95 protein-coding genes, 3 tRNA genes and 3 rRNA genes (2 of these 101 only partly in view) are annotated in these 115343 nt (G+C 40.5%); 56 read left to right on the top strand and 45 right to left on the bottom strand.

Features of this window, described 5'->3' with window-relative positions; translation table 11 throughout:
• Positions 1-8, bottom strand: the 5' portion of a protein-coding gene (locus OWEHO_RS17885) for a PAS domain-containing hybrid sensor histidine kinase/response regulator (protein WP_014202134.1). It extends 4075 nt beyond the left edge of the window; only the first 8 of its 4083 coding nucleotides appear in the window; the start codon lies at positions 6-8; the stop codon falls past the left edge of the window.
• Positions 9-83: 75 nt separating this feature from the next.
• Complete coding sequence (gene lpdA, locus OWEHO_RS08855; RefSeq protein WP_014202133.1) at positions 84-1484, bottom strand: dihydrolipoyl dehydrogenase; 1401 nt, start codon at positions 1482-1484, stop codon at positions 84-86.
• A 145-nt stretch (positions 1485-1629) separates the two neighbouring features.
• On the opposite strand from lpdA, the gene prfB reads away from it, so the two are divergent.
• The 3 genes from prfB to arsC all read left to right on the top strand — a co-directional run bounded on the left by prfB (position 1630) and on the right by arsC (position 6468).
• The gene (prfB, locus tag OWEHO_RS08850) at positions 1630-2736 is read left to right on the top strand and encodes a peptide chain release factor 2 (protein WP_014202132.1); all 1107 of its coding nucleotides are present in this window, start codon (positions 1630-1632) and stop codon (positions 2734-2736) included.
• A 112-nt stretch (positions 2737-2848) separates the two neighbouring features.
• Positions 2849-6124, top strand: a complete 3276-nt coding sequence (locus OWEHO_RS08845; RefSeq protein ID WP_014202131.1) for a DUF7948 domain-containing protein — start codon at positions 2849-2851, stop codon at positions 6122-6124.
• 5 nt (positions 6125-6129) lie between these two features.
• Positions 6130-6468 (top strand): arsenate reductase (glutaredoxin), encoded by a 339-nt coding sequence (gene arsC, locus OWEHO_RS08840; RefSeq protein WP_014202130.1) that lies wholly within the window; start codon positions 6130-6132, stop codon positions 6466-6468.
• A 101-nt stretch (positions 6469-6569) separates the two neighbouring features.
• Here the strand turns inward: arsC and OWEHO_RS08835 are convergent, their stop codons facing one another.
• Positions 6570-6776, bottom strand: coding sequence for a hypothetical protein (locus tag OWEHO_RS08835; protein WP_041628117.1), 207 nt, complete (start codon positions 6774-6776; stop codon positions 6570-6572).
• 305 nt (positions 6777-7081) lie between these two features.
• A complete protein-coding gene (locus OWEHO_RS08830) occupies positions 7082-9136 on the bottom strand; it encodes a S9 family peptidase (RefSeq protein ID WP_014202128.1) in 2055 nt (684 codons plus the stop codon).
• A 95-nt stretch (positions 9137-9231) separates the two neighbouring features.
• Here OWEHO_RS08830 and OWEHO_RS08825 point away from each other — a divergent pair, with 95 nt between their 5' ends.
• Together OWEHO_RS08825 and OWEHO_RS08820 are read left to right on the top strand one after the other, a co-directional pair.
• Positions 9232-10113 (top strand): SDR family oxidoreductase, encoded by an 882-nt coding sequence (locus OWEHO_RS08825; RefSeq protein ID WP_014202127.1) that lies wholly within the window; start codon positions 9232-9234, stop codon positions 10111-10113.
• A 3-nt stretch (positions 10114-10116) separates the two neighbouring features.
• Positions 10117-11028 (top strand): glycerophosphodiester phosphodiesterase family protein, encoded by a 912-nt coding sequence (locus OWEHO_RS08820; protein WP_014202126.1) that lies wholly within the window; start codon positions 10117-10119, stop codon positions 11026-11028.
• On the opposite strand, the gene OWEHO_RS08815 is transcribed toward OWEHO_RS08820, so the two are convergent.
• The 3 genes from OWEHO_RS08815 to recA form a co-directional block, all read right to left on the bottom strand.
• Entirely contained in the window at positions 11009-11305 is a 297-nt protein-coding gene (locus OWEHO_RS08815) for a hypothetical protein (protein WP_014202125.1), read from the bottom strand. The genes OWEHO_RS08820 and OWEHO_RS08815 overlap by 20 nt on opposite strands.
• 3 nt (positions 11306-11308) lie before the next feature.
• Positions 11309-12331, bottom strand: coding sequence for a tetratricopeptide repeat protein (locus tag OWEHO_RS08810; RefSeq protein WP_041627522.1), 1023 nt, complete (start codon positions 12329-12331; stop codon positions 11309-11311).
• A gap of 61 nt (positions 12332-12392) precedes the next feature.
• Positions 12393-13388, bottom strand: coding sequence for a recombinase RecA (gene recA, locus OWEHO_RS08805; protein ID WP_014202123.1), 996 nt, complete (start codon positions 13386-13388; stop codon positions 12393-12395).
• A gap of 131 nt (positions 13389-13519) precedes the next feature.
• On the opposite strand from recA, the gene OWEHO_RS08800 reads away from it, so the two are divergent.
• A complete protein-coding gene (locus OWEHO_RS08800; protein ID WP_014202122.1) occupies positions 13520-15058 on the top strand; it encodes a YifB family Mg chelatase-like AAA ATPase in 1539 nt (512 codons plus the stop codon).
• Here the strand turns inward: OWEHO_RS08800 and OWEHO_RS08795 are convergent.
• Positions 15055-15681 carry a hypothetical protein gene (locus OWEHO_RS08795; protein WP_014202121.1) on the bottom strand — a complete coding sequence of 209 codons (627 nt, stop codon included), beginning with the start codon at positions 15679-15681 and terminating at the stop codon, positions 15055-15057. The two genes, OWEHO_RS08800 and OWEHO_RS08795, sit on opposite strands and share 4 nt — an antisense overlap.
• Before the next feature lie 203 nt (positions 15682-15884).
• Between OWEHO_RS08795 and OWEHO_RS08790 the strand changes: the two genes are divergently transcribed.
• Complete coding sequence (locus OWEHO_RS08790) at positions 15885-16643, top strand: DUF481 domain-containing protein (protein WP_014202120.1); 759 nt, start codon at positions 15885-15887, stop codon at positions 16641-16643.
• Here OWEHO_RS08790 and OWEHO_RS08785 read toward each other — a convergent pair.
• A complete protein-coding gene (locus tag OWEHO_RS08785; RefSeq protein WP_014202119.1) occupies positions 16640-17287 on the bottom strand; it encodes a hypothetical protein in 648 nt (215 codons plus the stop codon). The genes OWEHO_RS08790 and OWEHO_RS08785 overlap by 4 nt on opposite strands.
• A 57-nt stretch (positions 17288-17344) precedes the next feature.
• On the opposite strand from OWEHO_RS08785, the gene OWEHO_RS08780 reads away from it, so the two are divergent.
• From OWEHO_RS08780 to OWEHO_RS08770, 3 genes are all read left to right on the top strand, one after another.
• Positions 17345-17419, top strand: a tRNA-Val gene (locus OWEHO_RS08780).
• 193 nt (positions 17420-17612) lie between these two features.
• Positions 17613-18680, top strand: coding sequence for a methyltransferase (locus OWEHO_RS08775; protein ID WP_014202118.1), 1068 nt, complete (start codon positions 17613-17615; stop codon positions 18678-18680).
• Positions 18681-18838: 158 nt separating this feature from the next.
• On the top strand, positions 18839-20275 hold the full coding sequence (locus OWEHO_RS08770) for a T9SS type A sorting domain-containing protein (protein ID WP_169312773.1): 1437 nt from the start codon (positions 18839-18841) through the stop codon (positions 20273-20275).
• On the opposite strand, the gene OWEHO_RS08765 is transcribed toward OWEHO_RS08770, so the two are convergent.
• The 7 genes from OWEHO_RS08765 to OWEHO_RS08735 all read right to left on the bottom strand — a co-directional run bounded on the left by OWEHO_RS08765 (position 20272) and on the right by OWEHO_RS08735 (position 27313).
• Positions 20272-21492, bottom strand: coding sequence for a bifunctional folylpolyglutamate synthase/dihydrofolate synthase (locus OWEHO_RS08765; protein WP_014202116.1), 1221 nt, complete (start codon positions 21490-21492; stop codon positions 20272-20274). The two genes, OWEHO_RS08770 and OWEHO_RS08765, sit on opposite strands and share 4 nt — an antisense overlap.
• Positions 21493-21495: 3 nt before the next feature.
• Positions 21496-22314: a periplasmic protein TonB, links inner and outer membranes gene (locus OWEHO_RS08760; protein ID WP_014202115.1), complete on the bottom strand. Its 819-nt coding sequence runs from the start codon at positions 22312-22314 to the stop codon at positions 21496-21498.
• 1 nt (position 22315) lies between these two features.
• Entirely contained in the window at positions 22316-22708 is a 393-nt protein-coding gene (locus OWEHO_RS08755) for an ExbD/TolR family protein (protein WP_014202114.1), read from the bottom strand.
• Between the two features lies 1 nt (position 22709).
• Positions 22710-23414 (bottom strand): MotA/TolQ/ExbB proton channel family protein, encoded by a 705-nt coding sequence (locus tag OWEHO_RS08750; RefSeq protein ID WP_014202113.1) that lies wholly within the window; start codon positions 23412-23414, stop codon positions 22710-22712.
• An 86-nt stretch (positions 23415-23500) separates the two neighbouring features.
• Positions 23501-24925, bottom strand: a complete 1425-nt coding sequence (gene nhaD / locus OWEHO_RS08745) for a sodium:proton antiporter NhaD (protein ID WP_014202112.1) — start codon at positions 24923-24925, stop codon at positions 23501-23503.
• A gap of 24 nt (positions 24926-24949) precedes the next feature.
• Positions 24950-26176 carry a Glu/Leu/Phe/Val dehydrogenase dimerization domain-containing protein gene (locus tag OWEHO_RS08740; protein WP_014202111.1) on the bottom strand — a complete coding sequence of 409 codons (1227 nt, stop codon included), beginning with the start codon at positions 26174-26176 and terminating at the stop codon, positions 24950-24952.
• Positions 26177-26257: 81 nt separating this feature from the next.
• The gene (locus OWEHO_RS08735) at positions 26258-27313 is read right to left on the bottom strand and encodes an anhydro-N-acetylmuramic acid kinase (protein ID WP_014202110.1); all 1056 of its coding nucleotides are present in this window, start codon (positions 27311-27313) and stop codon (positions 26258-26260) included.
• A gap of 174 nt (positions 27314-27487) precedes the next feature.
• Here OWEHO_RS08735 and OWEHO_RS08730 point away from each other — a divergent pair, with 174 nt between their 5' ends.
• A complete protein-coding gene (locus tag OWEHO_RS08730) occupies positions 27488-28630 on the top strand; it encodes an acyl-CoA dehydrogenase (protein ID WP_014202109.1) in 1143 nt (380 codons plus the stop codon).
• A 53-nt stretch (positions 28631-28683) separates the two neighbouring features.
• On the opposite strand, the gene OWEHO_RS08725 is transcribed toward OWEHO_RS08730, so the two are convergent.
• Genes OWEHO_RS08725 through OWEHO_RS08715 form a run of 3 tightly spaced genes read right to left on the bottom strand, consistent with a single transcriptional unit; the run spans position 28684 to position 32598 of the window.
• On the bottom strand, positions 28684-29958 hold the full coding sequence (locus OWEHO_RS08725) for a UDP-N-acetylmuramoyl-tripeptide--D-alanyl-D-alanine ligase (RefSeq protein WP_014202108.1): 1275 nt from the start codon (positions 29956-29958) through the stop codon (positions 28684-28686).
• A gap of 32 nt (positions 29959-29990) precedes the next feature.
• Entirely contained in the window at positions 29991-31577 is a 1587-nt protein-coding gene (gene gldJ, locus OWEHO_RS08720; RefSeq protein WP_014202107.1) for a gliding motility lipoprotein GldJ, read from the bottom strand.
• A gap of 37 nt (positions 31578-31614) precedes the next feature.
• Positions 31615-32598, bottom strand: a complete 984-nt coding sequence (locus OWEHO_RS08715; protein WP_014202106.1) for a PorP/SprF family type IX secretion system membrane protein — start codon at positions 32596-32598, stop codon at positions 31615-31617.
• Between the two features lie 260 nt (positions 32599-32858).
• On the opposite strand from OWEHO_RS08715, the gene porU reads away from it, so the two are divergent.
• The 12 genes from porU (at position 32859) to OWEHO_RS08655 (ending at position 50057) form a co-directional block, all read left to right on the top strand.
• Positions 32859-36644: a type IX secretion system sortase PorU gene (gene porU, locus OWEHO_RS08710; protein ID WP_169312772.1), complete on the top strand. Its 3786-nt coding sequence runs from the start codon at positions 32859-32861 to the stop codon at positions 36642-36644.
• Between the two features lie 50 nt (positions 36645-36694).
• Positions 36695-37921: a type IX secretion system outer membrane channel protein PorV gene (gene porV / locus OWEHO_RS08705; RefSeq protein WP_014202104.1), complete on the top strand. Its 1227-nt coding sequence runs from the start codon at positions 36695-36697 to the stop codon at positions 37919-37921.
• A 336-nt stretch (positions 37922-38257) separates the two neighbouring features.
• Complete coding sequence (pdhA, locus tag OWEHO_RS08700) at positions 38258-39256, top strand: pyruvate dehydrogenase (acetyl-transferring) E1 component subunit alpha (protein WP_014202103.1); 999 nt, start codon at positions 38258-38260, stop codon at positions 39254-39256.
• 14 nt (positions 39257-39270) lie between these two features.
• Positions 39271-40539 (top strand): pyruvate dehydrogenase complex dihydrolipoamide acetyltransferase, encoded by a 1269-nt coding sequence (locus tag OWEHO_RS08695; RefSeq protein ID WP_014202102.1) that lies wholly within the window; start codon positions 39271-39273, stop codon positions 40537-40539.
• Between the two features lie 78 nt (positions 40540-40617).
• On the top strand, positions 40618-41301 hold the full coding sequence (locus tag OWEHO_RS08690; RefSeq protein WP_014202101.1) for an SDR family NAD(P)-dependent oxidoreductase: 684 nt from the start codon (positions 40618-40620) through the stop codon (positions 41299-41301).
• A 560-nt stretch (positions 41302-41861) separates the two neighbouring features.
• A 16S ribosomal RNA gene (locus OWEHO_RS08685) occupies positions 41862-43381 on the top strand.
• 114 nt (positions 43382-43495) lie between these two features.
• Positions 43496-43569: transfer RNA gene (locus OWEHO_RS08680), tRNA-Ile, on the top strand.
• Between the two features lie 12 nt (positions 43570-43581).
• A tRNA-Ala gene (locus tag OWEHO_RS08675) sits at positions 43582-43655 on the top strand.
• Positions 43656-43793: 138 nt separating this feature from the next.
• Positions 43794-46663: ribosomal RNA gene (locus OWEHO_RS08670) — 23S ribosomal RNA — on the top strand.
• 95 nt (positions 46664-46758) lie between these two features.
• Positions 46759-46870 (top strand): 5S ribosomal RNA (gene rrf / locus OWEHO_RS08665).
• Together the 16S, 23S and 5S rRNA genes with 2 tRNA genes alongside form the textbook arrangement of a ribosomal RNA operon.
• A 73-nt stretch (positions 46871-46943) precedes the next feature.
• Positions 46944-48875 (top strand): putative porin, encoded by a 1932-nt coding sequence (locus tag OWEHO_RS08660; protein WP_169312771.1) that lies wholly within the window; start codon positions 46944-46946, stop codon positions 48873-48875.
• A 99-nt stretch (positions 48876-48974) separates the two neighbouring features.
• Positions 48975-50057, top strand: coding sequence for a hypothetical protein (locus OWEHO_RS08655; protein ID WP_014202099.1), 1083 nt, complete (start codon positions 48975-48977; stop codon positions 50055-50057).
• Positions 50058-50079: 22 nt separating this feature from the next.
• Here OWEHO_RS08655 and OWEHO_RS08650 read toward each other — a convergent pair whose 3' ends face one another.
• Entirely contained in the window at positions 50080-51351 is a 1272-nt protein-coding gene (locus OWEHO_RS08650) for an asparagine synthetase B (protein ID WP_407635931.1), read from the bottom strand.
• Complete coding sequence (gene dnaB / locus OWEHO_RS08645) at positions 51332-52825, bottom strand: replicative DNA helicase (protein WP_014202097.1); 1494 nt, start codon at positions 52823-52825, stop codon at positions 51332-51334. Before dnaB ends, OWEHO_RS08650 begins: the two co-directional genes overlap by 20 nt.
• A gap of 63 nt (positions 52826-52888) precedes the next feature.
• Here dnaB and OWEHO_RS08640 point away from each other — a divergent pair, with 63 nt between their 5' ends.
• The gene (locus OWEHO_RS08640; protein WP_014202096.1) at positions 52889-54148 is read left to right on the top strand and encodes an Ig-like domain-containing protein; all 1260 of its coding nucleotides are present in this window, start codon (positions 52889-52891) and stop codon (positions 54146-54148) included.
• A gap of 62 nt (positions 54149-54210) precedes the next feature.
• Here OWEHO_RS08640 and OWEHO_RS08635 read toward each other — a convergent pair whose 3' ends face one another.
• The 4 genes from OWEHO_RS08635 to tgt form a co-directional block, all read right to left on the bottom strand.
• A complete protein-coding gene (locus OWEHO_RS08635) occupies positions 54211-55164 on the bottom strand; it encodes an acetyl-CoA carboxylase carboxyltransferase subunit alpha (protein WP_014202095.1) in 954 nt (317 codons plus the stop codon).
• 99 nt (positions 55165-55263) lie between these two features.
• Positions 55264-56181, bottom strand: a complete 918-nt coding sequence (locus OWEHO_RS08630) for a DMT family transporter (RefSeq protein WP_014202094.1) — start codon at positions 56179-56181, stop codon at positions 55264-55266.
• Positions 56168-57253 carry an LptF/LptG family permease gene (locus OWEHO_RS08625; protein ID WP_014202093.1) on the bottom strand — a complete coding sequence of 362 codons (1086 nt, stop codon included), beginning with the start codon at positions 57251-57253 and terminating at the stop codon, positions 56168-56170. The genes OWEHO_RS08630 and OWEHO_RS08625 overlap by 14 nt, the downstream gene beginning before the upstream one ends.
• 3 nt (positions 57254-57256) lie before the next feature.
• A complete protein-coding gene (gene tgt, locus OWEHO_RS08620) occupies positions 57257-58387 on the bottom strand; it encodes a tRNA guanosine(34) transglycosylase Tgt (protein WP_014202092.1) in 1131 nt (376 codons plus the stop codon).
• 143 nt (positions 58388-58530) lie between these two features.
• On the opposite strand from tgt, the gene OWEHO_RS08615 reads away from it, so the two are divergent.
• Together OWEHO_RS08615 and rsmG are read left to right on the top strand one after the other, a co-directional pair.
• On the top strand, positions 58531-59622 hold the full coding sequence (locus OWEHO_RS08615) for a glycosyltransferase (protein ID WP_014202091.1): 1092 nt from the start codon (positions 58531-58533) through the stop codon (positions 59620-59622).
• Between the two features lie 2 nt (positions 59623-59624).
• Positions 59625-60251 (top strand): 16S rRNA (guanine(527)-N(7))-methyltransferase RsmG, encoded by a 627-nt coding sequence (gene rsmG, locus OWEHO_RS08610; RefSeq protein ID WP_014202090.1) that lies wholly within the window; start codon positions 59625-59627, stop codon positions 60249-60251.
• Between the two features lies 1 nt (position 60252).
• Here the strand turns inward: rsmG and OWEHO_RS08605 are convergent, their stop codons facing one another.
• From OWEHO_RS08605 to OWEHO_RS08580, 7 genes are all read right to left on the bottom strand, one after another.
• Positions 60253-61398: a cytochrome-c peroxidase gene (locus OWEHO_RS08605; protein WP_014202089.1), complete on the bottom strand. Its 1146-nt coding sequence runs from the start codon at positions 61396-61398 to the stop codon at positions 60253-60255.
• 12 nt (positions 61399-61410) lie between these two features.
• Positions 61411-61935 (bottom strand): cytochrome-c peroxidase, encoded by a 525-nt coding sequence (locus tag OWEHO_RS17880; RefSeq protein ID WP_052301114.1) that lies wholly within the window; start codon positions 61933-61935, stop codon positions 61411-61413.
• Between the two features lie 13 nt (positions 61936-61948).
• Positions 61949-62542 (bottom strand): cytochrome-c peroxidase, encoded by a 594-nt coding sequence (locus tag OWEHO_RS17875; protein WP_169312770.1) that lies wholly within the window; start codon positions 62540-62542, stop codon positions 61949-61951.
• 50 nt (positions 62543-62592) lie between these two features.
• Positions 62593-63642: an RluA family pseudouridine synthase gene (locus OWEHO_RS08595; RefSeq protein ID WP_014202088.1), complete on the bottom strand. Its 1050-nt coding sequence runs from the start codon at positions 63640-63642 to the stop codon at positions 62593-62595.
• Positions 63643-65484 carry a T9SS type A sorting domain-containing protein gene (locus tag OWEHO_RS08590; RefSeq protein ID WP_014202087.1) on the bottom strand — a complete coding sequence of 614 codons (1842 nt, stop codon included), beginning with the start codon at positions 65482-65484 and terminating at the stop codon, positions 63643-63645.
• The gene (locus OWEHO_RS17870; RefSeq protein ID WP_014202086.1) at positions 65462-66310 is read right to left on the bottom strand and encodes a PASTA domain-containing protein; all 849 of its coding nucleotides are present in this window, start codon (positions 66308-66310) and stop codon (positions 65462-65464) included. Before OWEHO_RS17870 ends, OWEHO_RS08590 begins: the two co-directional genes overlap by 23 nt.
• Positions 66311-66387: 77 nt before the next feature.
• Positions 66388-67461, bottom strand: coding sequence for an acyl-CoA reductase (locus tag OWEHO_RS08580; protein WP_014202085.1), 1074 nt, complete (start codon positions 67459-67461; stop codon positions 66388-66390).
• Between the two features lie 44 nt (positions 67462-67505).
• On the opposite strand from OWEHO_RS08580, the gene OWEHO_RS08575 reads away from it, so the two are divergent.
• From OWEHO_RS08575 to OWEHO_RS08475, 21 genes are all read left to right on the top strand, one after another.
• Positions 67506-67856 (top strand): 4Fe-4S binding protein, encoded by a 351-nt coding sequence (locus OWEHO_RS08575; protein ID WP_014202084.1) that lies wholly within the window; start codon positions 67506-67508, stop codon positions 67854-67856.
• Between the two features lie 39 nt (positions 67857-67895).
• On the top strand, positions 67896-68777 hold the full coding sequence (locus OWEHO_RS08570; RefSeq protein WP_014202083.1) for a hypothetical protein: 882 nt from the start codon (positions 67896-67898) through the stop codon (positions 68775-68777).
• Between the two features lie 165 nt (positions 68778-68942).
• Positions 68943-70016: a 3-phosphoserine/phosphohydroxythreonine transaminase gene (gene serC, locus OWEHO_RS08565; protein WP_014202082.1), complete on the top strand. Its 1074-nt coding sequence runs from the start codon at positions 68943-68945 to the stop codon at positions 70014-70016.
• Between the two features lie 90 nt (positions 70017-70106).
• The gene (locus tag OWEHO_RS08560) at positions 70107-71060 is read left to right on the top strand and encodes an NAD(P)-dependent oxidoreductase (RefSeq protein WP_014202081.1); all 954 of its coding nucleotides are present in this window, start codon (positions 70107-70109) and stop codon (positions 71058-71060) included.
• Positions 71061-71218: 158 nt separating this feature from the next.
• On the top strand, positions 71219-71866 hold the full coding sequence (locus OWEHO_RS08555; RefSeq protein ID WP_014202080.1) for a sulfotransferase family 2 domain-containing protein: 648 nt from the start codon (positions 71219-71221) through the stop codon (positions 71864-71866).
• Positions 71867-71984: 118 nt separating this feature from the next.
• A complete protein-coding gene (locus OWEHO_RS08550) occupies positions 71985-73241 on the top strand; it encodes a glycosyltransferase (protein ID WP_014202079.1) in 1257 nt (418 codons plus the stop codon).
• Entirely contained in the window at positions 73222-75525 is a 2304-nt protein-coding gene (locus OWEHO_RS08545; protein ID WP_041627520.1) for a glycosyltransferase, read from the top strand. Before OWEHO_RS08550 ends, OWEHO_RS08545 begins: the two co-directional genes overlap by 20 nt.
• Positions 75522-76364, top strand: a complete 843-nt coding sequence (locus tag OWEHO_RS08540; protein ID WP_014202077.1) for an ABC transporter permease — start codon at positions 75522-75524, stop codon at positions 76362-76364. Before OWEHO_RS08545 ends, OWEHO_RS08540 begins: the two co-directional genes overlap by 4 nt.
• A complete protein-coding gene (locus tag OWEHO_RS08535; protein WP_143764557.1) occupies positions 76357-77139 on the top strand; it encodes an ABC transporter ATP-binding protein in 783 nt (260 codons plus the stop codon). Before OWEHO_RS08540 ends, OWEHO_RS08535 begins: the two co-directional genes overlap by 8 nt.
• A gap of 7 nt (positions 77140-77146) precedes the next feature.
• Positions 77147-77839: a sulfotransferase family 2 domain-containing protein gene (locus tag OWEHO_RS08530; RefSeq protein ID WP_014202075.1), complete on the top strand. Its 693-nt coding sequence runs from the start codon at positions 77147-77149 to the stop codon at positions 77837-77839.
• Entirely contained in the window at positions 77836-79926 is a 2091-nt protein-coding gene (locus OWEHO_RS17865; RefSeq protein ID WP_014202074.1) for a glycosyltransferase, read from the top strand. Before OWEHO_RS08530 ends, OWEHO_RS17865 begins: the two co-directional genes overlap by 4 nt.
• A gap of 196 nt (positions 79927-80122) precedes the next feature.
• Positions 80123-81361 (top strand): MBOAT family O-acyltransferase, encoded by a 1239-nt coding sequence (locus OWEHO_RS08520; RefSeq protein ID WP_223252722.1) that lies wholly within the window; start codon positions 80123-80125, stop codon positions 81359-81361.
• Between the two features lie 3 nt (positions 81362-81364).
• Positions 81365-82672, top strand: coding sequence for an alginate O-acetyltransferase AlgX-related protein (locus OWEHO_RS08515; protein WP_014202072.1), 1308 nt, complete (start codon positions 81365-81367; stop codon positions 82670-82672).
• 6 nt (positions 82673-82678) lie between these two features.
• Positions 82679-84097, top strand: a complete 1419-nt coding sequence (locus OWEHO_RS08510) for an MBOAT family O-acyltransferase (RefSeq protein ID WP_014202071.1) — start codon at positions 82679-82681, stop codon at positions 84095-84097.
• A complete protein-coding gene (locus OWEHO_RS08505; RefSeq protein WP_014202070.1) occupies positions 84097-85248 on the top strand; it encodes a hypothetical protein in 1152 nt (383 codons plus the stop codon). Before OWEHO_RS08510 ends, OWEHO_RS08505 begins: the two co-directional genes overlap by 1 nt.
• A 102-nt stretch (positions 85249-85350) precedes the next feature.
• Positions 85351-86112 (top strand): class I SAM-dependent methyltransferase, encoded by a 762-nt coding sequence (locus OWEHO_RS08500; protein WP_014202069.1) that lies wholly within the window; start codon positions 85351-85353, stop codon positions 86110-86112.
• A 63-nt stretch (positions 86113-86175) separates the two neighbouring features.
• A complete protein-coding gene (locus OWEHO_RS08495) occupies positions 86176-86997 on the top strand; it encodes a hypothetical protein (protein WP_041627518.1) in 822 nt (273 codons plus the stop codon).
• A 196-nt stretch (positions 86998-87193) separates the two neighbouring features.
• Positions 87194-87937, top strand: a complete 744-nt coding sequence (locus OWEHO_RS08490) for a LiaF transmembrane domain-containing protein (RefSeq protein ID WP_014202068.1) — start codon at positions 87194-87196, stop codon at positions 87935-87937.
• Between the two features lie 117 nt (positions 87938-88054).
• The gene (locus tag OWEHO_RS08485) at positions 88055-89095 is read left to right on the top strand and encodes a sensor histidine kinase (RefSeq protein ID WP_014202067.1); all 1041 of its coding nucleotides are present in this window, start codon (positions 88055-88057) and stop codon (positions 89093-89095) included.
• Between the two features lie 41 nt (positions 89096-89136).
• Positions 89137-90234 (top strand): acyloxyacyl hydrolase, encoded by a 1098-nt coding sequence (locus OWEHO_RS08480; protein ID WP_014202066.1) that lies wholly within the window; start codon positions 89137-89139, stop codon positions 90232-90234.
• Positions 90235-90239: 5 nt separating this feature from the next.
• Positions 90240-90980, top strand: a complete 741-nt coding sequence (locus tag OWEHO_RS08475) for a LytR/AlgR family response regulator transcription factor (RefSeq protein ID WP_014202065.1) — start codon at positions 90240-90242, stop codon at positions 90978-90980.
• Positions 90981-91064: 84 nt separating this feature from the next.
• On the opposite strand, the gene OWEHO_RS17860 is transcribed toward OWEHO_RS08475, so the two are convergent.
• Complete coding sequence (locus tag OWEHO_RS17860) at positions 91065-91577, bottom strand: YdeI/OmpD-associated family protein (RefSeq protein WP_052301110.1); 513 nt, start codon at positions 91575-91577, stop codon at positions 91065-91067.
• A gap of 97 nt (positions 91578-91674) precedes the next feature.
• Here OWEHO_RS17860 and OWEHO_RS08465 point away from each other — a divergent pair, with 97 nt between their 5' ends.
• Together OWEHO_RS08465 and OWEHO_RS08460 are read left to right on the top strand one after the other, a co-directional pair.
• Positions 91675-91902: a hypothetical protein gene (locus tag OWEHO_RS08465; protein WP_014202063.1), complete on the top strand. Its 228-nt coding sequence runs from the start codon at positions 91675-91677 to the stop codon at positions 91900-91902.
• On the top strand, positions 91899-92192 hold the full coding sequence (locus OWEHO_RS08460) for a type II toxin-antitoxin system RelE/ParE family toxin (protein WP_014202062.1): 294 nt from the start codon (positions 91899-91901) through the stop codon (positions 92190-92192). The genes OWEHO_RS08465 and OWEHO_RS08460 overlap by 4 nt, the downstream gene beginning before the upstream one ends.
• Positions 92193-92275: 83 nt before the next feature.
• On the opposite strand, the gene OWEHO_RS08455 is transcribed toward OWEHO_RS08460, so the two are convergent.
• Positions 92276-92833: a fasciclin domain-containing protein gene (locus OWEHO_RS08455; protein WP_014202061.1), complete on the bottom strand. Its 558-nt coding sequence runs from the start codon at positions 92831-92833 to the stop codon at positions 92276-92278.
• Positions 92834-93015: 182 nt separating this feature from the next.
• Here OWEHO_RS08455 and OWEHO_RS08450 point away from each other — a divergent pair, with 182 nt between their 5' ends.
• Positions 93016-93924, top strand: a complete 909-nt coding sequence (locus OWEHO_RS08450) for a DUF6268 family outer membrane beta-barrel protein (protein WP_014202060.1) — start codon at positions 93016-93018, stop codon at positions 93922-93924.
• A 126-nt stretch (positions 93925-94050) separates the two neighbouring features.
• Here OWEHO_RS08450 and OWEHO_RS08445 read toward each other — a convergent pair whose 3' ends face one another.
• The gene (locus OWEHO_RS08445; protein WP_014202059.1) at positions 94051-94947 is read right to left on the bottom strand and encodes a hypothetical protein; all 897 of its coding nucleotides are present in this window, start codon (positions 94945-94947) and stop codon (positions 94051-94053) included.
• Between the two features lie 81 nt (positions 94948-95028).
• Here OWEHO_RS08445 and OWEHO_RS08440 point away from each other — a divergent pair, with 81 nt between their 5' ends.
• Positions 95029-95715 (top strand): TlpA family protein disulfide reductase, encoded by a 687-nt coding sequence (locus OWEHO_RS08440; protein ID WP_143764553.1) that lies wholly within the window; start codon positions 95029-95031, stop codon positions 95713-95715.
• 8 nt (positions 95716-95723) lie between these two features.
• Here the strand turns inward: OWEHO_RS08440 and OWEHO_RS08435 are convergent, their stop codons facing one another.
• The gene (locus tag OWEHO_RS08435; protein ID WP_014202057.1) at positions 95724-97190 is read right to left on the bottom strand and encodes a sensor histidine kinase; all 1467 of its coding nucleotides are present in this window, start codon (positions 97188-97190) and stop codon (positions 95724-95726) included.
• A gap of 5 nt (positions 97191-97195) precedes the next feature.
• On the bottom strand, positions 97196-97897 hold the full coding sequence (locus OWEHO_RS08430) for a response regulator transcription factor (protein WP_014202056.1): 702 nt from the start codon (positions 97895-97897) through the stop codon (positions 97196-97198).
• A gap of 252 nt (positions 97898-98149) precedes the next feature.
• Here OWEHO_RS08430 and OWEHO_RS08425 point away from each other — a divergent pair, with 252 nt between their 5' ends.
• From OWEHO_RS08425 to OWEHO_RS08410, 4 genes are read left to right on the top strand one after another with little or no spacing between them, the layout of a single operon-like run.
• Entirely contained in the window at positions 98150-100531 is a 2382-nt protein-coding gene (locus tag OWEHO_RS08425) for a TonB-dependent receptor (RefSeq protein ID WP_014202055.1), read from the top strand.
• Between the two features lie 12 nt (positions 100532-100543).
• A complete protein-coding gene (locus OWEHO_RS08420; protein ID WP_052301109.1) occupies positions 100544-100894 on the top strand; it encodes a hypothetical protein in 351 nt (116 codons plus the stop codon).
• Positions 100895-100929: 35 nt separating this feature from the next.
• A complete protein-coding gene (locus OWEHO_RS17855; RefSeq protein ID WP_014202053.1) occupies positions 100930-101982 on the top strand; it encodes a sensor histidine kinase in 1053 nt (350 codons plus the stop codon).
• A complete protein-coding gene (locus OWEHO_RS08410; protein WP_014202052.1) occupies positions 101979-102737 on the top strand; it encodes a LytR/AlgR family response regulator transcription factor in 759 nt (252 codons plus the stop codon). The genes OWEHO_RS17855 and OWEHO_RS08410 overlap by 4 nt, the downstream gene beginning before the upstream one ends.
• Here the strand turns inward: OWEHO_RS08410 and OWEHO_RS08405 are convergent, their stop codons facing one another.
• The 3 genes from OWEHO_RS08405 to mfd are packed head-to-tail and all read right to left on the bottom strand — an operon-like array spanning position 102738 to position 107046.
• Complete coding sequence (locus OWEHO_RS08405) at positions 102738-103196, bottom strand: RES family NAD+ phosphorylase (RefSeq protein ID WP_014202051.1); 459 nt, start codon at positions 103194-103196, stop codon at positions 102738-102740.
• Positions 103193-103672 carry a type II RES/Xre toxin-antitoxin system antitoxin gene (gene parS / locus OWEHO_RS17850; RefSeq protein WP_143764551.1) on the bottom strand — a complete coding sequence of 160 codons (480 nt, stop codon included), beginning with the start codon at positions 103670-103672 and terminating at the stop codon, positions 103193-103195. The genes OWEHO_RS08405 and parS overlap by 4 nt, the downstream gene beginning before the upstream one ends.
• A gap of 29 nt (positions 103673-103701) precedes the next feature.
• Entirely contained in the window at positions 103702-107046 is a 3345-nt protein-coding gene (gene mfd / locus OWEHO_RS08395) for a transcription-repair coupling factor (protein ID WP_041627513.1), read from the bottom strand.
• A gap of 212 nt (positions 107047-107258) precedes the next feature.
• On the opposite strand from mfd, the gene OWEHO_RS08390 reads away from it, so the two are divergent.
• Positions 107259-110084, top strand: a complete 2826-nt coding sequence (locus OWEHO_RS08390; protein WP_052301107.1) for a TonB-dependent receptor — start codon at positions 107259-107261, stop codon at positions 110082-110084.
• A gap of 4 nt (positions 110085-110088) precedes the next feature.
• Here OWEHO_RS08390 and OWEHO_RS08385 read toward each other — a convergent pair whose 3' ends face one another.
• The 5 genes from OWEHO_RS08385 to OWEHO_RS08365 all read right to left on the bottom strand — a co-directional run.
• The gene (locus OWEHO_RS08385) at positions 110089-110565 is read right to left on the bottom strand and encodes a nuclear transport factor 2 family protein (protein ID WP_014202047.1); all 477 of its coding nucleotides are present in this window, start codon (positions 110563-110565) and stop codon (positions 110089-110091) included.
• Between the two features lie 43 nt (positions 110566-110608).
• A complete protein-coding gene (locus OWEHO_RS08380; RefSeq protein WP_014202046.1) occupies positions 110609-111379 on the bottom strand; it encodes a heme ABC transporter ATP-binding protein in 771 nt (256 codons plus the stop codon).
• Positions 111379-112395, bottom strand: a complete 1017-nt coding sequence (locus OWEHO_RS08375; RefSeq protein WP_014202045.1) for a FecCD family ABC transporter permease — start codon at positions 112393-112395, stop codon at positions 111379-111381. The genes OWEHO_RS08380 and OWEHO_RS08375 overlap by 1 nt, the downstream gene beginning before the upstream one ends.
• 225 nt (positions 112396-112620) lie before the next feature.
• Positions 112621-113514 (bottom strand): heme/hemin ABC transporter substrate-binding protein, encoded by an 894-nt coding sequence (locus OWEHO_RS08370; RefSeq protein WP_014202044.1) that lies wholly within the window; start codon positions 113512-113514, stop codon positions 112621-112623.
• Positions 113515-113643: 129 nt separating this feature from the next.
• Positions 113644-115343 carry the 3' portion of a TonB-dependent receptor gene (locus tag OWEHO_RS08365; RefSeq protein ID WP_014202043.1) on the bottom strand. Its footprint extends 646 nt past the window's final position, so 1700 of the gene's 2346 nt are visible here — the last part of the coding sequence; its start codon lies off the right edge, out of view; the stop codon is at positions 113644-113646.

Raw genomic sequence — 115343 nt, 5'->3', positions numbered from 1 at the left:
ATGTTCAATATGCCCAGAGTTTGTTATAGCAAGAGAGAGAAAAAACATGGGGAAAAGAATCCCCATGCTGTAAATATATAAAATCAGATATGTAAAGGACGGTTATCAGTCGCTGCAAGTGCGGCCTCTTTAATGGCTTCCGCAAATGTAGGGTGAGCATGGCTCATACGTGATATGTCATCAGCTGACGCACGATATTCCATGGCCACTACTGCTTCAGCAATAAGGTCAGCCGCACGCGGTCCTATCATATGCACTCCCAATATTTCATCGGTTTCCTTATCGGCAAGAATTTTTACCATTCCTTCAAGATCCATGCTGGCGCGAGCACGTCCTAAAGCTTTGAAAGGGAAAGATCCGGATTTAACTTCTTTGCCTTCTTTTTTCAATTGCTCTTCAGATTTACCAACGCTGGCTACTTCTGGCCAAGTGTACACTACTCCAGGAATTAGGTTGTAGTCAATATGCGGTTTTTGTCCGGCAATGGTTTCAGCTACCAGGGTTCCTTCTTCGCTAGCTTTATGGGCAAGCATGGCCCCTTTTACTACATCCCCAATAGCGTAGATATGACTTTTAGCAGTTTGTAAATGCTCATTGGTTTCGATACGTCCGCGGTCATCAGTTGTAAGACCTGCTTTGTCAAGGTTCAAACCATCAGTATATGGTCTTCTTCCCACAGACACTAAACAGTATTCCGCTTCAAAACTTACAGCTTTACCCTTTTTATCTTCAGCACTTACTGTTACGGTATCACCTTCGCGTTTCACGTCAGTCACTTTATGGCTGACGTTAAATTTCATTCCAAGCTTTTTAAGAGACTTCATAAGTTCTTTACCAAGCTGAGCATCCATAGTTGGGATAATTTTGTCCATGTATTCTACCACGGTAACTTCCGTGCCTAAGCGAGCATATACGCTACCTAGCTCTAGGCCTATCACACCACCACCAATCACTACCATGGTTTTTGGCACCTCTTTTAGCTTCAAAGCTTCGGTGCTGGAAATTATACGCTCTTTATCAAACTTCGCAAATGGAAGTTCGGTAGGTTTGCTACCTGTGGCAATGATAATGTGCTTAGCGCCAATTTTTTCATCACCATCTTTTTGGGCAATATTGATGGTGTTTTCGTCTATAAAAGATCCTAGGCCTTCATAAACTTCAATCTTGTTTTTGCCCATCAAGAATTTTACACCATCACAGGTTTGGTCTACTACCTTTTGCTTGCGATCCACCATTTGGGTAAAGTCTACCTCTGGTGTATTAATTTTAATACCATGGGTATCAAAATTTTTCAAGGCATTGTGAAAATGCTCAGAAGAATCTAGAAGTGCTTTTGATGGAATGCACCCCACATTTAAGCAAGTTCCCCCAAGGGTACTGTACTTTTCAATTATTGCTGTTTTGAATCCTAATTGTGCACAACGGATTGCAGCCACATATCCGCCAGGTCCTGAGCCGATTACGGCTACGTCATATTGGGTCATTTCTGATGAAATTTTATATAGAAACGCAAAAGTAATAAAGCCTTTGATATAAGGTGGGTTAGGTGCTAAATGCTTTTAATTGCAAATTAAAGATTACTAAGCAACTCAAGAATTGCGGATTGGATTTAACCTTTACTTTTGCAACATGATTTCACAAGAAGACTTACGCGAGCTAGATGAGAGGCTGTCAAAGCTGAAAGCTTATCTGGATATTGAGGAGAAGCGAATCCTTATCAGGAATGAGGAGGAGAAAACCGGTGATCCTGATTTTTGGAATGACCATGACGCTGCAGAAGCCGTGATGAAAAAAATCCGCGGGCTTAAATTTTGGGTTGAAGCCTATGAAAGAGCAGAAGAGCAACGCGAAGAACTTACCCTTGCGATAGAGTTTCATGAGCTTGGCGAAATGGAAGCCTCTGAAGTGGAGCGAATCTACAAAGGGATAATGACAATTGTGGAAGACTTGGAGTTTAGAAATATGCTTTCTGGTGAAGAGGATAAGCTGAGTGCGGTATTGCAAATTACAGCTGGTGCCGGTGGAACCGAAAGTTGTGATTGGGCAAGCATGCTTATGCGAATGTACTTGCGATGGGCAGAAAGAAATAAGTTTAAGGTTCGGGAGCTCAACTACCAAGCTGGCGATGTGGCTGGAGTAAAAACGGTGACCTTAGAAATAGAAGGCGACTTTGTATTTGGTTACCTCAAGGGTGAAAATGGTGTTCATCGCTTGGTGCGTATTTCACCATTTGACAGTAATGCAAAACGCCATACTTCCTTTGTATCCGTGTATGTATATCCTTTGGTGGATGAAACTATCAGCATAGATGTAAACCTATCAGATATCGAATGGGATACTTTCCGGTCTGGCGGTGCTGGAGGGCAAAACGTAAACAAGGTAGAAACAGGCGTGCGTTTGAAACACAAGCCGTCAGGTATTATTATTGAAAATACTGAGAGCCGTTCTCAGCTTCAAAATAAGGATAAGGCGATTCAACTTTTGAAATCTCAGCTGTATGAAATAGAGATGGAGGCCAAGAATCAGGCTAGAGCCGAAATTGAAGCAGGGAAGAAAAAAATTGAGTGGGGTTCTCAAATTAGAAACTACGTCTTGCATCCGTATAAATTAGTAAAAGACGTACGTACAGGTACCGAAACCAGTGCAACTGATGCTGTGCTGGATGGCGATATTGATGCTTTTATAAAAGCCTACTTGATGCAAGAAGGTCAGAGCAATGAATTGCAGGAGCAATAATCGCTTACGCGATGAAAACCTGAATTAGCAAACGCAAAGTGATAGCTCATATAATTGTTGTTTGCGAATCTTGAAAAAGGACATACTTTTAAGGTTTACCAAAATTCATAAGTTGATAAAACCTTTACGGATATTAATCTTACTTATTCTATCTAGCTGGCTTGTTTCGGGTCAGTACCAGCCTACTTTTATAGCAAATGAGGGTCAATGGTCGCAACCATTTGATTATAAATATGACATGGCAAGTGGAGTTGTTTTTTTGCAAGGCAGTTCGGTGGTGGTAAGCATGATTGACGAGGATGCTTTGGGCGATTTTCATAGAGCCATGCATGGCGAGGATGTAGAAACTCGAGATTATATTCAAGCTCACGCTTATGAGGTAAAACTTGTTGGAGCTTCTTTGGATATTTCTTCTGTTACCAAAGATAAATCCCATACCAAATACAATTTCTTTTTAGGGGCTGATTCTGAAAAATGGAAAAGTGGAGTTGGCGCTTATAGAGAAGTGATGTATACTGATGTTTATCCTGGTATCGATGCCAAATATTATTTTACCCCTGAGGGAAATCTGAAGTATGATTTTGTTGTAAAACCCAAGTCCAACCCTAAGCAGATTGCAATGCAATATATAGGGGTTGATGGCATGAAGCTAGAGCATGGAAACCTGACTTTACAAACCAGTGTGAGAGAAGTTTTGGAGATGGCGCCTTTTGCCTATCAGCAAATAAATGATGAGCGAGTAGAGGTGCCATGTGAGTATAATATTGAAGGAGATTTGGTAGTTTTTGAAATAGGGAATTACAATAGAAAATATCCTTTGGTAATTGACCCTGAATTAGTGTTTAGTACCTTTTCAGGAAGTACTGCCAATAACTTTGGCTTTACAGCCACATATAGTGAAGATGGAGGTTTATATGCTGGAGGTATTGTGTTCAATGATGGTGGTAAATACCCTGCCACCCGAGGTGCTTTTCAAATTAATTTTGCAGGCCCTCGAGTTGATGTTGCAATTAGTAAGTTTAGTGCTGATGGAAGCCAGTTGGAGTATGCCACTTATTTAGGTGGTGGCGAAGATGAGATGCCCTATAGCTTGATAGAAACTAAAAATAAACAGCTGGTCGTTTATGGATCTACCGGCTCCAGTGATTTTCCCACACGACCTAATGCACATGACAGAACCTTTGCTGGTGGAGGGAATGCGTTGAGCTTTTTTCTGGGCGATGCTTCATTTCCACAGGGTACAGATGTGTTTGTTTGTGTGTTAGATTCAAGTGGAGGTACACTTCCTGCAGCTACACTTTATGGAGGTACGGGTAATGACGGAATTAATAGCCTCGACTATAATTATGGGGACACCTTTAGGGGAGAGGTGATAACGGATAGTATTGGAAATATTTACATAGTAGGGAGTTCAAACTCTACCAATCTTACTGTAGGACCAAGTGCATTTATCCGCACCGCACCCGATTCCATTAATGGATTTGTGGCAGCCTTCGATTCCACGCTTAGTACACTTAAATGGGCTTCCTATCTTGGCGGTATTGGTGAAGACAATGCGCTTAGCGCTAAATTGTCAACCGATTTTCAAAGTATTTATATTGCTGGAGGTACTCTTAGCAATGATTTCAATTTTCCAAATGAAGCCTATCAATCCAATAGAAGTGGTGATAGAGATGGTTACATAGTAGAGCTTGGTGTTAATGATGGTAATTTTATATCAGGCACTTACAATGGGTCTCCAGGTAGAGATGTGAACTACTTTGTGGATATTGATTATACCGGAGATGTTTATGTGTTTGGGCAAACTCTAGGTGATTATCCAATTACCACCGATTCTAATATTTATCATAACGCTAGTAGCTCTCAGTATATTCATAAGTTTAGTTCAGATCTTCAAAAATCAAAAAGCTCGATGGTGTTTGGTGATGGTGCACATATTACCAATAATATTTCGCCAACGGCTTTTATGGTGGATGAATGTCGAAATGTCTATGTTTCTGGTTGGGGAGGCGAGGTGAATAGAGGTGCCAATCACAACCAAGGGTTTACGCGCAACTTACCTTTAACATCCGATGCTTTTCAAAGCACTACCGATGGAAGCGATTTTTACTTTATGGTGCTTGATGCATCCTGGAAAGAGCTTAGTTACGCCACATATTTTGGGGGATCAAATGATGATCATGTAGATGGTGGCACAAGTAGGTTTTCACCGGATGGTACAATTTATCAAGCTGTGTGCGGAGGTTGTCCAGGGAATAGTAATTGGCCTACAACAACTAATGCTTACTCAAGACACAATTTAGGATTGGATATAAGCGCATGCAATTTAGCTGCAGTCAAAATGGAATTCTCGGCTTTAGAAGTAGAGGCTAAAGCTACTCTCAGTAAGGATAGCGCTTGCGTTCCTTTTTCGGCAAAAGTTAATAATGAAAGTTTTAATGGTGATATATATAAATGGATATTACCAAATGGATCAGTGATAAATGGTAATCTGGATTCTATTGAAGTTCTTATTAGAGGAAAGCATATTTACAATTTGATTGCAATCGACACGATGTGTAACACAATCGACACATTTGCTCTACCGGTTTACGGTTTTTCAGATTCTATAGTCGCTAAGTTTGAGCCAGTATATGATAGCTGTAGCAATATTTTTGAGGTAGATTTTGTCAATCAATCCAACGATGCTATTTCCTACTCCTGGAACTTTGGGGATGGAAAAAAATCAACAGATGTCTCGCCCAAGCATTATTATACTAAGGAGGGAGTTTACACTGTGACCATGGTGGCTGAGAATAAAGCCTGTGGTATATCAGATACGGTGGAGAAGAGTCTGAAGTTTGTTAAGCGAGCTTCTTCCAATGATTTTAGCATAGATTATGAACCATGCAGAGATGGAGGAGATGTAAAGCTTTCTGCTTGGGGAACACATTTTCAAGATTATGAGTGGAATTTCGGGAATGGGGAAACAGCCCAGGGAAAAGCCGTAAACTATAGTTTTTCAGAAAGTGGCAAGTATAAGATATCACTGAGTCTTAAGGATTCATTATGTCAAAGATATTTTACCAAAGACACGGTGCTTGAAATTTTCTCGGATGGCTACACTCCTTGGATGCCAAACATTTTTACCCCAAATGGAGATGGCTTAAACGACTACTTTGGTTTACCGGAAGGAGCTCACCCGGAGTTTTATAAATGGGTAGATATGAAAATCTTCAACCGTTGGGGAAAATTGATTTATGAAACCAATGATATAAATAAGCCCTGGGATGGCACTTTTGAAAGCAATACTTTGGCCGAAGGTGTTTACTTTTACACCCTTGAAATTGAAGATGCCTGCTCAAATCAAAAAGAGTTTAAGGGCTTTGTTCACCTAATGAATAAATAATAACCATGGTTTTATATCACAATACACGCTGCTCCAAAAGCCGCGAAACTTTGCAATTGCTTGAAAGTAAAAATGTAAACCCCGAAATAGTGGAATACATGAAGGAGCCTATCACTCCGGGAGATTTAGAGGAAATTTTGGATAAGTTGGACATAGACGCCATTGATTTGGTGCGCAAGAAAGAGGCTATTTGGAAAGAAGAATTTGCCGACAAAGAACTTACCGAAGATGAGGTGATCCTTGCAATGATAGAGTACCCACAACTTATGGAAAGACCAATTTTGGTAAACGGTGATAAAGCCCGTGTTGGCCGCCCGCCAGAAGATGTGCTCGAAATTATTTAGGTAGAAATACCAAGCATGCAAAAGCGGCTACTGATGAGGTAGCCGCTTTTTTATGTTTTGCTGAATTACTTTTTTTAAGAGTATAAAACTGAGTAGTGAGATTAATCCAGTTTAAAATCATCCTGTACTTTATCCCAATCTACTAGTCTATCCGGTTCGTTTACGGATTTTTGAATACGCTCTCTAACAATAGCCTTGTACTCTTCAGGAATTTCTACCTCGTGAGATACTTCAAAGCCCAATTGCTTCACAAGCTCCATAAAGAAGCCAAGTTTTTTATCCGGGATTTTAAGGGTTACTTCTTTCATGTTGAAAATATTGACGTATTTCAAAGATAGCCAATTGATAAGCATTATTTTTTTGCTGGCGCACTTTTGTAAAGCGTGTCCAGGTAAGTTTATCATTTGGATGAAGCACAGATTGTAAATCTGCGCTAGCTGGAACGCTACTTAGGAGCTACCTAAGGATAAAGTCTTTGTGTAACTTCATGGTTGTACAGAACCATTAAGAAGTTAAGGTTTATTAAGACTTGCTTCATGTTTCTTCATTCCTTAATGGTTAAAGAAATGCACTCTTTTACACGACATATTTTAATGTAATATTGTAATCGATGTCATTTTAAAATCCCCTCCAACTTCAACAAAAACGCATATTCCATAGCCGTTTCTCTATAAGCTTCAAATCTGCCGGAAGCACCGCTATGGCCGGTGTCCATATTGGTGTATAGGTACAGCGGGTTTTTGTCCGTCTTTTTGGTGCGGAGCTTAGCTACCCATTTGGCAGGCTCCCAATACTGTACCTGTGAGTCGTTTATTCCGGTGGTAATTAATAGAGAGGGATAATCTTTCTCCTCCACATTGTCATAAGGCGAATAAGACTTTATATAATCATAATAATCGCGATCATTAGGGTTTCCCCATTCGTCATACTCTCCGGTGGTCAATGGAATAGAAGTGTCGAGCATGGTGGTTACCACATCTACAAAAGGCACTGCGGCAATCATTCCATTAAAAAGATCAGGGCGCATGTTCATCACGGCTCCCATTAGCAGGCCGCCAGCACTTCCACCCATCGCGTAAAGGTGTTCGGTAGTCGTGTATTTATCTTCAATCAGTTTTTCCGCGCAAGCGATAAAATCCGTAAAAGTGTTTTTCTTTTTCAACATTTTTCCGTCTTCATACCACTGGCGTCCTAGGTATTGTCCACCACGTATGTGCGCTATTACAAACACAAAACCTCTATCCAAAAGGCTAAGTCGAGTTGCACTAAAACCCGGGTCTACTGTAATTCCGTAAGATCCATATCCATAAAGAAGGGTAGGGTTGCCTTCAGCTTTTTTCAGGCTCTTTTTGTAAACTAAAGACATCGGCACTTTGGTGCCATCTGCGGCTGTAGCCCAAATGCGCTCCGCATGATATTCTTCAGGATTGTGGCCGCCCACTACTTCCTGCTGTTTCATCACCTGCTTTTTTCTAAACTCCATATCATAATCGATAACGGAAGAAGGCGTAGTAAGTGATGAATAGCCGTAACGCAATGTTTGGCTGTCAAACTCAGGGTTGTTGCCAATGCCAGCGGTGTAGGTTTCTTCGTCAAATTCCATGTAGTGCTCATCGCTGCCATCCCAGCGCTTTATGCGAATTCGCGTCAAGCCATTTTCGCGCTCTTCAGTTACTAGGTATTCCTTAAATATTTCAAGGTTTTCCAAATACACATTAGGGCGGTGCGGAATTATCTCTTCCCAATTTTCCTTGGTGGTTTTGGCAAGTGGAGCGCGCATCAACTTAAAGTTGGTGGCTTTGTCGGCATTGGTAAGGATGTACCAAAATTCACCAAAGTGCGCCACAGAATATTCTAAATCGCGGACACGCGGCTGTATAATTTTAAACTCACCTTCAGGATTGTTGGCATCCAAATAGCGATATTCATTAGAAACAGTGCTCCCGGAAGCAATCATAATGAAAGATTGCGATTTGCTGCGGTAAGCCCCACATACAAAGGTTTCATCTGCTTCGTGATAAATTTCTACATCATCGGTTTTGCTGCCAAGCTTATGTCTGTAAACTTTATTTGGGCGAAGTGTTTCGTCTTTGGCAGTGTAAAAAATGGTAGAATTGTCATTAGCCCAAGCTGCACCTCCAGTGGTGTTGGTGATTTCATCTTCCAAAATTTCTCCGGTTTCCAGATTTTTAAAGCGAAGCGTATAAATTCTACGACTCACTTTGTCCTCACCAAAAGCCAATAATTTGTTGTCAGGACTCACGCTCATGCCTGCTACCTGATAGTAGCTATGCTTGGCGGCTTCTATATTTACGTCCATCATTATTTCCTCATCTGCGCTAAGCTGGCCCTTCTTACGGCAATAGATTGCATGCTCTTTTCCCTCTTCAAATCGAACATAATACCAGTATCCATTCTTATGGTAAGGAACCGAAGCATCATCCTGCTTTATACGTCCTTTTATTTCTTGAAAAAGATTTTCCTGAAGTTCCTCAGTGTCTTTCATTTCGCTTTCGCGGAATGTGTTTTCGGCATTCAGATATTCGACCACTTTTGGATTTTCTCTATCACGAAGCCAGAAATAGTCATCTACTCTGTCATCTTCATGAATAGATAAAGATTGTGCAATCTTTTCGGCAAGCGGGAAGCGTATGTCAGTCTTTTGCATAATTTGCAGGAATATTATTGGATGGTGCAAATGAATACATTTGCTATCAAAGCTCAGAACAGGATTACTAAAAATCCTAGCCAAAAGTAAAGGTTATGACAAAACGATATATGGAAGGAATGCTGCGCGAAGATGCGCTAGCGGGAAAGGTGATTGTAATTACAGGCGGTGGCACTGGGCTTGGGCGCTCTATGGGCGAATATTTTTTGCAGCTTGGCGCTAAATTGGCCATTTGTGGAAGACGTCAGGAAGTGATTGAAAAATCTGCAAAAGAGATGGCCGAAGCTAGTGGAGGCGAAGTTTTTCCATTTTCATGTGATGTAAGAAATTATGAAGAAGTAAAAGCCTTTCATGCTGCTGTAGTCGAAAAGTATGGTCAGGTAGATGTGCTTTTGAATAATGCTGCCGGAAACTTTATCAGCCCTACAGAAAGACTTTCGGCCGGAGCTTTTGATGCGGTAATCGACATCGTGTTAAAAGGTACCAAAAACTGCACATTGGCCTTTGGAAAACATTGGATAAATTCGGAACAAGAAACAGCCACCGTCCTAAATATTGTGACAACTTATGCTACCACTGGTTCTGGATATGTGGTTCCATCGGCAATGGCCAAGGCTGGAGTTTTGGCTATGACCAAATCACTGGCAGTGGAGTGGGCTAAGTATGGCATTCGCTTTAATGCTATAGCTCCGGGGCCATTTCCTACCAAAGGCGCTTGGGACAGATTACTGCCAGGCAACATTTCTGAAAAACTAGACTTAGAGGCAGAGGTACCTATGAAGAGAACTGGCGAGCGCCAGGAGTTGGCCAATCTTGCGGCTTATTTGGTTTCTGATTTTGCTTCTTATATGAATGGTGAAGTGGTAACCATAGATGGTGGTGAGTGGCTTCAAGGTGCTGGGCAAATGAACTTTTTGGAAGCACTTGGAAAGGACGAGTGGGACTGGATTGAAAAAGCCACACGAAGCGCAAAGTAAGCTATGAGGAAACTGTGTTTGCTTCTTGGAACACTAAGTTTGATCAATTCATGTACTCCAGTTACGGAGCCTTCTAGCTCTGATTTTGAATGGCAAGGCCATCGTGGTGCCCGTGGTGCATTTCCTGAAAATACTATTCCCGCTTTTTTGTTTGCATTGGACGAAGGCATGAATACCTTGGAGATGGACGTGGTGGTAAGCAGTGATGAAAAGCTGGTGGTTTCTCATGAACCGTTTTTCAATCGTGAGATTTGCAATGTCAATTTTGTAGATGGTGGTTTGCCGGATACTTTGGGAGTAGGTAATAATATTTACCAATGGACTTACGAAGATGTAAGTCATGTGGATTGTGGAAGCTTACCAAACTCTAAATTTCCAGATCAAAAGAAAATACCTGCGGTAAAACCCTTGCTTGAAGATGTGATAGACACGGCAGAGGTTTATGCTAAAGCGAATAAACTACCAGCCCCAAATTATAACATTGAAATAAAAAGTCGCCCTGAGTGGGACAATCTGTACCACCCGGAAATTGAGGAATACGCGAGCTTGCTTGTAGAGTTACTTAAAAATAAAGATGTGCTAAGCCGCACGGTTATTCAGAGTTTTGATAAACGGCCTCTACAGTTTTTACATAAAGAATACCCCAAGATAAAATTGGCTTTGCTGGTTGAAGATGATATTTCTGCAAAGGATCATATTTCAGATTTAGGCTTTGAACCTGAAATATACAGCTGTTATTTTCCCTTGGTAAATCAGGATCTGGTAAACTATTGCCATGAAAAGGGAATGCGGATTATCCCTTGGACGGTAAACACCAAAGAGGAAATATCTCAGCTAAGGGCAATGGGAGTAGATGGCGTTATTACTGATTATCCTCAACTAAAACGAGAAGTGACTACTTCAGAAAACGATTAGCCTTTTCTGTTTCGCCAAGCTTGTGGTAAATAGTGGCAAGCAATTCTTTTGCCTTGGTGGAGTCTTTAGGGTTATGATACTTCAGTGTGTACATATTCATCAGCGATTCTGCACCTTTAAGCAAATCGTGATTAGCACTATTGCCATACTTTGTTAACTCCTCAGCTTTAGCTAGAATAAACTCGCCTTGCTCATGTCCTGCTTTAGTTTTTAGTAAAGAGAAAAAGGATTTTTGAGCATCTTGATTCCAAATATTTTCAGGTGGTATTTGCCTCACTATTTATTTGCTTATTCTTTCTAAAGCCTCTACGGCAGGTGTGTACTGAGGTAGTGCTTTGATGGCTCGTTGATAGTCTTTTTTAGCATTGATAATATCGCCCAGCATTTCATGAGAATAGCCTCTACCGTAGTAGGCTTTGTAGTTTCTTTCCCTTGCATTAATGGATTGTGTAAACAAATCTCTTGCCTTGGCAAATTGTCTTAGCGTTAGGTGAATGTAGCCCATGCTGTAGTAGCTTTCAGCATCAGCAGGATTTATTTGGGTAGCCTTGGTGAATGCTTCCAAAGCGCGGTTCTCCTCATTCTTATTCATATAATACGCTCCCAGCTTATAGTAAACATCCCATCGTTGTGGTTGCTGATCAAGTATCCTTTTATAATAAAACGGAGCTAGGGTGTCACCACGGTTGGCTAGAGTTACACCAAGCATATCCAAAGCTTCAATATAATCCTGCTTAAGGTCCACTGCATTCTGAAAATACTGTAAGGCCAGACCTGTGTCCTGCTTAAAATCGCGAATGATAATACCTTTCATAAAGTAGGCCTGAGGATCTTTATCGTCAATTTCAAGTTGGCGATTTACCATTTTCAATGCCTTTTCATATTCCTGAACAGTAATATAGAGTTCCGTTAAACTCAGCAAGCAGTTGGAATTTTTTGGATCAATCTTAATACACTTTTCCCAATCCTTTTGTGCAGCACGACCTTTATTTAGTAAGTAGCTCATTTCGCCCCTAGCTTCATACACTACTGCCAAGTTGCTATCTATTACATAGGCTTTGCCAATATCTATGCGAGCTGCATTTACGTTGTTAGCTCTCAAATATACTTTTGCTCTAAGCGCCAATTTTTTTGCGTTTAGTTCATCATTAGAAAGTAATTCATTGATAGAATCAAGTGACGATGCAGGGGGAGTGGCTACATTTTTCTGGTCAGAGCTATCATTTGTAGAATCTTCCGTTGGAGTATTTTGGCAGCTAGCCAAAAACAAAGTGGTAAAAAGGGCAAAAAGGATATTTTTCATAGGTGTCAAAACTAAAAAAGTCCGCTGTAAATAAGCGGACTTTTTGATAAGGTATTTCAATCTACTTTTTGATAGCTTCTCTGATAAGGCCTTCAATCTCATCAGCCAGCTCCGGGTTGTCAAGTAAAAGTTGCTTTACAGCATCACGTCCTTGGCCAAGCTTAGTGTCTCCATAGCTAAACCAAGAACCTGATTTCTTTACGATTTCATGATCTACACCAAGGTCAATTATTTCACCCACCTTGCTGATTCCTTGTCCGTACATAATGTCGAACTCAGCTTGCTTAAATGGAGGAGCAACTTTGTTTTTCACCACTTTTACACGGGTGCGGTTTCCAATTACTCCGTCATTATCTTTTATCTGCGATGCACGTCTTATATCTAAACGAACCGAAGCGTAAAATTTAAGTGCATTACCACCGGTGGTAGTTTCTGGGTTTCCAAACATCACCCCAATTTTTTCTCTAAGCTGGTTGATGAAAATGCAGCAGCAATTAGTTTTGCTAATAGTAGAAGTGAGTTTACGCAGAGCCTGCGACATCAACCTAGCCTGAAGTCCCATTTTGCTATCGCCCATTTCACCTTCAATTTCTGCTTTTGGTGTAAGTGCAGCTACCGAGTCAATTACGATAAGGTCTATCGCGCCTGAGCGAATAAGGTTGTCAGCAATTTCCAAAGCTTGCTCACCATTATCAGGCTGAGAAATAATTAGCTCTTCGGTGTTGATGCCAAGGTTTTCAGCATAAGTACGGTCAAAAGCATGCTCGGCATCTATAAAAGCGGCAATGCCACCTTTCTTTTGTGTTTCAGCTATAGCGTGAAGCGTAAGTGTGGTTTTACCAGAAGATTCAGGGCCATAAATTTCAACCACTCTCCCTTTTGGATAACCCGCAATGCCCAAGGCTACATCCAGGCCTAATGAACCAGAAGAAATAGATTCAACAGAAACTACAGGGCTGTCACCCATTCGCATCACCGCACCTTTACCATAGGTTTTGTCCATCTTGTCCATGGTAAGTTGTAGCGCTTTCAGTTTTGCGCCTTTATCATCGCTCATATCTAAATGTTTTTATTCTAAATCTTAAGAAAGGCAAATATAACCAATACGATGTGGGATTTGGGTGATGTTTATAAGTTGAATTGTTTAATTTAAAAGTGGTATTTTTCAAAGAACAAACTCCTCAACTAATGCTTGTAAAAACCTTTGGCAGCGCAGTTTTTGGTGTAGATGCCACCACAATTACCATAGAAGTAAATATTGATACCGGAATAAATTTCCACTTGGTGGGGCTGCCTGATAGCGCAGTAAAGGAAAGCCAACATCGTATAACTGCCGCTCTCAAAAACCGAGGGTATAAATGGCCAGGTAAAAAGATTACCATCAACATGGCTCCGGCCGATATTCGAAAAGAAGGTTCAGCTTATGACTTACCTATTGCCTTAGGAATATTGTCAGCTTCTGGTCAGCACGAAATGCCCAACATTGGTGATTATATAATAATGGGGGAAATGTCTTTGGACGGAACAGTTCAGCCGATTAAGGGCGCTTTACCAATTGCTATCCAGGCTAGAGCAGAAGGTTTTAAAGGATTCATTCTTCCTACAGAAAATGCACGCGAAGCAGCCATTGTAAATGACCTTGAAGTGTATGGTGTGGATAGTATTTCTGATGTGGTTGGTTTCCTTTCGGGAGAAAAAAACATTACGCCAACTATTGTAAATACAAGGGAAGAGTTTCGTCAACATTTAGAAAATCCAGCATTTGATTTTAGTGAAGTAAAAGGACAAGAAAACATAAAACGCGCTCTAGAGATCGCGGCAGCTGGTGGACATAATGTAATCTTGATTGGGCCTCCAGGAGCAGGAAAAACAATGCTAGCCAAACGTATGCCTACCATTCTTCCGCCCATGACTTTGAATGAAGCTTTGGAAACCACCAAAATTCATTCGGTAGCGGGTAAGTTGGGTAATAATGCAAGTTTGGTAGCGCAGAGACCTTTTCGAAGTCCGCATCACTCTATTTCGAATGTAGCCCTTGTTGGAGGCGGAAGTTTTCCACAGCCGGGAGAGATTTCATTGGCACATCACGGTATTTTGTTTTTGGATGAGTTGCCGGAATTTCAACGGACGGTACTGGAAGTAATGCGTCAACCTATGGAGGACAGAAAGGTAAATATAAGCCGCGCGCGCTTTTCGGTTGATTACCCTGCCTCTTTTATGCTGGTAGCTTCCATGAACCCCTGTCCGTGTGGATATTTTAATCATCCAAGCAAAGAATGCGTTTGCTCGCCCGGTATCGTGCAGAAGTATCTCAACAAAATTTCAGGGCCACTTTTAGACCGAATTGATTTACATGTAGAAGTTACCCCAGTGAGTTTTGATGAAATGTCTTCTGAAAGGAAAGAGGAAAAGAGTGCGGATATACGAAGAAGGGTAGTGGTGGCACGCGAAATTCAGAACGAACGATTTAAAGAAACAGAAGGCATTTACAATAATGCTCAAATGCAAACACGCCATTTACGAGAAGTATGCAGGATAGAAAAGGACGGTCAGGATTTATTGCGCCACGCTATTGATAAGCTAAATCTTTCTGCTCGTGCGTATGATCGAATATTAAAAGTGGCCCGCACTATTGCTGATTTGGAAAGCAGCGAAAAAATAGAAACGGGCCATTTAGCAGAAGCCATTCAATATCGTAGTTTGGATAGAGAAGGCTGGATGGGTTAAATCATCTTCCTCCTATCTTTAGGGTCTGGTGCGTTTTTCGTCCACTTTAATGGACCATCGCACATTATTTCAATTACCATCGTATTGTCCTCGCCAAAGTACTTTAGGAGCATATCTTTCCAATTGTCAAAACCATCATCTGAAAAATCGCTGCATTTGTAGTTACACGTAATAATTTCCAAATCATTGATAAGAATAATAGTGGGGGTTGCCTCAGGATAAGTACGCATATCACGACCTGGGCGCAAAGTTTCGCTGTTTATAAAATCGCCCATCCAGTCTTTTAGTCCATATTGACGATCTTCTATGGTTTCGTAGGAAAAGATGGAGAAGTAATACTTGGCGTAGCTCTTATTCCCAATGTTGTTTTCTTCCTTCTCTTTTGACTTTAGCATAAACTCATCCTTCCAGACATATCCGGTTTCTTCTATACTCCCCAAATCACGGTCGCTTATGTTGAGGTATTTCATTTCATAGGATTCCAGATCACTTTTAAAGGCGCTTACTTTTTGTTTCAGTTCTTCGCTTTGAGCAAAAGATTTTGTGGAGGCTGAAAGAAAAATAATGGCTCCAAGTAAAACGCTTTGTATTGATTTCAAGATTGTTGTGGTTATAATGTTCATGGATTGTAACTTTTTCGACATTAAAAATTGTAAGTACCTGTAAATAAAGATTAATAATTATTTGTTTTATGAGAACTTTTTACTTTATATTTGACACAGAGTAGAGTTTTCAAATGTTTCATGACTTGACCTTTTAGGTTTATTAAGCCCCGATTTTTTCGGGGCTTTTTATTTTTGCACCATTCTTAAAAATAAACGATTGCATGTTGAAACGTATTGTTGTCTTCACTTTACTCTTTTTCTGTTCAGTTCCTCTTTATTCTCAAATTGTAAATATAGAATCTTTGCGCAGTGCTGCCGATAGTAATGGCTGGTATGGTGTAGAAAATTTTAATGTTACCTATACAAAGAATACAAAGGAGCTTTTTGAACTTAATAACAATTTTACAGCTCAATACAAACAGGATAAAAGCACATGGTTGTTTCTTAATACTTGGGATGTTTCTATTGCGGCAGATGAAAAGTTGGAGCAAAATTTACTTTTTCATGCTCGCTACGGCTATCAGCAAAATGGATGGCTTACCTATGAAGCTTTGGCTCAGTATCAACAAAATCGACCATTAAGAATTCGTGACCGAGTTCTTTCAGGAGGGGGTACTCGATTTACACTCTTCGAAAAACCAAGTAGAAAAGGCTACTTGGGAACCTTGATTTTGTATGAGTATGAAAACGAATTGGATAATAACATTGAAAGGCATGATCCGCGATTTAGTGCGTATTTGTCAGCATATTTAGCAAAGAAGGATAGGTTGCAATGGTCCACCACAATCTATTATCAGCCTCGAATAGATTATTGGGAGGACTTTAGAACCTCAATTCAAACACAATTGAAACTAGGTATCATCAAAAAGTTATTTTTCGTAAGCACTTTAAATATGACCTATGATGCTTTTCCAGTACAGGATCCGGATATTCCCAACCTTACGGTAAAATGGGTGAATGGTTTAGCGCTTACTTTTTAAAGAATAATTAGGTCACCATTGCTAAATAACTTCTTCAGTTCAGGTGGCATTCCAATATTATCGTCACTAAACTTTTGGAGTTGATCCCTTGTGTGATCGGAAAGTAATCCTTGAATTTCTTCAATGATTTTATCACTCAACATGTAATAGCTGTGAGGGTCGGCTAATTGACCTCCACGGCAGTGTGCGTAAACTTGATACTCTTGCATATCGCCCAGGTTCTTACCACTTAGTAGGCATTGGTTCAAAAGTATTGATGGGTCGGGGTTTGGATTGGCTTGCTTTTGTTCAAAGCTCTTTTCCTGAAAGAATGTGCTTATGTTTTCGAGCGATTCTTTTGAAAGTTCACCTTTCATTCTTCCTGCACAATCAAAACAAACAGCAATTTCAAACAACAGTTCTTCACCAAGGTTGTCCGGAAAACGTTTGTAGGCTTTCTCAATCAAGTACTCTTGGTCAAAAGAGGTGAGGTCGCTATTGCAAACAGAACAATTGGAAAATTTTTTTTCTAAAATAGAGTTGTCAAATTTTGAAGGTATATCCAAGGTAAAAACATTGATTATTATTGAGATAGAATGCGAAGATAGGACGTGAATTTTAATCAGGGAAACATGATGGAATAAAAAAAGTTTGATTTTTTTCATCAGATGTTTTGGGAATTAGAAAAAGGCTCTATATTTGCCGTCCCAAAAATAAGGGAAGGGAGCTTAGCTCAGTTGGTTCAGAGCATCTCGTTTACACCGAGGGGGTCGGGGGTTCGAATCCCTCAGCTCCCACTTCTCAAGGGAAAGCCTCATCGTCATGATGAGGCTTTTTTTTTGCTCTATACTTTCGGTGAAAGTATCCAGATATATGGCGAAAACATTCTGTGGGTAATTCGAATCTTTGGCTATTTTAGCCGCTGTTGATTTAGAATCAAACGTCACATTGGTGAGCAGCAGTTTTAGACATACATCCATTTAAATAAAGATGAAAGATACCCTTAGTCAAGATATTTCAGCGGTTGAAGCAAAGTATGAAGCTCAAAAGATAGCTTTCGGTCCAATTACATTTCAATGTGCTATGACCATTAGAAATACTGGAATTCTTAAAGCTGTAGCTGATTCTCGTAAAGAAGGTATTTCTGCTGATGATATTAGTAAGAAGACTGGTATTTCTAAATATGGAGTAAAAGTATTGTTGGATATGGCGGCTAGCATGAAAGTAGTTCGTGAAGAGAACGAACACTTTTGGCTGTTAAAAACCGGGTACTTTTTACTTAATGATAAAATGACAGAAGTGAATATGGACTTTGTACAGGATGTGTGCTACGAAGGTTCATATTATTTGGAAGAAGCTATTAGAGAAGTAAAGCCAGCGGGTCTAAAAGTATTGGGTGAATGGGAGAATATTTATAAAGGCCTAGCCGAACTGCCAGAACAAGTTCGTAAAAGTTGGTTCGCCTTTGATCATTTTTATTCAGACAATGCCTTTCCTACTTTGCTTGAAATGGTGTTTAAAAATCCGCCACGCAAGCTTTATGATGTAGGTGGTAATACAGGAAGATGGGCGCGTCTTTGTGTGCAGCACGATCCTAATGTGGAGGTAACCATTCTTGATTTACCTGGTCAACTTCGTGATGCAAAAAAACAAGCTGAAGAAGCTGGGTTGAGTGAGCGTATTCATGGACATCAAATTGACTTGTTGGATGACAACCAACCTTTTCCAAAAGGAGCTGATGTATTTTGGATTAGCCAATGTTTGGATTGCTTTTCTGAGGAGGAAATTCTTGGTATACTAAAAAGGGCAGCAGCAGCAATGACGGCTGATACGCGCCTTTATATTTTAGAAACCTATTGGGATCGCCAACGCTTTGAGGGAGCTGAGTATAGTCTTAATGCTACTTCGCTTTACTTTACAGTTATGGCCAATGGGAATAGCCGTATGTATCACTCACGCGATATGATAAAACAGGTGCACGCTGCCGGTCTTATTATAGATGAGGATACTGATGACATCGGTCTTGGTCACACACTGTTCAGATGTAGGTTAGCCTAAAATCTTTTATTTATGGGGGGCGTATAATTTGTTAAACTGAGCTTTAACAAATTGCCTGTTGGAATAGTGAGTTTGAATAAGGTAATTCAATGCTCAATTCAAAAACTAAACCGATGGTGACTCGCAATTTTCAATCCCTTCTGACCATAATTTTATTTGTGTTTTCATACCAATTAGCCCTAGCTGGAGGGCCGATGGGTGGAGAGATTAGTTACAAATATGTTAATGGCATTGCTGATTATGAGGTCACTTTGGTTTTATACCAAACTGCCAGTGCTAATTTGGCAAATCAACCAGTAGAGGTAATCCTCACATCTTCTTGTTTTGGCAACGATACATTATCAATGAAACCTTTCATTCCTGGAAGTTTTCATACCGTGTCGAGTGGGGTGTGGTTTGCTTCCGGTGTAAACTGTGGAGATAGCTTAACATCCGACAGTATCCCTCTTTTGGCATTTTATTACAGAGATACTGTAGCACTTCCTGGAGGGTGTACTGACTATGTGTTTTCTTACCAACAGTGCTGTAGGGACAGTTTAATTGACAATTTAGTGAATTCAGAAAATACAGCTTTTTACCTTGATGCAAAGCTTAATACAACCTTTGGACCTAACACATCTCCACAGTTTTATAGTTATCCAAGGTTTAAATTTTACATGAACTCCCCAGTATGGAATACGGGAATGTATGCGGTGGATCCAAATAATGATTCGGTTTGGTTCCGGCTGGTTTCAGCTAAGGATTCCAATGGAGTTAACGCAACTTATGCAAACGGTTTTAGTTCTGGCCAACCCTTGCCATCGCAGTCACTGTTTGGCTCTGGAATGATTTTTACACAAGCAGGAATATATTCAGTGGTAGTGGAAGCTGTTGAGTATAGACTAGATCCGGCTTGGGGATGGTTTCAGGTCGGATCCGCAATGCGGGAGGTAACCTACTATGTAGAGTCCGCAGCACCTATGGGAATGGTGAGCACAGCCTTTGGAGGTGTAAATACTATTGATACCATCAAAAAAATATTCTGTAATGACTCTGTTATCTCATTGAGACTAAATAACTTTTCTACTAGCTCACTAACACAAAGTGGTTCAGAATTCAGGGTTGTTGGTAATGATTCAATACCATATCCAGTAATTGAAGCTGGTTTCTACAACATTAAACCAGACCTAACATTCGACTCTATCTGGGTAAAGTTGCATAGACCTGTTATGGCTAATGACACACTTCTAATCACATTGAAAAAGGGAACAGACGGAAATACCCTGATAAACTATTGCGGAATTGAATTCCCGGATTCAGATAACGGGGTTCTTATTGCGGGAGATTGTCAATTTACAGGACTACTTGAAACTTTAAATTCAAATACCTTCTCAGTTTATCCAAATCCCACCAAGGATAAAATTACCGTAGAGCTTGAAGAGGGAGAAACTCCAGAGCTAATCACCCTTTTTGATATTCAAGGCCGGGAGCTGAAATCCGTAATTCCTCAATCGTATAAAACGGAGATTGATATTTCTAAACTTTCAAAAGGTATGTACTTGCTGGAAGTGAAGTCCGATGGTTTGCAGCAAACGCGCTTGGTACAGAAACTCTAAAGAACATCGGCAACCACAAAGGTGCTTCCGCCCACAAAGATTAAATCATTAGCTGAAGCTGCATTTTTACTAGCTCCCAAAGCGGAGCTTGGGGAATTATAAACTTCGCCTTTTAGTCCAATGACCAAAGAATCTTGTTTTAGTTCTTCAGCATTTTTGCCACGAGGGATACTTGGTTTGCACCAATAGTAAGTTGCGTCTTTTGGCAATAATTTGAGAACGCTAGTAATGTCTTTATCTCCAACCATTCCCCAAACGATGTGTAGGTTCTCAAATGGCTCTTTGGCGAGTTGCTCCATGATAAGTTTTACGCCAGCTTCATTATGGCCCGTATCACAAATTATGCGAGGGCTGGTGCTTAATGTTTCCCATCGTCCGCGGAGGCCGGTAAGTTTGCTTGCATTGAGCAAAGCTTCTTTTAGAGTGTTCTCAAGTAGATATCCTTTCTCTTCCAGCTGCTGAACCGCTGCCAAAACGGTGCGAATATTTTTCTTTTGGTAAATGCCCTTTAAGTCCAGTTCATCCAATTCACGCATCGGAATAATATCTTCCGCAAAAGAGAGTGGAGCATTTTTAGCCCCAGCTAATTTGGTGAAAACAGGGTCGGTTTCAGGGTGGTGTTCTCCAATTACCACTGGAGTGTTTTCCTTTATGATTCCTCCTTTTTCACCGGCTATGCTTGCCAAGTTATTTCCCAAAAACTGGGTGTGATCTAAACTGATGTTGGTGATAATACTGAGTTCAGGAGAAACTACATTGGTGCTATCAAGGCGACCACCCATGCCTACTTCTACTATGGCAATGTCTACTTTTTTATCAGCAAAATATTGGAACGCCATGCCCACGGTCATTTCAAAAAAGGAAAGACCAACACTTTCAAATTTGGTTTTGTGATTTGCTACAAAGCTTACTACATCCTTTTCGGGGATCATTTCGCCATTAATGCGAATACGTTCTCTAAAATCCTTTAAGTGAGGAGAGGTATAAAGGCCTGTTTTGTAACCTGCTTTTTGAAATATAGCAGCAAGCATGTGCGAAGTAGAACCCTTGCCATTGGTACCCGCCACATGCACACTTTTGAACTTATTTTCTGGATGATCCAGCAAATGCATCAGTTTGTGGGTATTGCTGAGGTCAGCTTTATAAGCTGCTCCACCAACGCGTTGGTACATGGGCAGCTGCGTGAAGAGCCAATCGAGCCACTCCTGATACGTCATGATTTATCGCTTTTGGAAGTTGTAAACGATGTAACCTATTTGTGGATTTGGTGCATCGCCATCTGGCTGCCAGGTAGTGCGCATAGCTGCAGCTTTAGCTTTGTCAAACAAGCAGCTACTTGTAGTGGTGGTAGCTGATCCGCCAGGTACTCTTTCGCCAGGTATGGCGTTGGTAACTTTACCGTTTTGATCCACGTAAATCTTCACTACCACACGACCTTCTTCGGTACAAGGGTACTCAGGCTTTGGTTTATTTAGGGCTTGTCGGCCTCCCAGCATATAGTTTCCTGTCCCTCCAGTTCCGCCACCTCCAGTGCTTCCTCCAGTTCTGCTTTTGCTGTTGGGGTCACCATCAGCAGCGCCTTGGTCGCCTTCACCTTTCTTTTCTCCTTCGCCACCCGCCTTAGAGCTCTTTACGCTTTCCAGCATTTTTTCCAGTTCGCTACTAGGCTTTGGCTTTTCTGGTTCTACAGGTTTTGGTTCTTCTACCTTTTTGGGCTTTTCAGCTTTTTTAGTTTCAACGGCAGGAGCATCCACCACATCTTGTGTTTGAGTGGGCTCTACAGCATCACTTGGAGATTCCACAGGTTCAGGAGTGGTTTCTTCTGGCGTAGTTTCCACTACGGTTTGCTGTGCGCCATCCGCTTGATCGCCCATCCCGGTTTCAGAGTTCCCAAAGTTGATAACGATACCATCCTCGGGCTTTGGTTCGTAGTACTTCAATCCCACAAAAAGGAACAATAGCAACAATATGGCATGGAAAGTTATGGAGCCAATCAGCCCTTTCCTTCGGTCTTTATCGTTCCAAATTTCTTTAAACATACTACTTGGGGTTTGTGGCGGCAATCATTTTTAGCTTATTGCGATAAGCTATGTCCATCACCATTACCACTTTTTCATAAGGTACAGATTTGTCGGCTCTAAGCATTACCACGGCCTCCGGGTCATTATTGGCTTTAGCTAAAATAGCACTCTCCAGCTCTGCTTCGCTCACTATATCTTTTCCTACAGAAATGCGTAAATCAGGTGAAATATTTACCGTTACATCCTGGCGTTTTACAGTTTGTACTTTGCTGCTAGGTAGCTGCAAATCCAAAGCAGAACTTGTAACCAAGGTGGAGGCGATCATAAAGAATATTAGCAACAGAAACACAATGTCCGTCATACTGGACATGCTGAATTCTGCGCTAACTCTATTTCTACGTTTTAAATTCATCTTAAGCAGGTTCGTGTAATAGATCCAAAAACTCTACAGTATTGGCTTCCATATTATAAACCACCTTGTCTACACGAGCTACCAATACGTTGTAACCGATATAGGCAACAATGCCCACTGCAAGTCCGGCTACAGTTGTAGTCATTGCGGTATAGATACCTTCGGCAAGCATTTCGATGTCAATCTGACCACCAGCAGCAGCCATTTCGTGAAAGGCTAAAATCATCCCGATAACGGTACCCAAGAAACCAATCATTGGAGCGGCACCGGCAATGGTAGCTAAGGCAGCCAGGTTTTTTTCAAGACGGCTGATTTCAAGCTTGCCAGTGTTTTCAATAGCTGAGGTAATATCCTTCAAAGGTTTTCCGATACGGGAAATACCTTTTTGAATCATACGCGCCACGGGAGTGTCCTGACTTTGGCATAAAGCCTTAGCCGCATCTAAGCGCCCTTGACTTACGTGGTCTTTGATGTTGTTAATGAAATTGACATCTATTTTATTGGCTTTTTTAATGGAATTAAATCGCTCAATAAAGATGTAAACAGCAATTATGGAAAGGATAAAAAGCACACTCATAATGAGTATACCGCCAGGTCCTCCGCTGGTTATCAGTTCCCAAATGCTTAATGTTTTCTCTACCGGAAGTTCATCTCCAGCAGCAGTGGCCGTGTCAGGCACTGATATCTGTAAAAAAGGTGTGTACATTGAAGGTGCTATTATTTACCTCCAAAGATAACGGACTACACAAGCCTAGATTATAGTTGCCGAAAGAAAAATTAACAATCGATAGTTTACAGATGAAATATGCTTTCCTGAATGATGTAGGCAAACGCTCCTGCAAAATAACCTATGATGGCAAGTAATGAAATACGTTTAAGATACCATCCAAATGGAATGCCCTCAAGGCCCATTACAGCTACACCAGCCGCAGAACCGATGATTAATGCGCTACCTCCGGTACCAGCACAGTAAGCCAAAAATTCCCAGAACAAACCATCTTGTGAAAAGAAGTGACCTACCTCAGGATTGATGTCATACATACCGATTGCAGCGGCCACCAAAGGCACGTTATCCACAATGGCAGATAATAAACCAATTACCATACTGATGATGTAAATTCCACTTTCGTTAGATGTACCTATGCTTTCATCAAGAAATCCAGCCATAGTTTGTAGTTGGCCCGCAGATTGCAAACTAGCTACTGCCAAAAGGATTCCTAAGAAGAAAAGTACACTGGCGGTATCTACTTTTTGAAGTACACCAATTACGCTAAGGTTATACTTTGCCTCTTTGTTTTTACTGCGGTGAAGCACTTCGGTGATTACCCAAAGTACACCTAAGCTCAGCATCATTCCCATAAAAGGAGGGAGGTGTGTGTAGGTTTTAAATACAGGCACAAATAGCAATCCGGCTACACCAGCTCCAAACACAATGTTACGCTCCTTTGGGGTGGTAGGATTGGTATAGTGTTCCAGTCCTTCAGATTTCATGGGGCGCTTTACATTTCCTTTGGTACGCATAGAAACCACTAAAAGCGGAATAGCCAAACACACCAAGCTTGGTAGTATAAGCTTAATGATAATGGCGCCTGCGGTAACCTGAGAGCCAATCCAAAGCATGGTTGTGGTAACGTCTCCAATAGGAGACCAGGCACCACCAGCGTTGGCTGCAATAATTACCAAACCGGCAAAAAGCCAACGGTCCTCTTTGTCTTCTATCAGTTTTCGCAATAGCGAAATCATTACAATAGAAGTTGTAAGGTTATCCAATGCGGCAGAAAAGAAGAAAGTAAGAATACCCACGATCCACATTAGCTTGCGCTTGTTTGTGGTGCGAATACGATCTGTAATTACAGCAAAACCTTCGTGGCTGTCAATAAGCTCCACTATGGTCATAGCGCCCAAAAGGAAAAACAGGATGGAAGCTATTTCACCCAGATGCTCTAAAATTTGAAATTCGGTAACATAATGGGTAATAATCTCCGATTGCTCAGCAATAGTAGGAGCCCCACTATGACCGGGGTTATGGAAGAATATTTCTGAAATATACGCTGGTATACTGTCAAAGTCAACGATACCCTGGGCCCCAAGTACATATACGGTCCAGCAAAGAACACCTGTTATAAGTGCAGATGCAGCTTTATCAATACGAATAGTATGCTCCATTGCAATAGCTGCATAACCGAGCACAAAAATTACTACCATTAAAATATACATGGGGCCGAGGATTGAAAAGTTAAATTAGATAAGTTGTTTTAAAGCAATTTCATAAGCTGTTTTGGTCAAAAACTTCTTGTCAGAGCTTTTGTCAAAACATTTTTGAAGGGCATCCTTAATAGTATCTGAGCTATCGTCAAAGATTGCTTCATCGCTAAGAGTTACATCATCTCCCATTAGGTAGCCAAATACACGGGCCATACCGCAGTTAGAGATAAAGTCAGGGATGCAGGTTACTTTCTGGTCAGCATATTCTGAAATAGGACCGTAGAAAATTTCATTGTCAGCAAATGGTACATTGGCACCTGAAGAAATTACTTCAAGACCGTTGTCAATCATTTTGTCCAAGTGGTCTTTGCTTACCAAACGTGAAGCAGCAGCAGGGATAAAGATTTCCGCACCTACTGTCCAAATGCGTTCGTTGATTTCGTCAAAAGGAATCAAATTATCAGCTACTAAGAAGTTGCCATTTTTGGCATTGAACAAATCTGTGATTTCTTGATAAGAAAAACCGTTTTCGTTGATAAGACCACCAACACGGTCAATGATTCCAACTACTTTGGCGCCATTTTGAGCAAGGTAAAAGGCAGCAGCAGCGGCTACATTTCCCCAACCTTGAATAATCACACGCTTTCCGGCAAGGTCACCACCATAAATATTATAAAAGTGACGAACCGATTCAGCAGTTCCGTAACCGGTAATCATATCGGCTACCGTATAATTTTTTTCTGGCTTAGGAGTAAGGTTTTCCTTGGTTACAGGATATAAAACTCCTTCCTGAAGTTGCTTTATTTTTTTGGCTTTGTCAGCGTCATTTGGAGCAAAGTGACCCACCAAAACACCTTCTTGAGGATGCTCTATTCCAAGCTCTCTGGTTACAGGAATTACTTCGTGAATTTCATCCACGTTCAAGTCACCACCTGTGCCGTAATATGTTTTAAGTAGAGGCTTTACAGCTTTATACCATCTTTCCAAAACACCATCCTTACGAGGGTCATTTGGGTTGAAGTTGATACCTGATTTTGCACCACCAATTGCAGGGCCTGCAACTGTAAATTTAATTTCCATGGTTTTGGCCAATGAAAGCACTTCATGCTCATTAAGACCTTCACGCATACGAGTACCGCCACCGGCAGCACCGCCTCTCAATGAATTTATTACTACCCATCCTTCAGCGATGGTTTCACTATCATGCCAGTGAAAAACGATTTCTGGCGCCTTGCTTTCGTATATCTTTAGTAAATCCTTCATGGTATAATTTTATTGCGCGCAAATGTAATAAAACCTTGAAGTGGGAGGGGTCTTGGTTACAGTAATTTAATGCAAGCCCAATTAGGAGTAGATAATTCCTGAGCTATGTGAGTGAGGAGCGCCCGTAACGGTGCCAATCACATTATTTTTTTTCTGCCAGCGTAGTACGCCCATAAAGGCAAAAATCACGGCTTCTTTATATTCTACTATTTCCTTTTCAGGAATGTGAATCAGGCAATTGGTTTTACTCCTTATTAATTGGATAAGGTGAGCATTGTAAGCACCGCCTCCAGTTATCATACAGTTTTTAATCTGATAGCGGTTTAGGATATCAGTTACCTGAATAGCCACATGCTCAGTCATTGTTCGGAGTTTTTCAAAAATCCCCAAACCTGAATTTTCAATTAGCGGAAACACATTTTCATTCACCCACTCTGCACCGAGAGATTTGGGGTGTTTCATTTTATAAAAAGGGAGATCATTTAGTTTTTTGAGCAACTCCATATCCACCTTTCCTTTAGAAGCCAGTAATCCTTGATAGTCGTAATCATAGCCCAATTCTTTGGCTAAATCGTTTAGCACAAAATTTACCGGGCAAATATCAAAAGCTGTTCGGCTTTCGTTTTCAGCAAAAGAAATATTGGCAAAGCCACCGAAATTCAAACAGGCTGCATTTTTATGAAAAAGCAATTGATCGCCAATAGGCACCAATGGAGCGCCTTGACCGCCCATGGCCACATCTTGTCTTCTGAAGTCACATACCACCGGAATCTGAAATTTGGAAAAAAGCTCAGGGCCATTACCTAGCTGAAAGGTAAAGCCTTGCTCAGGGCGATGATAATACGTGTGCCCGTGGCTGGAAATTAAGCTCAAAGACTTTGCGTCAATATTATTTTTTTGAAGAAAGCCCTGAAGCATATTGCCTAATAAAATGCCGTAGTCATGATCAAGAGCCAGGAGTTCATTTGCCGAAAGGCTACCATTATAGGTTAGTCGTTCTTGCCACTGCGGATTATAGGGTATGGTTTCGGCTTTTAATATAGAAAATGCCCAAATGCCGTCTTTCTCAGTAAAGTCACAGAGGCAAATATCTAGCCCATCTAGTGACGTGCCACTCATTAATCCTATAGCCTTCATTGGTTTTGTTACCATTTTTAAGGTGTAAACATTACATTTGCACTCCTTCTAAAATCGAGTAAATCAGGTTTTAGTGAGAATGAACACAATAAACACCCGCTGTTAATTTTAGCTTAGGCGAAATTATTGGGATTATTGCAATTAACCATCATTGATTAATATAATTATAGACAGATGAAATTTGAGTTGACAGAAGAGCACTTGATGATCCAAAAGGCCGCTAGGGATTTTGCCCAAAATGAGCTTTTGCCAGGAGTAATCGAAAGAGATAATGAGCAAAGGTTTCCAGCCGAGCAAATAAAGCAAATGGGTGAGCTTGGATTTTTAGGAATGATGGTTGACCCAAAATATGGTGGTAGTGGATTGGACACTATTTCTTATGTATTGGCGATGGAGGAAATTTCGAAAGTTGACGCTTCTGCATCTGTAGTAATGTCTGTAAACAACAGTCTTGTATGCTGGGGACTTGAGAAGTTTGGTACTGAAGAACAAAAAGAAAAGTACTTGAAGCCATTAGCTTCAGGTCAGATTATTGGAGCATTTTGCTTGAGCGAGCCTGAGGCTGGTTCTGATGCTACATCTCAAAAAACTACTGCAATAGACAAAGGAGACCATTATTTGTTGAACGGAACCAAAAACTGGATTACCAATGGTAGTACTGCTTCCGTTTATTTGGTGATGGCCCAAACTGATGTGGAGGCCGGTCACAAAGGTATCAACTGCCTTATCGTAGAGAAAGGGCAGGAGGGTTTTGTAGTTGGTAAAAAGGAAGATAAGCTAGGAATCCGCGGAAGTGATACACATTCTTTGATGTTCCAGGATGTAAAGGTCCCTAAAGAAAATAGAATTGGTGAAGAAGGCTTCGGTTTTAAATTTGCTATGAAAGTATTGAGTGGCGGCCGTGTGGGTATTGCTTCTCAGGCTTTGGGTATTGCTTCTGGTGCTTATGAATTGGCATTAAAGTACTCTAAAGAGCGTAAGACTTTTGGTAAAGAAATTGGAAAGCATCAGGCAATCGCTTTTAAGCTAGCTGATATGGCTACTGAAATTGAAGCTGCAAGATTGCTTTGTATCAAAGCGGCTTGGATGAAAGATAATGGACAAAACTTCGACAGAGCTGGAGCTCAAGCTAAATTATTCGCTTCTTCAGTTGCAATGAAAACCACTGTTGAGGCAGTTCAAATTCACGGTGGATATGGTTTTGTAAAAGAATACCACGTGGAGCGTTTGATGCGCGATGCTAAGATTACTCAGATTTATGAAGGAACTTCTGAAATTCAAAAAATCGTAATCTCAAGAGATATTTTGAGAGATTAATTCCTCAGAAATGGATAAAACAAAGCCCTGCAGAAATGCAGGGCTTTTTCGTTTTATAGTAGTGGAAGGGCTCTTTCAATAGCCATTCCTCGGCTACCCTTTAGCAATATGGTTTTTCCTTTAACAGGGTTTGATTCGAGCCAAACAAGTAAATCAGAAGTTGCTTCAAATTGAATAGAGTCAGTGGTGGTACAGGCTGCAAATGCCTTTCCTACCAGGATAACTTTCTCGAAGTTTTGAGCCAGAGCCAAATTTGCAATACGCTGGTGTTCTTCCTTTTCAAATTCACCGAGTTCAAACATATCACCAAGAACCACCCATTTGTGCTCGCCTGAATAGGTGGCCATGTTTTTCAATGCTGCCTCCATGCTACTCGGGTTGGCATTGTACGTGTCAACAATTAGGGTGTTGTTCTCTGTCTTGGTTACCTGTGAGCGGTTGTTGGTTGGGAAATAGTTCTCTAAGCCTGATTTAATCTGCTCCGGTGTCACACCAAAATGGTCAGCAATAGCAATTGCAGCAGCGATATTCGGGAAGTTATATGTCCCTGTAAGGTTACTGTGAATGGAAACTCCTTTATAGGTCACATCAAGTCCGGAGCCTTTACTTTCCTGTTGTTTGATTTGAACATCAGCTGTAGGGTTTTGACCAAAACGGATGACTTTTATACCTGTCGATTTTTCAACTTGAATAGGGTCTTCAATGTTAACAAAGACTGTTTTCCTATTTTCTCTTAAGAAATTATACAGCTCAGTTTTTCCTTTTATAACTCCTTCAATGCCTCCAAAACCCTCAAGGTGGGCTTTTCCAAAATTAGTAATATAGCCAAAGTCGGGCTTACAAAGGGAGCATAGAAATTCAATTTCCTTTTGATGATTGGCACCCATTTCGACAACAGCAATTTCATGCTCAGGCTTAATCGAAAGTATAGTTAGGGGAACACCAATGTGATTATTGAGATTTCCTTTAGTAAAGGCAACTTTAAATTTAGGACGTAGAGCTGCAGCTATAAGCTCCTTGGTGGTGGTCTTTCCATTACTTCCAGTAAGACCAATAACAGGAATCGTAAGTTGATCTCTATGATAAGAACTAAGCTGCTGTAATGTGCTTAGAACGTCTTCAACTAAAACAGTTTTTTCAGTTTGATATTTTGGATCATCGATTACCGCCAAGTTGGCTCCAGAATCAATGGCTTGTTGAGCGAATTTGTTGCCATCAAAATTGTCGCCCTTTAGGGCAAAGTAGATGTCTCCGTGTTCTATAGCCCGTGTATCAGTTGATACACTTTTGGATGATAAATAGGTTTTGTGTAATTCGGGGATAGTCATAAAAAAGCCCCGTAAAAACGGGGCTGAAATTTTTAGTTATACTCGTGACGTTTAAACTTATCACGTTTAGGAGCGGTGTGCTCTTTCTCTCTCTTCTCGCTTGGGTTTTGGAAACCAAGTCTATCCATTGCACAACGGAAGCCGATGTCGTCAGTTGATTGATCTTCTTCAAGGTATCTTCTTGTACCTGGGCTTAGCCAGTAAGCTCTATCTTTCCAACTACCCCCTTTATATACACGGGTGGTGTTTCCAATCAAAGTAGTTTGGGCGTAGTCATACATCATTGCTTCGCCTTCTTCCACATCTTGATCATAGTAAATAGAAGATTGCTTATCACCATCAAGATGATCTCTGTAATCTGATTTTTGATAATTCCTTCTATTTAGGTTTTCTTCTTCGGTTACGGCACGAATAGGTAGCTCTCCTGGTAGTCTTACAATATCACTATCACTATTGTACTGTGGCTCCTGAAGTACTTCTAAGGCACCAATATCTTGATAGTTGTCATCGTAAACAGTAAACTGATTTCCACGGTAAGGGTTCAAGTCGGTCACATCTTCAGGTGAAAGTGGACGGTAAACATCGAGCACCCACTCAGAAACATTACCAGCCATATCATATAAACCATAATCGTTTGGAGGATAAAACTTAACCTGCATTGTATAATGAGCTTGGTCATTCAACCAGCCACCAACACCGGCCATATCTCCTCTGCCTCTCTTAAAGTTAGCAAGCATGTCTCCACGGTGCTTCTTGTCAGGGTTGCGCATTGAACTACCATCCCAAGTATATTTATTACCATCAGTGGTACGGTTATATACACGATGTCCAGAGTTTCCGTAAGCAGCATATTCCCACTCAGCTTCTGTTGGTAGTCTATATTTTGGTAAAAGAATACCATCAGTTCTTTTTACCGGACGACCTTCTTTGCCATATTGACTATTTGGGTCATTGTCAGGAAGACCTTTTTTGTTTTGCTGAGTATAGTCGCCAGGGCGATATAGGTATGTTTCGGTGTTAAAGTGATCAGCATCTTGTTGGTCAGGAAACTCATTAAATACACCTTCGTTGATCAAGATCTGCTCATTCACACGATCTGTTCTCCATGAGCAAAATTTCATAGCTTGAATCCAACTTACACCTACTACAGGGTAAAACCTGTAAGCAGGATAACGAAGGTAGTTTTCTACCATGGCCTCGTTATATGATAGCTCATCTCTCCATACCAATGTATCTGGAAGGGCGCTGGTATAAATTTCTGGGTAGTAATCACGATCAAATACACGATCTAACCAGTATAGATATTCCATATAATCCAAATTGGTAACCTCGTTTTCATCCATGTAAAAAGATGAAACAGATACTTGTCTAGGTACATTATTCCAGTCCTTGTAAAAGTCCTCTTCTACTCGGCCCATGGTGAAAGTACCACCTTCAACAAACACAAGACCAGGGCCAGTCACTTGACCTTTAAAGTCTACAAGTGAAAAGCCTCCGTTGTCTTTGTCGTTATAGTTCCAACCAGTTGAGTTACTTTTTTCTTTACAGGAAGAAAAGGTAACTATCGAAGCTAGCGAAAGCGCTGCTAATGATAAATTTGTATGGATTGTTTTTTTCATAACTCTTTATAAAATCGTTATCGAGTAGTTTTCAAAACTAGAATTTAGGACATTTTATTGCCTCGTTTCTCTTCTTTCTCACCCTGCAAGGGAAGTTGTAGCCAAGAGAAACTTCATGAGCACCGCCCAAAGAATTGGCTGCAGATGAGATTGTAATATCATAGCTATAGCCTATTTTCCAAGCACCCTCGGTGGGAGCGTAGCCTAGTAAAACTACTACAGCATCCGGGTTTGCAGTACTGGTTCTGAAACCAAGACCTCCACTAATGGGGCCACGGCTAAAAGCAGTACTCAGGGTCATTTGATCAAAAGTGCCTTGACGCTGATATACTACATTAGGAATCAGGTAATTCTGTAGTTCATTGTGAATGCGCTGACGGCCTAATGGAATGGTGAATCCAGCTTGACCTGATATTTTTAATGGAAGTTTTCCATCTTGAAAGAAAGCTTCATCTGGTTGAGTAAGGTGATGAAAACTTGCTCCGAAATAGAATTTCTCTGTAAAACCAAGTATTCCGGCACTTACATCTAGGTTTGTAGCGATATCACTACCTGGTGGTCTTTGTGCAGTTTCGAGTACAAAACCATAATAAGGATCAATTTGATCAGGGAAAGTTAGGTTGTCCCAGTTTATAGCACGCTGACGAAAAGTTCCTTGGAACCCTGCTAGTAATGTGAATTTTCGACTTACCTTAAGATGGTAAGAGTAAATAAGGCTTGCCTCTGTTGTAGACAAAGCTCCTCCACCTGCTTCATCACGCATTACAAGCACACCAATACCTCCATTTAGTCCATCCACATATTGATCATAAGAAGCGGAATAAGTTTGAAAAACGTCAAGTACTGGGTATTGATTTCGGTAATTTAATGAAGCTCTTGGGCAAATATTAGAACCTGCAAATGCCGGGTTTAGGTACAGTGGATTTGAGTAATATTGGCTAAAATGAGGGTCCTGAGCACGTAGCAAACTGCACGTACTCAGTATGGTGATAGCCAAAAGAGTTAGTTTTATATTCTTCATCCTTACTAGGAGTTTCAAATGACAATGATACAAATAATTAGACTAAATGCCACAATTATGGGCTGTCCTATTATAATTACAAATATGGTATTTTTTATCAAATACCGCTTACAACAAGTTAAAATTGCGTTTAATCATTCTTATTGTAGGGTTACTTTATTCTTAATAATACTTTTGCGAAAAACGCGTTTGTTTGGCAGACCTTAAATAATATGATGCACCTTAAAACAAAAATATCGCTACTTACTATAACGCTGCTAATGTGTGGATTTTTTGTATCTCAAGCTCAGCAGGTACTTTCTGGAAATATTGAATGGGATGGAATCAAACCCAATAATACAGCCTATGATGCTGGTATTGATATTCCAAAACATTGCGAGCAGATCAATATTTCTAATAATATACTCAAATCTGAAGCTTCGAATATTTCATTTACATATAAGGAGATTGGGGCTGCTGAGGCTAGAATGATCCGTAGTGAAATGGAACTTCCTGAAACTCCAAAGGTAGAAACACATTTGGGTGCTACTAATGGGGTAGGCCATGCTTCTGTTTGCTTTTATCCATACGTTTTACGAAACGGAAAAGTACAAAAGGTGGTTTCTTATAGTATGGAGCTAAGGCCTGTAGAAAGGGTTTCTTCCAGTGCTTTTCGAAAATCTACTGCCATGGCATCTTCTGTGCTAAGTGGTGAGGGTTGGTTCAAGATGTCGGTCAATAAGACAGGCTTGTTTAAAATCACTCCCGCATTTTTGGTTTCTAATGGTATCGCTACATCTCAGGTTAGCGTTAATTCACTTCGGATAGTGGGAAATGGTACAGGGATGCTGCCGGAGCAAAATTCAGTATCGAGGCCAAATGATTTGCAGGATGTACCTTTAAAAATATATGACCTGAATAATGACGGTATGTTTAACGGTAATGATTATGCCGTGTTTTATGCCAAGGGTGCTCACCAATGGGATGCTAATCTAGCGGCAGGTGTGTTTACACACCAAACAAATATTTATCGGGATGTTAATTTTTATTTCATTTCTGTGAAAAATGGAGTTGGGAAAGCAGTGCCTGTTGCGCCAGCTATTACTGCTTCAGCCACTGTGCAAAGTACCAGCTATGACGATTACGATTTTAGAGAGAGTGAAACTTATAACTTAGTAGGAACTGGGAGGCAGTGGCTGGGCGATATTTTTGATGTAGAACTTACCAAAGGATATGGCTTTTCATTTCTTAATATGGATAAAAACTCACCCGTGCGTTTGCGCGTACAGGCAGCCGCTAGGGCATCTTCTTCTAATACAATAATGCGGACACAAATTGGCAATCAGCAATTGCAAAACTTGCGCTTTAATCAATATGGAACTTCGAAAACGTCTAATTACGTACAAGTAACAGATTCGATTAGGAATTTCAACTTTACAGGAAACGCAAATGGTTTCACAGTACAACTTACCTATGATAATTCCATGAACCCATCGGCTGTGGCGTGGCTTGATTTTATAGAAATTCAGTGTAGAAGAAATCTAACTTATGGTGGCGTTCCAATTTTGTTTAGGGATATGAATGTGGTTTCGCCAACAGCAGTTGCTGAATTCACAATCAGTCAAGCCCCAAATGCAATGGTCGTTTGGAAAGTTACTGAGCATAATAATGTAGTAGAAATGCCTGTTAGCAACAATGGCACAATACTATCCTTCAAAGATAACGCGGTGGAGCTGGAAGAGTATGTGGCTTTTTCTGGAGTGAATTTTCCGGAGCCCGAGTTTGTAGGTTCGGTGCCAGTTCAAAACTTACACAGTATGGCTCCTCCCGAGATGATAATCATTACACACCCTAAATTTTTGACTGCGGCTAATAGGTTAGCAGATTTCCATACCAATAATGATGGAATTGAAACTAAGGTTGTAACCATAAACGAAGTGTATAATGAGTTTTCGAGCGGTGGGCAGGATATCACTGCTATACGTGATTTTTCGAAGCTAATGTATGATAATGCTCAAGCGGCAAATGTGGATTTCAGATATCTATTATTATTTGGTGATGCATCTTATGATTACAAGGATAGAATATCTAACAACAATAATTACATTCCTATATGGGAGTCTACGGCTTCATATAATTTGGAGCTATCTAGTATTACCGATGATTATTTTGGTTTGCTGAGCATGAATGAAGGAGGAAATGGTAGCATAGGTAGTCTCACCGGACAAACACTGGAAATTGGTGTAGGCCGGATTCCGTGCGAAACCACAGGTCAGGCAAATTCTGCTGTAGATAAGATCATTAATTATACTACTGGAGCAAATCGATTCGGTAACTGGAGAAACAAAATTTTAATGATGGCGGATGATCTGGATGATGAGGATAACTGGGAAGGGATGTTTGTTACGAATTCAGAAAATTTTGAAGACATCATTACAGGTATCAATCCTGCTTTGAATGTGGAGAAGATATATACAGATTCGTATAAGCAAATAAGTACCACAGGTGGTGAATCTTACCCAGAAGCGCATGACGATATGTTTAGAAAGGTGCAGCAGGGATGCTTGGTGACAAATTATATTGGTCATGGTGGAGAAATTGGTTTGACCTCAGAAAAGTTGCTTGGTTTACAAGATGTGAATAGTTGGACAAATTTTGATGCCTTATCATTGTTTATGACCATTACTTGTGAGTTTACCAGACTCGATGACCCAAAAAGGGTGTCGGCAGGTGAGCAACTTGCATTCAATGCTAATGGTGGTGCCATAGCTCTTTTGTCAACCACAAGGGTAGTTGGTGCTCAGTCAGCTGTCAATCTTAATGAAGAAGTATTTATCACAGCCTTTGAAAGGCCTAATAATCAGCCTAAAACTTTGGGTGAAATTGTGATGACAGCAAAAAATGAACTTAAGAATGATGGAACTAGATTGAAGTTTTCACTCATTGGTGATCCCGCAGTGAGGTTGGCTATACCTTACTATAGAATGCAAGTGAATGAGGTGAACGGTGTTTCGGTTTCTGCAGGAGGACTTGATACATTAAAGGCTTTGAGTAAAGTTAAAATTTCAGGACAGGTAAATGATTTTTCGGGTCAACTAATCGACTCGTTTGATGGAATTACAAGCATATCGGTATATGATAAACCTACTGATAAAGAAACTTTGGTAAATGATGGAATAGGAAGCCCAATTCCGTTTGAGTTACAAAATAGCCTCCTTTATAAAGGTAAAGTAGAGGTAAAGAAAGGTGAGTTTAGTTTTGAGTTCATTGTACCAAAAGATATTTCATTCCAATATGGTTTTGGTAAGATAAGTCTGTATGCGGATAACGGTGTTAGCGATGCTGGAGGTTCTTTTGACACAATACTTGTAGGTGGATTTAATGAAAATCCGGTGGCTGATGATGAAGGCCCGATTGTGGAGCTTTATATTAATGATGAAAGCTTTGTGCGTGGAGGTGTTACAGATGAAAACCCAGAGCTGTACGCTATTATTTCAGATTCATCAGGGATAAATACAGTTGGTAATAAAATTGGGCACAACCTAAAAGCTGTACTTGATAATGATGAAAGCCAGGCCTATATTATTAATGAATATTATGAGGCTGATCTTAATAGTTACCAATCCGGAAAAGTGAGTTATCCTTTTTATAGTGTAGCAGAGGGGACCCATACTTTGAGCCTAGAGGTTTTTGATGTACACAATAATGTATCCTTTGCCGAGACCGAATTTATAGTAGCCGACTCTGAAGAAATGGCATTGAAACGTGTTTTGAACTACCCTAATCCATTTACCACATATACTGAGTTTCAGTTTGAGCATAACCGGGCAGATCAACCTTTAGAAGTGCAAGTGCAGATTTTTACCGTTTCCGGAAAGTTGGTAAAGACCATTAACAAGCTGGTTGTTTCTCAGGGTAATCGTGTTTCCGATCAAATTACTTGGAATGGATTGGATGATTATGGTGATAAAATCGGAAAAGGGGTGTATGTTTATCGCGTCAAGGTAAGGTCACAGTTGGATAATTCTTCGGCTGATAAATACGAAAAATTGGTAATCTTGCGTTAAGCCTGTCCAATTGTGATTAATCAGTACTTTTGCCACTTTAAATTTATTTGATGAAAAAGATACTAGCGCTTACAGTAGGAGTTTTTTGCTCAGTAAGTTCATTATATGCTCAGCTACCAGGTAATGTTTCAGCTGAGGGTCAGGAGGATTATTATAATGGTCTACGGACAATTTCAACAGCGGTTCCCATTATTGCTGTTTCACCTGACTCACGTGCCGGAGGTATGGGAGATGTGGGGGCGGCATCATCACCCGATGCGGCAAGTTTGTATTGGAACCCAGCCAAGCTTGCCTTTCTTGAAGATGGGACAAAGTCACTTTCGCTTAGTTATACCCCTTGGCTCAATAAGTTAGTTAGTGATATCAATCTTGCTTATTTATCTTATGTTTTCAAAATTGGAGACAATCAAGGGATGGGTTTTGCGATGCGCTATTTTTCTTTGGGAGATATCAACTTTACAGACGAGAATAATACTTCACTAGGTACAGGTTCTCCTTATGAATTTACTCTTAACGGGGCCTATGCTCTAAAGCTAAGTGAAACAATGTCGCTGGCTGTTGGTCTTCGCTACATATTTAGTGACCTTACCAATGGTCTTCAAGATCGTGACGCTGCTCCAGGGCAATCTTTTGCAGCAGATTTAGGTTATTATTACCAAAGTAGAGAGTATAATATGGAAGGTGGTATGAAGCAGTCAGCCAGTTTTGGTATTGATATCTCTAACGTTGGTGCGAAAATATCTTATGGAAATTCAGCGCAAAGCGATTTTTTACCAACCAATCTACGCTTAGGTGGAGGTTATCACTTGAGGTTGGATGAGTATAATCGTTTGTCTTTTTTGGTGGATGTTAATAAGCTTTTGGTTCCATCTCCGGCAGTGGTAGAAGGACAAAACGGAGTTCCTCAGGATTTGAATGGAAATGATGTTGATGATGAGGTACTAAGTGATAATAGTGACGTAGGTGCCTTTGAAGGAATATTTTCATCTTTTAGTGATGCAGCCGGTGGCGGAAAAGAAGAACTTGAAGAGGTTGTGCTAAATGTGGGGGTAGAATTTTGGTATGATGATAAATTTGCAATTCGTGGAGGTTATCAATATGAAGATGAGCAAAAAGGAGGTCGTCAATACTTCACAATGGGATTGGGTATCAAGTACAATGTATTTGGGTTGGATTTTGCTTATTTGATTCCGGCTTCAGCTACAGTAAGGAGTCCGTTAGAGAATACATTACGTTTCTCACTTCTGTTTAATTTTCAGGATTTCTCCGATCAATAATATTACATTTTAGGATGTTTAGAATTTCAAAAGTTCCTCGCTGGAGGAACTTTTGTTGTTTCAGGGCAATTCTGTTTCTAGCTTATTTGAGGTATAGTATGCAAGTTTGTTGATGCACTGCATTTTTTAGGCTATACTTGCTGCCGTTATTGATGTGTATAGGTATAAAGACTATAAAGGATAATCCTTTTTTAGATATGCTGGGTGCTATAATCTACCTGCAAGTAAGTAACTTAGCCCTTCAGTATTTGATCATTTTAAGAAAAATCACATCATAAAATAGCGGCTTACATTTTATTATAAATTTGCCGCTGACTTATTTAATCGATATTCACGATGCCAAAAAAGAAAATTACCAAAGCAGTTTACCTGAAGTGGTATGAAGATATGTTATTGTGGAGGAAATTTGAAGACAAATGTTCCGCCATGTACATCCAGCAAAAGATTAGAGGTTTCTTGCACCTATATAATGGTCAGGAAGCGGTACTTGCCGGTTCATTATTTGCCATGAATAAGGGCGATAAAATGATAACCGCCTATAGAAATCACGTGCAGCCAATCGGTTTGGGCGAAGACCCAAGAAAGATAATGGCCGAGATGTTTGGTAAAAAAACCGGAACATCTAACGGAAAAGGTGGCTCAATGCACATGTTTTCTAAAGAGCATCACTTTTATGGTGGTCACGGTATCGTAGGAGGGCAGATTCCTTTAGGAGCTGGTCTTGCTTTTGGTGATAAGTATCAAGGTAATGATCACGTTACTCTATGCTATATGGGTGACGGTGCTGTGCGTCAAGGTGCCTTTCATGAGACACTGAACCTCGCTATGCTTTGGAAATTGCCAGTAGTGTTTGTAATAGAAAACAATGGTTATGCAATGGGTACCAGTGTGGCACGTACTGCTAATCATGAAGATATTTGGAAACTAGGACTTGGTTATGAAATGCCATGTGGTCCTGTTGATGGTATGGATCCTGTAAAAGTGTACGAATCCATGCAAGAAGCTGTGGATAGAGCTCGCGAAGGTGGTGGCCCAACTTTATTGGAGGTAAGAACCTACCGCTATAAAGGTCACTCGATGAGTGATGCTCAGCACTATCGCACCAAAGATGAAGTGGCACAATTTCAGGCTAAAGATCCAATCCTTATTGTAGAAAATGTAATTAAGGATAAAAAATACGCCACTAAAAAGGAATTAGAGGAAATCGATCAAAGAGTTAAGGATTTGGTAAACGAATGTGTGAAATTTGCTGAAGAGTCAGATTTCCCGGATCCTGAGGATTTGTTCAAGAATATCTACACTCAGGAGGATTATCCTTTTATAACTAATAATTAAGAAATAAACTTACAATGGCTGAAGTAGTCACTATGCCCCGTCTTAGCGATACCATGGAAGAAGGTACCGTAGCTAAATGGCATAAAAAAGTAGGAGATAAAGTAAGCGAAGGCGACTTATTAGCTGAAATCGAAACTGACAAAGCCACTATGGACTTTGAATCATTTCAGGAAGGTGTCCTTTTACATATAGGTATCGAAGAAGGAAGTACCGCTCCAGTAGATTCCATTCTTGCCATTTTGGGTGAGAAAGGAGAAGATATTAGCGATATTCTTGAAGGCAAGAGTTCTTCTGAATCTGAAAAAGACGTGAAGGAAGAAAGTACAGAGGAGAAGAAAGAAGGTAAGGACGAGGACAAGAAGGAAGATAAATCAGAGAAAAAGGAAGAATCTTCATCTGAGTCTAAATCAAAAGAGTCTACCTCCGATTCTTCAAACGATGATCGCATCAAGGCTTCACCACTTGCTAAGAAAATGGCCGAAGACAAAGGAATTGATCTAAGATCAGTGAAAGGAACTGGTGAAGGCGGTCGAATTGTAAAGCAAGACATAGATAATTATAAGGAATCAGCAGCTCCGGCAGCACAAACCGAGCTTGGTAAAGAAAGTTATGAGGATGTTCCTGTTTCGCAAATGCGAAAAGTAATTGCTAAGCGTTTGGCTGAATCTAAATTCACAGCACCACATTTCTATCTTACTTTGGATATTGATATGGATGCTGCAATGGAGGCGCGTAAGTCGATCAACCTTATTTCTGAAACTAAAATTAGCTTCAATGATTTGGTAGTAAAAGCGGTTGCTGCTTCTTTGAAAAAGCATCCGGCTGTAAATTCAAGTTGGATGGGTGATAAGATTCGCGAGAATCATCATGTTCATATTGGAGTTGCAGTTGCAGTGGAAGATGGACTTTTAGTTCCTGTGATTCGCCATGCTGATCAAAAAGGATTGGCAACAATCAACGGAGAAGTGAAAGCTTTGGCAGAAAAAGCCAAAAACAAGAAGCTTCAACCTGCAGAATGGGAAGGAAACACCTTTACCATTTCCAACCTAGGTATGTTTGGTATAGAAGAATTTACCGCAATCGTTAATCCGCCAGACAGCTGTATTTTGGCTGTTGGAGGAATTAAGCAGGTGCCGGTGGTAAAAAATGGAGCCGTTGTACCTGGTAATGTAATGAAGGTTACCCTAAGTTGCGATCACCGTGTGGTGGATGGAGCAACTGGCGCAGGATTCTTGCAAACGTTCAAAGGATTACTTGAAAACCCAATGGGGCTCATTTTGTAAAATGACTCCTTAATATATAATAGTTTTGTTGAAGCCCTTTTTATAAGGGCTTCTTCGTTTTTAATAGATTGATTTGACATGAAAAATATAATAGTAACAGGAGCAAGTAGAGGGATTGGTTACTACACGGCACTGCAGTTTGCAAAGGAAGGTCATCAGGTTTTGGCTGTAGCCAGATCAAAGGATCACTTGGAAGCTTTAAAATCCGAAAATGAAGCAAAGGGTAATATCAAAACTTTAGCATTAGATCTGTCTTCGGATTATAATATTGAGCAAATCACAAGTGTTTTTACCCAAGTAGATGTACTTATTAATAATGCTGGGGCACTCGTCAATAAGCCATTTTCGGAAATAACCCAGGCAGAAATGCAGGAAGTTTACCAAACGAATGTGTTCGCGCCTTATTTTTTAGTTCAAAAGCTGTTGCCAAACTTCTCCAGCGATGCACATATTATAAATATAGGAAGCGTGGGAGGTGTAAATGGTACTTTAAAGTTTCCAGGCCTATCTATATATAGTAGTAGTAAAGCTGCCGCATCATGTTTATCTGAATGTTGGCAGGCGGAATTTGCTGAAACCGACTTAACTTTTAATAGCCTGGCTCTTGGTTCAGTTCAAACTGAAATGCTGGAACAGGCATTTCCTGGGTATAAAGCACCGCTTTCCCCTGAGCAAATGGCAGCTTATGTGTGCCGCTTTGCGCTAAATGAAGCAGAATTTGTGCGAGGAAAAACAGTGGTAGTAAGCAGAACCAATCCTTAACCCAAAATTAAACTCCCTCAAAACCAGAGAATAAGTAAAGAGGAGGAAGAAAAAGGGGTGGGTGTACTTGCAGGAGTCAAAAACTGGAGTACATTTGCCGCCCCGTTAGAGACATAGTCACAACGGGAAGTTCATCGACAGATTGCGAAGACATCAGGTAGAGAGTAGGAAGGAGAGGGATTAGCTCAGGTTAATTTCAGGAAAGAAAAAGCTCACCTGACGGACGAAAAAAAATCTTCAAAAAAAGCTTGTGTAATTAAAAAAGCGCATTACTTTTGCCGCCCCATTCAGAGCGCTGAATGGAAGCAAAGAGATTAAAAATAAAATGAAAGAAAAAGCTTTATAGTTTAGAAAGTCGTTTTATATTTGCCGTCCGAAATTTAGAGAGCTGAAAGGCTTTTTAAAAAATGTTTTCAAAAAGGTTGTGAGAGTAGAAAATGTTCTTACATTTGCAGCCCGAAAAAATCGGAAGATACAAAAGAGAGTTCTTTACAATATTGAGAAGAAAAAGAAGGTAAGAAATGTAACCTCGTCAAAAGAGTTCAGAATCAAACAAACTTACAATGGAGAGTTTGATCCTGGCTCAGGATGAACGCTAGCGGCAGGCTTAACACATGCAAGTCGAACGGTAACAGGTCCTTCGGGATGCTGACGAGTGGCGCACGGGTGCGTAACGCGTATGCAATCTACCCCTATCAGGAGGATAGCCCAGAGAAATTTGGATTAATACTCCATAATATTATGAGATCACATGTTCTTATAATTAAAGCTTCGGTGGATAGGGATGAGCATGCGTCCTATTAGCTAGTTGGTAGTGTAACGGACTACCAAGGCAACGATAGGTAGGGGGCCTGAGAGGGTGATCCCCCACACTGGTACTGAGACACGGACCAGACTCCTACGGGAGGCAGCAGTGAGGAATATTGGTCAATGGACGAAAGTCTGAACCAGCCATGCCGCGTGCAGGATGACGGCCCTATGGGTTGTAAACTGCTTTTATATGGGAATAAACCCTCGGACGTGTCCGAGGCTGAAGGTACCATAAGAATAAGGACCGGCTAACTCCGTGCCAGCAGCCGCGGTAATACGGAGGGTCCAAGCGTTATCCGGATTTATTGGGTTTAAAGGGTCCGTAGGCGGGATATTAAGTCAGTGGTGAAAGCCTGCAGCTTAACTGTAGCACTGCCATTGATACTGGTATTCTTGAGTATAGTTGAAGTGGGCGGAATATGTCATGTAGCGGTGAAATGCATAGATATGACATAGAACACCTATTGCGAAGGCAGCTCACTAAGCTATCACTGACGCTAAGGGACGAAAGCGTGGGTAGCAAACAGGATTAGATACCCTGGTAGTCCACGCCGTAAACGATGATCACTCGCTGTTGGCGATATACAGTCAGCGGCCAAGCGAAAGCATTAAGTGATCCACCTGGGGAGTACGCTCGCAAGAGTGAAACTCAAAGGAATTGACGGGGGCCCGCACAAGCGGTGGAGCATGTGGTTTAATTCGATGATACGCGAGGAACCTTACCTGGGCTTAAATGTAGATTGACAGGCTGAGAAATCAGTTTTTCTTCGGACAATTTACAAGGTGCTGCATGGTTGTCGTCAGCTCGTGCCGTGAGGTGTCGGGTTAAGTCCCATAACGAGCGCAACCCCTATTCTTAGTTGCCAGCGAGTAATGTCGGGGACTCTAGGAAAACTGCCCGCGCAAGCGGTGAGGAAGGTGGGGATGACGTCAAATCATCACGGCCCTTACGTCCAGGGCCACACACGTGCTACAATGGTAGTGACAAAGGGCAGCTACACAGCGATGTGATGCTAATCTCTAAACACTATCTCAGTTCGGATCGCAGTCTGCAACTCGACTGCGTGAAGCTGGAATCGCTAGTAATCGCGCATCAGCCATGGCGCGGTGAATACGTTCCCGGGCCTTGTACACACCGCCCGTCAAGCCATGGAAGCTGGGGGTGCCTGAAGTCGGTCACCGAAAGGAGCTGCCTAGGGTAAAACTAGTGACTGGGGCTAAGTCGTAACAAGGTAGCCGTACCGGAAGGTGCGGCTGGAACACCTCCTTTTAGAGAATAGAACTTCTTTTGAGGTTATATTTCCCTTCTTTTTTCTTTTCTTTTTTTTCCTTTTCTGAAGTCTTACATCAGTTTTGAAACGGGGATCATTTCTTCAGGAAATAAAGTCCCGTAGCTCAGCTGGTTAGAGCGCTACACTGATAATGTAGAGGTCCGCAGTTCAAGTCTGCGCGGGACTACAATTTAGAAAAGGGGGATTAGCTCAGCTGGCTAGAGCGCCTGCCTTGCACGCAGGAGGTCATCGGTTCGACTCCGATATTCTCCACATAGGGAAAATAGAGTACAAAGTATGCAGTAGAAAGTACTAAGACTTACCGTCAAATACTAACCACTCAGTACTTAATACTTTTTCCAAAAGTTCTTTGACATATTGAGAGTGAATACATAAAATTTGTAAATCATTAAGAAAGTAATTAAGGGCGTACGGTGGATGCCTTGGCTTTTAGAGGCGATGAAGGACGTGACAAGCTGCGATAAGCTACGGGGAGATGCACATAATCTTTGATCCGTAGATTTCCGAATGGGGCAACCCAGCATACTGAAGGTATGTTACCCGCAAGGGGGCAAACCCGGGGAACTGAAACATCTAAGTACCCGGAGGAAGAGAAAACAATAGTGATTCCCTGAGTAGTGGCGAACGAAACGGGAACAGCCCAAACCAATCATGTTTCGGCATGATTGGGGTTGTAGGACCACGCTGTGGAATGTTCAACGAAGTAGAAGATACTGGAAAGTGTCTCCATAGAGGGTGATAGACCCGTATACGTAAGTTCGAATAATTCCTAGTGGTATCCTGAGTAGCGCGGGACATGTGAAATCCTGTGTGAATCTGCCGGAACCATCCGGTAAGGCTAAATACTCCTAAAAGACCGATAGCGAACTAGTACCGTGAGGGAAAGGTGAAAAGTACCCTGAATAAGGGAGTGAAATAGTACCTGAAACCGTACGCTTACAAGCGGTTGGAGCAGATTTATTCTGTGACAGCGTGCCTTTTGCATAATGAGCCTACGAGTTACTCCTCACTAGCGAGGTTAAGGATTGAAAATCCGCAGCCGAAGCGAAAGCAAGTCTGAATAGGGCGACATAGTTAGTGGGGGTAGACGCGAAACCCGGTGATCTACCCATGGCCAGGTTGAAGCTCTGGTAACACAGAGTGGAGGACCGAACCCGTTGACGTTGAAAAGTCTTGGGATGAGCTGTGGGTAGGGGTGAAAGGCTAATCAAACTGGGAAATAGCTCGTACTCCCCGAAATGCATTTAGGTGCAGCGTTGATATTGAGTCTACTAGAGGTAGAGCGACTGGTTGGATGCGGGGGCTTCACCGCCTACCAAATCCTGTCAAACTCCGAATGCTAGTAGATATGATCAGCAGTGAGGGCATGGGTGCTAAGGTCCATGTCCGAGAGGGAAACAACCCAGACCATCTGCTAAGGCCCCCAAATGTATGCTAAGTTGATCAAACGTGGTCCGATTGCTTTGACAGCTAGGATGTTGGCTTGGAAGCAGCCATTCATTTAAAGAGTGCGTAACAGCTCACTAGTCGAGCGATCGGGCGTGGATAATAATCGGGCATTAAGCATACTGCCGAAGCAATGGACTCGAAAGAGTGGTAGGGGAGCATTCTAAGGGCGTAGAAGGTGTACTGTGAGGTATGCTGGAGCGCTTAGAAAAGAAAATGTAGGCATAAGTAACGATAAAGCGGGCGAGAAACCCGCTCACCGATAGACTAAGGTTTCCTGAACAACGCTAATCGGTTCAGGGTTAGTCGGGACCTAACGCGAACCCGAATGGGGTAGTGGATGGACAATTGGTTAATATTCCAATACTTGTATTTACTGCGATGGGGTGACGGAGTAGTGAAAGTCCTGCGCACTGACGGAATAGTGCGTTAAAACCTGTAGATATAAGCTTTGTAGGCAAATCCGCAAAGCTTGTCGAAGGTGATAGTACTCAGAATCTTCGGATGACGAGATATGGACCTAATCAGACTTCCAAGAAAAACCTCTAAGCTTCAGGTAAATACAACCCGTACCGTAAACCGACACAGGTAGTCAAGGAGAGAATCCTAAGGTGCTCGAGTGATTCATGGCTAAGGAACTAGGCAAAATGGCCTCGTAACTTCGGGAGAAGAGGCGCCACACTTCGGTGTGGCCGCAGTGAAAAGGCCCAGGCGACTGTTTATCAAAAACATAGGACTCTGCTAAATCGAAAGATGATGTATAGGGTCTGACACCTGCCCGGTGCTGGAAGGTTAAGAGGAGATGTTAGCTTTGCGAAGCATTGAATTGAAGCCCCAGTAAACGGCGGCCGTAACTATAACGGTCCTAAGGTAGCGAAATTCCTTGTCGGGTAAGTTCCGACCTGCACGAATGGTGTAACGATCTGGGCACTGTCTCGGCCATGAGCTCGGTGAAATTGTAGTAACGGTGAAGATGCCGTTTACCCGCAGTGGGACGAAAAGACCCCGTGCACCTTCACTACAGCTTAGTATTGACTTCGGATAAACAATGTGTAGGATAGGTGGGAGACTTTGAAGCGGCATCGCTAGGTGTTGTGGAGTCAACCTTGAAATACCACCCTTTGTTTATTTGGAGCCTAACCCCGCAAGGGGGACATTGCTTGGTGGGTAGTTTGACTGGGGTGGTCGCCTCCAAAAGAGTAACGGAGGCTTCTAAAGGTGCCCTCAGCACGCTTGGTAACCGTGCGTAGAGTGTAATGGCACAAGGGCGCTTGACTGTGAGACCTACAAGTCGAGCAGGTACGAAAGTAGAGCATAGTGATCCGGTGGTTCCGCATGGAAGGGCCATCGCTCAAAGGATAAAAGGTACGCCGGGGATAACAGGCTGATCTCCCCCAAGAGCTCACATCGACGGGGGGGTTTGGCACCTCGATGTCGGCTCGTCACATCCTGGGGCTGGAGAAGGTCCCAAGGGTTGGGCTGTTCGCCCATTAAAGTGGCACGCGAGCTGGGTTCAGAACGTCGCGAGACAGTTCGGTCTCTATCTACTGCGGGCGTTAGAAATTTGAGGGGGGCTGACTTTAGTACGAGAGGACCGAGTTGGACAGACCTCTAGTGCACCTGTTGTGGCGCCAGCTGCATCGCAGGGTAGCTATGTCTGGAAGAGATAAGCACTGAAAGCATATAAGTGCGAAACTCGCCTCAAGATGAGATTTCTTTTAAGGGTCGTTATAGATGATGACGTTGATAGGCTATAGGTGTAAAGGCAGTAATGTCATAGCCGAGTAGTACTAATTACCCGTTAGCTTTCTAATGACAGGTTTTATGTATTCATTTTCTCGATATGTTATTTTAAAATATTAGTAGTTGGATCCACAATACAGGAACCCAATAAATCTACTTAAAGATTTATGGTGACTATAGCGGTGGGGATCACCTCTTCCCATTCCGAACAGAGCAGTTAAGCCCACCAGCGCAGATGGTACTGGAGTAATATCCGGGAGAGTATGTCGTTGCCACTTTTTAAAGCCTCGCTTTCTTCATTGATCGCGAGGCTTTTTTAGTTATTTTTGGTTCGAAGTTTGCTTAATGCCCATGATGAATATCAAAGCTCTCGCTTGTTTTTTTTTAATCATTATTTCCCTGTTTTCAGCGACTTCTTTTGGGCAGTTAGGAGATGGTGCTGTTAAGTCTACAAAACCAAAATTCAGCCATCAGTATTCCTTTTTTGAATCAGACTATTATTACTTCATAGATACCAGTTTTAATTCTCTTCACTGGTACCATCAATTTAATCATAGGAGCAAAGACAATTTCTCTTACAATGTGCTTGGAAGTATGGGCAATCCTATGAATGCGTTGACTTTACCAAGACAGAAAGATATTTGGAATTATAATGGCCTTGGTGCATATACTCCTTATTTTAAATCTTTAGATAATATACCATTTTACCAAACTAAATCTCCGATAACAGAGGCCAATTACTGGATGGGCTATGATAGAGGCCAGAGCTTCAACATTAGCCACACACAGAACATTACGGATGATTGGAACTTTGTGATAAACTATAAAAGGCTTAATGATCTGGGGTATTATGATCACAATAGGAATATTCAGTCTACATTTCTATTTAATACCAATTATATAGGCAAAGAGAGCGGTTATAATGCTCATTTCTACTACTTGAATGAAAAGTTTAATACCGAAGAAAATGGAGGGGTCGTAAGTGACTCCTTGTTTGAGTTAAATCAGGATCAACGTGTAATACTGGATGTTAACTTGGATCAAGATACTCGCGAGTTGAGGAACAGAGAGCTTTTTGTTGATCAGAATTTGGATTTGAATAAGATCTTGGGACTGATAAACTCCAAGCAAGATACAGCACTACCCGCTGCTGTGGATTCTATTACAGAAGTGGATCCTAAAGAAAAGGCAGTTATTGCCATCGGTCATACCTTTAGGTACAATGCCAGTTACAATAAGTATGTGGGGCATGCTCCAGAGGAAGGCTCTGTTGGCTACTATGATAATTATTTCAATGTTACCCTTGGTGAATATATTGACAGTTCGCACTACAAAAGTTACGAGAACGCAGTTTATCTAAAAGGGCAGGTCGGTAACAAAACACGACTAAATGTAAAGGGAGGGATTAAAAATATAATTACTGAATACGAAGGCTACAATTATAGGCTTGTAAATAATGGATGGGGTATAACAGGTAACATTGCGGGTAAAGTGTCGGAGATTGTTTCTGTGAGGGGAGATGTAGATTACATTTTCACAGGAAACCTTCAGCAGAGCTTGGATATAAAAGCGCAAGCAAACTTGAAACCTGTGGAATGGCTTAGGGCATTTGGAGGTTATCAATATAGCTTGAGATATCCCGATTACTTTGAGCAATTTTACTTTAGCAATAACTATATATGGCAAAACAGGCTAAAGAAACAAGGAGTAAACCGCTTGTGGTATGGCTTGGGCTGGGGGCGTAATAATAGCCTGGAGATTACTAATGCTGTGTATAGCAACTATACATATTATGATGCCGATGTAAATCCCGTTCAGTCAGACGAAGCAATCACAGCGCTAAAGGCTGAGTTAAATCAAAATTTTGAATTTTGGAATTTTGTGCATTTAGATAACCGTGTGGCGTTTCAAAAAGTAGGGGGAAATAGCGAAGCGATGCCTTTGCCCGAATGGAAGACACGAAATGCATTGTACTTTGAGTTTTTCTTGTTTAATAAAGCCTTGAAATGTTTGGCGGGAGCGGAGCTTAATTACTTTACAGAATACTATTCCCAAAGTTATAATCCAGCCACAGGACGTTTTTACAATGCCCGTGAAGAGCTAATTGGCAACTTTCCAATAGTTGATTTATTTGCAACTTTCCAGTTGAGGACCGCTCGAATATTTTTCAAGTATGAGCATATAAATCAACCAAGTAGTGGTGGTGCATATTATGCTGCTCCGCACTTTCCGTTTCCAGATAGAAAGTTTAGAATCGGAATCACCTGGAGGTTCTTTAACTAATAGACTGTTAAACAACTTTTAAAGTCTTTTGGATGAAATATTAACCGGTCTTTAGCTAAGGAGCGGAGGTTTAATTTATCACAAATTGTTTTTACTGTTATGATGGATACTAATTCGCCAAAAAATATAACCTATCTATTAGGAGCAGGAGCGAGTGCATCGGCACTTCCAGTTGTGAATCAATTCAAGGATGGATTAAGGGCATTGGTGGGATGTTTCAATGACGTTGCAGAAAAGGATGATCTAGGTATGAAAAGAATTTACCAGGATCTACTTTGGTTAGCAGAAAAGCATGATATCTATTATTCTATTGATACAGCAGCAAAAGTATTCTTCCATCAGGAAGGAAGTAATAGCGAAAACCTCAAAAGATTGAAGCGTACAGTTCTATTATATTTTTTACTTGAACAATTACCTATCCCTGAACTACTCGAATTTAGAGCCAGAGAACATCAGGCTCCTATTGACAATCGATACTTTAGGCTATTAGCATACTATTTGGGGAGCAATACGGTGCCCACTTTACCTGATAATTTGCATTTTATATCATGGAATTATGATATGCAGTTGGAGTTGGCGTTTAATCACTTTGGCTTTGAACAGAATCTTAGAACAACCTCTGAGGAGTTAAAGTCACTCCCACGTGGTGGTAGCTATAGAAGTATAACTAAGAATGATGTAGAAACAGCAAAAGTCATTCACTTAAATGGAGTAGCGGGTTTAGGTCTGCGTAACAAAAGGGAAGAAGAAATTATCGAAAACCTGATAGATGTGTTTTCAAATATGAGTTTAAAAGAAGTATTGGAGAAAATAAAAGCCATGAATTTTTTTGAAGACATCGAAGCGGATTACATGATTAATTTTGCTTGGGAAAAGAGGGGGCTAAGCCGAGAGTATTTTGACAGGGCAAAGGAAATAATGGCTAACACTTCAGATTTGATTGTGATTGGATATTCTTTCCCCAATTTTAATCGATTTATAGATAAGGACTTAATGAAACCTTTTATGGGAAACGATAATGCTGTAGGTGAAGCCCTCAAAGTTAATCCCAGAAGAATTTATTTTCAGGATATTTATGCTGAGGATAGAGTCAAAGTATTAAAAAGTCAGTTTGATATTTCAGACAGCATTATTAAACATATTGAAAACACGGGAGAGTTCTTCATTCCTCCTAACTATTAAATACGAGTTCATTCAGATTAGATTAGGTCTTCTGCTTTTCCTTTTTGGCAGCAGGAAAAAGAATGTTGTTCAGGATGAGGCGGTACCCAGGAGAATTTGGATATAGTTCTAATTCCGTCTTTGGATCACCCACACGATGCTGATAATCTTCAGGATCATGACCGCCATAAAACGTCCAAGTACCTTTTCCCATTTCACCGTGAATGTAACGAGCTTCACCTGCCGATTTTAGCTCTCCCATTATTAATACATCAGATTTTATCAAAGACTTGTTGAAGGCTGTAGTTTGTCCCATAAAGCCTTTCACAATTTGAGTATGATTTTGACAGAGCATAGTTGGAATCACATCCCATTTTGCCGAGAATTCAAAAAGAGTGAAATAATCTTTCTCAGGTTTTACTTTACGTGTTTGAGTAACATCAATGTTAGAAAACTCGTATTCCATGGGGTTTTGGCTAAGCTTATAATTTTTAAAAGCCAAAGTCTGTGTGTAGTCGAGTTTGTTTTGATAATTCGGATCAGAAGCATCTCCATCAAACATAGGCTCGCAAATATCCACTCCGGCTGCAGAAAGTGAAATATCATAGCTATCCGTAGCAGAGCACATTGCAAATAAAAATCCGCCACCAATGGTGTACTCTTTAATTTTTTGGGCCACAGCCAACTTCTGCTCACTTACCTTGTTAAATCCCATTCTCTTAGCTTCACTCTCAGCCTCATTTTTTTGCTGAATGTACCAGGGTGCATTTCTAAAGGCGGCATAAAACTTTCCATATTGGCCGGTAAAATCTTCGTGATGCAGATGCAGCCAGTCATACATGGGAAGAAGGTCATTTAATACTTCTTCGTCATAAACCAAGTCATAAGGGATTTCGGCATAAGTGAGAACCAGTGTTACAGCATCATCCCAGGGGAGTTTAGACTTTGGTGAATACACAGCAATTTTTGGAACTTTCTCCAATTTCACCACATTCATATTCACCGCTGGACTACTCAGTTCCTGACGAATTTGAGCCGCAGAGGCATCACTTATTTTTTCAAAAGAAACATTTCGTATTTGACACTCTATTTTAAAAGCATCATTATAAGGAATCAAAAAACTACCACCTCGATAGTTTAACAACCACTCCATTTCCACTTCTTGCTGCAATACCCAGTAAGCAATTCCGTAAGCTTTCAGGTGATTAGTTTGCCCTTCTTCATCCATTGGGATTAGTAGGTAGGCCGACTTTCCGCCAATGCTAAGTAGCAGTAAAAATGTGAGAAAAAGTGTTTTAAAACGGTTGTTCATCATAAGGGTCATCATCTTCATCAAGGAAGCTGCCGGTGTTCATTTTGGATTCCAGTACCATGCTCTCTAAACCTTCATTTTCTTCAAGGTCAGAGAATTTGGCCATGGCACCTTGGAAGCGTAAGCGAACGTTGTCTAAGCCACCATTACGGTGTTTTGCTATAATAAATTCGGCCTGTCCTTCTGAAGGTGAGCCATCAGCCCACTCGGTTATATCATAATATTCGGGGCGATAGATAAAGGATACAATATCCGCATCCTGCTCAATAGCTCCAGATTCACGAAGGTCAGAAAGCATCGGACGTTTATCGCCACCACGCGTTTCCACAGCACGGCTTAGCTGTGATAGTGCAATTACGGGAACATTAAGTTCTTTCGCAATACTCTTTAAGGAACGTGAAATGGTACTAATTTCTTGTTCACGGTTACCACCTGCCTTTCCTCCGGCAGTCATTAGTTGTAGGTAGTCAATGATAATCATCTTCACATCATGCTGAGCAACCAACCTTCTACATTTTGCCCTAAGGTCAAATACACTAATTGCAGGAGTATCATCAATAAATAAAGGAGCGCGTTCCAGGTTTTTCACTTTTGTGAGAAGTTGCTGCCACTCATGGTCATCCAGGTTTCCTTTTCTTAATTTCTCAGAAGTAAGGCCAGTTTCACTAGAAATCAAACGAGTGATTAGCTGAACGGACGACATCTCCAAGGAGAAAACCGCCACTGCACGTTTGTGATCTACCGCAATATTTCGAGCCATAGAAAGTACAAAAGCCGTTTTACCCATACCCGGACGAGCTGCAAGGATAACCAAATCGGAAGGCTGCCAACCTGAAGTAACGCGGTCTACTTTGGAGAATCCAGAAGGAATTCCACTCAAGCCTTCTTGTTTAGAGATTTCTTCAATTTTAGAAATAGCTTCTTTTATCAGATCATGAGCTGAGGAGTAGTTCTTTACAATGTTACCGTGTGCTACTTCAAATAAATCTTGTTCTGCTTGATCCAAAAGGTCAAACACATCAGTACTTTCATCAAATGCACTGGTGATAATAGTGCTGGCCACACGTATCATTTCACGCTGTATGTGCTTTTGAACAATAATGCGTGCATGAAATTCAGAGTGAGCTGATGAGGATACTTTTTGACTAAGTTCTATCAGGTAATATTCGCCACCAACGGAGCTCAAGTCTCCATTTTTGCGCATAAGGTTGGCTACGGTAAGAATATCTACTGGCTGGCTATCACCAAAGAGCTCTTTTACCGTTTTAAAAATAAGTTGGTGTTCTTCTTTGTAAAAGCTTTCGGGGCTTAGAATGTCAATCACTTGATTGATAGCGGAATTATCAATCAATAAAGCACCCAACACAGCTTCCTCAAAATCTACAGCTTGAGGCGGTATCCTACCTTTCTCTAGCTCAATTACATTTTTTGGTTGCCGTTTTTGATTGGCAAATTGTTTATTTCCAGCATTTTCCATCCTCGATCCGCTATGTTATATGATTGACAAAAAAGGTTTCAAATTTATTAACTTGCTTGCTGCATGACACATCAAACACCATTTATTTATTCACTAATTTCTTGTCTCCTCATTATAAGTATTTCATGTAAAAAGACAAATGAAACTTATCCTGAGGTTAAAATTCTATCACCTGCTGAAGGTACCACCTATTCTTTTGGAGATACCATTTTTGTAACGTTAGAAATTAAAGAATCAGATGCAACACCTATTGTAAATGTGCTGGATGGTTCAATTAATACAGGCTTGCCATTTGATCGTGTGAGTGCAAGTGGCAGTCAGCAAAATTTTCAGTTTTACTTTAACAAATCAGAGCTTAGTTCTGGAAAGTATACCATCAGGGTAACCGCATCAAATGGTACTAATACCAGGAGTGATTTTTTAGATATTTATTTGAAACAAGAACCTTTAGAATATTTAGGATTTATCTCAATCGCGGCCAGCTCTTTAATTAAGGTGGACAATCAAGGGGTGACAGAGGAAAAGTATCTTAATGGCAACTATTATTTATTGGCATATAATGAGAGGCAGGGTAGAGTAGTGACAGCTCCTGAGAGCAATGGTAACCTTAGGGGGTATTCATATTCACCACTACAGCAGGAGTATAACATAGTTTCTACTACAGGAGTAAAAAAATATAATGCTTTGGTGAATGATAAGGAAAGGGTTTACTCGCTGGCCGCAAATGGTGAGGTAAAAGCATATAGCAAGGAGGGAAGTATCGAGAGATCTTTTCTTACCAGAACGGACTTAGAACCAATTAGTGGATGCTCCAGTAATGAAGGTTTGTTGATTTGTGCAAAGGAAAGAGGAAAGGAGAATTATTCGCTGCAACTATTGAATGCCACAAATGGAGCAGAACTTAAGACTATGCAATTACCGGGGCGTGCAATAGGTATTGTAAATCCATCAAGTGGGATTTATACCATAGCTGTGAAAGGAACAGGTGAAACTGTTGTTTACAGCTATGAACCATCCACCAATACTCTAACCAAGCTATTTAGTTTGCAGGGTGAGCCTACTTGCCTCTTTACAGATTATAATGCCGTGGTACTCGTTTCAACCACAAATGCGATTTTCGCTTTTCAACTATCGAATGGAACCCAGCCTTACCAGATTTATAATTTTTCTGCAAATGATATTGCTTATGATAAAGTGAGCCAACAAATTTTGATTGCCAGTGGAAATCAAATCTTTCGAGGAAATGTAAATGGTGCTTCTGCAACAGTTTATCATCAGGAGATAAAGGATATCCTGCAAGTAGAAGCAGTGCACAATAGGTAAACCCCTAAACAGAAGAGCCTGACTATGTAGCCAGGCTCTTTAGAGTGTTTTTTGCAAAGGGCTTACTCGTTAAAGTAGCCCATTTTGCTAAACTTGTTTATCCTTTGGTTGATTAGCTTTTCAGAATCAAGTTTGGAAAGCTTCTCAATATTTTTCAGAATCTCGGTTTTTACAGTGTCAAACATAGCAGCGGGATCATTGTGTGCCCCACCCAGTGGTTCTTTAATGATGCCATCAATCAGTTTGTTCTTAAGCATATCATCTGCGGTAAGCTTAAGGGCAGCCGCGGCTTGCTCTTTATAATCCCAGGTTCTCCAAAGGATGGTAGAACAGTTTTCGGGAGAAATCACCGAGTACCATGAGTTTTCGAGCATCAATACTTTATCGCCTACTCCGATGCCCAAAGCACCACCAGAGGCACCTTCGCCTATCACTATACAGATTACAGGAACCTTTAGAAGTGACATGTCATAAAGGTTTTTGGCAATAGCTTCGCCTTGTCCACGTTCCTCAGCTTCTAGCCCTGGAAATGCTCCGGGAGTATCAATAAGAGTAACGATTGGACGATTGAATTTTTCCGCCATTTTCATCAGGCGCATTGCTTTGCGATAGCCTTCAGGATTCGCCATTCCAAAGTTGCGATACTGTCGCATTTTGGTATTTACCCCTTTTTGTTGACCAACAAACATTACAGATTGATCACCAACCATGCCCCAGCCACCTACCATGGCTTTGTCATCCTTCACATTTCTATCACCATGAAGTTCAAGAAAGTTTCCTTCTGTAATTGCCTCAATGTAGGCAAGTGTGTAAGGCCTCTGTGGATGACGGCTCAGCTGTACGCGCTGCCAGGGTGAAAGGTTTTTGTAAATATCTTTTTTGGTAGCTATCAGCTTTTTCTCAATTTCTTTAACGGTTTTACCCATGTCCACTTGGGTTTCCTGCTCTAGGTTTCTGGTTTTTTCCAGTTGTTCCTCAAGCTCCTGTATTGGCTTTTCAAAGTCCAAATAATCCATAAACGTCATTTTCTAAATGGGGGTGCAAATTACAAATTTTGAGAAAGGAGAAACCTAAAAATCCGCGAGTATGAAAGCTGGCTCAAAATGTGGCTTATCCTATACGCTTGGGTTGGTTCCGGTAGGTAGCTTTTTTTTCTTGTATCGCTTAATGAGAATATCGGCAAAAACGGTGGATAGAATAATACCGGCTCCCACATAAAAATAAGGGTTCATCATTTCGCTATCGCCAAAAAAGATAAGAGCCAAGAGAATACCATAAATAGGCTCTAGATTGATAGAAAGCAAAACTGTGAATGAAGATAACGTGCGCATTACAGCAACCGACTGGATGAATGCGTAAGCTGTGCATATACTCCCCAGAATTATCAGATAAAGCCAATCCATTCCATTTAATGAAAAATCAGAAACCTGAAGTGAACCTGAATAAATTGCGTAAAGGCTAAATAGACTTATGGCTAGCCAACCACCTAGCATTTCCAGAAAGGTAATCCTGAACGGACTATTTGTCTTTACCAATTTGCTATTGAGTACAGAAAATGAGGCACTCAAAAAAGTACTTATCAACGCGGTGATTATTCCGGCCGTATAATTTCCCTCAAAGCGGAAAATTAAATACAAGCCTAATATTACAAAGCCACCGAGCAACATTTCGGATTTGTCTACTTTCCTCTTGTACACAATAGGCTCAATAAGGGACCCAAAAAAAGCTCCAGTAGAAACACAAGCTAAGGCTACGGAAACTGTAGATATTTTAATAGCATGAAAGAAAGTAATCCAATGGGCAGCAATGATAACCCCGGCCAAAATAATGCGCCAAGCTTTTTTATCAATTTTAAAATCGGTGCGCTTGGTGGCAATCAGAAACAGAAAAATAAATACGGATGCCATCCACATACGGTGCCACACCAAAGGTATCGCATCAATGCTAATAAGGTTGCCAAGTATGGCCGTAAAACCCCACAAGAAAACTACAAAGTGGAGCTTTGCATAATCTGAGTTTTTACTTTGGAGCAATGTAGTACATGTATAATGCAATAAAGGAGAACACAATATTTGGGAACCATACAGCCATCAGCGGAGAGAAATTACCCAAGGTGGCAAAGGTGGTGGAGATTTGCATAAAGAAAATGTAAGCCACACAAATAGCCAGTCCTAGTGCAATGTTTAACCCCAAACCTCCACGTGTTTTTTTAGAGCATAAGCTTACACCAATAAGTACCAAAATGTATGTAGCAGCTGGCCAGCTGGTACGCCTGTATTTTTCTATTAGGTAGTAATTCAAATTTTCAGACCCTCGAATTTTTTCCTTCTCAATAAACTCGTTGAGCTCGGGAGTATTCATCATTTCTATGGTAAATAATCGAGGTACAATCTCTGCAGCTTTAAAATCAAAAACAGTGTCTAGCTGTCTTCCGCTGCTAAGGTGCTCTTTGCCTGTGCTGTCTATAGTTCTTATGGAGTAATTATCAAGGGTCCAGGTGTTTTTGGTAGTATCTAGTTTTATAAAATCAGCCTTGAGTTTACTTTGCATAGCATGATTTGCAAACACTTCGTAGGTAAAATGGTAACCAGAATTTCGCTCAGTATTGTAATTTTCAAAATATACAATATGCCCAGGTTTAATTTGGCGATGAATGTCTTTAAACCGGTCTTTTTGGTTTTTACCAGAAATGTAGGTGTGCTCAAAGTTTAGGCGGGTGACATTCGTTTTAGGAATCACATAGTTGCCCAGCCCCCAGCTTATTCCTGCTAATATGGTAGCAGCAATGAAATAAGGCCACATCAATCTTCTAAAACTAACCCCACCTGTAAGGATCGCTACAATCTCAGTATTTGCCGTCATGCGGCTGGTAAAGAAAATGGTAGCGATAAATACAATCATGGCACTAAAGAGATTACCATAATACATCACAAAATTGAGGTAGTAGTCAAAGATTATCTCTTTAGCAGAGGCACCTTTGGTTACAAAGTTGTCAATCTTTTCAGAAATATCGAAAACTATAGCAATGGATAGAAGTAGTGCTATGGTTAGAAAGAAGGTTGCGAGAAACTTCCCAATTATATATCTGTCAATTATTCTGAGCAAAGCTTAGAGGCGTGTTTGAAGTTTTTCTACCATCACATTTTTCCAGCTGGCAAAAGTGCCATCGATAATTTTTTCGCGGGCTTCATTTACCAACCAAAGGTAAAATCTAAGATTGTGCAACGAAGCAATTTGCCTGCCAAGATATTCATTGGCAGCAAACAAATGGCGTAAATAGGCTTTTGAGTAATCGCTATCTACAAATGAAGTTCCATTAGGGTCAAGAGGAGAAAAATCTCTCTCCCACTTTTTATTTTTGATATTGATAATCCCTTCGCTGGTAAAAATCATTCCATTTCTACCGTTACGGGTTGGCATTACGCAATCAAACATATCTACGCCAAGGGCAATGTTTTCCAAAATATTGGCTGGAGTCCCCACGCCCATGAGATATCGAGGTTTATCTTCAGGGAGATAGCTGCATACCAAATCGCTCATGGCGTACATTTCATCGTGTGGTTCGCCAACAGATAAACCGCCAATCGCATACCCATCGCAAGGATGCGAAGCAATGGTTTCGGCAGATTCTTTCCTTAAATCATTATATGTAGAACCTTGAACGATTGGGAAAAGACTTTGCTCAAAACCGTATAGTTCAGGGTTTTCTTTAAGCCAATCAATACAGCGCTGCAGCCAGCGGTGTGTCATGTCCATGCTGTTTTTGGCATACTCGTAAGTGCTCGGGTATGGTGGGCACTCGTCAAAAGCCATGATAATGTCAGCGCCAATATTGCGCTGAATTTCCATAGATTTTTCGGGGCTAAAGAAATGGCGAGATCCATCAATGTGTGATTTAAACTTCACACCTTCTTCGGTGATTTTATTGTTATTTGATAAGCTGTAAACCTGATAACCACCGCTGTCAGTGAGTATCGGACGGTCCCAATTCATGAACTTGTGCAAGCCACCAGCGCCATTTATTATATCTGTACCCGGGCGTAGATAAAGGTGGTAGGTGTTTCCTAAAATGATCTGAGCTTTTATATCTTCTTTTAGCTCGCGCTGATGCACAGCTTTTACAGAAGCCACAGTGCCCACAGGCATAAAAATTGGCGTTTGTATTTCGCCATGAGCGGTAGTCAATACACCTGCTCTTGCCTTACTTTTACTGTCCTGTGCCTTTAGTTCAAAATTCATAAATGTTGTTTTCCAATTATTCTCGGTTGACCCGAAAATCATAATACAAGCCCGCAAAAGTAAGCTTTCAATACCTTTTGGTAATACTGCTTTCTGACTAAGATTATCACCTATAGCTCAGCATAAGCTATTACCTTTGGCCCGTGGAAATTTTATTCTATATATGGGCAGCTGCTGCGGTTTACTTAATTCTGCACTATTTGTTTTTTCATAGTCGTTTGCTTTTTCATAAGGTTAAGCTACGCGACTTTCTAAGCCCTGTTAGCATCATCATATGCGCCCACAATGAGAAAGAAAACCTGAGAGAAAATCTTCCTATTGTGCTTTCACAGAGATACGAGCAATTTGAGGTTCTGGTAGTGAATGACCATAGCACGGATGGAACCTTGCAACTTATTGAAGAGCTTTCGCAGAAATATCCCAACCTAAGAACCTTGAATTTTACCAAAGAAAAAATAGGTAGAGGTAAAAAGGAAGCTTTAATTTTTGGTATTGAAAATGCTGCTTTTGAACACATAGTTTTCACAGATGCAGATTGCAAGCCAGCAAGCGAAAATTGGTTAAGCAGTACGGTCTCTTATTTTTCTTACAAAGACATTGTGCTTGGGGTGAGTCCTTATTATTTTAAAAATAACCTGGCGGGTTGGCTCACTCGCTGGGAAACATTTTTAACAGCACAACAATATTTATCTTTTGCAAAAGCAGGAATGCCATACATGGGAGTAGGAAGAAACATGGCTTATGCCAAAAGTGTTTTTGAAAGGTCATCAAAGATGAAGGCACACCTCAAGCTTCCTTCTGGCGATGATGATTTGCTGATAGGTGAAGTGGCAACGGCTTCAAATGTTGCTATTAATATGAATCCTGAAGCATTTACCTATTCAGATGCACCAGCAACCTTTAAAGATTGGTGGCAACAAAAACGGAGGCATCTTTCTACCTCATACCATTATAAAAGTAGATCAGCTATATTTCTTGGAATTTTTGGCTTGTCGCAAATGTTATTTTATTTGCTGTTGTTGCCCGTGTTCTTTTTTCATGGGCATACGGGTATTTTCTTCCTCCTATTATTGGCTAAGTTATTTTTGCAGATAATTACGATGGCACCTTTTGCAAGCCGCATAAAACAGAATAAAGCCCCTGTATTGTTTATTTTAATGGAGCCACTTGTAGTGGTTTTGTTGGCAGCGGTACATTTTCAAAACAAGATATTCGGAAACTCAAAAGATTGGTAAAAATGGAGTTGATCAAAAAATATTTCCCAGCGCTAAAAGCAGATCAGTATGAAAAATTGGAAGCACTAAAAGGCCTTTACGAAGAGTGGAATGCTAAAATAAATGTGATTAGCCGCAAGGATATGGATCAGTTTTTTGAGCGTCACGTGCTTCATTCTTTGGCTATAGCCAAGGTTGCCAATTTTGAGTTTGGCTCTAAAATAATGGACGTAGGTACAGGTGGCGGTTTCCCCGGAATTCCTTTGGCCATAATGTTTCCTCACTGTGAATTTACCTTGGTGGATTCCATTGGTAAAAAAATATTGGTGGTAAAAGAAGTGAGTCAGGCATTGGGATTACAAAACGTTACGGCTATTCATGGGCGTGCCGAAAGTGTAAAAGGCCCGTTTGATCATATTGTAAGTAGAGCAGTAACGCAAATGCCGGCTTTTATAAATTGGGTAAAGAAGAAGCTAAAAATGCCATCCAAAGATGTTCAATTACAACCTGCAATTTGGTACCTAAAAGGTGGAGATCTTACCGAAGAATTGAAAATGGTAAGAAGGACGAAGATTTATGAACTACCTGATTTTTTTGAAGAAGAGTTTTTTGAAACCAAGAAAATAGTAAGGGTTTCGTCACCCTTGTAGCTTATTCAGCAAAAGGATCAGAAAAACGTGGGTCTTCAAGAAATTCCCAGTCGGTAAGGGTTTTTAGAAATTCTTCTAAATCGTCAATTTGCTCCTCCGAAAGGTTTCGTGTTCCTTTTGCATCACCAGCAAAATCCATTTGGGGGTCTGTGTTTCCATTAGAGAAGCCTCCAAAACTGTAAAAGCGGATCACACTGTCAAGACTAGGAACGCTTCCATCATGCATGAATGGGGCAGTTCGCTCGGAGTTTCTTACACTTGGCACCTTGAATTTGCCAAAGTCTGAAGGTTCGTTTGTCACCCCCTGTCTTCCAAGATCACCTCGGTACTTCATTTTTAATCCGTTATTTCTAAACTGATTATTGACACCAAAACTACCGCCAAGAAACGCACCATCTGCCTCAATAGAATGGCAATGAAAACAGTCGCCAGTTGTACCTTTAAATAATAGCCACCCATTGTTTTTTGAGCCAGGGGTAGAAGCATCTTCTATAAATGGGGCGTCTATATTTCCACTAATACGTTTTACTTTGTCAAACTCGCTATTGGCTGAAATCATAGTTCGCTCAAATTGCGCAATAGCTTTTCCAATTCTTTTCTTGGATATTTTATTATCACCAAAAGCGGCTGCAAACATTTCTGGATAAGCAGTGTCAGCTTCCAGTCGGGCTATTACGGTTTCCAATTTCACATTCAATTCCAGCGGATCTTCAATAGGATGTAAAGACTGCTCTTCTAAACTTTGGGCACGACCATCCCAAAAAAATTTCTCCTGAAAAGCCAGGTTGAATAAAGCCATGGAATTTCGTCTTCCTTTGATTCCATCCACTCCTGTGGAGGTCGGGTCAAGTGTTACATCCGAAAAAGCGCGATGCTGAGCATGGCAAGAAGCACAGCTCTGGGTAAGGTCAGCTGATAATCTTTTGTCATAAAACAAATGCCGGCCGAGCTCTACACCTTCAATTGTTTGAGGATTATCAGCGGGAACGTTTGTTCTGGGAAAACCTTTGGGAATCTCTAATGGCTGAGGAGTGCCAAACATTACTGGAGAGCTTTGGTCTTCTGGTTTTTTACATTGGTATAGTCCTATGCTTAGAATTGCCAAAAGGAAAAGCTTCCAGATTGTTGAAGAATGTTTTTGCTGCATCAAGGGAAGGTTTTACTCAAAAGGATCCGAAAAGCGAGGATCTTCTAGAAAGTCATAGTCCGTAAGTGTTCTTAAAAACTCCTTTAAGTCCTGAATTTCTTGAGTAGTAAAGTTACGAGTGCCATTATCATTCCCAGCAAATTTCATGTTGGGATCAGTATTTCCATTATCAAAGCCACCAAAGTTATAGAAGCCGATAAGGCTGTCTAAGTTTGGAATGCTACCATCATGCATATAAGGAAATGACCATTCTATGTTTCTAACGCTTGGTACTTTGAATTTTCCCCAGTCACTGGCTTGATTTGTAAACTCTTTGCGGCCTTCATCATTGGAGTAATCCGTTTTAAGACCATTGTTTAAAAATTGCAAATCTTGGCCAAAGCCTCCACCAAGATAGGCGCCATCTTTATCTACAGAGTGGCAATGGAAGCAATCACCTCGCTCGGTGGTGAAAATCAAGAAGCCATTATTTTTAGAACCAGAGGTATTTGGGTCTTCGATAAAAGGAGCATTTATATTACCACTTAGGCGCTTCACTCTGTCAAACTCACTATTTAGCAGATATCATAGTTCTTTCAAACTGAGCAATAGCTTTACCAATTCTTTCTTCATTGATTTTAGTGTCTCCAAATGCAGCTTTAAACATACTTGGGTACGCGCTATCAGCCTCCAACCTACTTATAACCACAGTTAGGGTATTATCCATTTCTACTGGATCTACAATAGGGTGGAGCGATTGTTCTTCCAAACTTTGAGCACGTCCATCCCAAAAGAATTCTTCTTGAAATACTAAATTGAAAAGTGCCATGGCTTGGCGTCTGCCAATCTTTCCGTTTACACCAGTAGACACCTGATCGACATCAGAAAATGCTCGGAACTGCTCATGGCAGGTGGCGCAGCTAATAGTTAAGTCAGCAGATAATTTTTTGTCGTAAAACAAGTGGCGGCCTAGCTCCACGCCTTCTACCGTTTGCGGATTATCTGCTGGAATATTCATTGCGGGGAAACCAACCGGAGGGGTGATGGGAGCTGGGGTTCCAACACTTGTAGGAGGGTTACTTTCCTTAGGTTCTGGCTTACATTGCGAAAGCGTAAAAATTGCTACACAAAGTAACAGTACAATATGTATTTTAAGGTGCTTCATTTTAGGCATATACAATTATACAAAAACCTTGCCTGTAAAACTCTAGTGCTTTACTCTTCCCCGTCTGCCAGTTTGTGTTTGGCGTAATTTTCCCATTTACCGATAAGTGCAGCCATGTCTTCGGGAAGTTCTGAGTTGAATGACATTTCCTCGCCAGTTTTTGGATGGGTAAAACCTAAGGTTTTTGCATGAAGCGCTTGTCTTGGACAAGTAGCAAGGCAATTGTCTACAAACTGCTTGTATTTGGTAAAGGTGGTTCCTTTTAAAATCGAACTTCCACCATATTCTTTGTCATTAAAAAGAGGGTGACCTAAGTGCTTCATATGCACACGGATTTGGTGAGTCCTTCCGGTTTCCAACCTGCATTCTACCAAAGTAGTATAGCCAAATCTTTGCAATACTTTGTAGTGTGTTATAGCATGTTTTCCTTCGCTTTCGTCTTCGTATACACTAAATACTTTGCGATTTTTTTTGCTGCGGCCAATGTGGCCTATTATAGTGCCCTCATATTCTTTTACATCACCCCATACCAGTGCGTGATATCTACGGCTTGTGGTGCGGTCAAAAAATTGCTTAGCAAGGTGTGCTAATGACATTTCATCTTTGGCAATCACCATGATACCACTGGTGTCTTTGTCCAGTCGGTGCACTAGGCCTGGTCGTGTTTCATCTTTACCCGGAAGGTTTTTGAAATGGTAGATAAGTCCATTTACCAAAGTGCCATCATAATTGCCATAGCCAGGGTGTACTACCACGCCAGCGGTTTTGTTTAGCACAATTACCTGTTCATCTTCATATAAAATGTCCAGGTCCATGTTTTGCGGAATAAGCTCTACTTCGCGCGGAGGGTACGATAACACTACCTGAACCACATCCATGGCCTTTACCTTATAGTTGCTCTTTATTACGTTTCCATTTACATGAATATTCCCCGCAGAAGCGGCCTGCTGTATTTTGTTTCGGGAAGTATTAGGTAATAAATTATGTAAAAACTTGTCAACCCTTAGTGGTGCCTGACCTTTGTCCGCAACTAATCGATGATGTTCAAATAACTCTTCGTTGTCTTGCTCATCACTTAGCTTGTCTTCTTCTTCAATCATCTATTTTTCTATCACCAACTTTTGGGTGTAGGGAGCTTTTTTACCGGAAGCATCAATCACTTGTAAAAGGTATATTCCGGAAGTTATTTGGTTGTTCAATTGTACCGTGCCATTAACGCTTCCGCTTTGAACGGCTTGCCCAGAAATATTGTAAATCACAAATTGTAAATTATCATTCTGCTCGGTGCTTTCAATTGTGATTTCTTGATTTGCCGGATTCGGAAAAACATTCACACCAACCGTTCCAATAGTGGTTTCGGGTAAGTCAAAGTCATTTGGCAAATACCTGAAGTACGGACGGATCATTAGGTTTCCAGCAATAAAAGAGGTGTAATAATCATTGGGTTTGCCATAAAAAATCTTGTCCACATTAAGGTTGCTGTTCATATCAAAACCAATAGGAATAGGTGTGTTTTTTACTTGCTTGATTCCTACAAATACAGTTCCGCTCACGTTTACACCAGAGTTGATATCCTTCTTGATAGGGTAAGGGAGAAGAAAGTTAGTACTGGTAAAACGGGGGGTGTATATGGTGTCGCTTTCGTAAATCAAGTTCCCGGGCGCTTCGTTGTCGCTTTCATATACTACTATGGTAAATTGATTATCCTCAATATTAAACTCCGAGGGCAGGAAGTATATGTATAAACCCATCAGGTCATCTGCTTGGGCAATTCCAAATCTTGAAAGCATAAAGCCCCCTGCATTGTCATCTACCAAATAGGCTTGCTCAGCACTACCATCATCGTAAGAATAGTAGTTTCTGAATTGCTGATGCCTCCAGATTGTATCATTTGTTTCTGTGGCCGGATCTTCGTTACTACCATCATAGGATTGAAAAGCTGTAATTTCAAACTCGTTGGATGGCACCGGGCTTGGGTAGAAATTGTTGTAGGCGCAGTTAAATACGTTCTCAGCATTAAAAACTCCTTGGTTGGGGTCGATCAATCCTGTTACATTTCCATCCAATAAAGTAGGTCCTAAGAAAATGCCGTATCTGCAAACCTGAATACTTTGCGTTGCTCCATTGTTGTTTTTTCTGTAAAAGAAATTTTCATTGGGCTTATTCACCACATTGGAAGCGTAATGAAACCAAGGCATGGCGTCATATGTTTTGATAAGTGGAGGGTACGGTTGAGTAAAACTTACATCATTAAACAATGTGTCATTGATGGTTCGGCTATCGTCCAAACGTACATAATCAATATTCCACATGTCAAAGGCTCCAGCACGCGCTCCATAGCTTATTAGCCTAAACTGAAAATCTGCTTTGTGATAAGCTACTGGCACGGGAATCATTTCTTGCTTGAAACGTGTAAGCGTGTCCACTCCACTAATTCTCCATATGCTGCTCCAGGTACTAGCTTGTGGGGTATAGAAGTACAATGCTAAGGAATCCGAGTTTTCAGGCAGGTCTCCATGGCCACCCGCTTGCCAGAAAAAGGATAGGTAGACTGAGTCAGTAGGGCTTGAAAGGTCAATGGGCTGTGAAGTTAGAATGTCTGCGGTGTCTGTTCCAAAAACACCAATATCATAAGCAATACCATCTTTATCTAATCCATCAAAAGTAGCTACCCCAAGGGTTATAGGTGAAGTGCAGTACGTTTGGTTTACGTACACATTTTGGTCCAGCCAAATATTGGGATTGGGTTGGTGGCTATCGTAACTAAAATCATCTATCACCGGAAGTGAAAGTGCCATTGTTTTCTTTTTTGACGGAGCTACATTTTCTTCTGTAGGTCGGCTAGAAAAACCACTAAGACGATCCTTGGGTTGTGCCAAAGCACTAAAAGAACCAAGAAAAATGAATAGGATGAAAATTTTATGGAGTAGGGGCTGCTGCATTATTTAAGGAATCTGCTATTTCTGGGTGAAGAAACTGTAACGAATCATTAGGGATTTTGGTATAATCATCAGTAAGCCAAATGTCTACTTCTGCACCTGGGCGAACACTTGGTTCCAGGCTAGGTGCCGGGCGTTGGTTATATACCACTATTAGGCTGCTGTCTTTTATTTCTTCATCATAAATCACAGAACCTAAATTAAGAGATGCCTCGAGCAAAAGTTGCTTTGCTTCTTCTAAGGCAAGGTGCCTTAAGTAAGGCATTGGCGAAAGCTCGTTTCCAAGTCCCTGGCCTAAAACCAACTCTATAGTTGTGCCTTTTTCAAATTTCTCTTTTTCTTTTACCGATTGGCCATTTACCTTAATATCCACTACCACATCTTTTCCGATGTAAGGTACATAGGTAAGTTCGCCTACTTTAAAACCTTTTGACTCCAAGTCATAGATAGCACGCCTCTTAGTTTTTTCAATCAATTGAGGGATTTCAATTTTACGAGCCTTGAGTGGGTTAATCGTAAGTCTTATAGGGCGGCCTTTTTTTACAGTTGCCCCATCCTCAGGATATTGATTGATAATGCTGCCACGCGGAAACTCCGGGTCAAATTCTGAAGTATCCATTATTTCGGCAACAAGTTCACGTTGCTCCAAAGCAGTTACGGCTTCATCATAATCCATTCTGGATAAGTTGGGAACTACAATATTGTCGCCATGGCGGGTATAGCTGCTCAACCAACTATTCACACCCCAAAATATCAATGCGCAGGCAACTATGATAAGAAGCACGTTAGCCCAAAGAGTCTTAGATTTTATAAATCGAAATAATTTCACTTTCTGAAAATTGTATTTAATAGATGCGCAGAGCTGAGCTTTGTCGCTTTTGGCTCAAATATACTGTGTTTAAAATCTTATTGAACGCTTTGTAAAAAGCTCACGGTATCTACCTTGTCAGCATAATCCCAAAGATTAGGTTGCTGTGCTTCTCCCATGGTAATGGCATTGTTCACTTCTTTATCTTCAGATACAATGCACTGTAGTTGATTCTCCAACCCATCGAGCTTGTCATTTAGACTATCCAAATCAGAATACGTTTCGTGATACACGACCGCAGCAGGAGCATGTAGCGCTTCATTTTCTTTCAGAATAACAAAACCATTTTCTAAAAACTTATGCTGCTCCATCATAAAAATGGCACGGTTGTAATCGTAATTATTACCATATTTTTTGTTGTCTACCACATGACTAAAGTCAAAGAAGGCCTTGAAAATATTGTTGATATCATAGCCTTCCGGCAGAAAAAGCTTTGAAACATTGCGGCAGCCCAAACCGAAATAGCGGAACACATCCCAGCCTAATTCTTTCAGTTGTTCTGGAGTTTCATCTCCGGTAAGCACTGCTACAGAGGTTCTGTTTTTGCGAATCACATTTGGATATTTTCCAAAATAGTGGTCAAAATAGCGAGCAGAATTATCACTGCCGGTAGCAATCACCGCGTCAAATTCTTTCAGTTGGCCTGAAGCTAAATTGATAACTTCTGCAAAACGCTTGTCAATAGCTACAAGAATTTGAGCAAGAAACGGAAGCAATTTGTCATCGTCAGTGCTTGGCTTGGCTAGTACTTTATTTCCCGTAAGGAGAACGGTAAGAAAATCGTGAAAGCCTACCAATGGAATATTTCCTGCCATAATGATGGCGATAGTTTTTTGAGTTTTTGGCTCAAAAGCTTCTTTTGGGTATCTGCCAACCCAAGCTTCCAGATTATCTTGAGTAAGCGCATTGCTCCATTGCTGAAGTGCAAACTCTACATTATCCTTGGTAAACCAATTATTGTAAATTCCCGCTTCGGTAATGGTGTGGCGAAAGCCTTCCAAAAAGTAAGCATTGATTTTTTTGAGATCCTCATCAGGTCTTTCGTCCTGATACTGACTGATAAAACGCCCGAGTGTTTCAAATGCCGAAATACGTGCGGCTATATCCAACATACGCCCTTTCTATTTATTAAATTTGCGCAAAAGTAAGAATCAATATGGCTATTAAGATAACTGACGAATGTATTAATTGTGGAGCCTGCGAACCAGAGTGCCCCAATAATGCAATATATGAAGGTGCACAGGAGTGGCGCTTTAGCGAAGGCACTGACCTTAAAGGTAAAGTGGTGACCAAAAGTGGTGGTACTTATGACGCTGATGAAGCTCAGGAACCAGTGGATTATGATGTGTATTTTATTGTGACCGATAAGTGTACTGAGTGTATTGGTTTTCACGAAGAGCCTCAGTGTGCTGAGGTTTGCCCTGTAGATTGCTGTGTGCCTGATGAAGATAATGAGGAGAGCGATGATGAATTGATGGCCAAAAAGGAATTTTTGCACGTATCCTAAATAATATACTGGCACAAAATTTTCTCCGTTCATAGCTGCATGAAGTATTTCCTTTTCACACTTTTTACTTTGCCTTTTTTCTCCTTTGGTCAGGAAATAGCTTCCTCTCCGGAGAAATTTCTAGCTGAAACAGGAAAAGAGATTTTAGCAAATTCTGAATATGCCAAGCGGCAAGCAGCATGTGATACATTTTTGGCAGTTCTCAAAAACTATATTTCTACTGATGAGGGGTTTAATGATCCGCTGAAAAGCGTGACTAGCATGCTCCGGCTGGATTATGAGGATGAATTTAGAATCTACACCTGGCAAATGCCTGATGCAGATTTTAAGTATGTGAAGTATGGATTGGTTGCCGCTACTACCCGAAAAGGAATTGTGGTAACTGAACTGAATGATGGCAGTAGAATGCTGATGGAGCCTGAGTATAAAAATCTGAAACCAGATAATTGGTACGGAGCCATTTACTATAAATTAATTCCTGTAGGCAAAAAGAGAAATCCAACTTTTACCTTGCTTGGCTTTGCGCCAGATGAAACCCTCAACAAGAAAGTCATAGATGTGATTTCTATTGACAATCGTGGTCGCCCACGATTTGGTGATAAGGTGTTTCGTTTTGATGAATTCATGGACAAAACATATCGCAAGCCTCCGCAAAGAATTATTCTTAGCTACGGAGGAAAGTATGCAGCCTCCGTGCGCTGGAATGAAGACAAGGAGATGATAATAATGGACCACCTTTCGCCACCAGACTCAAAATTGAAAGGGGTGTATTCCACTTATGGTCCTGATATGAGCTATGATGCCTTGGTATGGGAAAAAGATTGGTGGCACCTAAAAACAGAGGTAAAGTTTGACAGCCGCCAAAATATACCCATAGTACCACCAAATAAGCCTACTGATTTGCCTCCTGGCAAAAAGTGATTTTAGGTTTCACAAACTTCTTGAAAGCCAATGTACATCCATTGTGGGAGTATTATAAAAATACCCTTCAAGATTAACCGCTCGTTAACTCATCTTAGTGACCTATTTTGTTAATTTTGCCAGCGATTTAAGCGACTACAAAATCTTAAATACCTAATAGATAATATGAAAGCACATAATTTTTCAGCAGGGCCATGTATTCTTCCGCCCGAAGTATTGCGTCAGGCATCAGAAGCAGTAATTAACTTTGATGGACTAAACTTATCATTGTTGGAAATCAGTCACCGAAGTAAAAATTTTGTGGCCGTAGTTGAAAAAACTCAAGCACTTATCAAAGATTTGCTTGATGTGCCTGCTGGGTATTCTGTACTGTTTGTACAGGGTGGTGCAAGCCTTGAGTTTGTGATGGTAGCCTTAAACCTTATGAAAAAAGATGGTGGAAAAGCTGCTTATACCGATACTGGTGCTTGGGCAGGAAAAGCCATTGAAGAAGCAAAACGCCAAGGTGAAGTTGTGGTGGTAGGTTCTTCTAAAGACAAGAACTACAACTTTATACCAAAAGGATATGAGGTGCCTGTCGGAATGGATTATTTTCACTGTACTTCAAACAATACTATTTATGGAACTCAAATGAAAGAGTTTCCAAAAGTGGACACGCTGATGGTATGCGATATGTCTTCTGACATTATGAGCCGCAAGGTAAATGTTGCAGATTTTGACCTTATTTACGCTGGAGCGCAGAAGAATATGGGGCCTGCAGGAGCTACTATAGTTATTGTAAAAGATGAAATTTTGGGTAAAACGGGACGTGATATTCCTGCTTACTTAAACTATAAGACTCACATTTCTAAAGAGTCAATGTTTAATACTCCACCAGTATTTTCAATCTATGTGATGATGCTTACCATGCAGTGGCTAAAAGACAATGGTGGTGTAGAATGGATTGAAGAAGTGAACCGTCAGAAAGCGGAATTGATTTATAATGAAATTGACCGTAACCCACTATTTAAGGGAACTGCTGAGGTAGAAGATCGTTCTACTATGAATGCATGTTTCTTGCTAAATGATGAGTCGCATACTGAAACATTTAATGAAATGTGGAAAGCTGCTGGCGTTAGCGGAATCAACGGTCACCGTAGTGTGGGTGGTTACAGGGCAAGTATGTACAATGCGCTTCCGCTGGAAAGCGTACAGGTACTTGTAGATGTAATGAAGGAATTGGAAAAGAAAGTAGGATAAAAGTTGAATAGTGGAATTGTTAATTGGTGAACAAGTTGATCTAATTAACCATTTTACAAATTGACTAATTAACAAGAAAAGATAAAAGAGATGAAAGTACTTGCAAACGATGGTATTTCAGCTGCTGGACAAAAGAGACTGGAAGAAGCCGGATTTGAAGTAGACACTACTACCGTTGCTCAAGAGCAATTGGGTAAATACATTAAGGAAAACAACGTGAGCGCTCTTTTGGTGCGTTCTGCTACCAAAGTTCGTCAGGATTTGATGGACGAACTTAATGGCCAGCTAAAGCTTATTGGCCGTGGTGGTGTAGGTATGGATAATATTGATGTGGAATATGCTCGCGGAAAAGGCATTCATGTAATCAATACTCCTGCAGCAAGTAGCCGCTCGGTAGCCGAGTTGGTGTTTGCTCACCTTTTCGGAATGGTGCGTTACCTTTTTGATTCTAATCAAAAAATGCCACTTGAAGGCGATACACAGTTTAAGGTATTGAAGAAAAACTATGCTGCGGGTATTGAGCTTAAAGGCAAGACTATCGGTATCATTGGTTTTGGTAGAATTGGTAGAGAAGTAGCTCGTATGGCTTACGGTCTTGGGATGAACATTACGGTGCATGACCATAACACTGAGGCTGTAGAATTGGAAATTCCATTTGCTGATGGACAAAGTCTTAAAACTAAAATTCAGCCAACGGATTTGAAAACCGTTTTGAATACTTCTGATTTTGTGACGGTTCACGTTTCTGGAGCTGGCAAAACTGTGATTGGCAAAAAAGAAATTGCCATGATGAAAGATCAGGCGGGTATTGTGAACACAGCTCGTGGTGGTGTGGTGAATGAAGTGGATCTAATCGCAGCACTAGAAGAAGGTAAACTTCGTTACGCAGCTTTGGATGTATTCGAAAATGAGCCAACTCCGGCCATGCAAGTTTTGATGAGCCCTTACACTTCGCTTACTCCACATATTGGTGCTGCCACTTTGGAAGCGCAAGATAGAATTGGTGAAGAACTAGCTGATCAGATTATTTCTCTTTTGAAGTAAAACTTAAGAGTCGGTAGACGGAAGTCAGAAGTCGGAAGACTGCTGGCACGTATTTATAAAATGAAACCCGTGGTGAGAGCTACGGGTTTTTTTGTGGTGATATGCAAAGAGTAGCTTCCTTGTAAAATTCGTAAAGTTGCAAATTCAATAAAGAGAGCATGGTAGAGCTTATATTTCTTCACCTTCCCAAAACAGGTGGGTCTTCCATTTTGGAGGTGCTTAAATACGTGTATGGTGAAGAGCATGTGCGACATTTTGAACGTGACGAATGTTTGGAGCTCAATAAACGTGGTCTGAAGATTTCGGAAGTGATAGCGCCAGAAGTAAAGGTCATTCATGGGCACATACGCTACCGGGAGGTAAAAGACATTGTAAAAAAAGATAAGCCAAAGCTTGTTACCTTTTTAAGAGAACCAGTTGCACGTGTTGTTTCAAATTATAATTGGTGGAAGTTTGATGTAAAATCAAACCCTGATCATCCAGCTTATGGCAGGAGGGATGAAAGTTTAGAACTTTACGTAAGTAGAAAAGAAACTCAGAATAAGATGAGCTACTTTTTGCGTGGATCTAAATTGAAAAGCTACTACTTTATAGGGCTGCTTGAGTCTTTTGATAGGGATATTCAAAAGCTTGCGGAAGTATTAAACTGGCCTGATGTACCGAGCTTTCATGAAAAAAACAGCAAACACTTTTCAAGCTCAAAACCAAAGCTGATTGAAGAGAAGTTACGAAAGAAGATCAGCAGACTCAATCACAAGGATTCTTCCTTATACAATCGGGTATTACGTTCTAAAACAGCCAAGTAAAACGGCTTATTTACGGCTTTATTTTATTTAAGGTCACTTTTTTTTGTGTTTGAATTCGTATCATTGCAATGTCGAACATTAAGAAATTAAGAAGGAATAGTTAACTCTAATCCTGATTTTGATACGAACCACACTGGAAACAGCGAGCAACATCTCATCATTTACCCAGTCAAATCCTTTGACAAGATCCTTGGTTATTTCCAAGGAAGGTTCATTACGAGCAGTTGAAAAATTAGACAGCAAGGTACAGGCAAAGCCAATTGCTATTGTACATGAGTGGCTGAGCACTAAAGCTGGTTCAGAAAAAGTTACCGAATCATTTATCAATTTGCTTCAAAACGTAGAAGTATATTCTACAGTGGACTTTATGTCTAAGCGCGATCGCAAAGCGATGATGGGTGATAGAGTTCCTAAAACAACATTCATTCAAAAGTTGCCTTTTGCCCGTAGGCATTTCAGATACTACTTGCCCATATTTCCTTTCGCAATTCGCTCTCATAAGTTAGCTGATCATTCTCTAATATTGTCAAGTTCTCATGCTTTTGCACATGGTGTAAAGTCGCGTCCTGGGCAGGTTCATATTTCTTATAGTCATACTCCCATGAGGTATATTTGGGATATGCAGGAGCTTTACTTGGAGTCTAATAATATCAATAAAGGCCCTTTAGCTTTGGCCAGCAGGCTGCTTACATACTTGCTTAGAAAGTGGGATGCACGGGTGTCTAGAAACGTTGATTACTATATTTCAAACTCTGGCTTTACGGCTCAGCGCATAAAAGATTTTTACGGAAGAGATGCCCATGTTATATATCCACCGGTAGAGGTAGAGAAGTATGAGGTGGAGGATGAAAAAGAAGATTTTTATGTGACTGCCTCTAGACTGGTATGTTATAAAAAAGTGGAGATGGTGGTAGAGGCATTCAATAAAATGCCGGATAAAAAGCTTGTAGTGATCGGAGATGGCAAGAGAAAGGAGTTAATCGAGAAAATTGCTGGACCAAACATTAAAATTCTATCTCACCTTAAATTTGATGAGTTTCACTGGTATATGCGCAAGGCTAAGGCCTTCGTGTTTGCTGGAAAAGAAGACTTTGGAATTACACTTGTAGAAGCCCAAGCTTGCGGTACTCCCGTAATTGCATTTGGCGAAGGTGGAGCTGCAGAAATTGTAAAAGACGGAGAAACTGGCTTGCTGTTTAAAGAGCAAACTCCTGAGTCTTTGATCGATTCTGTCAACGAGTTTGAGATTACACATAATGGTAAATTTTCGAGTACCGCTATCCGTAAAAATTCTGAGCGCTTTAGTTTGGATAGGTTTAATAAGGAGGTGCTAGCCTTCATCAATAGTTGTGTTAGTGAAAAGTCTACAAACTAGCGCTCGTATTAGTCAGTTTTCGTTTTATCTATTTTGCTCTTTCCCACTGCTTATTGATCTTCATCTTAAAGGCGCAGTGGCCATCACATTTCTGATTTTACAACTTTTTGTACTTACTCAAAAAAAAGCCAACTCCTATTCTTCTGGGATGTGGTTACCTGCGGTGCTTACTCTTCCATTTCTGTTTTATGTATTAAGTCTTACCTATAGTGATGATGTTGCTACTGGGTATAAATATGTAGAGCGCACAGTACTGCTAATTATGTTGCCTTGGCTGCTCTATTTAAACAGAGGGACCATATCAGCTTTTTCCTTTCGCAATACGCTGAGGTTTTTTGTTTTAATTACTACACTGCTCACAATTTATAGCCTTGGCAGTCTCTTTTGGCGAGGTACTTTTCAAAATGCCTATAGCGCTGGTGATGCGTACTATTGGATTAGGACAGAACTTGAGTTAGTAAGCGGTTTACATCCAACTTATTTTTCACTGATTTTAGCTTTGGGTTTGTTTACCACTTTGCATGAAATAAAGCAGAAAACTCTTGCTTCAAAAAAAATCATTTGGAGCTACTTAGTGGTGATTGTGCTTCTTTTCGGTCTATTAGTGGCTTCATCCAAAATGATTTTGATGAGCACATTCATTGGTGCAATAATAATCTATAGCGAGGGTCTTAGTCTAAAGGCTATTGCCTTGCGCTTCGGTCTGATAGCCTCGGTGATTTTAGTTTTTACAATTACAGTAAGGCCGTTGCGTGAAAGGGTAGAGACACTATATTACGCAGCTACCGAGTCTGGGGTAGAGCAAAATAATCCGGATAGCTTAAGAAAGGGTATTTATAAAAGTACCTATGAAGCCATATCAGAAAATATATGGTTTGGGACTGGAATTGGAGATTATCAAAATGCTTTGAGTGAAAAGTATAAAAAGTATGGGTATACAGTGGCCCGAGACAGGGTTTTTAATACTCATAACCAGTATCTCCAAATATGGCTTTCTGTGGGTGTTTTACCTTTATTTCTGTTTGTTCTTTCCATTGTTGCTCAGTTTTTTGTGGCTTATGTCTCCAAAAATTATTTGCACATAGCCTTTGTGGTAATGATGTCGCTAAGCTTTTTGACCGAAAATATTCTGGCTCGCCAAGACGGTATTTTTTTCTACTCTTTTTTTAGTGTGTTTTTCTGCCTGGCGGCTTGGTCTGGTTTTAAAGGAAGGATTTTTATCAATGGCCGTTTTCGAAGTCAAGCAATGTCAGGTGTTCAGCGCTTTGCTGATGAGGTGAGCCAATATTTGCTCAATCCAGAAAAGAACTTTACCCTTATAGTTTCAACCAAATCGGAGAATAGCCCAAGTCAAACCTCGGTGTCCTGGTTTGGGAGTCATGGAGTGATATGGGAGCAAGTTGTATTACCAATTTACCTTAGGTTGTTGGGGTCTCCATTATTATTGAATTTTTGCAATAGCGCACCTTTACTTTACAAAAATCAAATTGTGACAATACATGATTTAGCTTTTGTCAAAAGCCCATCATGGTTTGCAGAGCGATTTGTAAAGTGGTATTCGTATTTGATTCCTAAGATTGTAAAAAGAAGTAGACATATCCTTACGGTAAGTGATTTTTCCAAAACCGAAATTGTTAAAGAGCTTAATATCCCAAAAGAAAAAATAAGTGTTTGCTATAACGGGGTGCCTTCATTCTTAAAAGAAAAAAGTGTGGAGCCTAATCACATTGACGGAGATTACGTACTTACCGTAGGTTCTATCTCGGAAAGAAAGAACCAAGCCGTGATTTTAAAAGCCTTTCTTGAGAAGGATGATAGCAATCTTAAGTTGGTGGTTGCAGGAGGTGTTAATGAGGAGGTATTTGGCAGTCAACAAGGTCTGCTTGATAAAGTTAAGGAAGCTCCTAATATCATATTTATAGAACACCCTACAGATGATCAGCTAGAAGCATTGTACAAGCACTCGGTTTTTACTATTTATCTTCCGCATTATGAAGGGTTTGGTTTACCGGTATTGGAGTCTTTGGCATGTGGTACGCCTGTGCTTGTTTCTGATATTGCGGTCTTTAGAGAGTTGTTTTCGCCTTACGTGGAATTTCACAATACCGATAATAATACTCATATTCGCGGCAAAATTTTGGACTTATATTCTGCTTCCTTAGATTGGAAAAAACGCCTGCCGGGTGTTGAGGTTTTGGAAGAGCAATACTCTTATAAGAAGTCAGCTGAAAAAATTGAAGGGTTGGCGCAGCGCCTAATGGTCAGTATAAAAAACGAGAAATGAAAGTAGCTTACGAAAGCACTGCAACATCCGTGGGTTTTTTCCGCTTTTGGCAAGATAGGTTTAAGGCTGTGGCAAGAAACCGTCAGTTGATAAAGCAGCTACTCTTTTTGAGCCTTACTGAGCAGTATAAAAAAACCTTGCTAGGCAGTATTTGGCTTGTAATAAATCCAATTTTGAGTATTCTGATTTGGTTGATCATGAATTACTCTGGGATCTATCAGCCTGGCGAGACAACCATTCCCTACGTTGGCTATCTGTTGCTGAGCATGTCTATATGGTTGTTTTTTGTTAGTTTTTTTAAGCACCTCGCTACAGGTGTAACAGAGTCGGGTAGAATGTTGATGGAAGCACCATTTGAGATGGAAGCAAAGCTTGTCGAAAAAGTTCTGCTCAATATTGTCAATTTTGCCATTCCATTGACCATAAATATGGTAGTACTAATTATTATGGGGGTGAGTTTTGGCTGGTCTTCCCTTTGGTTCTTGCCTACTTTAATTCCATTGATGTTGTTGGGCATTTCAATTGGTGTTTTCTTTTCACTTATTGAGGTTGTGTTCAATGATATATACCTTATTGTAAATCAAGGAATGAACGTATTAATGTTTTTGACCCCGGTAGTTTATACCACCAAGGTTAACAGTGAATTTTTACAAACAATAATTTATTACAATCCACTTACCTACCTCATTAGTATTCCAAGGGACTTACTTATTGGGGCTCCTATTGAAGATTGGTCAGGCTATTGGGTGTCTTCAGGTTTTGCCCTTTTGGTGTTTGTCTTTGTGATGCACTTTTTTTTTAACTCAGTTTACAAAATTGTAGAGCGAATTTTTGAATAAGTATATGAAGGATGAAGCTATAGTTGAGGTGAATGGGGTTTATAAGAAGTTTTGTACCAACTTAAAACTGAATATGCTTTATGGTTTACAGGATATTTTTCGGTTCAATAATAGTACAGATTTACCACCCTTGCGAAGAAAGGAATTTTGGGCACTACAGGATGTGAATCTAAACATTCACAGGGGTGAGGTAGTAGGTGTGTTGGGAATGAATGGAGCTGGAAAAACTACCCTTATTAGAACTATAATGGGAGCCTTTCCTCCAACGCATGGAAGCATAAAAGTGAATGGAAGAATTACAACAGTATTTGAACGTGCACGAGCTTTTCAAAAATTTTATAGTGGTGTAGAGAATATTAGGGTAAAGTGCGCTTTGTTTGGAATGCCCACAGAAGAGATTGACGCTCGCTTGGGTGATATCCTCCGTTTTGCGGGAGTAAAAAAGTTTGCAGACGCGCCCTTTGGCTCTTATTCGGCCGGAATGAGGGCTCGTATCAACTTTGCGGTAGCCATTTTTGCACGGCCTGATTTACTTATTATAGATGAGGGACTTGCCGTGAGTGATGTTCACTTTCGTAAAAAATGCATGGATACCTTACATTCTATTCGTGAGGATACAGGGGTTTTGCTAGTGTCACATAATATGGAGCAGTTTGAGGAGCTAGCAACTCGCCTCGTGATTATGGAAAAAGGAAGGATCATTGGTGAAACTGATGATATTGCCTACGGCATAAAACAGGTTATGGATAAGAAGGGAAAAACCAAGATTAAATAGGAGCGATTTGAAGTTGGATGGCCAAAATATTGAGTTAGTTTCTTTGCATATTCCTAAAACGGCCGGAACATCTTTTCGTACTATTTTGGAAGAGTCTTTCGGCAGAAGGAGCGTTGTTCGTTTTGATATTTACAAATCTGGTGAAGTATATCTTAAGGATAAGCCGATAAAAGGAACCAGTTTAGGACGAAAGACCCGAGTGATACATGGTCATTTTTCGTATCAGGATTTTGTTGATAGGGTAGATTATGACCCTAATGTCCCCATGGTTACCTGGCTCAGGCATCCCCTCCAAAGAACATTATCTAATTATTACTTTCTAAATAAGATAATAGCGGATAGGCTAAAAGAAAGGCCGGAGGAGAACCTTATGAAGAGGATGGGGCGCAGCTTAATGGAGTTTGTCGCTCAGGAGGAGAATCGAAATATAATGAGTCGGTTTTTAGAAGGGGCCGATTTAAAGCAGTTCAAGTTTGTAGGGATACAGGATGATTTCAAAGAAGAGTTAGTACGCTTTGAAAAAGCAATGGGATGGAAAGGAGTGGTAAATAGAGTGCATAACGCTACCAATGCAAATCGGGAAAGCTTGACAGCTGAAGATCGAGCTTTCATTTTGGAAGTGAATAAAAAGGATATGGAACTGTATCAGGAAGCGTTGAGAATTAGAGATCAAAACCAAAATAAAGGAGAACTTCTATGATTTGGTTGAGTTCTTTCCCCCGATCTGGAAACACTTTTTTCAGAAACGTACTTTTTGAGGTATATGGTCTTGAGTCCAGTTCTTTTTATGAAAATGTAGGCGAACCCGTCAACTACATGGACTTCCCTTTTGTAAAAACGCACATGCGACCTCATGAATTACAGCCTTTGGATTTGAATATTCCTGCGGTTCACTTGGTGAGAGATGGAAGAGATGCATTGGTGTCTATGGCTCATCAGCGTAAAGACATTTATGAACCTGATTCCGATTTTAGAGAAAATTTTTTAGAAGCCTTAGTTGCAGCAGAGGAAAGCTACTTTGGCGGATGGAGCTTAAATGTAGAAGATTGGCTGAGCAGGGCAGATGTACTCATAAGGTTTGAGGATCTTATTGAGAATCCTATAGCACAATTAGAGCGACTAAGGTCAATTTATGAATTGCCCGAACCTAATGTAGAGAAGTTACCCGGTTTTAAGGATTTGAAATTTGGGGCACCTCAATATGGACGTGGGAAGCGTGTAGCTGGAAATGAACAGGAGGAACTGGAAATTGTAAGGAAGTCTTTTAGAAAAGGCAAGGCTTATGGGTGGAAGGAAGAGTTGGATCGAGAACTGCAAAATATTTTTTGGAGCTACCATCGCAATATGATGGACCGACTTGGATACACTCGCGAAGGTGGAATAAGGAAGCTAAACCCGGATTTTGATTATCAGATAATTAAGTTACTTGGTGATGAAACACCTTTGGCTGAAGAAAAATACCGCGTACTCATAGAGGCCAATAAACTCTTGATGCATCAAAATGATGGTGTAAAAAGATATCTTCTTGAGTTGTTGAAAGCACTTTATCCTGTTACGCAAAATGAAAACTCACGCTGGCAAATTGATATTTTTCTTAAAGGACGCGTGTATTCGTTAAAAGATTACGGAGAGCGCCTTTTTGATTCAAAAAAGAACGAAAATCATTATAATCGATATACTCGCATCTCAAAGTCTATTCGAGAGGTTTTGAAACTACTAGTGCCAAAAGCCTACAGAGATACATCTACTAAGTATGTAAAAAAGGTAATGATGAAGGTGGGGCTCAAATTTGCTAAAAGCATGGCTCGAACGAGGTATGCTTTTGAGCGAATGAAATCAGGTAAAGAGACTGCTCGTGAAAACTTTGAAGCTCAAATTGGCAGCGTAGAGCTTGGTGTTTATGATTTAGTTCATGTGCCACTTCCTCAGCATTATGAGCCCTTTAAAGGAACACAAAACAACTACTTGGTAACCCTGCATGATCTTACGCATAGATTATTTGAGGAGTACCATACTTCAAGCAATATTCAGGTTGCAGAAAAGGGAATGCAGTTTTTTCTAGATCAAAAAGCAGATTTTCTCTGTATTTCTGAAACGACCAAGAAAGATTTATTATCACAGGAAAATATTGAAGAGAATAGAACTCATATTGTTTATGAAGCGGCAGATAATCAAAAATTCAGACCAAATTTAAATAGTAACAAGGGCCTGTTTGTGAGAACCGTATATGGTATTCCTCAGTCGCCATTTTTATTTACGCTTTCCACTTTGGAGCCGCGTAAAAATTTGATGAATACAATTCGAGCATTTGATGAATTATTGGATGAGTATCCAGAAATGGATGTGAACCTGGTAATAGGAGGAAAGAATGGCTGGAAGTCTAAGGATGTTCTTCAATTAAAACATAAAAAGAGAATAATCTTTACTGGATTCATTGACGAAAATGACTTACCCATTCTTTATAATGAAGCTATGGCTCTTTGCTACGTTTCACACTATGAAGGATTTGGATTGCCTCCACTGGAAGCAATGTCTTGCAAAACGCCAGTTATTTTTGGTGATAATAGCTCCATGAAAGAGATTTTTGAAGGATATGGCTTGGCGGCCAAATCTGATGAAGTAGCTTCTATAAAGGAGCAAATGAAAAAGATACTTTTGGATAAGAACCTCAGAGAAGAGCTAAGGGAGAAGTCTATCGAGCGCTCTTTCGATTTTTCTTGGCGACAAACCGCGATTGAAACTTTAGGGGTGTATGAAAAGACAATAACTAAAACGAATAAAGGCTGACGGAATGGTATTTACGAGCATTCTCTTTTTGCTGGTTTTTCTGCCGTTTTTTTTATTGGCTTATCATTTGGCTCCTGTGTCAAAGCGAAATATTGTAGCGCTGGTAGGCAGCTTAATATTTTATATGTGGGGAGCACCCATGTTTTTTTGGCTGTTGATTGTATTATTGGTGGGCAATTTTTACATCGTTCGATCCATGGATACAAGTCTACAGCCAAAGCTTAGAAAAGCACTGTTAGTTGTATCCCTTTCAATAAATCTTGGTGTATTAGCTTATTTTAAGTATGCCAACTTTTTTGTTGAAAATGTAAATAGCATTTTTAAGGAGTTGGGTTTGCAACCAATGCAATGGATGGAGGTGGCATTACCAATTGGGATATCATTCTTCACCTTCCAGTCCATCACGTACACTCTGGATGTGTATTGGAAAAAGCATTCGCTATTAGATCGGATATGGGACTACTTGCTGTATATATTGCTTTTTCCCCAGCTTATTGCAGGTCCTATTATTCGCTTCAATACCATTGCAGATGAAATTAAGGATAGAAAGCAAAATTATACCACCGATTATAAGCTCAGTGGTCTTTACATCTTCATAATTGGTTTAGCAAAAAAGGTACTGATTGCTAATCAGATTGGTGAGCAGGTTGATGTAATTTTTGGGCATGATGGAGATGTGTCACGATATGCAAGCTGGGTTGGTATTATAGCTTATTCTATGCAAATTTACTTTGACTTTGCAGGCTATTCCGATATGGCAATTGGTTTGGGAAAAATGTTAGGTTTTAATTTTCCTGAAAATTTTAAAAGCCCATACACCTCCAAAAGTATCACCGAGTTTTGGAGAAGGTGGCATATTACTCTTGGAGCCTTTATGAGAGATTACCTGTACATTCCTTTGGGAGGTAGCCGAAGCAGCAGTGCATCAAGAGTATATTTTAATCTTATCGTGGTATTCCTGCTTTCTGGACTATGGCATGGTGCTTCTTGGAATTTTGTGATTTGGGGAGCATGGCATGGGGTGTTTTTAATTATCGAACGTGCTTTTTTATTGAGGTGGTTTAAAGTGGTTCCCAAATTTATTCAGTTAGCGTATTGCTATTTTGTAGTATTGATTGGGTGGGTTTTTTTTAGAGCCGATACTTTGCCTGAAGCCATGCGATATTTGGGAAATATGTTTGGGGTGAATCAAGGCTTGGTTCCGTTTGCAGATCTTCCCGAGTTTAGTTTTTACTTCTTTCTGGCGATAGCTATATTTTTCGCTTTTATTACACTGACGAGAGCCGGGAAAACCTTGGAAAACTTTTTCTTCAACACCAAATTTACAGCCAAGCAATACATGTATTTGTCACCGATGTACTTCGTTTTGCTAATCTTGTCCATTAGCTATATTGGGGCATCTGGCTTTAATCCTTTCATTTACTTTAGATTTTAACCTATGAGAAAGGAAGGTATAAAAAGATGGATTCTCGGCTTCTTTATGGTCATTATCACTTATCCTATTATAGAGACCTTTATTCCTGTCAGACTAGCTGGGCAAGTCAATAGGGCTGATCTTACCAGTAACTTGTTGCCGTTTAATGCTGAAACATGGTTTAGTGGAGATTTTCAGTCAACCTTTGAACGCTACATGAATGATAACATTGGGCTGTTTCCTTTATTTATTCGTATTCACAATCAAATAGAATATACCCTTTTTGGAAACACTTATACCGGAAATGTGGTGGAAGGCAAAGAGGGATATCTATATGAACAGATTTACATAGATTCCTATTTTGGTGAAGACTTTAAAGGATTGAGTGTGATTGAAAAAAACACGGCTCAACTTAAGGAATTACAGGATAAACTTGAAAGTAAAGGGCAGTATTTAATGTTTTGTCTTGCAGCGGGTAAGAGCACTTATTTTCCGGAGTATTTGCCTTACTCTCAAGAAAAGGACTCAACAAACTATGAGTATTACTCGAAAGAGTTTGTAAAGCAAGGTGTTAATCACATTAATGCGAATCCTTGGTTTTTAAAAATGAAGGATAGCTTAGGCTATCTTTTATATCCTCAGTATGGTATACATTGGAGCCACTATGGAGCTATGCTGGTAACGGATAGTATTGTTAAGTATATGGAAAAAGGAACAGGCTGGGATTTACCAAACATGGCTATAACACAATTAAACTACAGTCCTGTGGCTCGGTATTATGACAATGACATTGCCCATTCATTGAATCTTTTCTATGAAGTACAACCTGAGCCAATGATATATCCCGATTTTGAATGGCGTGGTGAAAAAGGAGATAAACCTAGAAAGTTGCTAATAATAGGAGATAGCTTTACCTGGGATATATTTGAGAACTCTAGGATTGGTGAGGAATGCTTTCATAATGTCCAGTTTTGGTTTTACAACCAAACGGTTCACAGGGATGTAAAGACTGAAGGAAGCGAAAACAATGGTTTGCCAACATTGACAAGACATCTGGATTTTTACAAAATCATGCAGGAGTACGATGCCTTTTTGATAGTTTCAAACGAGCCAAACCTGAGTAGTTTTGGATGGGGTTTTGCAAAAGACGCCTTGAGTATTTTAGAAGACCCAAACTATAGACCTCGCGAAAGAAATAATGAATATCTAAGAGATCAGGCCAAAAACAAAAAAGAGTGGCGAGAGGCCCTAACTCACCAAGCGAAAGAAAGAGATATTACTCTTGATTCCATGATCAACATTTACCTTCATGACCCCAATTACACACCTTAAGCATAGATGAAGTTTAATTCCGTTGAGTTTTTCGTTTTTCTGGCAATAGTATTTGGATTACTATGGAGGTTTAGTAAATCCCTTCGCTGGAATAACATCCTACTACTAGTAGCGAGTTATGTATTCTATGGCTGGTGGGATTATCGCTTTCTGTTTTTGATGTTTGCCAGCTCATTAGTTGATTATTTGGTGGGTTACTTTTTGCCGGGTTCAAATCGGAAAAAACTACTCATGGGTATTAGTTTGGGTGTCAATCTTGGTTTGTTGATGTTCTTCAAGTATTTCAATTTTTTCATCAACTCGGCAGAAGACCTTATGCATGGTTTGGGGTATGATTCCCACTTTCAGGTGTTGAATATTATCCTTCCCGTTGGGATTAGTTTTTACACATTTCAAACCCTTAGCTATTCTCTTGATGTGTACAAGGGAAAGCTCAAACCTCAAAAGAATTTCATAGCATTTTTAAATTATGTGAGCTTTTTTCCTCAGTTGGTGGCTGGACCAATTGAGCGGGCAGCTGTCTTTTTGCCTCAATTTCTAAAACCTCGAGTTTTTGATTACAACCAAGCTGTACTGGGTATGCGGCTGCTTTTGTATGGCATTTTCAAAAAAATGGTGATAGCCGATAATGTTGGATTGAGAGTAGATGAGATTTTTTCAAACCCTTCAGACAGAAGTGGTGCCGAGTTGATTTTTGGTATATCCTTGTTTTTTGTGCAGCTATATTCTGATTTTTCGGCATACACAGATATTGCCCGAGGAGTGGCGAAAATGCTTGGCTTCGAGTTGATGCGAAATTTCAGAACGCCATTATTTGCTAAAAGTATACCCGAGTTTTGGGCTAGATGGCATATCTCACTTACAACTTGGTTCCGCGATTATTTGTTTTTGTGGCTGGCTGGCCTTAACCGAAAAAGTACATTATGGCGAATTGTAGCCACGGTAATTCTCTTTTTTGTGATTGGTTTTTGGCACGGAGCCAATTATACCTTTGCCGTGTTTGGGATACTTAATGGATTGTATTTTATTCCAAGAATTTTGAGTCGTAAAAGCAGAGGTATGCGTGATGTACTTTCTATATTAAACAATCACCCTTTCTGGAGCAGTGTGTCTAGGCTGTTTACTTTCTCACTGATTTGCTTTACCGGAGTGTTATTTAGGTCAGAAAATATAGAGCATGCATGGAGTTATTATGAAGGAATGTTTACCAATAACTTTTTAGGGATAAATGAGTTTACCTATCAGGGTATTGCAATAGCCACAGGTTTTATGGTTTTTGAATGGTTTACCCGTCATAAGCCTCATCCATTTGATCTGGAAGATTATCCAACCTGGCTTAGAAGAACACTTTATGTTTTACTCATTTTAGCCGTATTCCTGTTTGGCTATTTCGGAAAGGAACCCTTTTATTATTTCCAGTTCTAATGAAAAAGTTTCTACAAAAAACATGGGTTTATGTCATAGTGGTACTGCTATATGTAGCTTTAGGCGAGTACTTTTTGATCCGTATTCAAGAAGTTACACCCATAGAAAAGGTAGCGGAAATACAGTCTACCTCAAAGCGTGAGCTGTACTATGGTCGTCAGGTACTGGGGAACTCTTTGAGTACCTACAAGTATGCAATATTTGAGAGAGTACAGCCCAAGAAAGTATTGGTATTGGGGCAGTCCGTTACTCTTCAGTTTCGCGACTTTTTGTTTGAGCCCTATGAGGATGAGTTTTACAATACAGGCCTGATGGCACGCAATATCGGAGACCTCAATCATGTGGCAGACCTATTTGAGAGCGGAGAGATTCAAAAACCTGAGTTTATTTTTCTTGGTCTGGATTTATCCTTTGTGCTGAAGCATACTGTTTTGGATAAAACCAGATGGATACAAGATATGCCAGATGATAAGGCTTTGCGAGCCAAATCTCATTTGCAGGGAATGCAAAAACTTATGCTAAACGCTAGATTACGAGCTAAGCCTGAGGGTGAAATAGGCTTCGGAAAGGCTGGAATGGAGGGGCGTGGATATAGAAACGATGGTACTTATAGGCACAAACCTGAAATTGAAAAATATATTCAAGACTCAACATATTATGATGGTGAGTTACTACAAAAACTTAAAGAGCGTAGGTTGCCATTTGTGGAGCCATTTGAATATGATGATGTAAAGGCTGAAAGGGTGCTGATAACTCTTGAGCGCTTTAAAAATATGGGTACTGAGTTGCTAATCTATGTTCCTGCCTATTCAGATTTCTTTTTTAATGAAGCTATAAAGGATAGCATGTTTGCCGGTTTTTGGCAAGATTTCATGCAGTTTCAGCAGGTGTTGGTGGATAAAAATTATGAGGTGATCATTTTCACAACACCTTCTGGTATTGGTCTTACCGACAATTATATGGTGGACGCTGAGCATCCAAGCGAAGTAATGTCTGCCATCCAACTGCGAAATTATGTTCGAGATAGAAAAGAAAGTGGTGGACTACTTGAGCAACTTACATTTCGCACGGTTGACTCTTTGCTGAATAACAACCACACCATCCCAATTTCATTTTTAAAGGATTCGATAAGCCAATCCCTGAAGGATTAAGCAAGCCATAGTACTTCCTTACCACATACCTTTGAGAATACTACTTTTGTAATGCACTTATGTGATTTATAACCCTGCACGGCTCCTTAATATTAAATGCGAATGGCAACAATAAACTCCAATAAAGCCTGGAATGCTTACGGTAAGAAAGACCCCTATTACGGTGTATTGACACATGAGGAGTTTAAGGATGAAAACTTGAATGATGAAAATCTTCAGAAGTTTTTTGATACGGGTAAAAAGTATGTCAACCATCTTTTTGAAATAATCGAAAAACATATAGTAAAGGATTTTAAGCCATCCAATATTTTGGATTTTGGCTGTGGCACTGGGCGCTTGTCTATACCGTTGGCACAACGGGGAAAGCATGTGGTAGGTATGGATATTTCTCCAGATATGCTTGAGGAGGGCAGAAAAAATGCTGATAAATTTGGCGTGAACAATATTGAGTTTGTGGTTTCTGATGATTCGATGTCAGCTCTAGGCGAGCAAAAATTTGATTTTATAAACTCATACATAGTGTTGCAGCACATGAACCTTGATAGGGGAATGCAGATCATTAAAAGAATGCTTCAAATCCTTGAACCTGGAGGGGTTGGTGCCTTACAAGTTGCGTATTTGAATAAGAAACCTAGAGAAAAGCGTTTTGCTGCATTTTTTCGCTACAGAGTTCCATTGGTAAATAACATACTAAATGTGATGGCAGGAGCCCCGTTTAATAGACCATTGATGCAGATGAATTCTTATGACATGAATGAAGTAATGGGTTTGATGCAGGAAAATGGGGTGCGGTCCTCACAATTCCTTTTTGAAAAACATGGTGAATTCTGGAGTGTAATGATGGTTTTTCAGAAGCCAGTGTAGCTGATGTGTAATAACAGTTCTTTACAGGGTATATTCGCCTTTTGTTTTAAATCGATGAGATTCATGAAGTTTTCATTTTTAGCATGCTCGCTATTTTTTGGCAGTATTTTGTTTGGGCAAATTATTACTCCGGCATACGTTATATCCAACGGTAGTAATGGTATAAAAAGCGTATCGGAGGAAGAGCGTACAGAGTTTAGGGACTTTAGGCTTAGTAAAAATACACGCTATAATAAACAAGGCTTTCCTGTTTGGGTGACGGAGTTTACCATTAATCATGAGATGATATCTACTCGATACGATTATATGATTAACGAGGATGACTCTATTATAACGGTCACTAAATCCACACAATTATTATCCTTAGAAAAACCAGAAGACGAGGTTAAGGAAATTTATAACTACCAGTTTTCAAATGGAAGTTTATGGGAGTCAAAACCAGTAGAAGGAAATGAAACGGTGACGGATTACAAACAGTTTCAATATGACGAAAATTGGAACCTGATAGCCATGAATGAAGTAAAGGTAATTGGAGCCGATACAAATGTGGTGAAGCGACATAGGTATTCTGTACAAACAGATGTTTTTCACAGACTTATAAGCACCAGCTACTCAGATGTAGGGACCCGCACAGATTATTATTATGGTAGTGAGGGTATGCTTCTAAGCAAAGCGATAATTGATGGCTCATCTAAACGCACCACCACGCATAGGGTTTATAATGAGGATGGTTTAGTAGAACTTACCATGGAAGTAATAAACCGTGGCGGAAATCTAATGGGTATTAAGCGTTATAGTTATAGAACCTATCGAAAAGGAAAACCTAGCATTTTTGAAAAATGGATGCCCGTGCAGCATGCCGAAAGTGTGATGCAGGAAAGGTGAGCAGAGTAGAGAATAGAAATAGATATTAGCTCTATATTTCCAACTTCCTACTCCTAACTAGCTTTCTCCACCCCCGCGTTTCCACCATTCACCGCCTTTTTATATTTCGCTTACCGCAATACCCTTTTGTATAGAGGGGGGCACTTATACTTTTGGTGTATCAATTAATTATAACCTAATCTAAAATTATATACACATGAGCCCAGAAGTGCAAAACAACAGAAGTAAAAAAGGAATAGTTACCGGAGTGGTAATTATTGGTTTTGGAGTAGTCCTATTACTTCGCAAAATGGATATTATCATTCCTGATTGGATTTTTAGCTGGCAAACGCTTCTTATTTTTATTGGTCTTATGATAGGGATCAGTAGCGATTTTCGCAAGCCAGCATCTTGGATTTTGATGGGGCTTGGTACCGTCTTCCTTATCAACGATATGTTCTACATCCCATTTCAAATCCGTGAATTTTTCTGGCCTGTTGCCATCATAGTAGTTGGTTTGATAGTAATTGTTCGCCCCAAAGGGAGACGTAAACAATGGAGCTCTGAAAGCTATAATGGAGATTATGTAAAAAAGGATACGAGCGGTTTTGATGCGGACAGGTCTAACCGCCTTGATAGTGTGTCCGTCTTTAATGGTAGTAAAAAACGAATCATAGCAAAGGATTTTCAGGGAGGAGAAACCGTGACCATTTTTGGAGGTACAGAAATTAATCTTCTGCAAGCTGACTTTGAGAATACCATTACGATAGATTGTGTGGCCATTTTTGGAGGACTGAAACTTATAGTTCCACCAAACTGGGAAATACAAAACAATGTTACCGGTGTAATGGGGGGTGTAGAAGATAAGCGTATATCTGCGGTAGAAGTTGTTCCAGACAATAAAAGGCTGATTCTTACCGGAGCCGTAGTATTTGGAGGGATGGACATTGTGAGCTATTAAAGTGAGCAAATAGTCAACAGGCAGTGGGAAGTTGACTTTATCGATTTTGAACTCCCGTTTCCCGACTCCCGACTTTTGCTTAATTCCAATTACATTAGCGTGCAAAACCCGGTAACCTTGGTCATAAACCCTTTAGCGTATCGCAAAAATACCCTGATACTCCTGCTTTGCCTGTTGGCTTTGGCGGGAGTTCAGTCTTATGGTATGTTTCGTTACTACGGCATTCCAATGGGCACTGGGTCTATTGATGCCGTCATTAGCTGGTTTTTTGTGGGCGCTTTAGTTTTTTTTACCACTAATACCTTGTCCTATTATCACCCTTCACGGGGAAAGGGACTTTACGTACTAATGTTGCCCTTAGTGCTGGCTTACCTTTGGCTCAAGCTTACCGATGTTCTCATTTTGGCCATTATTAATGATGCAGATTATATTTTATTCTTTGATTCAAGTGCCTTCTATCGCTTTTCGGTTTGCTATCTCATTTTAGCAGGAACAACTCTCTTTAGTTTTATTTGGTACCAACTGGGTGAAAAGGAAGGAGAGCAAAGACGTAAGGAAGAAACTGAGCGAATGGCGAAGGAGGCCGAGCTTTTTAAACTTCGTCAGCAGTTGCAACCACACTTTTTGTTTAATAGCTTAAACTCCATAAACTCACTGATAGGAAGCCGTCCGCAGGAAGCACGCACCATGGTGCAGCAGCTTTCTGATTTTTTAAGGGGCACACTTAAGCGGGAAGATCAACGGTTTATCACACTTGGCGAAGAGTTGGATTATTTGAAGCTGTACCTTGATATTGAGCAGGTTCGATTTGGTCATCGTCTAAAGGTGGAAATAGATTGCGAAGAAGAATATCTAAGTTGGAAATTGCCTCCGCTTATTCTTCAGCCCATCATGGAAAACGCCATAAAGTTTGGACTCTATGGCACCACTGAAAATTTGGTAATAACTTTTGCTTGTAAAGCGGAAGATAATATCTTACTGCTCACAATTAATAACCCCTACGATTCTGACATGCAACCTCCTAAAGGCACAGGCTTTGGCCTTCGCTCTGTAAAAAGACGATTATATCTGCTTTATACCCGCACGGACTTACTGGAAATGAGTGGCGATGACGGACAGTTTATAGTTCGCCTCAAAGTGCCAATGGTAAATGTATAGAAGGCTTGAATTGTTTTTTTACAAAATATCATGCTTTTTATGTGTTTGTCGTGCTTGCGTCATTTGCCTTTAAGGTAAAGGCTCAACCACTGAACTACCGTTTTGTAGAAGTGAAAGGGCACACGGGTATTCACATGTATTCAGGAGATGATCTCAATCCTTTTTTAGAAAAAGGCTATGGAGCCTACGAGTTTAGGTTTGGATGGCAAATGGACGGCAGTAAAGGATGGGAGCATAACTACAGGTACCCGTCTTTTGGCTTGGGCTGGTATAGCGGTTTTGTAGGAAGCCCCACCGTGATTGGTAATCCTAATGCTTTTTTTGGATTTGCGAGTTTTCCACTATCCAAGTTAAAACGTCATGTGTGGATATCGGAGGCAGGTCTGGGATTAGCGTATAACTTGCGTAAATATGATCCTGTAAAAAACCCACTGAATGATGCAATTGGTACATCCTTGGCTCTATATTATAACTATAGTTTTGGTGGTCGGTTTGCAATAAACCGTGAAATGGATCTACTATATGCTGTGGATGTTACCCATATAAGTAATGGCCGAATGGCTCAACCAAACCATGGACTTAATATGGTAGGTGTAAACCTTGGAATGAGGTATCATTTTAATAAATTACAAAGGAAAAACAACCCTGGACATAAGCCAGACAAGCTGTGGGACGTAAGACCTAGCTATGACAAACAGCTAGATGAAAACCTTCGTGATTATAAAGAGAGCAATTTCTTGATTCACTTAGCGGGTGGCTTTAGCCAAAACTTAAAGGACAAAAACACTAATGTTAAATACTTTGACGCAACCTCAATGGTGGAGTTCCAAAAGTTTTTTCATTTTAAACATGCGGCAGTGGTGGGCCTAGATTTCTTTTATGATGGAAATATGCTTGGTTTTGATGAAGATCCTTATGAAGTGGGTTATCATGTAGGATATGATTACAAAATATGGCGATGCACCATACGTATGCAGGTAGGTAGCTATATATATGCACCAGATATGAAAGGAGCATTCTTTATGCGGCCCGCTGGGAAGTATGATATTAATGATCGCTGGTTTGCCCAACTAGGACTAAAAACAAGAGCCGGTATAGCAGCCGACTGGTTGGAGTGGGGAATTGGAGTTAGACTATAATTAATATGAAAAAAATTAAAGCACTTTTAATTGACGATGAACCTCTGGCTTGTGATTTGGTGCAAGAGTATCTTCAAGATTATGCAGAGGTAGAAATAGTGGGCCGTTGCCATGATGGTTTTGAAGGACTGAAAGCTATTAATGAGCATCAGCCTGACCTTGTTTTTTTGGATGTTCAAATGCCAAAAATCAGTGGTTTTGAAATGCTCGAACTTTTGGATGAACCGCCAGCCATAATTTTTGCCACAGCATTTGATGAGTATGCCATCAAAGCTTTTGAGCAAAATGCTGTGGATTATTTGTTGAAACCATTTTCTAAAGAGCGCTTCGATAAAGCACTTCAAAAGTTTCTTGCCCGCCAAGGCGCCTCACCTGAAAATGTAAAAAAAGTAGTGGAAGAAGCCGTTCAAACTACTGACCAAAATAGAGTTGTAATAAAGGATGGCGCTAAGATTCGTATCATTCCTGTAAAAGATATTATTCGCCTGGAGGCGGATGATGACTATGTAAAAATATTTACGGCTCAGGGAAACTTCATGAAGAAGAAGACCTTGACGCATTTTGAAAAAACATTGACCCAAGATGTTTTTGTGCGAGTTCATCGTTCACACTTGATAAACATTTCACACATCTCAAGGATAGACCCTTATGAGAAAAATAGTCATGTGGCTTTGTTAAAAGATAACACCCGGGTGCCTGTTAGTAGAAGTGGGTATCAGGTTTTAAAGGGAGTGCTCAATTTGTAGGCATTGCTTACTCATTCCAGACGAAGCACAGCGGAGATCTGGAATCTTTATGTAAGATTCCGTCTCTACGGTCAGAATGAAGTTCTACCCCTGACGATGCGTCCCAGCCGAAATTATTCCTTGTTTCAAATTATCAATAAGCTTGAGCGAACGCTTGATGCGCGTGTCCACCGTTTTGGCAGAAACGATGTAATGAAGAAAGCTTCTTTGTAAGCCCGGTTTTAATTCTCTAAAAGCTTTATCGCCTTCAGGATCCTGGCGCATCACTTCGGCTAGCTCTTCCGGCATTTCAAAACCAAACTCTGTTTCGTCTATTTCCAAATAAAGGGATAGCTCTAGGTCAGGGTTTATTTTGGCTTGCTTCAAAGTGGATTTACCTAAAGCAATGCGTGTTTCCCCATTTTTAGTTCGCTTCAAAGCGCGATGTAGTTTGGCCCCGTTTTCCAAATACATGATTACTCTCACTTGATTGCTTTCGCCTAAAAGTGCATCAGCAATTTCAAAAGGAATATCCATGTGGGGGTAATGAAACATTCCGCCCTTTTCGGAGGGTGTAAGAAAGGTTTTGAACTTGGGCGATTTTTTGGAGCTAAGCATTCTTTGAGTTTAGGATGAGCAAGGTAAAGAATGTGGTGTCAGACAAACAAATGGAAAAAGAGGAATAAATTTACCTTTGTAAGAATAGATTATCATTATGGATATTAAATCGGTAAAGCTAGAGTTGATGGAGCGTTTGCTTTTAACTGAGAGCGAGGAACTTTTGGAGAAAATTCAAAGTATTTTTTCGGATGAGAAAGACTTTGCGTTAAGCGATGTAGCCAAAAGAGAGCTGGACTTAAGAAAACAACGATACCTTAATGAAGAGGGAGCTTCTTATAGTTGGGATGAAGTGAAAGCCAAAGCACAAAATTCCAAAAAATGAAATATTCCCTGAAAGTAAGGGGAGAAGCATCGATTGAAATTGTTGATGCTTATAATTGGTATGAAGACAAGAAGGACGGTTTAGGTGAAGATTTTCTGAAGGAACTTGAAAGGACATTCAAAGTTTTGAGCAAGCAACCAAGAATTTTTCAGAAAAAATATAAGTCTTTTCGGAGTGTCAGGTTAGGTAAATTTCCCTTTGCTGTATTTTATGAAATTGACGGAAACACTATTGTAGTGTATAGCGTGTTCCATTCTAGCAGAGAACCGCTGAGCTGGAGAGCCAAGTAAGTTGATTTTCATTTAATATTCTTTATAAAAAAAGCGATGCACCTTTCGGTACACCGCTCTCACATTAGTTAAGCTGAATGTTATTAAGGCATAAGCACCTTGTCCACTACATGGATTACTCCATTACTTTGGTAAACATCAGCGATAGTCACGGTGGCAACATTTCCTTTGGTGTCTTGCACCATTACTTTGCCATCCTTGCTCATTAGGTTTAACATTTCACCTTGTACGGTTTTTACTTCGGCTTTACCACCACCATCTTTTATGGCTTTCATTACGCCTTTTGCATCCCACTTTCCGGCTACTACATGGTAGGTAAGCACAGAGGTAAGCATCTTTTTGTTTTCAGGCTTTAGCAAATTGTCTACGGTACCTTTTGGCAGCTTTTCAAAAGCTTTGTTGGTAGGGGCAAATACTGTGAATGGTCCTTCACCTTGAAGTGTTTCTACAAGTCCTGCAGCCTTTACAGCAGCTACCAATGTTGTGTGGTCTTCAGAGTTTACGGCATTTTCAATAATGTTTTTCTTTGGGCTCATTTCGGCACCTCCCACCATCGGGTTCTTTTGTGCTAAACCAGAGGTAGCAAAAGAGAAGAATATTGCGGCAGCACCTAGGCTTTTTATTAAAATTGACTTTTTCATATTTTTTGAATTAAAATTGATTGTTTTACATCAGCACTTACGAGCTCTTGTGGGGAATGAGATTGGGGTGTTTGAATAAAACATTTTAAAACGCACGTTTTCAGTACTTTAAAATCAATATGTTGAATTTTGTGAATTTCACTTTGAGGTTTTTCGCATCTTTAGTTCACTAAAAACTGCTTATGAAATCAAGCTTAACGCTAATATTCCTTGTTCTCTGTTCTGTTTGCTCGGCCCAAGATTATGTGGATTTAGCCAAGTTTTTTTATGCTAATACTCCGGCCAATCAATTTGATAGCACCACGGCAGAAACGCGAGTGCAGGAATATGGTATGGACGTGACCCTTCCCGTAGAATTGAAAAATGGCAATGCTTTCCTTACGGGGTTTTATGCTGAATCTATTTCTACCAAGGTAAACCCGGCCGAGCCAAATCTTACTTCAGTGTATTCCACTATGCTAAAGCTTGGGATGAATATAAAGCATAGCGAAAAGTGGAGTGGAACTTACTTGTTGTTGCCCAAATTGGCTTCAGATTTTAAAAGTATTGACGCTAATGATTTTCAGCTTGGGGCAATTGCTTTGTTGAAATATGAAAAGCGGAAAAACCTAAATTATAAAGTTGGACTTTACTATAATTCTGAATTGTTCGGACCCTTCTTTGTCCCGATTCTCGGTTTGTATTATTTAAGTCCAAACGAAAAGCTGGAAATAAATGCAAGTTTACCGATATCAGCAGATATCAATTATAAAATACTTGAACGGGTAAGAACAGGAGTAAGCTTTGCTTCCTTTGTAAGAACTTATTATCTCAATGAACCCTTTCAAGGAAACCCAGATAACTACTTGACTAAATCTACAAACGAAGTATATGGATACTTGCAATTTGATTTAGGCAAAAGCATCATTCTTCAAACCAAAGTGGGTTACTCCATTGGTAGAAATTATCGGGTGTATGATAGGGATGACAACATAACATGGGGCTTGTCGGCTTTTAAATTTGGTGACAACCGAAAGCAGCTAAACCCTGATTTTAAAGACGGCCTAGTGTATCGAGCTCGGCTGATTTATAGGTTTCATTTAGAAAAATAGTGGAGGCTTTAAGGTTTTAAAAAATCTGTGCTCACCTTAGTAATCGGCTTGCTTATTCTATACTAAAAAAGCCACCCTACCCTTAGGCAAAGCGGCTTTCGAATTAACCAACAAAAACAAACTACATTATTTTGTTACCGTACCCATCGGGAAATTGCTGCTTACTTGATTGTTGAGATCATAAGTAACGTGGTCCATGGCTGAGGAACTAATCATATTCACCAAGGGTTTAAAAACAAATGGCGTTGGGGAGTTGTCGGGCTCGGGCTCAATAGAAATAACCGCTGTAGCGCCACTTATATCTGTTGGGAAAGTATGTGGGCTAGGAGCATTGGTTACAAAATCTTCACCAGGAAAGGGAGGTCCCGAAGCATCGCTTCCGCTAAAGGGGGCAGCCATATCAGCCATGTCTACATCTGTAAATCTTCCTGTCGTAATAGGTTCGCCATGCAAAACAACCCAACCTTCATACACCCAGCCCGTGGGTAATTCTGGTAGGTTTAGTCCGGTCATTGGTGAGCCACTGCTGATGTCCAGGAACCAAATCCCACTATTTTCATCGCTCATATCGGTGGTGGTTGGCGTTGCCAAAATGTATTTTCCTGATGCAGTGTTAAAGTCTGCATTGAGAGCTACTGGGTGATTTACACTTACAGCGGCATTGTTTCCTGAAAAGGAACCTCCTGCAATTTTGATTGCACTGGGTGCAGGGTCATTGTCCGGAAATGGCTCAATAGATAGCACATAATCTGTGGCTGCCGCAAGGTCAGAAGCTGCTACTTCAAAACTAGTTTGGGAAGGTGCCCCGCTTGAGCTCACGCTAAATGTACCGGTACTTATAGGGCTTCCATTTACAATTATCCATCCTTCATAGCGCTCATCGGCACCCAGTTCTCCAAGGTTGGAAATGTTCATTTTTAAACTGCTGGTGGTTGAAGAATTGTTGTCATCATTGTCTTCCTTATCACAAGCGATGGCGGTGGTCATTAAGGCTGCCATGGCCCATATTACTGACTTTTTCATTTGGTAGTATTTTTTTGATTATTACTATTCCAAATGTCTTTGTAAAGAATCACGGAAGTATCACAGAGATATAAACCTTTGGTGATAACTGAAGTGATTTCTTTAATCTCTACATTAGATCAAATCATTTTACTCTGGAAGGATTTACGTATGATAAAGCGAATAATATATTTTTCAGCAGTTTTTTCAATAGCATTGGGATGTATCAATCAGAATGAAACTTCTAGTCAAGATAATTTTGAACACAAAGTTATTGGAGATCACTCAGGCCTTGAGTTAGAGGAAAGGCTAAAAACCCTTATAGCTAAAAAGAATGATTCCAGCCATATTGGAAAATTAGTTCCTTCTTTACGGGCCGTTGATATAGATGGTAATACAATTGCTGGAAGTAATTTATCCTCAGTGGTGTTTTATAATTTCTGGTTTACAGGGTGCCCTCCATGTATAGCGGAAATTCCGTGGTTTAATAAGTTGGCCGGGGAGTATAAGGGTAGAGTGGATTTTATTGCAATAACATTTGAAAACCTTGAAGACCTTACTGATTTTTTTGAGCAGAATCCGTTTAATTTCCATCACTACACAATGGATCGGAATGAAATAAATAGGTTGAGTTTAACAGACGGTTTTCCAACAACTTTTGTAGCAATTAATGGGAGGATTGTTTATTGGAAAGCAGGAGGAATCACAGTAAAACATCAGAAATTTTCTGTAGAAATGGAAAAGCAGAATGAGTTTTATCGAAACTTAATTGAAGGTAACCTTCAATAGTCTGTTATTTAAGCCGCAGGCATCACAACGGTAAATGAAGTGCTCCCATTTTCGATGCTATTTACACTAATGTCAGCATCATGAATGTCTACAATTTTCTTCACTATGGCCAGTCCTAAGCCTGTGCCATCAATGCCGTGTTTGTCTTTGTCCAACATAAAGTAACGGTCAAAAATATGAGGCAACTGGTCTTCAGGAATGCCTTTTCCACTGTTGGTAATACTTACTTCAAGGCGCTCATTGATTAGGACAGATTTCACCGTTATCTCACCATCCTCAGGAGTGTATTTTAAGGCGTTGTCCATCAGATTTTGGATAACACGCTGCATCATTCCAATATCTGCTTTAATCAGAGATTCATGGCTTAGCTCCGTATGCAGCTTTATGTTTTTCTCTTTTGCTTTAAGCTGAAATTGTTTGGCAGTGTCCTGCAAAAGTTCGTTCATGTTAAAACGCTCCTTTTGAAGCTGAACTTGTCGGGCTTCCAATTTACTTAGTTCAAAAAGGTCGGCTACCAGAAGGTTTAGTTTTTCACTGCTTTTAAAAATGATTTCAAGATATTTTCTTCGGTCTTCATCACTAAGGTTGTCGCCTTTTATCATCATCGTTTCAATGTAGCCTTGTATTACAGACATGGGGCTGCGCAGGTCATGCGAAACATTAGCAATTAGTTCACGTCTTAGCTCATCTACTTCTTTTAGGTCTTCAATATTTTTAAGAATAGTGTCAGCCATATGGTTAAAGGTGTGCGAAAGATCAGCTAGTTCACCACTATTCTTTACAGGTATGCGAGCATAATAATCTCCTTCTTCAAATCGTTTTACCGTAGTGATAACCGAACGGAGATTTCTGGTAAGGAGAGCGATTAGAAAAATACCTAAGGCAAACGCTGCTACAAGAGTGATGGCAAAAGTTTGAGCGCCCAACTTCATAAAGTAGCTGGTAGAAAGTGCTCCGGCTATGTTTTCATATTCTTCGCTGGCCAGCACCATGTATACGTAACCTTGCAGTTGGCCATTTTCGTTTCGAACTTCTGTGGCCGAAAAAATTGTTTCCTCTCCTGGATTTCTTGGATCATCTCCAAGCACAAATGTTTTTCCGCTATCTGCTAAAAATTGTTTTACAGGCTCAAGTTTTAGGTTTTTTAGGCGTACTTTTTTATCCAGTACTACATATTTCAGGATGTTTCCCTGAGGGTCTAATAAGTAAACTTCCAGAGAAGGGTTTACTGCCATCATGGAGTGCATTATTTTACCCACTGCCTCAGCATTTACTTCCCCATTCACAAAAGGATTTACTTCTAATAACATATGCTCCGCAACGTGAGCATTTAACTTTTGCGTGGTCTCTTGGTAATATTTACGAGCAGAGTAGGTGGTAATAGAAACATAGGCAATTCCCAAAAAAATGAGCAACAGCAAAAGTGCGCCAGATAGCCTCCACAAAAGGCTTTTTCTAAAACTTGATTTTTTCATAGCCTTTATATTTCATCATTAAAGCGGTAGCCTACACCCCAGGTGGTGAGTATGTATTGCGGTTTGGAAAGGTCTCCTTCAATTTTAGACCTAAGCCTATTGATGTGTGAATTTACTGTGTGTTCGTATCCATTAAATTCATAACCCCAAACTGAAGAAAGCAGTTGGTCGCGGTCAAAACTTCTTCCCGGATTCTCGGCCATCAGGCAGAGGAGGTCAAATTCCTTAGGGGTGAGTTCTACTCGGTTTCCTTCTAAAGTTACCTTTCGATTATTCCTATTAATATAAAGATTGCCGCGTTTGATTTCTGAGACTTGTTTTTCTTCCGATTGCCCTTGATGAATTTCCTGCCTGCGCAGAATAGCTTTTACCCTAGCTATAAACTCCCTAATTCCAAAGGGCTTTGTGAGGTAATCATCGGCACCTGATTCTAAACCCAATACTTTGTCAAATTCTTCAGCTTTTGCGGTAAGCATAAGTATAGGAGTGAAATTGTCCAGTGCCCTAAGTTTTTGACAAATCGCAATTCCATCCATACCCGGAAGCATCAGGTCTAAAATGATAAGGTCAAAAGAAGAAGCTTGGGCTGCATTAAAACCTTCTAATCCGTTCATCTGCTTTTCTACAGCACAGTTTAAATCGGTAAGGTGGAGGCTTATCAGCTCGATGATGTCTGGGTCGTCTTCTATTACTAATACTCTTTTCATAAGGTAGGCTTTACCGATGGTGAAATTAAGGTCAATGTATCACGAAAGTATCACGGGCGAGACTTACAAAGGGTCGCGTATAAGACACAACCTCATCAATATTAGAGATTTTAATAGATTAATTTCCTGTTCATTCCTGCATTTCTCCCGTTCACTCCATTTTTATTGTGGCAGGCAACCACATCTTGCAATTTTGGGTCATAATAAATAGAGTAATTTCCCTTTACGGTAAAATACTCCAAACCTTAAATTATGAAAACCAATATTTTACTAACCTTAATTTTATTGACTTCAGTCTCGGCTTTTTCTCAAAATCTTACCCAAACTATTCGTGGCAGAGTGGTTGACAAGCAGAGTGAAGTTCCCCTTCCCGGAGTAAATGTGGTGACTTTAACAGAACCGCGAATAGGCACAACAACAGACGAAAATGGATATTACCAAATTGAAAATGTACCTGTGCAGCGCATCACGCTATCATTTAGTTTTATAGGATACCAACCGGTTGTTTTGCAAAGTATAGAGCTTTCAAGCTCAAAAGAGTTGGTGCAAAATGTGGCAATGCTCGAAAGTACAGAGCAATTGGACGAGGTGGTTGTGAAAGCAGATAATGAGGAGGACAGGGTGATAAACGAGAGAGTTAATGTTTCAGGACGAAGTTTTACGGTAGAGGAAACCATGCGTTTTGCGGGTTCGGTGCAGGATGTATCGCGAATGGCGAGCAATTTTGCCGGTGTGCAACGCACCAATGATGCTAATAATGATATTGTAATAAGAGGAAATTCGCCTATCGGTTTAATTTGGAGATTAGAAGGGATGGATATTCCCAACCCCAATCATTTTGGTGGATTGGGTGCTACCGGTGGCCCTGTAAGTATGCTCAATAATAATGTGCTAGCCAACTCTGATTTTATAACGGGAGCCTTTCCCAGCGAATATGGCGATGGACTTTCCGGGGTTTTTGACTTGAGCATGCGCAATGGAAACTATGAAAACCATGAGTTTTTAGGACAGGTTGGTTTTAATGGTTTTGAGCTTGGTGCTGAAGGGCCAATTAGTCGCGAGAATAGGTTTTCCTATTTAGTGAATTATAGATATTCTACACTTGGTTTGATGTCGGCAATTGGCTTAGATTTTGGAACTGGGACTGCTGTTCCAAAATATCAGGATTTAAATATTAAACTCCACTTTCCCAGCAGCAAGCGCGGAACAATTGATGTGTTTGCCTTGGGCGGAATCAGTTCGATAGAGTTTTTGGAAAGTGAGAACGAGGAGGGTGAAGATGGTGGTTTTTATAGTGATGGTGAAGATTTATATAATGACACTTACACTGGTGTAATTGGCGCTTCACATCAGTATTTTTTCAATAAGGATTTGTACTCCAAGTTTTCCGTGGCTCTGTCCAGCATGGGTAATGATGTAAAAGTGGACACTCTTAATACTGACCGGGACAAGCTAACCCCAACTTACCGCCAATCCTTTCAGGAGGATGATTTGCAGTTTAGTGGTTTTGTCAACAAAAAGTTTAATGTTCACCATGTACTGAGAGCCGGAGCTTATGTTACCTACAAAAATTACAATCTAGGTGATAGTACTTATGATTCTGACCTGAATGCTTTCCGAACCCTTCGTGACCAAAATTCATCCGATTGGCTCTATCAACCTTACGTAAACTGGCAATATCGCATTACTGATAAGTGGGAAATGAACACAGGGCTTCACGCCATGGTGCTGGCTTCCAATGGAAATTATTCTATAGAACCACGTTTTGGGATGAGCTATCAGCTTACGCAAAAGCAAAGCATCAATCTGGGGTATGGTAAGCATAGTCAGGCCGTACCTGTAGTTATTTTATATGAAAAACTAAGGCTGCCTGATGGAAGCTATATTTCACCTAATGAGAATTTAGACTTTACCAAGAGCCATCACTTTGTGTTGGGTTATGATTTGATGATGAAAAACCGTCTACACTTTAAGGCTGAAGCATATTATCAGCATTTGTATGATGCTGTGGTTACTCAGATGCCAAGCTCTTTTTCAAGCCTAAATGCTGGTGGTTTTGACTTTTATGCACCAGATTCTGTAGAGAATGGTGGTGCAGGTTGCAACTATGGATTAGACCTCACTTTAGAGAAATTTATGGATAAAGGCTTTTACTTCCTTAGTACGATTTCTCTATACCAAAGTCAATATCAAGGAAGTGATGAGGTGTGGCGAAACACTGCTTTTAATGGAAATTATGTAGCTAATCTCCTTGGGGGGAAAGAGTTTGTACTTGGCAAGAAAAAGCAGAATTCGGAAAATAGAAAGACCATTACACTTGATGGAAAAGTAACCTATGCAGGAGGGCAGCGATACACGCCAATAGATTTACAACAATCCATCATTGATGGAGAAGCTGTATACGCAAAAGATGATGCCTACGGAGCACAATTCGACCCTTACTTTCGTGCCGATATAAGAATAGGATATAAAGTTTCAGGAAAAAAAGTAACTCAGGAATTGGCTTTGGACATTCAAAATGTAACTAATAGTCAAAATCCGTTTGGCGTGGATTATAATAAGTCTACCCAAGAAGTTGAAACCACTTATCAGCTCGGTATTTTCCCGATGGTGCTGTATCGAATCACTTTTTAATTGCATTAAATAATGGAAGCAAAATATTACAGCTTCACCACTTTTACAATAAAATGGTGGTGGATGTGGCCCTTATTTCAGTGGCATGGAATGATGGTGACGATACAATCTAAAAAAACTCATGGACTATTAAGTGCTAAAGTTTGGAACAAGAAATTAAGAACCTATTACACCTTAACTTGCTGGGAAAGTAAAGAGCAGATGTTGGAGTTTAGAAATCGGAAAGCTCATCTGAAAGCCATGAAAATTCATAGAAAACTAGGCGAAACAAAGTCTGTGAGCTGGGTGTCGGCATTTGAACCATATCGAGAAGAATGTTTGAGTAGGCTAAAAACAAAACATAGAAATCGTGTGGCAGCTTGATTTATCGATAAGCATAAATCACTTTAATTTGTGACATGGGAAAATTTACACGTAAAGATGTTTGGGCGGTAATCATTATTTCTTTTGTGCCGGCTACTATAGGTATGCTGCGGTATTTTTTGGTCGATGACACGCATTACGGAAACGAGGCAGACGCTTGGACTAACTTTTTTATAGGAACACTATACTCCTTAATAATCACTTCAAGTCTGTATTTTGGATGTATGTCAATCCTGTTTTGGCTCAATAATAAGATGCCATGGAAGGATAATGTAGGCAAGCGAATTGTTGTAGAACTGGGCTTGATGTTCACCTATAGTACGGTGGTTCAGTTTCTCATCATTTTTGCTTTTTCCCGAAGTGTTCTTTTTGATGAGGTTCTCGTCAATGTTAGTTTTTACTTTGAAAATATCCTGTTTGGAAATACGATAACACTGGTGGTAATAACCATTGTGGAAGGCGTTTATTTTTTTAGAAGTTGGAAAGAAAGTTTGCTTTTGGCTGAAAAAATGAAGCGAGAGAATATGGAGAGTCAGTTGAATTCCTTACGCTCTCAACTGGATCCGCATTTTCTTTTTAATAGCCTGAATGTGCTTGCTTCGTTAATAAAAAAGGATACCACCAAGGCTGAAGAATTTGTTGGAGATTTTGCTAATGTGTATCGTTATGTGCTTGATGTAAAAGATGAAATGGTGGTAACGCTAAGTAGCGAACTCAAGTTTTTGGAGTCTTATGTGAGTTTGCAAAGAATTCGTTTTGGCGATGCTTTTCAGGTGCGCGTAAATATCAACCCAAGGCCGATGATACTTTTTATTCCACCATTGTGCTTGCATGAGCTAATTACCAATGCGGTAAAGCACAATGAGGTTTCATTGGAGAATAAACTTACAGTTGAAATTTTTAATAGAGGTGATAATTTGATCGTCCGTAATAATGTGCAAAAGCGAAACGAAGAAGTGACATCTACGGCTCTTGGTTTGGAAAATATTGCAAAACGCTACACTTTATTGACGGACAAACCAACTAGGTTTGAAATCATTGAAGGTCATTTTGAAGCGGAAGTTCCACTTATAGAAATTGAGGAATGAAGTCTGTAAACTATGTAATAGTAGAGGATGAAGCCTTGGCAGCAGAACGATTGCAGGAGATGATCCAAAAAAATCGACCTGACTGGAAACTGCTGGAAGTCATTTCTTCAGTTAGGCTGGCGGTGGCTAAGCTAGAAATGCTAAACCCCGATATTATTTTTTTGGATGTCCATCTTTCTGATGGAAATTCCTTTGCCATTTTTGATCAAATCAGCCCAAAATCGGCAATCATTTTTACTACAGCTTATGATAAGTATGCACTCAAAGCTTTTAGTCTTAATAGTATAGACTATTTATTAAAGCCCATTTCAAATGATGAGCTAAATAGGGGGCTTTCAAAGTTTGAGCAGCAGAGCTTACATAATAGTCATATGCCTGATTGGAAGAGTATTCTTCAGGATTTTAAACCGAGCTACAAAGACCGTTTTATGGTGAGCACGGGCGAGCGAATCAAAAGCTTACCAGTTGATGAAATTTGCTTTTTTTATGCTCAAGGCAAGCACACCTTTATTACGGATAGAACTGGAAAGGAATTCCTGATAGATCACACAGTTACTAAGATTTCTGAAGTTTTAGACCCCAAAAAATTCTTCCAAATCAACCGTCAGTACATTATTTCTTTTGATTGCATTTCTGAAATGATAGCCTACTCCAAGGGAAGATTAAAACTCATTACAAATCCATCTACTCCAAGCGAGGCGATTGTGAGTGTGGACAAAGCACCAAAATTTAAGGCTTGGCTGGAAGGGGAGTAGTTACAGCACTAATCGTAAATCAAATTTTATTTCCTTCACTTCCTCCACTTTTATTTGATAAAAATCTGGATGAAGGGGATTGAGTAGAAAATTGCTTTCAAAAGAATTCACAGCACTTGGCACCTGAAGAATAGCGGTGAGCCTGTTGTCAATCCAGTTATCACCATACTCCACAGTTGAGGGCGAATAAGGAAAATTTCTCCAGTCAGATGTAAGTTTGTCTTCGGTTAGCTTCTGGATGTGAAGATGATCGGGAATTGAGAGTATATTGAGTGAAAAGGGTTTTCGAAGCCACTCTACATCAGTATGTGTCATGGTTTCTAGCATAGCCAAAGAAATTGTACTCGCTGTATATACCACAGCTTTTCCTTCGGAGTTCCACCGGCCACCATATAGTTTGGCACCCATGCCACTTATGTCATAGGCATGATTGGGATGGGTAATACGGTACAACTTCATGAGGCAATACCCCACTCAATGCGACCGAGTACTTTCATTACTTCATTAAACCCTTGATAGGTATCGAGTAAATCCAAGGGGCGTTGATTGCCCAAAGCCGGAACAGTACTGTGCAACCACCCTGATATGTTTTTTGAGTCACCACCTAACACATCATTTGCCTTTTCGAATAAATCATTGAGCATTAAGAGCTTTTCGGTAACATTTATGGGAAGCATCTGATTGCTATCATAACGTTGCATTGTACGCGGGGAAACTTGTAAAATGTGACCCAACTCTTGGCGATTAAGCCCTGATTCTTTTAGAAAGATAGTAAGACTTTGAACCGGTAGCCCTCTGCGAATTAACTTTATACGTGAGTGGGTGCCATAGGCTTCCGATGGTTCGTTTACTTGAGTAGTTCCTCCTAAGTAGGTATAATTTGTGCCGCTATTACTTACTTTTTCATTATCCATCACCACGTCATTTGCCGTCAAATGTACGAATTTTGTCTTTACCTCCCAATTCACCCCCTATTTTTTACCAATATTGGTTCCAGTAATCGTAGTGCTTGATCTACGGTTTTTACATCGCCAAAGCTGAGGTACAGTTTGTTATTTCGCTCTTTCATTTGCGCTTTGGGCTGATCTCTTAAAAACTGAAGTACAAGATTGAATTTCTCACTTTGGAAGTACGGGGAGTTTTGGTCTGGAATAAAGTATCCGATCAACCTTTCTTGTTTTAAGACTAACTTATCAAAACCAATATCCTTACCCAGCCACCTCAGTCTTACAGAGTTTAGAAGTTCATAAACTTCATCGGGAGCTGGGCCAAATCGGTCGATTAGTTCTTTTTCAAATTCATCCAACTGTGCAGGGCTTTCCAGAGAATCCAGGGCTTGGTACAAACGTAAACGCTCGTCCACCTTATTTACATAAGTATCAGGAATCAAAATCTCCAGATCCGTATCCAGCAAAGTTTCTTTCACGAAATCCTTTTTTTTCTGATCATCGTTATAAAGATCCTTGAACTCTGTTTCTTTCAATTCATCTATGGCTTCAGCCAAAATTTTCTGATAAGTATCAAACCCAATGTCGGTAATAAAACCACTTTGGTCTCCACCCAATAGGTCACCACTACCACGTATTTCCAGGTCACGCATGGCTATTTGGAAGCCGCTGCCTAAGTCGCTAAACTGCTCAATGGCGGTAAGACGTTTTCGAGCTTCTTCCGTTAAAGTGCTCATAGGTGGCGCAATAAGTTTACAGAAAGCTTTTTTATTGCTTCGCCCTACACGACCACGCATTTGGTGCAAATCACTTAGCCCTACATGATGAGCGTTATTTATAATGATGGTGTTTGCATTAGGTACATCCAAACCATTTTCGATGATGGAAGTAGCAATTAATACATCAAAATGACCATTGATAAAATTGAGCATGAGCTCCTCCAGTTTTTTGCCTTCCATTTGCCCATGGCCAATACCAATTTTAGCATCGGGTACCATGCGGCTTATCATCCCGGCAACTTCCCTAATATTTTCAACTCGGTTATGAATAAAGAAAACCTGACCGCCCCGGCTCATTTCGTACATAATGCTGTCGCGAACCATTTCTTCACTAAAAGGCACCACTTGAGTTTCTATCGGGTGACGGTTTGGTGGAGGCGTATTCATTACGCTAAGGTCACGCGCTTGCATTAAGCTAAACTGTAAAGTACGCGGAATAGGCGTTGCCGTTAAAGTGAGGGTGTCCACGTTTACTTTCAGGTTTTTAAGCTTGTCCTTTACAGCTACACCAAACTTTTGCTCCTCATCAATAATCAGTAGGCCGAGGTCCTTAAATTTCACGTCTTTACCAACCAAGCGGTGGGTTCCAATCAAAATATCCAGCGTTCCATCTTCCAGTTTTTTTAGGGTTTCGGTTTGCTGCTTTTTGGTTTTAAAACGATTGATATAATCAACGTTACACGGCAAATCTTTTAATCTTTCAGAAAACGTTTTAAAATGCTGAAATGCCAAGATTGTGGTGGGTACCAAAACAGCTACCTGCTTACTATCAGCCACAGCCTTGAAAGCTGCACGAACGGCCACTTCTGTTTTTCCAAAACCAACGTCCCCACAAACAAGACGGTCCATCGGCATTGGAGCTTCCATGTCGGCTTTTACATCAGCAGTGGCCGTCACTTGGTCCGGGGTATCTTCATATATAAATGAAGCCTCTAGCTCATGCTGTAAATAGGTGTCTGGTGAAAATTGAAAACCCTTATTGGCCTTACGCTGAGCGTAAAGCTTGATGAGGTCAAAGGCTACTTCTTTTACTCTCTTTTTAGCCTTAGCTTTTGTTTTTGCCCAAGCCCCCGAACCCAACTTATGAGTGGAAGGAGTGGTTCCTTCTTTGCCGTTATAACGTGCAATTTTGTGCAAAGAGTGAATGCTGATGTAAAGCACATCTCCACCGTTGTAAATCAGTTTTATTGCCTCCTGATGCTTACCATTCACATCAATCTTCTGCAATCCACCAAACTCACCAATGCCGTGGTCAATGTGTGTTACATAATCTCCAACTTGTAAGCTGGTAAGCTCTTTTAGCGTGATGGCCTGCTTTTTTTCATAACCAGTTTTTAGCTTAAATTTTTGATAACGCTCAAAAATTTGGTGGTCGGTATAAATCACCTTTTTGCCCTGTGGGTCAATAAAGCCTTCGTGGAGGGTGTGAACGATGGGTTGAAAATCCACCTCATGGCCAATGTCCTCGAATATGGCGTAAAAGCGTTCCACTTGCTGAGCGGTCATGCAGAGAATATAATTCTTCCAACCGTTTTCTGTATTGGTTTTAAAGTCTTCTACAAGTAGTTCAAACTTTTTGTTGAATGAAGGTTGCGGCTTGGTGTCAAATTCAAAAACCTTGTTTGGAGAATAAAAAGTGTCATTCCCCCATTCCACAGTAGCAAAGCCCTCTAAGGTTTTCTTGAATGCTTCGCCATTAATGAATAATTCCTCCGGCTTGGCGTGTTTTAAAGTGTCGTTCAGTTCCCCATAAACTTCTTCAGCTTTGGTGAAAAAGTCGTCCAAACGTTTAGCGGAAAGCGGTACACTTTTTACCCAAACCACCATTTTGTCAGAAATGTAATCGAAGAAACTTTCACGGGTTTCGAGCATCATCTTATTCTCCACATTGGGAATAAGACTGAGCTTTTTTACCTTGTCTATACTCAGTTGGCTTTCTATGTCAAAGGTGCGAATGCTTTCTACCTCATCTCCAAAAAACTCAATGCGATAAGGCTGGTCGTGCGAAAAGGAAAATACGTCTACAATACCTCCACGAACTGAAAACTGACCAGGTTCTACCACAAAGTCAACACGCTCAAAATGGTATTCAAAAAGTGTTTCATTCAAAAAATCAATGCTTAGCTCATCACCTTCTTTTAGCGAAAATGTATTTGCGTTAAGCTGCTTTCGGGTAATTACTTTTTCAAAAAGCGCATCCGGATAGCTCACAATCATAGCCGGCTTTTTGCGGCTATTAATGCGGTTCAAAACCTCTGCACGAAGCAGCACATTTGCATTGTCGGTTTCTTCTACCTGGTAAGGTCTGCGATAAGACCCAGGGTAAAACAGTACATCTTTTTCATCAGTAATTCGTTCTAGGTCGTTCAAAAAATAGGCGGCCTCCTCTTTATCATTTAAAATGAATAGATGTGGACGCTCTGAATGTAAAAAGCTGGCACTGGCCGCCAACGAAGTAAATGATGCGGTGAGGCCCTTAAGTTGAAGTTTATGAAACTTATTGTTTCGAAGCTCTTCAGCTATTCCGCGAAAGCGGTCATCCAAAAGGTAATTATTGATAAAGTCCGTTGCTGTGTCTGCCATGGGTATAAAATGCAAAGCCACCCGCCCCGATTTTTTCGAGAGGGTGGTAAATTTTTACAAATATAACCGAGTGCTTTTATTACCGTGTTAAATATTGGTATTTGAAAGAACCACATTATAAATATTAATAATGATTAAACCAATTTGAACATTAGGTATCCTAGATAACATTGCGATCAACGCAGGTAGTATTAATATTACATTTGTGCACTTTGAAAAATATTCTAGCAGCCTTCTTATTCTTGAGCATCTTTAGTGTTTCCGCACAAGATTATTCTATTTCGGGCAATCTCTTCGACAGTAAAAGCAATGAGCCACTTATTGGTGCTAATGTGCTTTTAGAAAATAAATCCGATCAAAAAGTGTGGGGAGCGACCACCGCAGTAGATGGTTCATTTACAATTAAGAATGTACCAGGCGGAGACTATGTAATCAAGCTGAGTTTTATTGGATACAAACTTTATGAGCGAGAGCTTAGTGTGTCGGGTAATCAAAATTTGGGGGCACTTAAACTTGAGGAAGATAAAGAGTTGCTGGACGAAGTTGAGGTGGTGGAAATCCAGGATAGAGTGCAGCAACTGGGTGACACTACACAGTACAATGCGGATGCCTTTAAGGTAAACCCGGATGCGAGTGCCCAAGATTTAATTGCAAAAATGCCGGGAGTGCTAGTTCAAAATGGAGAGGTGCAGGCGCAAGGTGAGCAGGTGAAAAAGGTATTGGTGGATGGGAAAGAGTTTTTCTCAACTGATCCTACCTTGGCTTTGCAATCATTACCTGCCGAAATCATTGATAAAATTCAGGTGTATGATGAAAAAAGTGAGCAGTCGCAGTTTACCGGATTTGATGATGGGAACACTCAGAAAACGATAAACATATTGACCAAAGCGGGTAAGAATAACGGTCATTTTGGGAAGGGATATGTGGGCTACGGAACGGATAATCGCTACAATGGAGGTTTTAATTACAACTATTTTAATGGCGATCAAAGAGTAAGCTTATTGGGAAATTTCAACAATATCAATCTTCAGAATTTTTCAACAGAAGATATTCTGGGTGCAGTGGGCAATACTTCTGGACGAAGAGGTGGCTTTAGAGGCGGAGGCGGTGGAGCCGAGGACTTTTTGGTAGGGCAACAAACGGGTATCGTGACTACCAATGCGTTCGGTGTGAACTACTCAGATGAGTGGGGAAAGAAATTTAAAGTGAGTGGCAATTACTTTTTTAATCAAACAAAAAATAATAGTCAGTCCATTACCAACCGTGAGTATTATACTGATGCGATAGGTGGGCAAACGTATGCTCAAAATGACAGTAGTCATAGCAACAACCTCAATCACCGTTTCAATATGCGCATGGAATATGAGATTGACGAAAACAATTCCTTGCTATTTCGTCCATCGTTGAGCGTTCAGGATTACACGTCTTATAGTCTTTTGGATGGAGCTACTTTTAATGAAGGTCAGCTCTTGAACAGCACCACCAGCCTTACCGAAAGTAATCAGATTGGGTACAAGCTTGCAGGAGATTTACTATATCGTCACAAGTTTAAAAAGAAGAGGAGAACGCTCTCTTTGAGTCTGGGCTCTGATTATGATAGCAAGGATGGTTTGAGTACTACAGCTTCGGAGAACTTTTTTTCAGACACAATTTCTAGCTCCAGCTATAACTTGCGTCAACAAAGTGACTTGTACACAACCAGCACATCTTATAATGCTAGCCTACGCTTTACTGAGCCCGTAGGAAAAGCGGGGATGTTGCTGATGGATTACTCACCTTCGGTTACGTATTCCAATTCTGATAAGCGAACTTATTCTTACGATTCTATTACGGGAGGGTATGATTTTCTTCAGGATAATTTGAGTAACGTATTTTCAAGTAGCTACACCAAGCAGGAAGTGGGAGCTGGCTATATGTTGCGCCAAAAGGGAAGCAACTTGATGTTTCGATTAAACTTTCAAAATGCGGAGCTGGTTTCAGATCAAACCTATCCTCAGGAATATGATCTTACCCGCAGTTTCAATACTTTTTTGCCCATGGCGATGTATCGCAAAAAGATAAGCGATACTTCCAACATCAGGATTTTCTATAGAAGTGCCAGTACAGCTCCCACGGTGAGCCAACTTCAGGATGTGGTGGATAACTCCAACACCTTGCAACTTACAGGTGGAAACTCGGAATTGGATCAGGAAGTGCGCCATTTTGTAGTGGGTAATTATGCATTGAACACGCCTAAAAAATCTCGAACCTTTTTTGTTTTTGGACTGGCTGAGTACAAACAGGACTATATAGGAACATCTACTTTTATCGCTGATGCGGATACATCGATCAATGGGTATCCTTTGGCAGCGGGTTCTCAGTATAGTACTCCCGAAAATATGGACGGGTATTTTAATGCAAAAACTACGCTTACCTATGGTTTTCCAGTAACGAAATTGAAGAGTAATTTAAACCTAAGCGGAGGGGGAGGTTATACCAATGCTCCAGGATTAATTAATAATATCACCAACAATGCAAGAACCACTAATGTGAATGGTGGAGCGGTACTGGGGAGCAATATTAGTGAGAAAGTAGATTTTACGGTAAGCTATAATGCGAGCTATAATTTTGTAGATAACACGCTGGCCACCGTGACGGATAATAACTACTTCAATCAAACTACAAGCTTTAAATTCAATTGGCTTTTGGGTAATGGTTTTGTCTTTAATACAGACTTGACAAACACCTATTATTCCGGGCTTTCAGAAGGGATTGACCAAAGCTACTGGCTTTGGAATGCCTACATCGGGTATAAGTTTATGAAGAAGGACGCTGCCGAAATCAAGCTTAGTGCTTTTGATATCCTTGGGCAGAATACCAGTATTTCGAGAACGGTAAGTGAAACCTATTTAGAGGATGTGGAAACCACCGTTTTGCAACAATATGTGATGCTCACCTTTACCTACACGCTACGCGCTTTTGATGGTCCAAAAATTAGTGATGAGGAAAAAAGACGCCACGATATGATGGGGCCTCCACCACCTCCGGGAAGAGGGTAGAAAATTACTTTTCTTCCTGCCCTTCCTCGTACATCATATTTACCAATTTCCAACCTGTGCTGAATTTGTAAAGCCCAATAAAATCGGTGTGTTGCACCTTGCCTCCCACCATAAATTGCACGCAGGCATTGGCAATGTTATTTGAGATTTCAAGCTTAACGATGCTGAAGCTTACCTCTTGTTCGCCTTTTAGCGGAAGGTTTCCCGAAGCTTTGTTTTGCTCAGTTTTCTTTATCCAATCTTCAATGGTTTCCAGTCGGCTTTGATCTTTATCTTCAAATACGATAGCTGTAAAGTCAGGGCTGAAACCTTGGGTCACGGAAAGCATATAGCCCGTGTTGTACACACCATTTATGTAGGCTTCGCGAATCACTTCCTCAATGGCAGCGGCATTGTCATAAGCTCGGCTTTTGCTTTGCGCAAATGAGCTGGAAGAAATTGCAATGGTAAATACGGTGAGAATCAAAAAACGGAGTTTCATAGACATAGAAATTTAGAGACCGCAATTTAAGAACTGTGTTTGTTTAAAAATCAATCAGCAGCCTTTTATCGTGCTCAATTATTCTTGGCGTCATTCCGTAAACCTTTTCAATATTCTCGGAAGTCAACACGTGGGCTTGGTTTCCTTGGGCAATTAAATGGCCTTCTTTTAGTAAGATTAGGTTGTTTGCAAAACGCGCGGCCAGATTTAGGTCATGAAGAACACCAACTACCGTAAGCGGATGCTTTTTTAGAAAATCAGCAATCAGGTTCAGGAAGTCATACTGAAATTTGATGTCGAGATAGGTGAGGGGCTCGTCCAGAAAAAGGATTTTAGGCTTGTCGTTATCTGGCCATATTTGGGCCATTATGCGTGCAAACTGTACCCGCTGTTTTTCGCCTCCACTCAAAGTGGTGTAATCGCGATTCGCCAAATTTTCTATTTCAAAAAGTGTGATGGCGAGGCTTATAATTTCCCTGTCTTTTTTGGTTGGACTGCTGCTAAAAAGTGGATAGCGACCCATCATCACCACTTCATTTACCTTAAGGGGAAAGGCAAAATCTACACTTTGCGAAAGCACCGCCCTGAAGCGTGCAAGGTGTTCCACTCTGTAAGAAATCAGTTTGTGGTCATCATAAAAAACAGTTCCAGAACTTGGCTTTTGTTGACCGCTCAGTAATTTCACTAAAGTGGATTTTCCAGCTCCGTTGGGGCCAAGAATAAGATGCAGTAGGCCAGTTTCTAATTTTAGCGAAAGCGGATGTAGCAATGTCTTATTGCCGATTTGTAAGCTGAGGTTTTCGGTGGTAATCATCAGAAATAGAATTTGCCTTTTCGTAATAGAAAGATGAAAACAGGAACGCCCACAACAGAAGTTACAATACCAATGGGCAATTCTGCGGGGCGCAGACTCATGCGGGCAATCAGGTCAGCCAAGGTCACTACAATTCCGCCAAGGAGCACACCGTTGAGCAACAAATAACGATTATCCGAACCGCCCATCATGCGGAGGATGTGTGGTACAATAAGGCCCACAAAACTTATAACTCCCGTAAAGGCCGTTGCCACAGAAACGATAATGACGTTGATGGTCAGCACTTCCAGTTTTAGGCGTTTGATGTTTACCCCAATAAGCTGCGCTTCGTCCTCGCCCATCATCAAGGCGTTTAGGGATTTGGTATAGCGAAGCCCTAATAAAGCACAAGCAATGGTGCTTACTCCAACTATGAAAACGGAATGCCAATTGGCTCCCGAAATAGTACCTAAATTCCAAAAGGTGATGGAGCGTGCCTGAGGATCGCGGGCAATGTAGGAGAGGAAACCAATTCCGCTAAGGAAAAGCGCATTGATGGCAATTCCCGTAAGGAGCAAACCTACAATGGAAGCACGCGAGCGAAACGAGCCACTGAGCACAAAAACTAAATAAGTAGCGATAATTCCACCAAGGCAAGCCGCAATGGGCAGCGTCCATTCTCCGGCATTAAAACTCAAAACTGAACCCAACACAAAATACAGCGAAGCTCCAAAAGCCGCTCCGCTGCTGGTTCCAACAAGTCCTGGTTCTACAATGGGATTGCGGAAAAGAGCCTGCATTAAAACGCCTCCCACGGCCAAACTTGCTCCGGTAATTACACAAAGTAAAACTCGCGGCAAGCGCAACTCAGCAAAAATGCGAGCATTCAGGCCAACTTCCCCACCAGAGAAAAGCTGAGTAAACCCCTCTTGTATTTCTTCCCAAGTCAAATTGATGGCGCCAAAACGCATGGAGAGGAAAATAGAGATGAGAAGAATCATGGATAGCATGACAGGTATGAGCGTCAATTTCTTCATAAAGTGATTTAATATTTTCTTTCAAATTGTTTATTGTTCGTTTTTGGCTTGACCCAAAAAGAACCAAAAAGGTCAAGGCTTACAACAAAATGATAATCTGCCTTTTGCTCTTCCTAAGTTCGGCTGGGTGATCTCCTCAATCCTTCGGAGCTTCCCAGTCTCTCTAAGGAGGAGCTTCATTCAGTTTGTCATTTTGTTGAAGGCCAATCCTTTTCAGGAAGGCAATTACTTTTTATGAATCAACTCTTGAAGAAACTGTACATTCTCACCGGTACGTGGGCCGATGTAAATTAGGTCATGTTCTTCCACACGATAAATGCGAGCATTTTTTGCGGCATTGGTTCCGGCAACGCCTGGTAGCTCTTCAATCTTTTGCTGTGTGCCCAGGCGATCATAGCCAAAGTCGGTAAGTAGAATCACATCAGGGTTTGCTTTTGCGATAAGCTCAGGCGAGGAAAGGTGACGCATTCCACGTTCGCCATCGATGGCCATTTTTCCACCTGCCCATTCTATCATTTTACCAGCAGTACTGTTTTTGGTTACTGTAAGATAAATGTTTGAGGCGCGCCCAAAATGGATAACAACCACACTTGGTGTGTCGGTATAGGCTTTTGCTGCCTCAAGTGCTTCAGACATGTCAGCTTCAAGCTTGGCGCAAAGTTCTTCTGCTTTTTCTTCTTTATGAAAATAGGTGCCCATTTCGCGCATCAGCTCTTCAGTACCTTCAATGGTATGATCATACTCACCAAAGGTTTTCATTGGGATTTTTAAACTTTCCAATTGCGTTACCACATGTTCCGGCCCAATGTTATTGTCATGAATAATCAAATCCGGTTTCATGCTGAGGATGCCTTCCGCACTAAGCGCACGATGATAACCCACAGTGGTGAGATCTTTTATTTTGGGCGGATAAGTGCTGGAAAGGTCCACTGCCACAAGGTCTTTTTCCGCGCCAAGCGCAAAAATTATTTCATTGTATTGCTTGGCCAAGCAAACGATTCGTGGTGCTTTTCCTTCTGTTTTTTCTGCTGAAGTTGTGTTGGTGTCTTCATTGGCAAAACGGCCACAGCTACTTAGTAGCAGGACAGTAAAGCCAAAAAGGAAGAATATTTTTTTCATGCTTTAAAAATGTTATTGACTCTGCGAGACTTAGCGTTCTCTGTACCTCTGCGTTGAGGTAATTTACTTCAACGCAGAGGCGCAAAGACCGCAAAGAACCGCGAAGGCTTGTTTACAAAGTGTTGGTTTTTAGAATACGTACTTCAAATTAACCCCAGCATAATAGTTGATTTCATAGGGTGCTGGCAAATACGCATCAGCCAATTGATTCACAAAAATCATATAGTAATACTGCGTACCGGTGATGTTATTCGCGCCAGCAAAAACTTCTAAATCGAAGTGTTTACCTAAAGTTTTGCGGTAACCCAGTTTGGCATTAAGAAGGCTAAAAGCCTCAGTCATGTTTGCGCCATCAGAGGTGATCGGCATCGCATCTTTGAAGTTGTAATTTACGTTTCCGTAAATGCCATAACGCGTGTTGAAATCCACACCTAAATTGAAGGTGACAGGCGAAACTCCAGCCACTGCATTTCCATCATAAATCACAGTTTCTGTAGATGATGCATATGAGAAATCATTGTAAGTAAAGTCACTGTAGGTGAAGTTTGCCCATGGGCGTACCAAGCTAAATATCGCAGTGTTGGATTGGAAAGCGGTGTATTTCAGTAATACCTCTAAACCTTTGTTATCCTGACCGCCAGCATTGGCAATGTAGGTATAGTCCGTGGTTACACTATCCAATGGTACTGCTACGGCTGTCATTTTGTTGGTAAACTTGGCGTCAAATAGAGCCACTTCATACTGAAGCTTACCATTCATCAGGTTTCCTTTGGTGCCAATCTCAAACTGATCACCTTCTTCAGGTTTCAATCCGGTGTTCAGTTCACCAGTGTTTCCGATTACAATATTGGAGCTCACTGGCGCTTTGTATCCCTTGCTGTATGAAGCGTAAACTGATACATTTTCGTTGAACACCTTGTTCAAGGCAAAATGTGGCGATACCATATTTTCGTAATTGGCTTCATAATGTGTAGGGAATGTGCTAGCTGCATTGTACACTCTATTATCCAGAGTGATGTTCATATTGCTAACACCAACTCCAGCGGTAAAAGCAAATCCCATGGGCATGGCCAAAGTCCACTCGGTAAAGTATGAGTAGGTGCCTGTGTTTGAAATTTGATTGCTTCGAAGTCCGCCAATCACATTGTAACCATCAATATCCGAGCTGTCGGTTACCATGCTATAGCTCAGTGGCTGAGCTTTTTGCTGCTGCGCTTCAAGGCCTGCAATACCGCTCAAGCGGAAATTTGGGTTGAGGCTGTAATTGAAGTCCAAAGTTGAACGAACACCATAGTTTACCGGATGATTGTCATTCCAGCCACCAGCAGAGCTTGAGTTCATTGCGGCTCCGGAACCAAAAATGGTAGTGGTATTGGCAATGTGCTCACCAAAAGTGTAGTTGTGACTTAATCCTGCTCTAAAGCGAATTACCTCAGAGTGTGCGTTATTCTTGATATAACGGGCGTTTCCGCTGTAGTCAAAATCATTGTACTGATCGATGGTAAGCTCACCACCTCGTTCGTCATAGCTGTTGCTGTAGCCAAAATACGTGGTGATTTTTTGCTTTTCTGAAGGACGGAATTCTCCCATTACATTCACAAAGTCTTTTTGCGAGGCCGTGTGCTCCATAAATCCATCAGCTTCCTGATGACCATAGTTTATCAAAAGTGAGGAACGCTTGCTTGCTGTTTGAAATGTTGTAGTGTATCGCTGCACACCATAATCTCCAAACATCACACTTTGGCCAACAGATGTACGGCCAGGCTCAGGTTGTACGGTTTCAAGATTTACAACACCGGCAATGGCCAGCCCATACAAAGTACCCGAGG

The sequence above is a fragment of the Owenweeksia hongkongensis DSM 17368 genome, from assembly GCF_000236705.1.
GTDB classification, from domain to species: Bacteria; Bacteroidota; Bacteroidia; order Flavobacteriales; family Schleiferiaceae; genus Owenweeksia; species Owenweeksia hongkongensis.
Note: the sequence above shows the minus strand (reverse complement) of the source record. Positions and strands in the feature narration are given on the sequence as shown.

Bases quoted from the DNA above. Each gene is read 5' to 3' on its own strand.
- OWEHO_RS08455 (WP_014202061.1), bottom strand. From the start codon at position 92,833: ATGAAAAAGTCAATTTTAATAAAAAGCCTAGGTGCTGCCGCAATATTC.
- OWEHO_RS08715 (WP_014202106.1), bottom strand. From the start codon at position 32,598: ATGAAGAATATAAAACTAACTCTTTTGGCTATCACCATACTGAGTACG.
- OWEHO_RS08575 (WP_014202084.1), top strand. From the start codon at position 67,506: ATGGCTATTAAGATAACTGACGAATGTATTAATTGTGGAGCCTGCGAA.
- OWEHO_RS08510 (WP_014202071.1), top strand. From the start codon at position 82,679: ATGAAGTTTAATTCCGTTGAGTTTTTCGTTTTTCTGGCAATAGTATTT.
- OWEHO_RS08825 (WP_014202127.1), top strand. From the start codon at position 9,232: ATGACAAAACGATATATGGAAGGAATGCTGCGCGAAGATGCGCTAGCG.
- porU (WP_169312772.1), top strand. From the start codon at position 32,859: ATGTGTGGATTTTTTGTATCTCAAGCTCAGCAGGTACTTTCTGGAAAT.
- OWEHO_RS08435 (WP_014202057.1), bottom strand. From the start codon at position 97,190: ATGAAAAAATCAAGTTTTAGAAAAAGCCTTTTGTGGAGGCTATCTGGC.
- OWEHO_RS08690 (WP_014202101.1), top strand. From the start codon at position 40,618: ATGAAAAATATAATAGTAACAGGAGCAAGTAGAGGGATTGGTTACTAC.
- tgt (WP_014202092.1), bottom strand. From the start codon at position 58,387: ATGAATTTTGAACTAAAGGCACAGGACAGTAAAAGTAAGGCAAGAGCA.
- OWEHO_RS08765 (WP_014202116.1), bottom strand. From the start codon at position 21,492: ATGACGTATCAGGAGTGGCTCGATTGGCTCTTCACGCAGCTGCCCATG.
- OWEHO_RS08560 (WP_014202081.1), top strand. From the start codon at position 70,107: ATGAAAGTACTTGCAAACGATGGTATTTCAGCTGCTGGACAAAAGAGA.
- OWEHO_RS08775 (WP_014202118.1), top strand. From the start codon at position 17,613: ATGAAAGATACCCTTAGTCAAGATATTTCAGCGGTTGAAGCAAAGTAT.
- OWEHO_RS08635 (WP_014202095.1), bottom strand. From the start codon at position 55,164: ATGGATTATTTGGACTTTGAAAAGCCAATACAGGAGCTTGAGGAACAA.
- OWEHO_RS17855 (WP_014202053.1), top strand. From the start codon at position 100,930: ATGGGAAAATTTACACGTAAAGATGTTTGGGCGGTAATCATTATTTCT.
- OWEHO_RS08420 (WP_052301109.1), top strand. From the start codon at position 100,544: ATGGAAGCAAAATATTACAGCTTCACCACTTTTACAATAAAATGGTGG.
- arsC (WP_014202130.1), top strand. From the start codon at position 6,130: ATGGTTTTATATCACAATACACGCTGCTCCAAAAGCCGCGAAACTTTG.
- OWEHO_RS08835 (WP_041628117.1), bottom strand. From the start codon at position 6,776: ATGAAAGAAGTAACCCTTAAAATCCCGGATAAAAAACTTGGCTTCTTT.
- OWEHO_RS08570 (WP_014202083.1), top strand. From the start codon at position 67,896: ATGAAGTATTTCCTTTTCACACTTTTTACTTTGCCTTTTTTCTCCTTT.
- prfB (WP_014202132.1), top strand. From the start codon at position 1,630: ATGATTTCACAAGAAGACTTACGCGAGCTAGATGAGAGGCTGTCAAAG.
- OWEHO_RS08375 (WP_014202045.1), bottom strand. From the start codon at position 112,395: ATGAAGAAATTGACGCTCATACCTGTCATGCTATCCATGATTCTTCTC.
- OWEHO_RS08410 (WP_014202052.1), top strand. From the start codon at position 101,979: ATGAAGTCTGTAAACTATGTAATAGTAGAGGATGAAGCCTTGGCAGCA.
- dnaB (WP_014202097.1), bottom strand. From the start codon at position 52,825: ATGGAAAATGCTGGAAATAAACAATTTGCCAATCAAAAACGGCAACCA.
- OWEHO_RS08460 (WP_014202062.1), top strand. From the start codon at position 91,899: ATGAAATATTCCCTGAAAGTAAGGGGAGAAGCATCGATTGAAATTGTT.
- OWEHO_RS08520 (WP_223252722.1), top strand. From the start codon at position 80,123: ATGGATACAAGTCTACAGCCAAAGCTTAGAAAAGCACTGTTAGTTGTA.
- OWEHO_RS08490 (WP_014202068.1), top strand. From the start codon at position 87,194: ATGAGCCCAGAAGTGCAAAACAACAGAAGTAAAAAAGGAATAGTTACC.
- OWEHO_RS17865 (WP_014202074.1), top strand. From the start codon at position 77,836: ATGATTTGGTTGAGTTCTTTCCCCCGATCTGGAAACACTTTTTTCAGA.
- OWEHO_RS08425 (WP_014202055.1), top strand. From the start codon at position 98,150: ATGAAAACCAATATTTTACTAACCTTAATTTTATTGACTTCAGTCTCG.
- serC (WP_014202082.1), top strand. From the start codon at position 68,943: ATGAAAGCACATAATTTTTCAGCAGGGCCATGTATTCTTCCGCCCGAA.
- OWEHO_RS08445 (WP_014202059.1), bottom strand. From the start codon at position 94,947: ATGAAAAAGTCAGTAATATGGGCCATGGCAGCCTTAATGACCACCGCC.
- OWEHO_RS08580 (WP_014202085.1), bottom strand. From the start codon at position 67,461: ATGTTGGATATAGCCGCACGTATTTCGGCATTTGAAACACTCGGGCGT.
- OWEHO_RS17860 (WP_052301110.1), bottom strand. From the start codon at position 91,577: ATGCTTAGCTCCAAAAAATCGCCCAAGTTCAAAACCTTTCTTACACCC.
- nhaD (WP_014202112.1), bottom strand. From the start codon at position 24,925: ATGTATATTTTAATGGTAGTAATTTTTGTGCTCGGTTATGCAGCTATT.
- OWEHO_RS08830 (WP_014202128.1), bottom strand. From the start codon at position 9,136: ATGCAAAAGACTGACATACGCTTCCCGCTTGCCGAAAAGATTGCACAA.
- OWEHO_RS08785 (WP_014202119.1), bottom strand. From the start codon at position 17,287: ATGAAAAAAATCAAACTTTTTTTATTCCATCATGTTTCCCTGATTAAA.
- OWEHO_RS08750 (WP_014202113.1), bottom strand. From the start codon at position 23,414: ATGTACACACCTTTTTTACAGATATCAGTGCCTGACACGGCCACTGCT.
- OWEHO_RS08385 (WP_014202047.1), bottom strand. From the start codon at position 110,565: ATGAAACTCCGTTTTTTGATTCTCACCGTATTTACCATTGCAATTTCT.
- OWEHO_RS08450 (WP_014202060.1), top strand. From the start codon at position 93,016: ATGAAATCAAGCTTAACGCTAATATTCCTTGTTCTCTGTTCTGTTTGC.
- OWEHO_RS08605 (WP_014202089.1), bottom strand. From the start codon at position 61,398: ATGCAGCAAAAACATTCTTCAACAATCTGGAAGCTTTTCCTTTTGGCA.
- OWEHO_RS08595 (WP_014202088.1), bottom strand. From the start codon at position 63,642: ATGATTGAAGAAGAAGACAAGCTAAGTGATGAGCAAGACAACGAAGAG.
- rsmG (WP_014202090.1), top strand. From the start codon at position 59,625: ATGGAGTTGATCAAAAAATATTTCCCAGCGCTAAAAGCAGATCAGTAT.
- OWEHO_RS08405 (WP_014202051.1), bottom strand. From the start codon at position 103,196: ATGAAGTTGTACCGTATTACCCATCCCAATCATGCCTATGACATAAGT.
- OWEHO_RS08725 (WP_014202108.1), bottom strand. From the start codon at position 29,958: ATGACTATCCCCGAATTACACAAAACCTATTTATCATCCAAAAGTGTA.
- OWEHO_RS08795 (WP_014202121.1), bottom strand. From the start codon at position 15,681: ATGAACATTATAACCACAACAATCTTGAAATCAATACAAAGCGTTTTA.
- OWEHO_RS08475 (WP_014202065.1), top strand. From the start codon at position 90,240: ATGAAAAAAATTAAAGCACTTTTAATTGACGATGAACCTCTGGCTTGT.
- lpdA (WP_014202133.1), bottom strand. From the start codon at position 1,484: ATGACCCAATATGACGTAGCCGTAATCGGCTCAGGACCTGGCGGATAT.
- OWEHO_RS08370 (WP_014202044.1), bottom strand. From the start codon at position 113,514: ATGAAAAAAATATTCTTCCTTTTTGGCTTTACTGTCCTGCTACTAAGT.
- OWEHO_RS08695 (WP_014202102.1), top strand. From the start codon at position 39,271: ATGGCTGAAGTAGTCACTATGCCCCGTCTTAGCGATACCATGGAAGAA.
- pdhA (WP_014202103.1), top strand. From the start codon at position 38,258: ATGCCAAAAAAGAAAATTACCAAAGCAGTTTACCTGAAGTGGTATGAA.
- OWEHO_RS08755 (WP_014202114.1), bottom strand. From the start codon at position 22,708: ATGAATTTAAAACGTAGAAATAGAGTTAGCGCAGAATTCAGCATGTCC.
- OWEHO_RS08540 (WP_014202077.1), top strand. From the start codon at position 75,522: ATGAAAGTAGCTTACGAAAGCACTGCAACATCCGTGGGTTTTTTCCGC.
- OWEHO_RS08555 (WP_014202080.1), top strand. From the start codon at position 71,219: ATGGTAGAGCTTATATTTCTTCACCTTCCCAAAACAGGTGGGTCTTCC.
- OWEHO_RS08500 (WP_014202069.1), top strand. From the start codon at position 85,351: ATGGCAACAATAAACTCCAATAAAGCCTGGAATGCTTACGGTAAGAAA.
- OWEHO_RS08515 (WP_014202072.1), top strand. From the start codon at position 81,365: ATGAGAAAGGAAGGTATAAAAAGATGGATTCTCGGCTTCTTTATGGTC.
- OWEHO_RS08655 (WP_014202099.1), top strand. From the start codon at position 48,975: ATGATGGATACTAATTCGCCAAAAAATATAACCTATCTATTAGGAGCA.
- OWEHO_RS08760 (WP_014202115.1), bottom strand. From the start codon at position 22,314: ATGTTTAAAGAAATTTGGAACGATAAAGACCGAAGGAAAGGGCTGATT.
- OWEHO_RS08590 (WP_014202087.1), bottom strand. From the start codon at position 65,484: ATGCAGCAGCCCCTACTCCATAAAATTTTCATCCTATTCATTTTTCTT.
- OWEHO_RS08740 (WP_014202111.1), bottom strand. From the start codon at position 26,176: ATGAAGGATTTACTAAAGATATACGAAAGCAAGGCGCCAGAAATCGTT.
- OWEHO_RS08465 (WP_014202063.1), top strand. From the start codon at position 91,675: ATGGATATTAAATCGGTAAAGCTAGAGTTGATGGAGCGTTTGCTTTTA.
- OWEHO_RS08820 (WP_014202126.1), top strand. From the start codon at position 10,117: ATGAGGAAACTGTGTTTGCTTCTTGGAACACTAAGTTTGATCAATTCA.
- OWEHO_RS08810 (WP_041627522.1), bottom strand. From the start codon at position 12,331: ATGAAAAATATCCTTTTTGCCCTTTTTACCACTTTGTTTTTGGCTAGC.
- OWEHO_RS08735 (WP_014202110.1), bottom strand. From the start codon at position 27,313: ATGAAGGCTATAGGATTAATGAGTGGCACGTCACTAGATGGGCTAGAT.
- gldJ (WP_014202107.1), bottom strand. From the start codon at position 31,577: ATGAAAAAAACAATCCATACAAATTTATCATTAGCAGCGCTTTCGCTA.
- OWEHO_RS17875 (WP_169312770.1), bottom strand. From the start codon at position 62,542: ATGAAGCACCTTAAAATACATATTGTACTGTTACTTTGTGTAGCAATT.
- OWEHO_RS08800 (WP_014202122.1), top strand. From the start codon at position 13,520: ATGCTTGTAAAAACCTTTGGCAGCGCAGTTTTTGGTGTAGATGCCACC.
- porV (WP_014202104.1), top strand. From the start codon at position 36,695: ATGAAAAAGATACTAGCGCTTACAGTAGGAGTTTTTTGCTCAGTAAGT.
- recA (WP_014202123.1), bottom strand. From the start codon at position 13,388: ATGAGCGATGATAAAGGCGCAAAACTGAAAGCGCTACAACTTACCATG.
- OWEHO_RS08650 (WP_407635931.1), bottom strand. From the start codon at position 51,351: ATGATGAACAACCGTTTTAAAACACTTTTTCTCACATTTTTACTGCTA.
- mfd (WP_041627513.1), bottom strand. From the start codon at position 107,046: ATGGCAGACACAGCAACGGACTTTATCAATAATTACCTTTTGGATGAC.
- OWEHO_RS08640 (WP_014202096.1), top strand. From the start codon at position 52,889: ATGACACATCAAACACCATTTATTTATTCACTAATTTCTTGTCTCCTC.
- OWEHO_RS08380 (WP_014202046.1), bottom strand. From the start codon at position 111,379: ATGATTACCACCGAAAACCTCAGCTTACAAATCGGCAATAAGACATTG.
- OWEHO_RS08430 (WP_014202056.1), bottom strand. From the start codon at position 97,897: ATGAAAAGAGTATTAGTAATAGAAGACGACCCAGACATCATCGAGCTG.
- OWEHO_RS08790 (WP_014202120.1), top strand. From the start codon at position 15,885: ATGTTGAAACGTATTGTTGTCTTCACTTTACTCTTTTTCTGTTCAGTT.
- OWEHO_RS08505 (WP_014202070.1), top strand. From the start codon at position 84,097: ATGAAAAAGTTTCTACAAAAAACATGGGTTTATGTCATAGTGGTACTG.
- OWEHO_RS08660 (WP_169312771.1), top strand. From the start codon at position 46,944: ATGATGAATATCAAAGCTCTCGCTTGTTTTTTTTTAATCATTATTTCC.
- OWEHO_RS08495 (WP_041627518.1), top strand. From the start codon at position 86,176: ATGAAGTTTTCATTTTTAGCATGCTCGCTATTTTTTGGCAGTATTTTG.
- OWEHO_RS08730 (WP_014202109.1), top strand. From the start codon at position 27,488: ATGAAATTTGAGTTGACAGAAGAGCACTTGATGATCCAAAAGGCCGCT.